This is a genomic window from Bacteroides galacturonicus (genome assembly GCF_003096855.1).
Classification (GTDB): domain Bacteria; phylum Bacillota; class Clostridia; order Lachnospirales; family Lachnospiraceae; genus Lachnospira; species Lachnospira rogosae.
Genome location: NZ_QEOA01000005.1, coordinates 57,672 through 173,014, shown reverse-complemented (window position 1 = coordinate 173,014; position 115,343 = coordinate 57,672). Strand labels below are relative to the sequence as shown.

The 115,343-nt window shown below is 35.6% G+C and carries 99 protein-coding genes and 2 pseudogenes (2 of these 101 cut by a window edge); 94 read left to right on the top strand and 7 right to left on the bottom strand.

Annotation, left to right across the window (positions count from 1 at the left end):
* The 16 genes from C7390_RS07625 to C7390_RS07550 form a co-directional block, all read left to right on the top strand.
* On the top strand, positions 1 to 243 hold the end of the coding sequence (locus tag C7390_RS07625) for a DUF342 domain-containing protein (protein WP_055176243.1). Its footprint begins 1,173 nt before the window's first position; 243 of the gene's 1,416 nt are visible here — the last part of the coding sequence; the start codon falls outside the window, past its left edge; the stop codon is at positions 241 to 243.
* Between the two features lie 27 nt (positions 244 to 270).
* Positions 271 to 1,221, top strand: coding sequence for a M14 family metallopeptidase (locus C7390_RS07620; protein ID WP_055306738.1), 951 nt, complete (start codon positions 271 to 273; stop codon positions 1,219 to 1,221).
* Complete coding sequence (locus C7390_RS07615; protein ID WP_055306737.1) at positions 1,221 to 2,156, top strand: M14 family metallopeptidase; 936 nt, start codon at positions 1,221 to 1,223, stop codon at positions 2,154 to 2,156. Before C7390_RS07620 ends, C7390_RS07615 begins: the two co-directional genes overlap by 1 nt.
* A gap of 135 nt (positions 2,157 to 2,291) precedes the next feature.
* The gene (locus tag C7390_RS07610) at positions 2,292 to 6,044 is read left to right on the top strand and encodes a phosphoribosylformylglycinamidine synthase (RefSeq protein WP_116443893.1); all 3,753 of its coding nucleotides are present in this window, start codon (positions 2,292 to 2,294) and stop codon (positions 6,042 to 6,044) included.
* A 347-nt stretch (positions 6,045 to 6,391) separates the two neighbouring features.
* Positions 6,392 to 6,688, top strand: a complete 297-nt coding sequence (locus C7390_RS07605; RefSeq protein ID WP_055176231.1) for a DUF2325 domain-containing protein — start codon at positions 6,392 to 6,394, stop codon at positions 6,686 to 6,688.
* Positions 6,689 to 6,718: 30 nt separating this feature from the next.
* Entirely contained in the window at positions 6,719 to 7,306 is a 588-nt protein-coding gene (locus C7390_RS07600) for a DUF3793 family protein (protein WP_242858643.1), read from the top strand.
* A 57-nt stretch (positions 7,307 to 7,363) separates the two neighbouring features.
* Entirely contained in the window at positions 7,364 to 7,786 is a 423-nt protein-coding gene (locus C7390_RS07595; RefSeq protein WP_055176228.1) for a flavodoxin, read from the top strand.
* A 328-nt stretch (positions 7,787 to 8,114) separates the two neighbouring features.
* Positions 8,115 to 8,324 carry a FeoA family protein gene (locus C7390_RS07590; RefSeq protein ID WP_022502308.1) on the top strand — a complete coding sequence of 70 codons (210 nt, stop codon included), beginning with the start codon at positions 8,115 to 8,117 and terminating at the stop codon, positions 8,322 to 8,324.
* A 63-nt stretch (positions 8,325 to 8,387) separates the two neighbouring features.
* Positions 8,388 to 8,606 carry a FeoA family protein gene (locus C7390_RS07585; RefSeq protein WP_022502307.1) on the top strand — a complete coding sequence of 73 codons (219 nt, stop codon included), beginning with the start codon at positions 8,388 to 8,390 and terminating at the stop codon, positions 8,604 to 8,606.
* Positions 8,607 to 8,713: 107 nt separating this feature from the next.
* On the top strand, positions 8,714 to 11,200 hold the full coding sequence (gene feoB, locus C7390_RS07580; protein WP_116443892.1) for a ferrous iron transporter B: 2,487 nt from the start codon (positions 8,714 to 8,716) through the stop codon (positions 11,198 to 11,200).
* A 123-nt stretch (positions 11,201 to 11,323) separates the two neighbouring features.
* Positions 11,324 to 11,455, top strand: a complete 132-nt coding sequence (locus C7390_RS07575) for a FeoB-associated Cys-rich membrane protein (RefSeq protein ID WP_022502305.1) — start codon at positions 11,324 to 11,326, stop codon at positions 11,453 to 11,455.
* A gap of 14 nt (positions 11,456 to 11,469) precedes the next feature.
* Positions 11,470 to 11,928, top strand: a complete 459-nt coding sequence (locus C7390_RS07570; RefSeq protein WP_022502304.1) for a Fur family transcriptional regulator — start codon at positions 11,470 to 11,472, stop codon at positions 11,926 to 11,928.
* 145 nt (positions 11,929 to 12,073) lie between these two features.
* On the top strand, positions 12,074 to 12,358 hold the full coding sequence (locus tag C7390_RS07565; RefSeq protein WP_116443891.1) for a DUF6110 family protein: 285 nt from the start codon (positions 12,074 to 12,076) through the stop codon (positions 12,356 to 12,358).
* Between the two features lie 60 nt (positions 12,359 to 12,418).
* Positions 12,419 to 14,509 (top strand): heavy metal translocating P-type ATPase, encoded by a 2,091-nt coding sequence (locus C7390_RS07560; RefSeq protein WP_116443890.1) that lies wholly within the window; start codon positions 12,419 to 12,421, stop codon positions 14,507 to 14,509.
* A gap of 216 nt (positions 14,510 to 14,725) precedes the next feature.
* Entirely contained in the window at positions 14,726 to 15,424 is a 699-nt protein-coding gene (locus tag C7390_RS07555; RefSeq protein ID WP_055176214.1) for an ABC transporter ATP-binding protein, read from the top strand.
* Positions 15,425 to 15,452: 28 nt separating this feature from the next.
* Positions 15,453 to 17,735, top strand: a complete 2,283-nt coding sequence (locus tag C7390_RS07550) for an ABC transporter permease (protein WP_116443889.1) — start codon at positions 15,453 to 15,455, stop codon at positions 17,733 to 17,735.
* A gap of 223 nt (positions 17,736 to 17,958) precedes the next feature.
* Here the strand turns inward: C7390_RS07550 and asnB are convergent, their stop codons facing one another.
* Positions 17,959 to 19,800 carry an asparagine synthase (glutamine-hydrolyzing) gene (asnB, locus tag C7390_RS07545; protein WP_055306732.1) on the bottom strand — a complete coding sequence of 614 codons (1,842 nt, stop codon included), beginning with the start codon at positions 19,798 to 19,800 and terminating at the stop codon, positions 17,959 to 17,961.
* A 320-nt stretch (positions 19,801 to 20,120) separates the two neighbouring features.
* On the opposite strand from asnB, the gene C7390_RS07540 reads away from it, so the two are divergent.
* From C7390_RS07540 to C7390_RS07495, 10 genes are all read left to right on the top strand, one after another.
* Complete coding sequence (locus C7390_RS07540; protein WP_022502298.1) at positions 20,121 to 21,329, top strand: NADP-dependent isocitrate dehydrogenase; 1,209 nt, start codon at positions 20,121 to 20,123, stop codon at positions 21,327 to 21,329.
* 100 nt (positions 21,330 to 21,429) lie between these two features.
* Complete coding sequence (locus C7390_RS07535) at positions 21,430 to 22,026, top strand: CDP-alcohol phosphatidyltransferase family protein (RefSeq protein ID WP_055176206.1); 597 nt, start codon at positions 21,430 to 21,432, stop codon at positions 22,024 to 22,026.
* Positions 21,998 to 22,633: a putative ABC transporter permease gene (locus C7390_RS07530; protein WP_318295604.1), complete on the top strand. Its 636-nt coding sequence runs from the start codon at positions 21,998 to 22,000 to the stop codon at positions 22,631 to 22,633. The genes C7390_RS07535 and C7390_RS07530 overlap by 29 nt, the downstream gene beginning before the upstream one ends.
* A 15-nt stretch (positions 22,634 to 22,648) precedes the next feature.
* Positions 22,649 to 24,457, top strand: a complete 1,809-nt coding sequence (locus C7390_RS07525; RefSeq protein ID WP_116443888.1) for a glycerophosphodiester phosphodiesterase family protein — start codon at positions 22,649 to 22,651, stop codon at positions 24,455 to 24,457.
* Between the two features lie 49 nt (positions 24,458 to 24,506).
* Positions 24,507 to 26,225 carry a phosphoenolpyruvate--protein phosphotransferase gene (gene ptsP, locus C7390_RS07520; protein ID WP_116443887.1) on the top strand — a complete coding sequence of 573 codons (1,719 nt, stop codon included), beginning with the start codon at positions 24,507 to 24,509 and terminating at the stop codon, positions 26,223 to 26,225.
* Between the two features lie 82 nt (positions 26,226 to 26,307).
* Positions 26,308 to 27,549, top strand: coding sequence for a GTPase HflX (gene hflX / locus C7390_RS07515; protein WP_055176197.1), 1,242 nt, complete (start codon positions 26,308 to 26,310; stop codon positions 27,547 to 27,549).
* Entirely contained in the window at positions 27,546 to 28,058 is a 513-nt protein-coding gene (locus tag C7390_RS07510) for a dihydrofolate reductase (RefSeq protein WP_022502292.1), read from the top strand. The genes hflX and C7390_RS07510 overlap by 4 nt, the downstream gene beginning before the upstream one ends.
* Positions 28,021 to 29,007, top strand: coding sequence for a hypothetical protein (locus tag C7390_RS07505; RefSeq protein ID WP_147581246.1), 987 nt, complete (start codon positions 28,021 to 28,023; stop codon positions 29,005 to 29,007). Before C7390_RS07510 ends, C7390_RS07505 begins: the two co-directional genes overlap by 38 nt.
* A gap of 159 nt (positions 29,008 to 29,166) precedes the next feature.
* On the top strand, positions 29,167 to 29,670 hold the full coding sequence (locus C7390_RS07500) for an RNA polymerase sigma factor (protein WP_456362877.1): 504 nt from the start codon (positions 29,167 to 29,169) through the stop codon (positions 29,668 to 29,670).
* On the top strand, positions 29,667 to 30,710 hold the full coding sequence (locus tag C7390_RS07495) for a hypothetical protein (protein ID WP_116443885.1): 1,044 nt from the start codon (positions 29,667 to 29,669) through the stop codon (positions 30,708 to 30,710). Before C7390_RS07500 ends, C7390_RS07495 begins: the two co-directional genes overlap by 4 nt.
* Before the next feature lie 123 nt (positions 30,711 to 30,833).
* On the opposite strand, the gene C7390_RS07490 is transcribed toward C7390_RS07495, so the two are convergent.
* Positions 30,834 to 31,841 (bottom strand): N-acetylmuramoyl-L-alanine amidase, encoded by a 1,008-nt coding sequence (locus C7390_RS07490; protein ID WP_116443884.1) that lies wholly within the window; start codon positions 31,839 to 31,841, stop codon positions 30,834 to 30,836.
* A 102-nt stretch (positions 31,842 to 31,943) separates the two neighbouring features.
* Between C7390_RS07490 and C7390_RS07485 the strand changes: the two genes are divergently transcribed.
* The 23 genes and pseudogenes from C7390_RS07485 to C7390_RS07380 all read left to right on the top strand — a co-directional run.
* Entirely contained in the window at positions 31,944 to 33,209 is a 1,266-nt protein-coding gene (locus C7390_RS07485) for a peptidoglycan-binding protein (protein WP_242858642.1), read from the top strand.
* A 249-nt stretch (positions 33,210 to 33,458) separates the two neighbouring features.
* Positions 33,459 to 33,953: a translation initiation factor IF-3 gene (gene infC / locus C7390_RS07480; RefSeq protein WP_055176183.1), complete on the top strand. Its 495-nt coding sequence runs from the start codon at positions 33,459 to 33,461 to the stop codon at positions 33,951 to 33,953.
* A gap of 43 nt (positions 33,954 to 33,996) precedes the next feature.
* Positions 33,997 to 34,194 carry a 50S ribosomal protein L35 gene (gene rpmI / locus C7390_RS07475; protein ID WP_021867234.1) on the top strand — a complete coding sequence of 66 codons (198 nt, stop codon included), beginning with the start codon at positions 33,997 to 33,999 and terminating at the stop codon, positions 34,192 to 34,194.
* A gap of 42 nt (positions 34,195 to 34,236) precedes the next feature.
* A complete protein-coding gene (gene rplT / locus C7390_RS07470) occupies positions 34,237 to 34,593 on the top strand; it encodes a 50S ribosomal protein L20 (RefSeq protein WP_022502285.1) in 357 nt (118 codons plus the stop codon).
* Between the two features lie 209 nt (positions 34,594 to 34,802).
* A complete protein-coding gene (locus C7390_RS07465) occupies positions 34,803 to 35,864 on the top strand; it encodes an FKBP-type peptidyl-prolyl cis-trans isomerase (RefSeq protein WP_318255812.1) in 1,062 nt (353 codons plus the stop codon).
* 265 nt (positions 35,865 to 36,129) lie between these two features.
* Positions 36,130 to 38,760, top strand: a complete 2,631-nt coding sequence (locus tag C7390_RS07460; RefSeq protein ID WP_318295603.1) for an ATP-dependent helicase — start codon at positions 36,130 to 36,132, stop codon at positions 38,758 to 38,760.
* Between the two features lie 72 nt (positions 38,761 to 38,832).
* Positions 38,833 to 39,096, top strand: coding sequence for a hypothetical protein (locus C7390_RS07455; RefSeq protein WP_022502282.1), 264 nt, complete (start codon positions 38,833 to 38,835; stop codon positions 39,094 to 39,096).
* 136 nt (positions 39,097 to 39,232) lie between these two features.
* The gene (rlmD, locus tag C7390_RS07450) at positions 39,233 to 40,618 is read left to right on the top strand and encodes a 23S rRNA (uracil(1939)-C(5))-methyltransferase RlmD (RefSeq protein ID WP_318295602.1); all 1,386 of its coding nucleotides are present in this window, start codon (positions 39,233 to 39,235) and stop codon (positions 40,616 to 40,618) included.
* A 78-nt stretch (positions 40,619 to 40,696) separates the two neighbouring features.
* Positions 40,697 to 40,882: an RNA methyltransferase gene (locus C7390_RS13665; protein WP_318295601.1), complete on the top strand. Its 186-nt coding sequence runs from the start codon at positions 40,697 to 40,699 to the stop codon at positions 40,880 to 40,882.
* Positions 40,883 to 41,029: 147 nt separating this feature from the next.
* Positions 41,030 to 41,695: a hypothetical protein gene (locus tag C7390_RS07445; RefSeq protein ID WP_116443883.1), complete on the top strand. Its 666-nt coding sequence runs from the start codon at positions 41,030 to 41,032 to the stop codon at positions 41,693 to 41,695.
* Between the two features lie 827 nt (positions 41,696 to 42,522).
* Entirely contained in the window at positions 42,523 to 43,653 is a 1,131-nt protein-coding gene (locus tag C7390_RS07440) for a tyrosine-type recombinase/integrase (RefSeq protein WP_116443882.1), read from the top strand.
* A 233-nt stretch (positions 43,654 to 43,886) separates the two neighbouring features.
* On the top strand, positions 43,887 to 45,038 hold the full coding sequence (locus C7390_RS07435; RefSeq protein ID WP_116443881.1) for a hypothetical protein: 1,152 nt from the start codon (positions 43,887 to 43,889) through the stop codon (positions 45,036 to 45,038).
* The gene (locus C7390_RS07430) at positions 45,039 to 46,109 is read left to right on the top strand and encodes a radical SAM/SPASM domain-containing protein (RefSeq protein ID WP_116443880.1); all 1,071 of its coding nucleotides are present in this window, start codon (positions 45,039 to 45,041) and stop codon (positions 46,107 to 46,109) included.
* 398 nt (positions 46,110 to 46,507) lie between these two features.
* Positions 46,508 to 47,236 (top strand): hypothetical protein, encoded by a 729-nt coding sequence (locus C7390_RS07425; RefSeq protein ID WP_116443879.1) that lies wholly within the window; start codon positions 46,508 to 46,510, stop codon positions 47,234 to 47,236.
* Positions 47,237 to 47,367: 131 nt separating this feature from the next.
* Positions 47,368 to 48,081, top strand: a complete 714-nt coding sequence (locus tag C7390_RS07420; RefSeq protein ID WP_318295600.1) for a hypothetical protein — start codon at positions 47,368 to 47,370, stop codon at positions 48,079 to 48,081.
* Positions 48,082 to 48,092: 11 nt separating this feature from the next.
* Complete coding sequence (locus C7390_RS07415) at positions 48,093 to 49,529, top strand: hypothetical protein (protein ID WP_116443877.1); 1,437 nt, start codon at positions 48,093 to 48,095, stop codon at positions 49,527 to 49,529.
* A 22-nt stretch (positions 49,530 to 49,551) separates the two neighbouring features.
* Positions 49,552 to 50,187 (top strand): FHA domain-containing protein, encoded by a 636-nt coding sequence (locus tag C7390_RS07410; RefSeq protein ID WP_116443876.1) that lies wholly within the window; start codon positions 49,552 to 49,554, stop codon positions 50,185 to 50,187.
* Positions 50,178 to 50,777, top strand: coding sequence for a 4Fe-4S cluster-binding domain-containing protein (locus tag C7390_RS07405; RefSeq protein WP_116443875.1), 600 nt, complete (start codon positions 50,178 to 50,180; stop codon positions 50,775 to 50,777). Before C7390_RS07410 ends, C7390_RS07405 begins: the two co-directional genes overlap by 10 nt.
* Positions 50,746 to 52,641 carry an AAA family ATPase gene (locus tag C7390_RS07400; protein WP_116443874.1) on the top strand — a complete coding sequence of 632 codons (1,896 nt, stop codon included), beginning with the start codon at positions 50,746 to 50,748 and terminating at the stop codon, positions 52,639 to 52,641. The genes C7390_RS07405 and C7390_RS07400 overlap by 32 nt, the downstream gene beginning before the upstream one ends.
* Positions 52,642 to 52,643: 2 nt before the next feature.
* Positions 52,644 to 53,396 carry a PP2C family protein-serine/threonine phosphatase gene (locus tag C7390_RS07395; RefSeq protein ID WP_116443873.1) on the top strand — a complete coding sequence of 251 codons (753 nt, stop codon included), beginning with the start codon at positions 52,644 to 52,646 and terminating at the stop codon, positions 53,394 to 53,396.
* Positions 53,397 to 53,412: 16 nt separating this feature from the next.
* On the top strand, positions 53,413 to 56,919 hold the full coding sequence (locus tag C7390_RS07390; protein WP_318295599.1) for a protein kinase domain-containing protein: 3,507 nt from the start codon (positions 53,413 to 53,415) through the stop codon (positions 56,917 to 56,919).
* 202 nt (positions 56,920 to 57,121) lie between these two features.
* Positions 57,122 to 57,910 (top strand): YhgE/Pip domain-containing protein, encoded by a 789-nt coding sequence (locus C7390_RS07385; RefSeq protein WP_116443871.1) that lies wholly within the window; start codon positions 57,122 to 57,124, stop codon positions 57,908 to 57,910.
* 30 nt (positions 57,911 to 57,940) lie between these two features.
* Positions 57,941 to 58,384 (top strand): annotated as a pseudogene (locus C7390_RS07380) (hypothetical protein); the annotation flags it as partial.
* 278 nt (positions 58,385 to 58,662) lie between these two features.
* On the opposite strand, the gene dut reads toward C7390_RS07380, so the two are convergent.
* Positions 58,663 to 59,106, bottom strand: coding sequence for a dUTP diphosphatase (gene dut, locus C7390_RS07375; protein WP_022502263.1), 444 nt, complete (start codon positions 59,104 to 59,106; stop codon positions 58,663 to 58,665).
* A 79-nt stretch (positions 59,107 to 59,185) separates the two neighbouring features.
* Entirely contained in the window at positions 59,186 to 59,713 is a 528-nt protein-coding gene (gene nrdG, locus C7390_RS07370; protein ID WP_116443869.1) for an anaerobic ribonucleoside-triphosphate reductase activating protein, read from the bottom strand.
* Positions 59,714 to 59,905: 192 nt separating this feature from the next.
* On the opposite strand from nrdG, the gene C7390_RS13660 reads away from it, so the two are divergent.
* The 6 genes from C7390_RS13660 (at position 59,906) to C7390_RS07340 (ending at position 68,880) form a co-directional block, all read left to right on the top strand.
* Complete coding sequence (locus C7390_RS13660; protein WP_318295598.1) at positions 59,906 to 62,314, top strand: RIFT barrel domain-containing protein; 2,409 nt, start codon at positions 59,906 to 59,908, stop codon at positions 62,312 to 62,314.
* Between the two features lie 192 nt (positions 62,315 to 62,506).
* Positions 62,507 to 63,343: a sugar phosphate isomerase/epimerase family protein gene (locus C7390_RS07360; RefSeq protein ID WP_022502260.1), complete on the top strand. Its 837-nt coding sequence runs from the start codon at positions 62,507 to 62,509 to the stop codon at positions 63,341 to 63,343.
* An 11-nt stretch (positions 63,344 to 63,354) separates the two neighbouring features.
* Positions 63,355 to 65,655, top strand: coding sequence for a RelA/SpoT family protein (locus C7390_RS07355; protein WP_055306711.1), 2,301 nt, complete (start codon positions 63,355 to 63,357; stop codon positions 65,653 to 65,655).
* A gap of 87 nt (positions 65,656 to 65,742) precedes the next feature.
* Entirely contained in the window at positions 65,743 to 66,372 is a 630-nt protein-coding gene (locus C7390_RS07350) for an MBL fold metallo-hydrolase (protein WP_055306710.1), read from the top strand.
* 14 nt (positions 66,373 to 66,386) lie between these two features.
* Entirely contained in the window at positions 66,387 to 67,802 is a 1,416-nt protein-coding gene (gene hemZ / locus C7390_RS07345) for a coproporphyrinogen dehydrogenase HemZ (RefSeq protein ID WP_116443868.1), read from the top strand.
* Positions 67,803 to 67,953: 151 nt separating this feature from the next.
* Positions 67,954 to 68,880 carry a NifB/NifX family molybdenum-iron cluster-binding protein gene (locus tag C7390_RS07340; protein WP_116443867.1) on the top strand — a complete coding sequence of 309 codons (927 nt, stop codon included), beginning with the start codon at positions 67,954 to 67,956 and terminating at the stop codon, positions 68,878 to 68,880.
* 288 nt (positions 68,881 to 69,168) lie between these two features.
* Here the strand turns inward: C7390_RS07340 and C7390_RS07335 are convergent, their stop codons facing one another.
* Complete coding sequence (locus C7390_RS07335) at positions 69,169 to 70,542, bottom strand: FAD-dependent protein (RefSeq protein ID WP_055176078.1); 1,374 nt, start codon at positions 70,540 to 70,542, stop codon at positions 69,169 to 69,171.
* 355 nt (positions 70,543 to 70,897) lie between these two features.
* Here C7390_RS07335 and C7390_RS07330 point away from each other — a divergent pair.
* The 18 genes and pseudogenes from C7390_RS07330 to C7390_RS07245 all read left to right on the top strand — a co-directional run.
* Positions 70,898 to 72,244, top strand: a pseudogene (locus C7390_RS07330) (DUF438 domain-containing protein); the annotation flags it as partial.
* A 128-nt stretch (positions 72,245 to 72,372) separates the two neighbouring features.
* Positions 72,373 to 73,005, top strand: coding sequence for an HD-GYP domain-containing protein (locus C7390_RS07325; protein ID WP_055176072.1), 633 nt, complete (start codon positions 72,373 to 72,375; stop codon positions 73,003 to 73,005).
* A gap of 73 nt (positions 73,006 to 73,078) precedes the next feature.
* Positions 73,079 to 74,872 carry an aspartate--tRNA ligase gene (gene aspS / locus C7390_RS07320; protein WP_055176069.1) on the top strand — a complete coding sequence of 598 codons (1,794 nt, stop codon included), beginning with the start codon at positions 73,079 to 73,081 and terminating at the stop codon, positions 74,870 to 74,872.
* A gap of 205 nt (positions 74,873 to 75,077) precedes the next feature.
* Complete coding sequence (locus tag C7390_RS07315; RefSeq protein WP_116443866.1) at positions 75,078 to 76,550, top strand: methyl-accepting chemotaxis protein; 1,473 nt, start codon at positions 75,078 to 75,080, stop codon at positions 76,548 to 76,550.
* 435 nt (positions 76,551 to 76,985) lie between these two features.
* On the top strand, positions 76,986 to 77,975 hold the full coding sequence (locus tag C7390_RS07310; RefSeq protein ID WP_022502250.1) for an alpha/beta hydrolase: 990 nt from the start codon (positions 76,986 to 76,988) through the stop codon (positions 77,973 to 77,975).
* A 152-nt stretch (positions 77,976 to 78,127) separates the two neighbouring features.
* Positions 78,128 to 79,348, top strand: a complete 1,221-nt coding sequence (gene glyA, locus C7390_RS07305) for a serine hydroxymethyltransferase (protein ID WP_456362883.1) — start codon at positions 78,128 to 78,130, stop codon at positions 79,346 to 79,348.
* A gap of 32 nt (positions 79,349 to 79,380) precedes the next feature.
* Positions 79,381 to 80,148: a DNA alkylation repair protein gene (locus tag C7390_RS07300; RefSeq protein WP_172677790.1), complete on the top strand. Its 768-nt coding sequence runs from the start codon at positions 79,381 to 79,383 to the stop codon at positions 80,146 to 80,148.
* A gap of 164 nt (positions 80,149 to 80,312) precedes the next feature.
* Positions 80,313 to 81,305, top strand: coding sequence for a beta-ketoacyl-ACP synthase III (locus C7390_RS07295; protein WP_022204245.1), 993 nt, complete (start codon positions 80,313 to 80,315; stop codon positions 81,303 to 81,305).
* 197 nt (positions 81,306 to 81,502) lie between these two features.
* Entirely contained in the window at positions 81,503 to 81,730 is a 228-nt protein-coding gene (gene acpP / locus C7390_RS07290) for an acyl carrier protein (RefSeq protein WP_022204246.1), read from the top strand.
* 28 nt (positions 81,731 to 81,758) lie between these two features.
* Positions 81,759 to 82,697 carry an enoyl-[acyl-carrier-protein] reductase FabK gene (gene fabK, locus C7390_RS07285; RefSeq protein ID WP_022502249.1) on the top strand — a complete coding sequence of 313 codons (939 nt, stop codon included), beginning with the start codon at positions 81,759 to 81,761 and terminating at the stop codon, positions 82,695 to 82,697.
* Between the two features lie 31 nt (positions 82,698 to 82,728).
* Positions 82,729 to 83,670 (top strand): ACP S-malonyltransferase, encoded by a 942-nt coding sequence (fabD, locus tag C7390_RS07280; RefSeq protein ID WP_022204248.1) that lies wholly within the window; start codon positions 82,729 to 82,731, stop codon positions 83,668 to 83,670.
* Positions 83,671 to 83,745: 75 nt separating this feature from the next.
* Positions 83,746 to 84,504, top strand: coding sequence for a 3-oxoacyl-[acyl-carrier-protein] reductase (fabG, locus tag C7390_RS07275; RefSeq protein WP_055176620.1), 759 nt, complete (start codon positions 83,746 to 83,748; stop codon positions 84,502 to 84,504).
* Entirely contained in the window at positions 84,504 to 85,736 is a 1,233-nt protein-coding gene (fabF, locus tag C7390_RS07270; RefSeq protein WP_022204250.1) for a beta-ketoacyl-ACP synthase II, read from the top strand. Before fabG ends, fabF begins: the two co-directional genes overlap by 1 nt.
* Positions 85,737 to 85,831: 95 nt before the next feature.
* Positions 85,832 to 86,290 (top strand): acetyl-CoA carboxylase biotin carboxyl carrier protein, encoded by a 459-nt coding sequence (gene accB / locus C7390_RS07265; protein WP_022204251.1) that lies wholly within the window; start codon positions 85,832 to 85,834, stop codon positions 86,288 to 86,290.
* Between the two features lie 83 nt (positions 86,291 to 86,373).
* Positions 86,374 to 86,796 carry a 3-hydroxyacyl-ACP dehydratase FabZ gene (gene fabZ / locus C7390_RS07260; protein WP_022204252.1) on the top strand — a complete coding sequence of 141 codons (423 nt, stop codon included), beginning with the start codon at positions 86,374 to 86,376 and terminating at the stop codon, positions 86,794 to 86,796.
* A gap of 60 nt (positions 86,797 to 86,856) precedes the next feature.
* Positions 86,857 to 88,212 carry an acetyl-CoA carboxylase biotin carboxylase subunit gene (locus C7390_RS07255; RefSeq protein WP_055176063.1) on the top strand — a complete coding sequence of 452 codons (1,356 nt, stop codon included), beginning with the start codon at positions 86,857 to 86,859 and terminating at the stop codon, positions 88,210 to 88,212.
* A 44-nt stretch (positions 88,213 to 88,256) separates the two neighbouring features.
* Positions 88,257 to 90,044 (top strand): acetyl-CoA carboxylase carboxyl transferase subunit, encoded by a 1,788-nt coding sequence (locus C7390_RS07250; RefSeq protein WP_022502246.1) that lies wholly within the window; start codon positions 88,257 to 88,259, stop codon positions 90,042 to 90,044.
* Between the two features lie 141 nt (positions 90,045 to 90,185).
* Positions 90,186 to 91,058: a hypothetical protein gene (locus C7390_RS07245; protein ID WP_022502245.1), complete on the top strand. Its 873-nt coding sequence runs from the start codon at positions 90,186 to 90,188 to the stop codon at positions 91,056 to 91,058.
* Positions 91,059 to 91,220: 162 nt separating this feature from the next.
* Here the strand turns inward: C7390_RS07245 and C7390_RS07240 are convergent, their stop codons facing one another.
* Positions 91,221 to 92,447, bottom strand: coding sequence for an argininosuccinate synthase (locus C7390_RS07240; protein WP_022502244.1), 1,227 nt, complete (start codon positions 92,445 to 92,447; stop codon positions 91,221 to 91,223).
* Between the two features lie 298 nt (positions 92,448 to 92,745).
* Between C7390_RS07240 and argC the strand changes: the two genes are divergently transcribed.
* The 7 genes from argC to C7390_RS07205 all read left to right on the top strand — a co-directional run bounded on the left by argC (position 92,746) and on the right by C7390_RS07205 (position 100,906).
* A complete protein-coding gene (gene argC / locus C7390_RS07235; RefSeq protein ID WP_116443864.1) occupies positions 92,746 to 93,792 on the top strand; it encodes an N-acetyl-gamma-glutamyl-phosphate reductase in 1,047 nt (348 codons plus the stop codon).
* An 85-nt stretch (positions 93,793 to 93,877) separates the two neighbouring features.
* Positions 93,878 to 95,104: a bifunctional glutamate N-acetyltransferase/amino-acid acetyltransferase ArgJ gene (argJ, locus tag C7390_RS07230; protein ID WP_116443863.1), complete on the top strand. Its 1,227-nt coding sequence runs from the start codon at positions 93,878 to 93,880 to the stop codon at positions 95,102 to 95,104.
* 50 nt (positions 95,105 to 95,154) lie between these two features.
* A complete protein-coding gene (gene argB / locus C7390_RS07225) occupies positions 95,155 to 96,060 on the top strand; it encodes an acetylglutamate kinase (protein WP_116443862.1) in 906 nt (301 codons plus the stop codon).
* A 14-nt stretch (positions 96,061 to 96,074) separates the two neighbouring features.
* Complete coding sequence (locus C7390_RS07220; protein WP_116443861.1) at positions 96,075 to 97,256, top strand: aspartate aminotransferase family protein; 1,182 nt, start codon at positions 96,075 to 96,077, stop codon at positions 97,254 to 97,256.
* 17 nt (positions 97,257 to 97,273) lie between these two features.
* Positions 97,274 to 98,539, top strand: coding sequence for a sugar ABC transporter substrate-binding protein (locus C7390_RS07215; RefSeq protein ID WP_055306701.1), 1,266 nt, complete (start codon positions 97,274 to 97,276; stop codon positions 98,537 to 98,539).
* 117 nt (positions 98,540 to 98,656) lie between these two features.
* The gene (locus C7390_RS07210; RefSeq protein WP_090140111.1) at positions 98,657 to 99,097 is read left to right on the top strand and encodes a DMT family transporter; all 441 of its coding nucleotides are present in this window, start codon (positions 98,657 to 98,659) and stop codon (positions 99,095 to 99,097) included.
* A 594-nt stretch (positions 99,098 to 99,691) separates the two neighbouring features.
* The gene (locus C7390_RS07205) at positions 99,692 to 100,906 is read left to right on the top strand and encodes a class I SAM-dependent rRNA methyltransferase (protein WP_116443860.1); all 1,215 of its coding nucleotides are present in this window, start codon (positions 99,692 to 99,694) and stop codon (positions 100,904 to 100,906) included.
* On the opposite strand, the gene C7390_RS07200 is transcribed toward C7390_RS07205, so the two are convergent.
* Positions 100,869 to 101,744: a PHP domain-containing protein gene (locus tag C7390_RS07200; protein WP_116443859.1), complete on the bottom strand. Its 876-nt coding sequence runs from the start codon at positions 101,742 to 101,744 to the stop codon at positions 100,869 to 100,871. The two genes, C7390_RS07205 and C7390_RS07200, sit on opposite strands and share 38 nt — an antisense overlap.
* 167 nt (positions 101,745 to 101,911) lie before the next feature.
* Between C7390_RS07200 and C7390_RS07195 the strand changes: the two genes are divergently transcribed.
* The 14 genes from C7390_RS07195 to xylB form a co-directional block, all read left to right on the top strand.
* The gene (locus C7390_RS07195) at positions 101,912 to 102,592 is read left to right on the top strand and encodes a DUF1653 domain-containing protein (protein WP_116443858.1); all 681 of its coding nucleotides are present in this window, start codon (positions 101,912 to 101,914) and stop codon (positions 102,590 to 102,592) included.
* A 222-nt stretch (positions 102,593 to 102,814) separates the two neighbouring features.
* Complete coding sequence (locus tag C7390_RS07190; RefSeq protein ID WP_055306698.1) at positions 102,815 to 103,846, top strand: D-alanine--D-alanine ligase family protein; 1,032 nt, start codon at positions 102,815 to 102,817, stop codon at positions 103,844 to 103,846.
* 22 nt (positions 103,847 to 103,868) lie between these two features.
* Positions 103,869 to 105,275, top strand: coding sequence for a UDP-N-acetylmuramoyl-tripeptide--D-alanyl-D-alanine ligase (locus C7390_RS07185; protein WP_116443857.1), 1,407 nt, complete (start codon positions 103,869 to 103,871; stop codon positions 105,273 to 105,275).
* A 60-nt stretch (positions 105,276 to 105,335) separates the two neighbouring features.
* Positions 105,336 to 105,680: a DUF5640 domain-containing protein gene (locus tag C7390_RS07180; protein WP_022502232.1), complete on the top strand. Its 345-nt coding sequence runs from the start codon at positions 105,336 to 105,338 to the stop codon at positions 105,678 to 105,680.
* Between the two features lie 494 nt (positions 105,681 to 106,174).
* Positions 106,175 to 106,339 carry a hypothetical protein gene (locus tag C7390_RS13655; protein WP_022501159.1) on the top strand — a complete coding sequence of 55 codons (165 nt, stop codon included), beginning with the start codon at positions 106,175 to 106,177 and terminating at the stop codon, positions 106,337 to 106,339.
* Between the two features lie 31 nt (positions 106,340 to 106,370).
* Entirely contained in the window at positions 106,371 to 107,405 is a 1,035-nt protein-coding gene (locus C7390_RS07175) for an ATPase, T2SS/T4P/T4SS family (protein ID WP_172678520.1), read from the top strand.
* Positions 107,389 to 108,858, top strand: a complete 1,470-nt coding sequence (locus C7390_RS07170) for a hypothetical protein (RefSeq protein ID WP_055306695.1) — start codon at positions 107,389 to 107,391, stop codon at positions 108,856 to 108,858. The genes C7390_RS07175 and C7390_RS07170 overlap by 17 nt, the downstream gene beginning before the upstream one ends.
* A gap of 302 nt (positions 108,859 to 109,160) precedes the next feature.
* Entirely contained in the window at positions 109,161 to 109,301 is a 141-nt protein-coding gene (locus C7390_RS13650; protein ID WP_022501155.1) for a hypothetical protein, read from the top strand.
* Between the two features lie 7 nt (positions 109,302 to 109,308).
* Positions 109,309 to 109,674, top strand: coding sequence for a hypothetical protein (locus C7390_RS07165; RefSeq protein ID WP_022501154.1), 366 nt, complete (start codon positions 109,309 to 109,311; stop codon positions 109,672 to 109,674).
* A 134-nt stretch (positions 109,675 to 109,808) separates the two neighbouring features.
* Positions 109,809 to 110,201, top strand: a complete 393-nt coding sequence (locus C7390_RS07160; protein ID WP_022501153.1) for a hypothetical protein — start codon at positions 109,809 to 109,811, stop codon at positions 110,199 to 110,201.
* Between the two features lie 105 nt (positions 110,202 to 110,306).
* Entirely contained in the window at positions 110,307 to 110,885 is a 579-nt protein-coding gene (locus C7390_RS07155) for a phosphatase PAP2 family protein (RefSeq protein ID WP_116443856.1), read from the top strand.
* A gap of 309 nt (positions 110,886 to 111,194) precedes the next feature.
* Entirely contained in the window at positions 111,195 to 113,582 is a 2,388-nt protein-coding gene (locus C7390_RS07150) for a phosphoketolase family protein (protein WP_116443855.1), read from the top strand.
* A gap of 208 nt (positions 113,583 to 113,790) precedes the next feature.
* Positions 113,791 to 115,275 carry an L-fucose/L-arabinose isomerase family protein gene (locus C7390_RS07145; protein ID WP_055176027.1) on the top strand — a complete coding sequence of 495 codons (1,485 nt, stop codon included), beginning with the start codon at positions 113,791 to 113,793 and terminating at the stop codon, positions 115,273 to 115,275.
* A gap of 49 nt (positions 115,276 to 115,324) precedes the next feature.
* Positions 115,325 to 115,343: the beginning of a xylulokinase gene (gene xylB, locus C7390_RS07140; protein WP_055176025.1), read on the top strand. The gene runs 1,454 nt beyond the window's last position; the window shows 19 of its 1,473 coding nt (coding positions 1–19); its start codon is at positions 115,325 to 115,327; the stop codon falls past the right edge of the window.

Below are 115,343 nucleotides of genomic sequence, written 5' to 3'. Positions count from 1 at the left end.
AAGCTGTTGCAGTCAAAGATTGTTAAGACAGCAGAGAAAGCCAAATATGAAGAAAAAAGCCGTAATCTTTATACACTTGTAAGGGAGTCAGACAGGGCAGTTGTAAGGATTGATAAGAATATATATCCAGGAAGCCGTGTATTTATGGGCGATAAGACATATGTTCCTAGTACCGTATTTACGCATATTGCTTTAAAGAAGACTTCACAGGGTGTATTGATAAGAAATTATGATTCTATGTAGTGAGAATATATTTACAGAGGTTAGTTTATGATAGAAGAGGTTGTTTCAATAGAGCTTCCCGTGCATGAGAGAATGGTTATTAAGAAGAACAGGCTCACACCGAAAGATTATGCTGGCGAGCCTGTTCCAAGAATATCTATTGTTACAGGAATACATGGTGATGAGCTTGATGGGCAGTATGTGTGCTACGAAGTCATAAGACGTGTTAATAATAATCTGGAAAGATTAAAAGGAATTATAGATATATATCCAGATGTAAATCCCCTTGGAATAGATACAGGTTCAAGGGGAATTCCTATGTTTGAGCTTGATATGAACAGGGTATTTCCAGGTGATAATAATGGAGCTGTGGCAGAGAGTGTTGCGGCAGGAATTGTCAACGATATAATTGGAAGTGATTTCTGTCTTGATATTCATTCAAGCAATATATTTGTAAGAGAGATGCCGCAGGTAAGACTAAATGAAGAAAATGCGGAAAGACTGCTTCCATTTGCAAAGATGTTAAATGCGGATTTTGTATGGATATTTTCATCAATAACAGTGCTTGATGCGACACTGGCATACAGCCTTAATCATCTTGGTGTACCTACGCTTGTAGCAGAGATGGGCGTTGGTAACAGAATTAACAGGGAATACAGCCAGCAGCTTATTGATGGAATATTTAACCTTATGAGTAATCTTGGAATATGGGAAATACCAGAGGCTGATAATAAAATAGCTGTCAGAGAGCCTATTATCTCAACAGAGGGGGAAGTTAATTTCCTGACAGCGAAGGAAAGCGGAATATTTGTTCCATCTATTAATTCATGTGGCAATATCCATATGGGAGATGCCATAGGCGACATAATAGAGCCAATAGAGGGAAGGATAATCCAGCATATTGAATCTCCGGTAGATGGTATTGTATTCACATTGAGGGAAAATCCAGTTGTATACAAGGGGGCACTTCTTGCGAGAGTACACGGAGGAAGAGTGTAATGAAAAAAGAAGTTTTATATAGTCTTAAGGGAATATACAGAGAGAATTTTGAGATAGAAGGCTATAGATTTGGACATGGCGAGAAATCAGCCTGCATAGTCGGGGCTATGAGGGGTAATGAGATACAGCAGTTATATATATGCTCACAGCTTATAAAGGTGTTAAAAGACCTTGAAATGAGAGGTGCAATATCGCATAACCACGAGATTTTAGTAATTCCGTCAGCTAACAGATTTTCTATGAATGTTGAAAAAAGGTTCTGGCCTGTAGATAATACAGATATTAACAGAATGTTCCCTGGTGATGAAGCGGGAGATACTACCAAGCAGATAGCTGCTGCAATATTTGAAAGCAGTAAGGGCTACAGCTATGGAATACAGTTTGCAAGCTTTTATATGCCTGGAGATTTCATACCTCATGTACGTATGATGGAAACGGGTTATCAGAGTGCGAGCCTTGCCAATCTTTTTGGACTGCAGTATGTTGTTATAAGAAAGCCAAAGCCTATGGATACGGCAACGCTTAATTATAGCTGGCAGATGAATGGAACAAATGCTTTTTCGATATATACGAACAGCACAGATATTGTTGATGAAAAGTCTGCAAGACAGGCAGTATCGTCAGTGTTAAGATTTCTTACGAGAATGGGAATATTAAAATATAATAATCACAGCGGTTACATAGCAAGTGTCATTAACGAGTATGATTTATCAGCCGTTAAGACATATGATGCAGGTTTTTACAAAAGGCTTAAAGAACCGGGGGATCCGGTTGTCCATAATGAGGTAATAGGTCAGGTTATTGATCCGTGTGAGGGATATGTCAAGAGTGAGATATTATCACCGACAGACGGCATAGTATTCTTTGCACATACAGCCCCTCTTGTTATGGGTAATGAAGTTGTATACAAGATTATAAGACGTATGCATGAATAGTGTATACAATATAGAAATATACATAACATTGTTCTTGTGTCTTGTTTCTTTAGTAATGATATGATAAAATATTTTACATTCTTGTTGAAATAGTAGTGACAGGAGTACAGCTGATTAAGAAAGGAAATAATTAAAATGAGTGGCGTTAAAAGAGTTTTTGTTGAGAAAAAGAAACCTTTTGCTGTTAATGCAAAGGAGTTACACGATGAAATCACAGGTTATCTCGGTATTAAGACAATTACAGATGTAAGGGTGCTTATCAGATATGATATTGAGAATCTTTCTGATGAGACATATAAGAAAGCACTTACAACAGTATTTGCAGAACCACCTGTTGATGATGTGTATGAGAATGAATTTAAGGCTTCAGATGATGATTTTGTATTTTCTGTAGAATATCTTCCGGGACAGTTCGACCAGAGAGCTGATTCGGCAGAGCAGTGTGTTAAGTTCCTTAATGAGAATGAAACTCCTGTAATTAAGACTGCAACTACTTATATTATATCAGGCAAGCTTACAGATGATGATAAGGCTAAGATTAAAAACCATTGTATCAATCCAGTAGATTCAAGAGTAGCTGATGAGAAGCTTCCAGATACACTTGTTACTAAGTTTGATACACCAGCAGATGTTGTTGTATTTGATGGCTTCAAGGATATGAGCGGGGACAAGCTTAAGGAATTATATGATTCACTTGGTCTTGCTATGACATTTAAGGATTTCAAGTTCATTCAGGATTACTTCAAGAATGAAGAGAACAGAGATCCATCTATGACAGAAATCAGAGTTCTTGATACATACTGGTCTGACCACTGCCGCCACACAACATTTGCTACAGAATTAAAGAATGTAGAATTTAAGGACGGATATTACAGAGCTCCTATGGAAGAAACTTACAATAAGTATCTTGCTGACAGAGCTGTTATATATAAAGACAGAAAAGATAAGTTCGTATGTCTTATGGATTTAGCCCTTATGGGTATGAAGAAGTTAAAGGCAGAAGGCAAGCTTGAAGATCAGGAAGAGTCTGATGAGATTAATGCCTGCTCTATAGTTGTTCCTGTTGAGATTGACGGAAAGACAGAGGAGTGGCTTGTAAACTTCAAGAACGAAACTCATAACCACCCAACAGAGATAGAGCCATTTGGTGGTGCTGCTACCTGCCTTGGTGGAGCTATAAGAGATCCACTTTCAGGACGTACATATGTATATCAGGCTATGCGTATCACAGGTGCGGCAGACCCTACAGTTCCGGTAGCAGATACACTTCACGGCAAGCTTCCACAGAGAAAGATTGTTACAGAAGCAGCTCACGGCTACAGCTCATATGGTAACCAGATTGGTCTTGCTACAGGTTATGTTAAAGAAATATACCACCCAGATTATGTTGCTAAGCGTATGGAGATTGGTGCGGTTATAGCGGCAGCTCCAAGAAGCGCAGTTAAGAGAGAGAATTCTGATCCAGGAGATATTATTATCCTACTTGGTGGACGTACAGGACGTGATGGCTGTGGTGGTGCTACAGGTTCATCTAAGGTTCACACAGAGGAGTCTATAGAGACTTGTGGAGCAGAGGTTCAGAAAGGTAATGCACCTACAGAGCGTAAGATGCAGAGACTTTTCAGACGTCCGGAAGTAACTAAGCTTATTAAGAAATGTAATGACTTTGGTGCAGGCGGTGTATCAGTTGCAATCGGTGAACTTGCAGCAGGTCTTACAGTAGATTTAGATAAAGTTCCTAAGAAGTATGAAGGTCTTGACGGAACAGAACTTGCTATATCAGAGTCACAGGAAAGAATGGCAGTTGTTGTTGACCCAGCAGATGTTAAAGCATTTTTAGAGTATGCCACAGAGGAGAACCTTGAAGCGGTTGAAGTTGCTGTTGTAACAGAAGAACCAAGACTTGTACTTAACTGGAGAGGCAAGGATATCGTTAATATTTCAAGAGCTTTCCTTGATACTAACGGTGCACATCAGGAGACATCAGTACTTGTAGATATCCCAGATGACAAGGCTAATTACCTTGAAGCTAAGCCAGTAGATGATGTTAAGGGCAGATGGCTTAAGACACTTGCAGACCTTAACGAGTGTTCACAGAAGGGACTTGTTGAAAGATTTGATGGTTCAATCGGTGCTGGTTCAGTACTTATGCCATTTGGTGGAAAGTACCAGCTTACAGAGACACAGGCTATGGTTGCCAAGCTTCCAGTGCTTAAGGGCAAGTGCGATACAGTAACTATGATGGCTTATGGATTTGACCCATATCTTTCTAAGTGGAGTCCATATCACGGAGCTATGTATGCAGTAACAGACTCAGTTGCCAAGATTGTTGCGGCTGGTGGCGATTACAGCAAGATTAGATTTACATATCAGGAATATTTCAGAAGAATGACAGAAGATCCTTCAAGATGGAGCCAGCCATTTGCAGCACTTCTTGGTGCATATGAGGCACAGATTGGCTTAGGACTTCCATCAATCGGTGGTAAGGATTCTATGTCAGGAACATTTGAACATATAGATGTACCACCTACATTATGCTCATTTGCTATTGATGTAGCTAAAGAGCAGGATATTATCACACCTGAATTAAAGAAAGCTGGCAATATACTTGTAAGATTTGACATTGAAAGAGATAAATATGACCTTCCTGTATTCTCACAGATTAAGGAATTATATTCATCTATCCACGAAGCTATTAAGAGCAAGGCAATTGTGTCTGCATATGTTCTTGATGCTAACGGCTTAGTTCCAGCAATAAGCAAGATGGCATTTGGTAATATGCTTGGTGTTGCTGTTGAGCCATCTGTATCAAAGGAAGAATTATTCGCACCAGCATATGGCTGTATAGTAGCAGAAGTAGACAGCTCTAAGCTTTTAGAGATTAAGGCAGCTTATACTAAGGTTGGTACAGTAACAGAAGAAGCTAAGTTTACATATGAAGATGTTTCAATCAATATTGAGGAAGCATTAAGTGTATGGAAAGATACATTAGAGGGTGTATTCCCAACAAAGGTTTCTAAGGAAACTGATAGGGTTGAGTCACCTGTATATTCAAAGGGCAATGTATATGTATGCAAGAATAAGGTTGCGAAGCCAACAGTATTTATACCAGTATTCCCAGGTACTAACTGTGAATATGACAGTGCCAGGGCGTTTGAGAGAGCTGGTGCAGATACTATTGTCAAAGTATTCAAGAACCTTGATGCTGCAAGCATAAGAGAATCTGTTGATGAATTTGAAAAAGCAATTAACCAGTCACAGATTATTATGTTCCCAGGTGGATTTTCAGCAGGTGATGAACCAGATGGTTCTGCTAAGTTCTTTGCAACAGCCTTCCGTAATGCTAAGATGAAGGAAGCAGTTGAGAAGCTCCTTAATGAAAGAGATGGTCTTGCACTTGGTATATGTAATGGTTTCCAGGCTCTTATCAAGCTTGGTTTAGTACCTAATGGCAAGATAACAGGACAGGATTCTAATTCACCTACACTTACATTTAACACAATTAACCGTCACATCTCTAAGATGGTATATACAAAGGTTGTTACTAATAAGAGTCCTTGGCTTGCAGAAGCAAAGCTTGGCGGAGTATACTGCAATCCAGCTTCACATGGTGAAGGAAGATTTGTTGCACCTAAGGAATGGCTTGATAAGCTCTTTGAAAATGGTCAGGTAGCAACACAGTACTGTGACCCGGAAGGTAATGTATCTATGGACGAAGAATGGAATGTCAATGGCTCATATATGGCTATTGAGGGTATCACAAGCCCGGACGGAAGATGCTTAGGTAAGATGGCACATTCTGAAAGACGTGGTGATTCGGTAGCTATTAATATCTATGGAGAACAGGATATTAAGATATTCGAGTCTGGTGTTAAGTACTTTAAGTAAATAGAATAACTATCTGTGCGTAAGAACAGAATATCTAAATTATAAAATCCTGATGTATATTATACAAGTAATCCTGGACTGACAAAGGTTTGTATAGTGTACATCAGGAGTTTTTTATGTAGAATCAGGATAATAAAAAGTAATAAAAAGCTGTTGACAAAATAATTAAGTTAGATTATTATAATGATAGTTAGTAACAGCTAACGCATATGCCTTTATATTTATTTAACGGGTCCTCGACCCGTTTATTTAAAAGTCATAGGTTAGTAATAACTAACACAAGTTAGAATAAAACTAACAGTGAGATGTATACTATATATCTATTTCGCAGGATAAGGAGGACTAATATGAGTGTAGTTATAATTGGTGGTAACGAATGTATGGTATGTCAATATGAGAAGATATGTAAACAGCACGGCTGTAAGGCTAAGGTATTTGTTAAGGAGAAGAGTAGCTTTGGCAAAAAAATTGGCAACCCTGACCTTATGATACTTTTTACTAACACAGTATCACACAAAATGGTACATAGTGCTGTTACAGAAGCAAAGAGCAAGGACATTAGGATTGTGCGTTCACATTCAAGCAGTGCTTCATCACTTAATGCAGTTCTTCAGGAATATGTAGCAGACGGAAAGGCTTGTTAATTGTAACTGACACAGACAGCAGGCAGAGTAATGCGTAATATAAGGAATGGAGATTATATGCTTAGAAAGCTGGAGAATGAGATTGTAAAAGAATGTGCACCTACATTGGCTGGAATTAAGATGGCTAATCTTTTTAATTATAGATTTGTATCAGAAGATGAATTCGATTCTGAGATTAAGACTGCCAATATGAACCTTAATGAGAAGGGCGTATATATAGAAGTCTTAAGAAAGACAGATATGAGTTCATTGATATATGTATACAGACCAAGTATGTTATTTAAGGCAGTCAATAATGATGATGTATGGAATATATTATCCAGCTATGGATACATAGAACGAAGTATACAGGCATGTATTAATACACTTAAGGAACGTCTTATGACACAGCCCTGTTTTCCACACGAGATAGGTTTATTTCTTGGATATCCTGTAGAAGATGTAAAGGAGTTCATTTTTAATAAAGGACAGAACTGCAAATGTTGTGGTGTGTGGAAGGTATATTACAATGAACAGGAAAGTGTCAGAACATTTGCAAGATTTAAGAAATGTTCTGAGGTATATCAGAAGGTCTTTATAGGAGGACGAACATTAAATCAGTTGACCGTGAATATATGATTCACTCAACATATATGTGCACAAGCATTAAATTAAAGCAATAATGGAGGAATGATAATGAGTAAAGTTGCAGTTGTATATTGGAGCGGAACAGGTAATACAGAGGCTATGGCCAATGCTGTTGCTGAGGGAGCAAAGGAAAAAGGAGCAGAAGTAACATTATTCACTGCTTCAGAATTCTCATCAGCAAAGGTTGCAGAATTCGACGGAATAGCTTTCGGATGCCCTGCTATGGGAGCAGAAAATCTTGAAGAGTCAGAATTTGAGCCGATGTTTACAGACTGTGAAGCGGCACTTTCAGGAAAGAAGATAGCACTCTTTGGTTCTTACGGCTGGGGAAGCGGAGAATGGATGGATGACTGGGCAGAAAGAAGCAGGAATGCTGGTGCTGACCTTAGCTGTGACCCGGTAATCTGTAATGAAGCTCCTGATGATGAAGCTGTAAGTAATTGCAAGGATCTTGGTGCTTCTCTTGCATAATCAGAGTGTATGTACAATTAAGAATATGCATAGTTAAAGTATGCGTATAATCAGATATGTGCATAATATAAAGTAATGTAAAGTAATATAATGAATATATTAATAAGTGACATATTTATTCTGGACACTTCCCAATATAATATTAATAAGTGAGTAATGACCGCATACATATTAATTTTACTGTATATGTATGCGGTTATTATGTGAAAATTAATAATATGAAAATTTTCTTAAAATGGTAATTGACATCTAATAAGTGTTAGTATATACTAACACAGTAGCAAATGAAAAACATTATCAACATAGATACAGATAGGAGTGATAAGTTATGCCATTATCAATGATAGGTGAGGGAGAGACAGCAACAATCACAAGGATTGGTGGGAAAGAAGAGACGAGAAGATTTCTTGAGAATCTAGGCTTTGTAGTTGGAGCTATAGTGACGGTCATTTCTAAGACTGGCGGTAATGTTATAGTTAATATTAAAGAATCACGAGTAGCTATAGGAAGCGATATGGCTTCAAAGATTATGGTATAAAGACTTGAGTTTCAAGCCTCTATATAGATATTCACAATATTTTAATGAGAAGGAGAGATTAAGATGACTTTAAAGGAAGTTGCTGTTGGTCAGACTGTTAAAGTTGCTAAGCTTAATGGTGAAGGTCCGGTTAAGAGAAGAATTATGGACATGGGAATCACTAAAGGCGTAGAAGTCTATGTCAGAAAAGTTGCACCATTGGGAGATCCAATAGAAGTAACAGTACGAGGATATGAGTTATCACTTCGTAAGGCAGATGCAGCTATGATAGAGGTAAATTAATATTTATTTTTTTGCCAAAAGGTTAGCATTAACTAATTATAGCAAGCATAATCTAAATGAAGAAAGTTACAACTAATTATTAACTCATTAAGAAAAGAGGTAAAAGAATGTCAATTAAGATTGCATTAGCAGGTAACCCTAACTGCGGTAAAACAACATTGTTTAATGCTCTTACAGGTTCTAACCAGTTCGTAGGTAACTGGCCAGGTGTTACTGTAGAGAAGAAGGAAGGTAGATTAAAGGGACATAAAGATGTTGCCATTATGGATTTACCAGGTATTTACTCACTTTCTCCATATACATTAGAGGAAGTTGTAGCAAGAAATTATCTTATTAATGAAAGACCAGATGCTATCATCAATATTGTTGATGGTACTAACATTGAAAGAAACTTATATCTTTCAACACAGATTATGGAACTTGGTATTCCGGTAATTATGGCTGTTAATATGATCGACCTTTTAGCTAAGAATGGTATTGAACTTAACATTGCAAAGCTTTCAGAGAAGCTTGGCTGTGAAGTAGTTGAAATATCAGCTCTTAAGGGAACTGGTATTAAGGAAGCGGCAGAAAAGGCTGTAAAGCTTGCTGAGTCTAAGAAGGTTAATAAGCTTGCACATAAATTCAGTGATGAAGTTGAATCTGTTATTGAAGCAGTTGAAGATAAGATTGGTCTTGATGTAGTAGAAGAACAGAAGAGATTTTTCGCTATCAAGTTATTAGAGAAAGATGACAAAATCGGACAGCTTATGTCTAGTGTACCTGATGTTACAGCAGAGATTGATAAACTTGAGAAAGATTTTGATGATGATACAGAAAGTATTATCACCAATGAAAGATATACATACATTTCATCAATTATTGGAGAGTGTGTAAAGAAGGCTCATTCTAAGGATAAGCTTACAACATCTGATAAGATTGATAAAATCGTAACTAACAGAATATTAGCACTTCCTATATTCGCAGTAGTTATGTTCTTAGTATATTACATTGCTATGGTAACAGTTGGTACAGCAGCTACAGACTGGGCTAACGATGGTTTATTTGGTGATGGTTTCCACCTTTTCGGTATCGGTACTTCAGCTTATGAAGAAGTAGCTGACGAATATGGCGATTCAGATGAAATCATTGCAGCATATGTAGAAAGCCTTGGTTCTAAGGGCGAAGCAATAGCAGATGCTATTGATACAGAAGCAGAAGACTATGACTCAGAAGATGCTGTTAAGGCTCTTACAACTCTTAAGTCTATGGTTAAGTCATCAGATTCAGTTGATTATACTGTAGAAGATGATGAAACACTTGCAACAGAAGATTTCACAGCAGATGCTGATGATATTAAAGAAGCTATTAACCTCGCTATCGAATATGATGGTACAGCTCCAGATCCGGCAGATTATGGCATATGGGTTCCTGGTATCCCAGTTCTTATTGGTGACGGACTCGATGCAATCGGTTGTGCAGATTGGTTAAATGGTCTTATTCTTGATGGTATTGTAGCCGGTGTTGGTGCTGTACTTGGTTTCGTTCCTCAGATGTTAGTATTATTCTTATTACTTGCTATCTTAGAGGCTTGCGGATATATGGCACGTATCGCATTCATTATGGATAGAATCTTTAGAAGATTCGGTCTTTCAGGTAAGTCATTCATACCTATCCTTATCGGTACAGGTTGTGGTGTTCCTGGTATTATGGCTTCTCGTACAATCGAGAACGAAAGAGACCGTCGTATGACAATTATGACAACAACATTTATACCTTGTGGTGCTAAGACACCATTCATCGCTATGATTGCAGGTGCTATCTTTGGTGGTTCACCTTGGGTTGCAACATCAGCGTACTTCATCGGTATGGCAGCAATTATCGTATCAGGTATTATTTTAAAGAAGACAAAGTTATTCAGCGGAGATCCAGCACCATTCGTTATGGAACTTCCTGCATATCATATTCCAACAGTTGGCAACGTACTTAGAAGTATGTGGGAGCGTGGCTGGTCATTCATCAAGAAGGCTGGTACAATTATCCTTCTTTCTACAATCGTTGTATGGTTCACAACATATTTTGGATTTGCTGATGACGGATTCAGAATGTTAGCAGAAGATGAAATTGATATGAGTATTTTAGCTAAGATTGGTAATGCAATCGGCTGGATATTCACTCCACTTGGATGGGGTAACTGGCAGGCAGCCGTTGCTTCAATCACAGGACTTGTAGCTAAGGAAAATATCGTTGGTACTATGGGTATCCTTTACGGTGGTGGAGATGTATCTCCATATGCAGCACTTGCACTTGCATTTACTAAGTTAGCAGGTTTCTCATTCCTTACATTCAACCTTCTCTGTGCTCCTTGTTTCGCAGCAATCGGTGCTATTAAGAGAGAGATGAACAGTGCTAAATGGACTTGGATAGCAATTGGTTACCAGTGTGGATTTGCATATGTAGTATCACTTTGCATCTACAATATCGGAAGCCTTATCGCTGATGGAGTATTTAGTATCTGGACAGTTGTAGCATTTGTATTAGTAGCTGGTTTCCTTTATCTTTTATTCAGACCAACAAAGGAAGCGGAAGAATACAAGAAAGCAGCAGCTAACTAAGATTACTTCCTAATCATAATTATATAAGTGTTCAATCCGTCACTAAGTGGCGGATTGGATATATATTTTATTCATCAGATATAGCGGCAGATGTCAGAGTTGGTGTAAGAATGGAGGATTAATATGGGTACAGTAATCGTATTGGTGGTATTGGTGGTAATTGTAGCCGCTATTGTGTATACAATGGTTAAAGGCAAGAAGAATGGCAAACATTCATGCGGTGGAGATTGTGGTCATTGTGGAGGCTGCCACTAGGATAGGAGGCATTAATGCAGAAATACTATTCATGTGATAAAAATGCTTCTGAAGTAGTTGGCTATGAAAGAAGCGAAATGCAGAAGGACATAATTCTGCAAAGATTAAGAAACAGGGGATGCAGAATAACGAAACAGAGAATGATGCTTTTAGACATTATTCTTAATGAAGAATGTTCGTGCTGCAAAGAAATATATTATAAGGCATCAAAGCTTGATCCTAATATTGGAACAGCTACAGTATACCGTATGATTAATACACTTGAGGAGATTGGTGCTATTAACAGAAGAAATATGTACCGTGTATCGTGTGGAAGTGAATGTAATATGAACAACACATACACAGTTGAGTTTGACGATAATTCAGTAATCAATCTGTCAGCCAGCAAATGGAACCAGATAGTGCAGAAGGGTTTAACAGCTTGTGGTTACATAGACAGTAAGACAGTTAAGAGTATAACAGGAGGGCCATAATAATAATGTCCCTCCTGTTTTTGATAAAGTTTCTCAATTAATAAAAAATATGTGGTAAAACTAAAAAGTATGGTATAAGATAATACCTAAACAAAAATCAAAGTCAATTACGTCAGGCAGATGTTAATTGGGAATGGAGGATAAGATGAAAAACGTATTTAAGAAAATCGATGGAGTTAAGACAGGAATATTTGCAGCAGGTGTACTTTTTGGTACAGCAGGAATTAAGATATTATCAAGCCAGGATGCTAAGAAGGTATACACGAACTGTACAGCAGCAGTTCTTCGTGCTAAGAAGTGTGTAATGAAGACAGCAACAACAATTCAGGAGAATGCTGGTGATATCTATGCGGAGGCTAAGGCTATCAACGATGAGAGAGAAGCAGCAGAAGAAGTTGTAGATGATACAGTAGAATTAAACGAAGTATAAGAAGAAACAGAAAGCACAGAGCAGTAATAATATGCTGGAATAAGTGCTAAGAGGCAGAATATGAAATTTTATATTAAACACAGTATGACAGGACGTTTAAGAGTTCATATGGATATGAAGCATATGAGTTTTAAACAGGCAGATATATTAGAGTATTATATTAAAAATATAGAAACAGTGACTTCTGTCAAAGTATATGAAAAGACTTGTGATGCTGTTATAGAATTTAAAGGCGATAAAGCACAGATTATTAATGAACTTAAGCATTTTACATATTCGCAGGTGGTAGTTCCTGAAGATGTGCTTAACAGTTCAGGAAGAGAGATGAATTCTTATTATCAGGACAAGCTGGTTAATAAGGTATTCTTAAGAGCAGCAAGTAAGCTGTTCCTCCCTATATCTGTAAGAAATGTTGTAACAACTGTAAAGTCGGTTAAATATATTGGCAGCGGTGTTAAGACATTGCTTAAAGGAAAGATGGAAGTACCTGTGCTTGATGCGACAGCAATCGGTGTTTCTATATTAAGAAATGATTTCAATACCGCAGGTTCTGTTATGTTCCTTCTTGGAATCGGTGAGATTATGGAAGAATGGACACATAAGAAGTCGGTAGGAGATCTTGCAAGGACTATGTCACTTAATGTAAGCAAGGTATGGCTTAAGACAGCCGATACAGAAGTATTAGTCCCTGTTAATGAGATAAAGAACGGTGATGAAATTATAGTTCATGTAAGTAATGTTATTCCATTTGACGGAGTTGTAGTTACTGGTGAAGCTATGGTTAATCAGGCTTCACTTACTGGTGAAGCAGTGCCGGTAAGCAAGAATACAGGAAGTGCTGTATTTGCAGGAACAGTTATTGAGGAGGGCGGACTCACAATAAAGGTTAAGCAGAGTGGCGGTAATAGTAAGTATGACAAGATTGTTAAGATGATTGAGGAGTCAGAAAAGCTCAAGTCTGGTCTTGAAAGCAAGGCTGAACATCTTGCGGATTCATTAGTTCCATATACATTAGGTGGAACAGCACTCACATATCTTCTTACAAGAAATGCAATAAAGGCATTATCAATACTTATGGTTGACTTCTCCTGTGCACTTAAGCTTGCTATGCCAATAACAGTATTGTCAGCAATAAGACAGGCTGGACAGAATGATATTACAGTAAAGGGTGGTAAGTTCTTAGAGGCAGTAGCCGCTGCAGATACTATCGTATTTGATAAGACAGGAACACTTACTAAGGCTGCACCAACAGTAAAATATGTATATTCATTTAGTGGTGATAGTGAAGATGAGCTTTTAAGAATGGCTGCCTGTATGGAAGAACATTTTCCACATTCTATGGCCAAGGCAGTTGTTGATGCAGCAGCTAAGAAGAACTTACGCCACGAAGAAATGCATACAAAGGTTGAGTATATAGTTGCACATGGTATATCAACTACTATAAATAATAAGAAGACTATAATAGGAAGCTATCATTTTGTATTTGAAGATGAAGGCTGTACTGTGCCTGAAGGCAGACAGGAAATGTTTGATAATCTTCCAGAAGAATATTCACATCTTTATCTTGCAATTGAGGATAAGCTTGCGGCGGTTATCTGTATAGAAGACCCTGTAAGACCAGAGGCTAAGGAGGTAATTAGTTCACTTAAAGAGCTTGGAATATCTAAGGTTGTAATGATGACAGGAGATAGTGAACGTACAGCTAAGGCAATCGCAGGCAAGGTTGGCGTAGATGAATATTATTCAGAAGTACTCCCAGAAGATAAGGCTTCATTTGTTGAGAAGGAAAAAGCTGCTGGACGTAAGGTTATAATGATTGGTGATGGTATTAACGATTCACCGGCATTGTCAGCGGCAGATGTTGGTATTGCAATAAGTGATGGCGCTCAGATAGCAAGAGAAATTGCAGATATTACAGTTAGTGCTGACGATTTAGGGCAGATTATATATCTTAAGGATTTAAGCAATAATCTTATTAAGAAGATTAATCGTAATTACAGAACTATAGTATCTTTCAACTCAGGACTTATAGCACTTGGTGTATTAGGTGTAATACAGCCAACAACATCAGCACTTTTACATAATACATCAACACTTTTCATCAGTATGAATAGTATGAAGAATATAACTTTAGCTGAGGAGCATAAGTAATAATCTTAAGCATAGAAATTTATAATGCCGCAAAGTATTACTTGTAAGAAGCAATAATCCCAGAATATAAATTACTAAAAATTATAAAAAGGAACACACTAATTGATATATTTTATCATTTGGTGTGTTCCTTTTTTATGTTATTGATATTATAATACTAATAAAGGTTAGGTTAGACTAACTTGATGATATTAAATATGAAGGAGAGAAAATTATATGTTTCTTACTGTAAAAGATTTAAAAAAATCATATGGCAGTACTTCTAATAAAGTAGAAGTTCTTAAGGGAATTAATTTTGAAGTGGAAAAAGGGGAAATATGCGTACTGCTTGGACCATCTGGTTCGGGAAAATCAACACTTCTTAATATAATAGGTGGAATTGATGATGCTGATTTGGGATATGTAAGCATTGATAGTGAAAAGACTAAAGATATGAAAGAAAAAGAGCTTACAAGATACAGAAGAAAGCACCTTGGTTATGTATTCCAGATGTATAATCTTATACCTAACCTTAATGTTAAGGAGAATATCGAGGTTGGTGCTTATCTTAGCGATTCACCGCTTGATATTAACGAACTGCTTAATACATTAGGGCTGTATGAGCACAGGCATAAGCTTCCTAACCAGTTATCTGGCGGACAACAGCAAAGAACTGCAATAGGCAGGGCTATTGTTAAAAATCCCGACATATTATTATGTGATGAGCCAACAGGAGCACTTGATTACCACACATCTAAGGAAATCTTAAAGCTTATTGAAGATGTCAACAAGAAATACGGCAACACAGTCATAATGGTTACACATAATGATGCTATCCAGAATATGGCTGACAGGGTTATCAAGTTAAGAGATGGACAGATAAGAGATAATATAGTTAATAACAGTAAGGTATCTGCCGCTGACCTTGAATGGTAGATTAAATATTATATAATGGGAGTTAGATATGAAAAATCCTTTAATTAAACGATTGCCAAGAGAATTTACTGGTGAAATTGCAAAATATATAGTCATATTTATATTTATGACAGCTGTTATAGGGCTTATAAGTGGTTTTCTTATAGCTGATGGAAGCGTGCTTGATACATATAATAAGAGTTTTGATAAATATAATGTAGAAGATGGTAATTTTGAATTGTATTCCAAGGCCGATGATAAGCTGATTGACAGGCTGGAAGAAGAAAATGTTACTATATATGAGAACTTCTATAAAGAAGAAACTTTAAAAGTACACAATAATGAGAAGTTAAGAGAAGACGACCAGAGCACAATACGTTTCTATATTAATAGAGATGATATTGATAAAGTTGATGTTATGGAAGGCAGACTCGCAGAGGATATTAACGAGATTGCATTGGATAGAATGTATTCTGTCAATAATAATATTAAAATCGGCGACATAATTAATGTTGGCACAAGGGCACTTAAAGTAACAGGTTATGTTGCATTATCTGATTACAGCTGTCTTTTCTCGAACAACTCAGATACAATGTTTGACTCTTTAAAATTCGGTGTTGGTGTAGTGTCAGAGAGCTGTTTTGATATGTATGATGATACACATATTCATTATGTATATTCGTGGAAATATGATAATAAGCCTGCAGACGGTATAGAAGAAAAAGAGATGGCAGATGATTTTATGAAAGTAATATCTAATAATGCTATACTTACTAATTATATTCCAGGATATCTTAATCAGGCGATACATTTTACCGGTGATGATATGGGAAGCGACAAGGCTATGATGATAGTTCTTTTATATGTTGTTATAGCTATTATGGCATTTGTATTTGCAGTTACAACTAATAATACAGTATTCAAAGAAGCTAATGTTATCGGTACTTTAAGAGCTTCGGGATATACAAGGGGAGAGCTGTTGTTACATTATATTCTTCTACCGATTATTGTTACATTAGCAGGTGCACTTGTCGGTAACATATTAGGATATACATGGTTTAAGGATATATTTGTAGATACATATTATCAGAGTTATTCGCTTACAACTTATACAACACTTTGGAATGGTGAAGCATTTGTATTAACAACAGTTGTTCCATTTATAATAATGGTAGTGATAAATGTATTGCTCATAGGTTACAGGCTTCGTCTTTCACCACTTAAGTTCTTAAGAAAGGACTTGGCTGTAAGACAGAAGAAGAAAGCTGTGCATTTGCCAGGATTCAAGTTCTTTAACAGATTTCGTTTAAGAATAATTATACAGAATATGCCCAATTACATTACATTATTTGTGGGTATATTATTTGCCAATATACTCCTTCTGTTCGGTATTATGATGACCCCGCTTCTTGACCATTACCAGAATGAGATACAGGACAAACTTATAGCTAAACATCAGTATGTATTGAAAGTTCCGGTTGAGGTGGATAATGAGGCCGCAGAGAAATACTGTGTCAGGACACTTTCAACACTTGAGGGACGTTTAAAGAGTGAAGATGTATTGATATACGGAATTGCTGATGACAGCGAATATGTTGACATTAACAGTAGTGAGCTTAAAGATGGTGAAGTGTATGTGTCACACGGCTATGCTGAAAAGTTCAAGATTAATAAGGGTGATAAGATAACGCTCAAAGAGAAATATGAGGACAAGGAATATACATTTACAGTTAAGGATATGTATGATTATCCATCAGCATTTGCAGTATTTATGGGTGACGGGTATTTTAAAAATCTATTCGACAAAGATGATGATTACTATTCAGGCTACTTATCATCAGAGAAGCTTGATATTGATGAGAAATATATTGCAACAGAGATTACAATTGATGATTTAACTAAGGTTTCAAGACAGCTTGACCGTTCTATGGGGGAAGTATTTGGAATTATTAAAGTCTTTGCAGTTGTATTATTTGCAGTATTAATGTTCTTGTTAACTAAGCTTATTGTTGAGAAGAATTCGACATCAATCTCTATGGTTAAGATATTAGGCTATTCCAACAGTGAGATAAGCAGGCTGTATGTCACCTCAACAACAATAGTGGTTGTCATATCAGTTGTTATCAATATTGCATTATCAGTTGTAATTATGAATAGCCTGTTCAGGGTATTTATGGAGAAAATGTCCGGCTGGATTTCCTGCTACTATGCACCATATCTGTTCGTAGTTATGTTCGTGCTGAATATCGGTGTGTATGCTCTGATTTCAGTGTTTATGATGTATAAGATAAAGAAGATACCTATGGATGAGGCATTAAAGAATGTAGAGTAATAAAAAAGCTGTCCTGTTTAATGAATTGGATAAAGTGAGCAGATATAATTAGCTCATATTAATCTAATCATTAAACAGGACAGTTTTTTATTTATAATTAAGATGTTTTCTTTTGATTTTCTTTAAAATACTGAATTTCTTAAAATTTTTTATATTTAATTCTTGAAATTTTTCTCAAATCCTGAATTTCAGAAAAATTACAGCTATAACCGCAGTCTTGTAGTTAAGCCGCATATTCTGAGTCACCAAAGAAGTCATTGTACCATACAAGGAACATATATACTGTCCAGATTTTTCTTGAATTATCTGCCTTGCCTTCTTTATGTTCATCAAGATACTTAACAAGCTCATCTGTGTTGAAGTACTTGTTAGCAGCTTCGCTTGTGAAAGCTTTTTTAATCATATTGTAATATTTCTCGTCCTTTAACCATATTCTGATTGGCACTGGGAAACCAAGCTTCTTCTTCTCAGCAACCATATCAGGAAGATATTGGTTAGCAGCTTTACGCATAGCGTATTTAGTATTAGATTTATTAACTTTGTACTTAGTTGGGAGAGTTCTTGCTACATTGAATACTTCCTTATCAAGGAAAGGAACTCTTACTTCAAGGCTGTGTGCCATACTCATCTTATCAGCCTTAAGAAGAATATCACCGATAAGCCAGAAGTTAATATCTATATACTGCATTTTAGTTACATCATCTTTATCTTTAACCTTGTCATAAAATGGCTTAGTAAGTTCTTTATGGTTATACTTTCCAGTAGGGTTCTTTAATATCTTGGCACGTTCTTTTTCGTTGAACATAAATGCGTTACCGATAAAGCGTTCTTCAATATCCTTGCTTCCTCTTATAAGGAAATTCTTGCCCTTGAACTTAAATGGAACAGCCTGTGCAGCATTGGCAAGACACTTGCGGAGTCCCTTTGGAAGCTTTCTATAGCCTGCTGTATCAAGAGGTTCTTTGTAAATGTTATATCCGCCAAAGAACTCATCAGCACCCTCGCCTGACATTGAAACCTTAACATACTTAGAAGCAGTCTGGCTTACAAAGTAAAGGGCAATAGCAGCAGGGTCAGCTAAAGGCTCGTCCATATGATACTGGATTTTAGGGATAGCTGCCCAGTATTCTTCACTTGATACAAGCTTAGAATAATTGTCTATCTGGATTTTCTCAGATAAGGCTTTAGCGTAATCTATCTCGTTATATTTTTCGTAGTCAAATCCAACTGTAAATGTCTTGTCACCATTAAATGTAGCGGCAACATAGCTTGAGTCAACACCGCTTGAAAGGAATGAACCAACCTCAACATCACTAATCTTGTGGTGTTCAACTGAGTCGTGCATAGCATCGTCAATCTCTTTGACGAATTCATCTAAAGACTTGCTCTCATCAGCTTCAAATGTAGGCTCCCAGTATCTTTTTATGTTGATTTCTCCATTATGGAAAGTAAAGCAGTGACCTGGCATAAGCTTGTATACACCCTTAAAGAATGTTTCAGGAAGCACTGAATACTGGAATGTGAGGTAATTTTCAAGAGCAACATCATTAACTTCCTTCTTATATGCAGGGTGTGCCAATATGCTCTTAATCTCAGAACCATATATAATGTTGCCGTCAACTACAGTGTAGTAGAAAGGCTTAATTCCAAAGAAATCCCTTGCACCAAAGAGAGTTTCCTTCTCACTGTCCCATATAACAAATGCAAACATACCACGAAGCTTATTTAACATATCTTCACCGTATTCTTCATAAGCGTGAATAAGAACTTCTGTATCAGAGTTGTTCGCAAATATATGCCCCTTTTCAATAAGGTCTTTTCTTAAATCCTGATAATTATATATCTCACCATTAAATGTGATAACAATCTTTTTATTTTCGTTGAACATAGGCTGGCTTCCGTTATCAAGGTCGATGATTGAAAGTCTTCTAAAGCCCATATAAGCCTTGTCGTCTATATACTGACCGGCACTGTCAGGTCCTCTGTGGATGATTTTATTCATCATATCAGTAAGTACATCCTTACCATTTTCAAGGTATCCTGTAAATCCAGCAAATCCGCACATATTACAAAACCGTCCTTTCTTAAATGTGATTTATTACTATAATCCTTTAAAATACAGGCACAATAAAACCTGCATATTAATAATGTTTACACGAATATTACAACATATACGGCAGTATTTAGAATAACAGCCACCGTAAATGGCAAACCCTATGTAAATCAATTATGTAATTATAGCAAACTGGGATATTTAATACAAGATAATTGTTATGGCAAAACAGGCATTTACAAAGTAATAAAAATATTTTATAATTGTAGGCAAATTTTAATAATAGCTTGGATATAGTTCCAATATTAAATGCACAATATGGAGGATTAGTAATGGAAAAGATTAAGATGACAACACCACTCGTTGAGATGGATGGAGATGAGATGACAAGAGTATTGTGGAAGCTTATTAAGGAAGAACTGCTTTTACCTTATGTAGACCTTAATACAGAGTATTATGATCTTGGACTCGTCCATCGTAATGAAACTAATGATCAAGTTACTGTTGACTCAGCAGAAGCAACTAAGAAATATGGTGTTGCTGTCAAGTGTGCTACAATCACTCCTAATGCAGCAAGAGTTAAGGAATATGACCTTAAGGAAATGTATAAAAGCCCTAATGGAACAATCAGAGCAATATTAGATGGTACTGTATTCAGAGCACCTATTATTGTTAAGGGTGTTGAGCCATATGTTAAGACTTGGAAAAAGCCTATAACAATAGCAAGACACGCTTATGGTGATGTATACAAGGCATCAGAGATGAAGATTCCAGCAGCTGGCAAGGCAGAGCTTGTATACACAGATGAGCAGGGTAACGAATCAAGAGAGCTTATTCATAACTTTAAGGGGGCAGGAATTATTCAGGGTATGCATAACCTTAACGATTCTATTGAGAATTTTGCAAGAAGCTGCTTTAATTTTGCACTTGAAACTAAGCAGGATCTCTGGTTTGCAACTAAGGATACAATCTCTAAGAAGTACGATCATACATTTAAGGATATATTCCAGGATATATATGATAAGGATTATGCTGATAAGTTCAAGGAAGCAGGAATTGAGTATTTTTATACATTAATAGATGATGCAGTTGCAAGAGTTATCCGTTCAGAAGGTGGATATATCTGGGCATGCAAGAACTATGATGGTGACGTTATGTCAGATATGGTTGCAACAGCATTTGGTTCATTATCAATGATGACATCAGTTCTGGTATCTCCACAGGGATATTATGAATATGAGGCTGCTCATGGAACAGTTCAAAGACATTATTACAAGCACCTTAAGGGAGAAGAAACATCTACTAACCCTATTGCTACTATATTTGCATGGACAGGAGCTTTAAGAAAGAGAGGAGAACTCGACTCACTTCCAGAGCTTTCAAAGTTCGCAGATACACTTGAAAAGGCTTGCATCAAGACAGTAGAAGATGGTAAGATGACTAAGGATTTAGCACTTATTACTACATTAGGTAATCCTGTAACACTTAATACACAAGGTTTTATTAAGGCAGTTAAGGAGACACTTGAAAGTCTTTTATAATTGTGCCAATAAAGGGTATTATTATATAGGATATTATATATAGAAGTGTTGGATTTCACTTGTGATATCTATAGATATTCGTATGAATTGAGGATTTTGAATGAAGTTTAAGTTTGAGGTTAAAGATCTTTTTAAACTCCCCAATATTTTATGTTATATAAGAATTGCACTGGTTCCGCTGTTTGTATATCTTTATTTTACGGCAGAAGAACCAGTGGATTATTATGTTGCGACACTTGTTGTAATGCTTTCGGGGATAACAGATTTTCTTGATGGGCAGATAGCAAGACGTTGTAATATGATAACTGATTTGGGTAAGATTATTGATCCGGCAGCAGATAAGCTTATGCAGCTTGCAATGTTAGTTACTCTGGCTATTAATATTCCATATATGTGCATACTTGCTGTATATCTTATTGTCAAAGAGGTAGTTATGGCACTTATGGGTCTTGTAGTTATGAAAAGGGCGAATAGGAGATTAGATGGTGCTAAATGGTATGGCAAGGTATGTACAGCAGTATTGTATGTGTGTATGCTTGCTTTAGTTGCATTTCCGCATATGCCGGTTAATCTTCAATATGTTATAATGATAGTGTGTGCAGCAGTATTGACATTTGCATTTATTATGTATATAAGAATATATATAATAATGTTAAAAGATAACCATTATGGTAATGATGAAAGAAAGTTGTATTAATATGTATAATATATTTGATATTACATTTAGGGAAATGAATGTTAACCAGTTAGCGGTATGGTTTTTTATATATAGTTTTTTTGGCTGGGCTATGGAATGTATAGTCATAAGAAAACAGCTTGGATATTGGGAGAACAGGGGTTTTGCCAAGCTTCCGTTCTGCGTTATATATGGATTTGGCGTGTTTATAGCATTTCATATATTTGCACCAATTGAGGGTGATTACCCTGCTTTATACATTGCTGGTGCTATATGTGCGACAATATTTGAGTATATGACAGCAAGACTTATGCAGAAGCTTTTTGGTGAAGTATGGTGGAATTACGACCATCTAAGATTTAATTATAAAGGAATAATATGCCTTCAAAGCACTCTTGGCTGGGGGGTATTAGCAGTTCTTATATTCAGTGTATTCAATAAAATGGTAGAACGTGTTGTATTCAGTATGGATATGAGGGTAACTACAGTGTTATCAATTGTGCTTGTTATATCATATGTTGTGGATTTCTCTTACCATTTTACTAAGAGAATTGCTAATAAGAAAATGGAAAGTGTAGTTGCACAGGTTTCAAGTGCTGGCAGCCTTCAGAGGTTTTTTCATAGATAATCAGCGGGGTGGACAATGTTAGAAAGTCTTAAGAATAATGTCAGGCTGCTTCGCAGGAGCAAACGACACGTAATTCTGTTTGAACTGACATATAAGTTACTGGCAGTAGCAGTTATATATCCTATATTAACTGCCGCCATTAATCTTTGTATGAAGGTTGCAGGAATCAGATATTTAACAAATGAATATATTGTAAAGGCACTGACAAACCCTGTTGTTATTATAGCTTTGTTTACAGGCATTATACTGTTTGTCGGTTACTGCATTTACGAGATGGCATATTTGGCTGTGTGCTTTGAAACTAAGAGAAAAGGTAATAACGCATCTATAATTGATAATATATATAATGCGTACCTGCGTCTTAAAAATTTAATCCGAATTCAAAGCATACCGCTTTTTTTATTTTTCTTTATTTCGATTATATTTATAAATGTTACAATTGTCGCTAATCTTATATATTCAGATACATTGAGCAATCTTATCGGAAGTACGATGAGAAGAAACAGGTATATGATATATATGCTTGTGGCAATAGTTATGGTTCTTATATATTATTATGTTATAAGAGGAATTTTCTCATTTAATATATATATGATGGAGGGGAAGAATTTCAGACAGTCATATAAGAAAAGCTCACAGATTGTAAGAAATAACAGATTAAGGGTAATTATGTCTGTTATTGTATATAATCTTGCAATATTTGTAGCTATAGCAGTGTTCTATACAGTTATTTCGCTTATACTTATAGGCGGTGTTAAGCTGTTGGATATGGCTTATCTTGGAAGTGCGGTATATTTATCAGTTCTTAGGGAATTGAGGGCCGGTGTGAAGATTTTTCTTGTGTTTATATCAATACCTTGTTCATTCTCAATGATTTCATATATGTATTATAAATATTCCGATCTGGATGATATTGAATTTGAATTCGTGGATATTGACGAAGGTTCAGCAAGGGTCAACAGGATAATATATGCAGTTGTGCTGGCATTATCCATAGTGCTTGATATTATATATATAATTGGGTCATTTAATAATAATCCGTTTGAGAGAGTGGCTATATTCCACAATACGGATATAACTGCCCACAGAGGTGCTTCAGTAGATGCACCTGAGAATACTCTTGCGTCATTCAGTAAGGCGATTGAAGATATGGCTGATGTTATAGAGTTAGATGTCCAGATGACCAAAGACGGCTATATTGTTGTTATGCATGATACATCAGCATACAGGACTACAGGTGTTCTAAAGAATATTACGGAGCTTACTTTAAGAGAAGTTAAAAGACTTGATGCCGGGTATTGGTATTCAGAGGAGTACAAGGGCGAGAAAGTTCCAACACTTGAAGAAGTATTGCAGCTTGCCAAAGGAAAGATTAAACTTAATATAGAGATTAAAACGGCGGATAACAGTGATGAGGTAGCAAAGAAGGTTGTAAAGCTTATACAGAAATATTCAATGCAGGATTCGTGCGTTATCACCTCATTTGATTATAGTGCATTGCAGGCTGTTAGGTCTTATGATGAGGACATAGAAGTCGGGTATATATTATCGGTGGCTTATGGAAAGTTCTATGAGATAGATGACGTGGATTTCTTTAGCGTCAATGCTTCGTTCCTTACTAAGAGAGTTGTTGATGCTATTCATAATTCAGGAAAGCAGGTATATGCGTGGACTGTTAATAATGACGCTTCTATAAAGAATCTTACTAATAAAGGTGTTGATAATATAATAACTGACAAACCTGTAACGGCAAGAGAGGTTATATATTCAAGAGATACAAGTGAGACATTGATTAATATGATAAAGTATGTATTTAACCAGTGATTAGCTTGGTAACATATATGCGTAAATGTACGCGGAAACGGGGGTCTATATGTTAAGAGGTATAGGTACATCTAAGGGAATTGGTATAGGAAAAGCACTTATTATCCATAAGTGTAAGAATGCTGTCAGCCGTGTTAAGATTAAGGATACAGAAGCTGAGGTTGATAAGTTCAATGAGGCTGTGGAAAAGTTCATACAGGAAACTAATGAACTTGTGGATAAGTTGTCACAGAAGCTTAATGGTGATGATAAGAATGCTCTTGTATTAAAAAATCAGGAATATCTTATAAGAGATCCTGAGTTTACCAGTGGTGTAATAAGTGCTATAACTAATGACAAGCTTAATGCAGAAGCAGCGGTTGAAGATACCTGTGAGATGTTAAAGAACATATTCTTAAGCTTTAACAATGATACTATGACACAGAGAGTAGCCGATATTGAAGATATGAAACAGCGTCTTATAGCAATAATGCAGGGACAGAAGCATATTGATCTTACTAAGCTTTCTGATAATACTGTTATTATTGCCGATGAAATCCATCCATCTATGACAGCTAATATGGATACAGAGCATATTGCCGGTATTATATCAGAGAAGGGTGGAGATACATCACACGCTTCAATTCTTGCAAGAGCATTAGAAATCCCTGCTGTATTAAGTGTTAAGGATATATGCAGTAAAATAGCAGAGGGTGAGGAGGTTATAGTTGATGGAGCTTACGGCGAAGTATTCGTCAATCCTACACCTATAACTCTTAAGATATATAATAAAAAGAAAAAAGCATATGATGAAAGAGTTAAGGAACTTAAGAAATATATAGATAAACAGACTGTTACCAGGGATGGCAGAAAAGTAATGCTTGCTGCTAATATAGGCAATGCTGATGAGGCTGCTAAAGCTGTAAAGGCTGGAGCTGAGGGTGTCGGACTTTTCAGGACGGAATTCTTATTTATGAACAAGCAGGCACTCCCAACAGAGGAGGAGCAGTATAACGAATATAAGAAAGCAGCAGTTGTGCTTGATGGCAGACAGCTTACGATAAGAACGCTTGATATTGGCGGAGATAAAGATATTCCTTATATGGGACTCACAAAGGAGTTAAATCCATTTCTTGGATACAGGGCCATAAGGTTCTGCCTTGACAGGGTAGATATATTTACAACCCAGTTAAGGGCTGTATTAAGGGCAAGTGCATATGGCAATATAAGAATTATGATTCCTATGATAACTTCTGTTACAGAGGTGCAGGCAGTTAAGAAGATTATAAATGGTATATGCAGGGATCTGGACAAGAAAGACATTAAGTATGATAAGGACATAAAGATAGGTATTATGATAGAGACACCAGCCGCAGCAATAATGGCAGATGTACTGGCACATGAGGTTGATTTCTTCTCAATCGGTACGAATGATTTGACACAGTATACACTTGCTGTTGACAGAGGCAATGAGAATGTTGCTTATCTTTACTCTGCACTCAATCCAGCCGTTATACGAAGTATTAAACACATAATTGAGTGTGCACATAATGCAGGTATAGAAGCAGGAATGTGTGGAGAAGCGGCGGCAGATGAAAGAATGATACCACTTCTTCTTAATTTTGGACTTGATGAGTTCTCTGTTACAGTGAGCAGGGTGCTTGAAACTAGAAAAGAGATAGCTTCGTGGAGCAGTAAGGAAGTAAAAGAGATAACAGAAAATGTTATGAATTATTCGGAAGAAAAGGAAGTATCTAACTATCTTAGCGACTGCATAGCAAAAGAATAGATTATTATATAATAAATGCTTTGTGATGATTGATATGTTAAGACATCTGCTTCTGGCATAATAGAATTAATTGGAGGAAAATATGGCATTATATGATACAGATGACGAGCAGGAAAAGGTTGTACTTGTCGGCGTAGAGTTAAATCCTCTTGACGACTGTGAGAAGTCGTTAGAGGAGTTAGCAGAGCTTGCTAAGACTGCCGGAGCGGTCACAGTAGGAAAGATGATACAGCCGCGTGACAGCTTCCACCCTGCAACATATATTGGTAAGGGTAAGCTTGAAGAATTAAGGCTTATGATAGATGAGCTTGGTGCAACAGGAATAATATGTGATGATGAGCTGTCTCCAGCACAGTTAAGAAATCTTGAAGATGTTCTTAATACTAAGATTATGGACAGAACAATGGTTATTCTTGATATATTTGCCGCAAGAGCTTCATCAAGTGAAGGTAAAATACAGGTTGAGATGGCACAGTTAAAATACAGGTCAACAAGACTTGCAGGACTTGGAACAACACTCTCAAGACTTGGTGGTGGAATAGGAACAAGAGGACCGGGTGAGAAGAAGATAGAAACAGACAGGCGAATAATAAGGGACAGGATTGCTCATTTGTCAGGTGAGTTAAAGGAGATTAAGAGCCACAGAGATGTGCAAAGACAGAACAGACAGGACAGTTCTACACCAGTAGCGGCTATAGTAGGTTATACTAATGCGGGTAAGTCAACACTTCTTAACAGGCTGACCGATGCAGGTGTATTATCTGAGGACAAGCTGTTTGCAACACTTGATCCTACAACGAGGGCACTTACACTTCCTAACAAGGAAAAAGTGCTTATGACAGATACTGTTGGATTTATCAGAAAGCTTCCACATAATCTTATAGAGGCATTTAAGAGTACACTTGAGGAAGCGAAATATGCAGATATGATAATTCACGTTGTGGACTGCTCTAATGATGATTACGAAAGACATATGGCAACAGTATATGAGACATTGAAGCAGTTAGATGTAGGTGATAAGCCGATAATTACACTTTTTAATAAATGTGATAAATACGGCGAACTTCCTATACTCAAGGACAGCAAAGCTGATTATGTTGAGAATATTTCAGCCAGGACGGGTGTGGGAATAGATGAATTTCTGGAAGATGTGCAGGATATTATATTAAAGAGCAGAATTAGAATAGAAAGAGTATTTCCTTACAGCGATGCAGGCAAAATCCAACTTATAAGAGAATACGGACAGCTTGAAAGTGAGGAATACACACAGGAGGGCATAAGTGTCAAAGGATATGTGCCAGCCTGGGTAGGAGGCAAACTATGAATTTAATTGCACTTGTTGATAAAAAATGGGGAATAGCTAATAAAGGAAGAGAACTTGTTGATATTCCAGAGGATAAGAAGCTGTTCCGTGAAGAAACTTATGGAAAAGTTGTTATTATGGGAAGAAAGACATTAGAAGCACTTCCTAACCAGTCAGCACTTGTTGGAAGAAAGAATATTGTTCTTACAAGAAATAAAGATTATGAAGCTAAAGACGTATGTTTATGCCATAGTGTTGAAGATGTGCTTGAGAAGGTAAAAAATGTGGATAGTAAGGATGTATATGTCATCGGTGGTGGACAGATATACAAAGAATTCCTTCCATATTGTGATACAGCACATATTACAAAGGTTGATTACTCTTACGAAGCAGATACTTATATAAGTGATTTTGATAAGCTTAAAGACTGGAGAATTACAGGACAGAGTGATGAACATACATATTTTGATATATGTTATGAGTTTGTAAGGTATGAAAGAAAGGGTAAGGCTGATGAAATGCCAGAATAAAAAGAAAAATGTAAAGCGTGCTGTGGCTGGTATAATATTTCTTTCCGTAATAGCAATAATATTATCGGCATATGGCGTTACACAAATGTATGCTTCTCCAGAGAAAAAAGCTTTAAAAACGATGTTGAAATCTGGAGAACTTTTACAAAGCACAGTTGAAAAATATATAAACAACATAGATGTAAGTGCCAATAACTATACTGGAAAAATTAATATATCGGAGTTGATATATGATAATGCTGATTATATGCAGGGTAAGAATAGTGCAGAATATACCATTACAGCTAATATCGATAATAATGGAATAAATGTAGTTATACCTGAATTGACTAATGATACATTTTTAATATCTAAAGCTGATATATCAAGATATATTAATATAGATGCAGATCAGCTTAAGCCTGTTTTAAAAGCTGCATTAGCTGACTTTGTGAAGGGCTATGAAGTTATGGCAATGGATTGCGTGAATACAGTCAGCGAAACAGGAAAACACACTTATAATATTAATATAGATGAAACAGCTTTAGTTAATGGCTTTAATACATTTGTGGATGAATTATATAAAGATTCACAGGTTCTTCCATATATTTCGTTGTTAAATGTATATGGCATAAAAAAGGACAGTATTAAATCTGAATTTGCCACGGAAGTAAAGGACTGCAATGTAGTGCTTGATATAGAGGCTGACAGGGATAATAACCTTGTAAAGGTGAGTGCTGTAGTATATTACAATCAAAACGCTGTCTGTAATATGGTTATTGATTTTGATGGACTGGATAATATGACGCTATATATTATGGCTGAATATTCACAGGCTGAATATGTGAATTCGGTAATACAGATAGATATGCAAAGTGATAATGTAATAGGAGTGTCAGCCGATGCAGATATACATTTTATGAATCACAGTTTAAAGCTTAAGGCATCAGGAAATATTAATATCCAATAAGTCTTTGCAAAATAATTATTTTACATTTCTGTAACCAATCCTGAAAAAAGCGTACTCTATAAGTGAAAGCTTTCAAAAAGAAATAATTAAGGACGATTTAATAAAGTGTGCAGCGAAGAAAAAATAATTGATTTAATAGCAAACAGAGATGAATCTGGAATGCGTGAATTAATGGAGCGGTATCAAAGACCATTAATGAAGCTTGCAATGAATATGCTTGACAGTGAGGAAGATGCAAGAGAATGTGTTAATGATACGTTTTATGAAGTATGGAAATCAGTTCCAGATAACAGACCGCAATATTTGTTTGCATATTCAGCTACTATATGCAGACATATAATCTGCAAGAGAATAGACTATGACAATGCATTAAAAAGAAGCTCTAATGTTATAGAACTTACAGCCGAGATGGAACAGTGTATCGGCAAGCCTGATAAAGCACTTGAGGGTGATGAACATATGGTAGGAGAATTGATTAATACATTTCTTAAAACATTGGATACTGATAAGAGAAATATATTTATCAAAAGATACTGGTATTCACAACCTGTTAAAGTTATATCAAAAGAACTTGGAAAGAGCGAAAGTTCAGTTAAGGTTGCACTGCACAGATTAAGGAAAGATTTAAAGAAGCTTTTGGAAAGTGAGGGCGTTTTGGTATGAATGGTGAGAAATTATTTAAGTCAATGAACAATATTAATCAGGAGTGGATTGAGCAGGCAAAGCCAGCTAATAAGCCTGTCATAATGAGAACCAGATCAAAAATATATAGAAATATAGCAGCAGCGGCAGCCGCAGTGATTGCAATCTCGGGATTAACTTACACTGGTGTATACGCGTACCAGAAGTATCTTGTCCCAAAGAGTAATGTCAATTTTGAATCTCATATGAGCGGGGATAGTTCGGTTAATGTCTATAATACAGGTAATGTTACATCTACAGAAGAATCTAATGTTGACGTGGAATGGGGAAAATATGTTGCTAATGGTGGAAGATTTTATATTGAACTGACTATAAAGTCAAAAGACGGAAGTCCGATTATACCTAATGATGATACCTTAAGTCCAATAATTGGTACATTTGATTTTGCAGATACTGTAATAAAAATAAGTGATGAAACAGACCAGTTCAAATCAACAGGTACATTATACCATCTTAATTATAATGGTATGTCAGATGATGGTTCAGAAATATATGCAGAATTAATATATGTTAATGCTGATTCAAGAGATATTGTTAATCATAACATTTCGATTGATGTTAAGGATCTTAAGTGTACGTACAGAAATGGTGAAGATAATAAAACAAGAGAAACCAGAACTTTAGCAACAGGGGAGTGGTCTTTTGAAACAGTTCTTAAGAGTAGCAGCACAGGTGTGCTTAGTACAACTCCTAATATATCGGTTACATCATCTTATAATGCAGACCAGACTATCAATATAGATACACTTAAATGTGATGGATTCGTACTTGATATACAGGGAACAGGAAATGCAGACTTTAAGTGGTTTGGTATGAGTGGTAAATATGCACCTGTAGTACATCTTAAAGATGGCACAGTTGTTAGTATTGACGACAAAACTTCTGATTTAAGTGTCAAAGCAGGTACTATGCATATATCATTTGCATTAAAACAGGTTATCAGTGTTGATAATATTGCATCTATTGAGTGGCATGGTGTAACAATATATTCAGCAGAATAATAAACGATAATTAATAACTACAGCTCCTAAAATGTAAAATAACCTAAAATAAACCCTTCAAAAGTAAGACACTGTTTCGACTTTTGGAGGGTTTTAAATGTTTATTAATTAAATAGCAATCTGTTATGAATATACAATGTATGTGCTGTAGCGGAATCTTCTTAAACGCTGTTCCATTTTAATAGCATTTAAGAGAATACGGTAAGCACCGACCTGGACTTTATAATAGCCGTCCTCATATATTATAAATGCAGGAAATCCGTCCATTAAAAGTGAATTTAACATTCTGTCGGCATTATCCTTGTTGCGGTATGCACCAACCTGTACACGGTAAAGTGCTTCATTTTCTGTGTCATAATCATTATTGTCACAAGGACATTGTGGCATAATATTTGAACTACTGACAGGGACAGAAAACACCTCGTTATCAGGTGGGATGGAATTAACCATAGCTGTGCTGTCAATTGAGGCAGAAGCAGCTCTGCCAGAGTTATTCATTTGGCCGTTGCTGCTATTATTGTTGTTACTATTGTTGCTGCTATTATTATTGTTGTCAGTGCGATTGCTTTTATTGGAAGTGGTATTTCCGGGCCTGCCTGATGGTATGCTTTCTAATATTCCGTCTGCGATTGCTTGTGCAATGCTGTCGAATTCTTCATCAAATAGATAATTGTCTTTATCGTTGTTAATAAATCCAGCTTCGACAAGAACGGCTGGCATTTTGGTACGTTTAAGGACAACAAGGTTTTTGCGTTCGTCTACACCAAGATTTTTAAAGCCTGCATCTTCAAGCTGGTTATTAATATTTCTTGCCACCTCAGCCTTTAAACCAGTATCGCTGTATACAAGGGTTTCAACGCCCGAATACTGGTTAGGATTTTCTGAGGAATTGCGGTGTATTGATACGAAAAGGTCGGCACCGGAATTATTCGCATCGGTTGCTTTCTTAAATGGAGTTTCGTATTCGTCAGTAGTTCTTGTGTAATATACATCTATGCCATTTTTTTTAAGTATGTCACCGACAGCTAAAGTAAGGTCGAGAGTGTCATCTTTTTCCTGTCTGCCCTTATATACAGCACCGGGGTCGCTTCCACCGTGTCCAGCATCAAGGGCGATTCTATAATCAGCCATAAATCCTCCTAAAGGAAATATCAGTTTATTTTATTCATAAAATTTCATAAAGATACATATAATAATCAAAAATATAATGAATAATATAAGAGGAATTAGATTATGGTGTATGTACATACAATGGAAACTCCTGCCGATGCAATAGATAAAGGGAAAATGCGCATTAACGTATATGATAAACAGCAGGGCACACCATTGGCAGATGCAAGGATTTCACTTGCATATACAGGAAATCCTGAAAGAATTATCAATGAGATAACTACTGACTCAGAAGGAGCAGTTAATCTTGATGATCTTCTCACACCGCCGGTGGAGTATAGTATGGAACCAGGTGAGAACCAGCCATTTTCGGAATACACTATTGATGTTAATGCAGATGGTTACGAGGAGATTAATATATCCGGTATTGATGTATTCTCAGGGGAAACAAGTATTCAGAATGTGTATTTGAATGAGGATAACAGGGAGATTCCTGAGAATAATATTGTAATTCCAGTTAATACGCTGTATGGCAGCTATCCTGCCAAGATACCAGAGACCGAGATTAAGCCGGTACGCCAGTCGGGGGAGATTGTGTTAAGCCGCGTTGTAATACCAGAAACAATAGTTGTGCACGATGGTGTTCCTACAGACTCCACAGCACTTGATTATTATGTGAGGTACAAGGATTATATTAAAAATGTAGCGAGCAGTGAAATATATTCGACATGGCCAAGACAGACGTTGGAAGCTAATATTTTAGCAATTATGTCCTTTACATTAAACAGAGTGTATACAGAGTGGTACAGAAACCAGAATTACAACTTTACGATAACCTCATCAACTGCATTTGACCACAAATGGGTCAACGGACGTAATATATTTGAAAGTATTTCACAGGTTGTGGATGAAATATTTGATAATTATCTGTCAAGACCGAATGTAAAACAGCCGATATTAACACAGTATTGTGATGGAAAGAAATCGAGCTGTCCTGACTGGATGACACAATGGGGAAGTAAATATCTGGGTGATCAGGGATATTCCTCAATAGATATATTAAGATATTATTATGGAGATAATATGTACATTAATACGGCTGAACAGATACAGGGTATTCCGTCATCGTGGCCCGGTGCAGATCTTGATATAGGCTCATCAGGGCAGAAGGTAAGGCAGCTGCAGGAACAGCTTAATCTTATAGGGGATTATTACACAGCAATACCGGCACTGACGGTTGACGGGATATATGGAGAGCGTACAGCGGAGGCAGTAAGGCAGTTTCAGAGAATTAATAATATGCCGCAGACTGGTGTTGTGGATTTCCCAACATGGTACAGAATATCGGACAGATATGTAAGGCTGTCAGGAATTGCAGAGCTTAATTGAAAATTTCTGCAATTATTTTCATAATTATATAAAATATTAGTTGACAGCTATAATTATTAGTGATACACTCTAATAGTTGTTAAACAAAGCAGAGTATCCACTCTCACCTTAGCGCAATCGGGCGACTTGGGTTTATATTTTTAAGAATGTGCATGATAAACAGCAATTAAGATGCATTATGATTAAAAAGTGGATAGTCTGACTATCCACTTTTTTTGATTTTGGAGGTGCACTACTATTAGCGAATTAATGATTAACGAGCAGATCCGTGATAAGGAAGTTCGTGTTATTGGAGAAGAAGGACAGCAGCTTGGAGTTATGTCTCCTAAGGATGCTATGAAACTGGCAAGAGAGGCAGAGGTTGATTTAGTAAAGATTGCCCCATCTGCAAAGCCACCTGTATGTAAGCTTGTGGATTATGGCAAGTATAAGTATGAACTTGTCAGAAAAGAGAAGGAAGCTAAGAAGAAGCAGAGAACAATAGAAGTCAAAGAAGTTCGTTTGTCACCTAACATAGATGTTAATGATTTGAATACTAAGTGTAATTCGGCAAGAAAGTTCATCGAGAAAGGCGATAAAGTAAAGGTATCTTTAAGATTTAGAGGCCGTGAGATGGCACATATCGATTCCAGCAAGCATATATTAGAAGATTTTGCTGAGAAGTTAAGTGATATTGCAGTAGTAGACAAAGCTCCAAAGTTAGAAGGCAGGAGCATGACTATGTTTTTAACTGAAAAACGTTAAAATATTATTTATTCCATATGAGAATTAAATTAGGAGGATTATTATGCCAAAGGTAAAGACAAAAAGAGCAGCTGCAAAGCGTTTTAAAGTAACTGGAACAGGTAAATTAAAGAGAATGAAAGCTTACAAGAGCCATATTCTTACAAAGAAGACTACTAAGAGAAAGAGAAATCTTAGACATGCAGCTATGACAGATGCAACTAATGTAAAGACAATGAAGAAGATTATGCCATATTTATAAGATATGGATGTCTGTGATTGATTATTAGGAGGAAATTAAGAAATGGCAAGAATTAAAGGCGGTATGAACGCAAAGAAGAAGCATAACAGAGTATTAAAGCTCGCTAAGGGTTATAGAGGAGCTAGATCTAAGCAGTACAGAGTTGCTAAGCAGTCTGTAATGAGAGCTCTTACAGAGAGTTACAAGGGTAGAAAGCAGAAGAAGAGACAGTTCAGACAGTTATGGATTGCAAGAATCAATGCTGCAGCAAGAATGAACGGTCTTTCATACAGCAAGTTTATGTATGGTTTAAAGTTAGCTAACATCGACCTTAACAGAAAGGTATTAGCTGAGATGGCTGTAAACGATGCAGAAGGATTTGCTAAGTTAGCAGAAGTAGCTAAGGCTAAGCTTGCTTAATTAAGATTTATATTGGTATTAATACCAGTTATATAAAAGGCAGAAAGCGAATTGATGTGTTCCAGTAATTCGGGAGCATATCAGATTGGGCTTTTTGCCTTTTTTTGTGATAATATTGTGAAACATTTGCATAATACTGGTTTTAAATGTGATATTGTGGTATAGTTTATAAGTCGGTGTTACGGCAATATTTAATGTGGAGACAGGTTATGAGAAAAGTATTAAAGAATAAAGTTGTAAAATATGCTGTTACAGCAGCTATGGTTATGTCAGTTATGATGACAACAGCCTGTAACAGTAAGATAAAGGTAGATTATGGATACAATCCAACTGATTATGTAGAGCTTGGAGATTATAAGGGAATTCAGGCTGAGGTTGATGTAACAGCCATAACTAATCAGGTTATAGATGATAAGATTGCAGAACAGCTTGAAAGTGAGACAACATATACAGATGTTAACAGGGAAGCACAGAAAGGCGATAAGGTTACATTTGGTTATACTGGTACATCAGGCGGACTTTCAATAGATGATTTTACTGGTTCTGATTATAGTATGACACTTGGTAAGGATGCTTTCCCTGTTGCAGGAACTGGCTTAGATGAAGAATTATATGGAATGGTTGCAGGACAGACTAAGGTAATAACAATCACACTTCCAGAGAATTCAAAGTATTCTGATTATGCTGGCAAGAGAGTTGTATTCGAGCTTACAATGAGTTATGTACAGCAGGCTAATGTTCCTATGCTTACAGATGCTTTTGTTAAGAGTGCGTTCAACTGCGAAACAGTTGATTCATATAAGGCACATGTTAAGAATGATGTCAGTGGAACAATAGAAACTAAGATAACAGAAGCTAAGAATGAAGCAATACTTACCCAGCTCCTTGACAAATGCAAGGTTACAGGTTATCCAGAGGAATTCCTTGCACAGCAGTCATCAAAGCTTGAGGAATCAATAAGCTTTTACAGTACACTTCAGGGTAAGACTAATGATGAATATTGCCAGAACCTTTATGGCATGACATTTGATGAATTCGTTAAGGCATCAGCAGGACAGCAGCTTGTATATCAGGCAATTGCAGAAAAGGAATGTCTTGCAATTACAGATTATGAATACAAGGATGACCTTGAGCAGTTCGCTAAGGACAGCGGTTATTCAAAGGTAGATACATTTACAGATAAATATGACAAAGAAACTATTGTTAAGTCTATGCTTGTTAAGAAGGCACAGAATTTAGTAATGGATAATGCAGTCATAACAGAGAAGTAGGATATATAAGAATACATTTGTTGAACATACATTATAAATCAGAAATCATAGCTGGATAAATATATTTAATTATATACTAATTCAGACGATGGTTTCTGATTTTTTGCTTTTAAAATTATCGAACATTTGTTATACTAAATTATGATATTGTGTATGCACAGCATATGAAGGTTAAGTTTAGATGTACTGTTGATTTTAATTAAGTGCATTTGTAAGTTAAAGTGGAGATAGTGTGAGTATAATCACACATTGGATTGGAGAGTATATGAATTTAGATGGTTTAAATGACTGCCAGAAAAGAGCGGTTAAAAGGACAGAGGGTCCGCTTCTTATTATAGCGGGTGCAGGTTCTGGAAAGACAAGAGTTCTTACTAACAGGATAGCCTATCTTATAGATGATTGTGGTGTAGCACCATATAATATACTTGCTATTACATTTACTAATAAAGCGGCAAGGGAGATGAGAGAGAGAGTTGATGCGACAGTAGGACAGCAGGCTGGCGAAGTGTGGGTAAGCACCTTCCACTCTACCTGTGTGCGGATTCTCAGGCGTTATATAGATAGAATTGGTTATTCCAATACATTTACAATATATGATACAGATGACGTCAAGAGTGTTATAAAGGATATATGTAAGAAGTTCAATATAGATACGAAGATGCTCAAGGAAAAAACAATTATGAATGCGATATCGCACGCCAAAGATGAGCTTATGAGTCCGGATCAGATGGAGCTTGAGGCAGGTGGTGACTACAACGGCAAGAGAATTGCCAATGTATACAGGGAGTATCAGAAGACATTAAAGCTTAATAATGCACTTGATTTTGATGATTTAATATACAAGACAGTAGAATTATTGGAAAATGATGCTGAAGTACTTAATTATTATCAGGAACGATTTAAGTATATTATGGTTGATGAGTATCAGGATACTAATACATCGCAGTTTAAGCTTATATCAATGCTTGCCGCCAAATATGGCAATCTCTGCGTGGTTGGGGATGATGATCAGTCAATATACAAGTTCAGGGGTGCCAATATTACCAATATATTGAATTTTGAGAATACATTTGCAGGAACTAAAGTAATAAAGCTTGAGCAGAATTATCGTTCAACACAGACAATTCTTAATGCAGCCAATGCGGTCATAAGCAACAATATAGGAAGAAAAGCAAAGAGTCTGTGGACAGAGAATGGCGAGGGTGAAAAGGTTAATTATACACTTTATGAAAATGGATATGATGAGGCACAGGGTGTTGTTGACAGCATAAGTTCTATGGTAAGGGACGGCTGGAATTACAACGATATTGCCATATTATACAGGACTAATGCACAGTCTAGAGCGTTGGAAGAAAAACTTATGTTAAAGAATATACCATACCGTATATATGGCGGAATAAGCTTTTATCAGCGTAAGGAAATAAAAGATATACTTGCATATTTAAAGACTATAGACAATGGTATGGACGGACAGGCAGTAAAGCGTATTATCAATGTTCCAAAGCGTGGAATTGGTGCGACAACAATTGAACGAGTTCAGGAATATGCAGACCAGAATGACATAACATTCTGGCAGGCTCTGTGCGATGCTGAGCATATCGATACGATAAAACGAGGTGTTGGAAAGTTAGAGCCATTTGTTACACTTATAGGTTCACTTAAGGCAAAGCAGGAATTTATGAGCATAAAAGAACTTGCCGAAACTGTTGTAAGTGATACAAGATATATAGAATGTCTTGCAGAGAGCGAAACAGCAGAAGAAATAGAAGCAAGACAGGAAAATATAGATGAATTGATTAACAAAATAGTAAGCTATGAGGAGAGTTGCCGACAGAAGGAAGAAACTCCTACATTAAGCGGTTTCCTTGAAGAAGTTGCACTCATAGCAGATATTGATAATCTTAATGAGTCAGATAAGCAGGTAATGCTTATGACATTACATAGTGCCAAAGGTCTTGAATTCCCTATTGTGTATATGACAGGAATGGAAGATGGCCTTTTTCCAAGTTATATGACAATAGTGTCAGATGACCCTGCAGAGATAGAGGAAGAAAGACGACTTTGCTATGTAGGAATAACAAGAGCAGAGAAGATACTTAATTTAAGCAGTGCGAAGATGCGTATGGTACGCGGTGAAACACAGATGAATAAAGTATCACGCTTTATTAAAGAAATTCCCGAAGAATATATGCACATAGAAAATAATAGTTCAGGATATAATAAAGGTAAGATTGCATATGGAGGAAAAGATGACTCAGAGGAAACACGTTCGTATAATATCAGAGCCAATGCCAAAGCCGCTCTTAACAGATACGGTTCAGGCAATGTGAATTATAAAGAACCAAAACGTGTATCAATCGGCGGCTCAACCTCAGCAGGTTACAGGTCAGGCGGCTCACCAGCCCAGCGAACAGGAAGCCCATACGCGGGAAGCGGCTCACCATATGGAAGTGGTTCATCGTATGGCGGGGGTTCGTCATATGTGGGCAGCAGTTCTTCTGTGAGAAAGGAAATCGGGGGAAAGGCGAATACTAAGGTTGGTTTTGGTAAAGAATTTCCTATGGATATATTTGATTTGAAGAAGTCATTAAAGGCTGATGGAGCTGGAGGCAGTGGAACTGTCGGTAGATTGACAGCTGGTGGAAAATCTGTATCAGGCGGAAGTTATGCAGGTACTTCATATGGCACAGCGGGTTTGACTGCCTCTGTTGGCAGTGCTGGTGGAACATCTGGACTTGGATATGGTGTTGGCGATACCGTGGTTCATGCCAAGTTTGGAAAAGGAAAAGTAATTTCAATTGATAATGGCACAAGAGATTATATGGTAACTGTAACATTTGATGAGTATGGTTTAAAGAAAATGCTTGCAGGCTTTGCTAAGCTTAAAAAAGCCTAAATATGGTGACAAATAAAATATGTTGTGATACAATATATTTACTTTAAAAGTGTTTTGAAAGGAGCGGTTGTTATGAATAAGGATAAGATTGAAGAGCTTATTGCGGCAAGCAAGCTCAATGAACTTCTTCACAAGAAAGATGTAGAAGAGAGCAAGAAGAAAAGTAATGTAATTATCATAGTATTAGCAGTTATTGGAGCGGTTGCAGCATTAGCAGCTATCGTATATGCAATCTATAGATACTTCACACCAGATTATCTTGATGATTTTGATGATGATTTTGATGATGACGACTTTGATGAAGACTTTGAAGATGATGATGAATTCGAGAACTAATTATTCTGCCAATTAAAGAATGATTAAGACAAAGACCACTGGCTGGCTTACAGCCAGTGGTTTTTTAGATGTTCGGTGATGTGGGAGGACAGGGTTAGTTTCCTGATTGATTATATAGAAGGATTGGAGATAAAAGATGAAAAAAGGCGGCATATATACAGGTTATGTAGAAAGCGTGGATTTTCCTAATAAGGGAAATGTAATAGTTAAGACAGAGGAAGACGGACAGACTATAGAGGAAAAGGCTGTTGTAAAGAATTCAATACCGGGACAGACAGTTAAATTTATGGTAAACAAGAAGAAGCACGGCAAATGTGAAGGAAGGCTTCTTGAAGTTGTCTGTCAGGCAGATACAGAAACTAACGAAAGATGTGAGCATTTTGGTAAATGTGGTGGCTGCGTATATCAGACTGTAAGGTACGAAGAACAGTTAAAGATGAAAGAAAATGCAGTGAAGAAGCTTCTTGCTCCTGTTATTAATACAGAATATGAGTGGGAGGGAATAATTGGAAGCCCTGTATCAAGTGAATACCGTAACAAAATGGAATTCTCATTTGGCGATGAGGTAAAAGATGGTCCGATAGCCCTCGGTTTACATAAGAGAAACAGTATGTATGATATAGTAACAGTAACAGGCTGTAAGATTGTGGATAATGATTACAGAAAAATACTCAAGTGTGTATATGATTATGCACTAGAGAAAAATCTCACTTATTACCATAAAATGAAGCACGAAGGGTATCTTAGACATTTGCTTGTAAGAAAAGCTGTAAAGACAGGACAAATCCTTGTGGATATTGTGACAACTACAATTAATGATATCCCTATGGACGAACTTGCAGACAGATTAAAAGCACTGTCACTTGACGGAGAGATAACCGGCTTCCTGCACACCTACAATGACAGTGTTGCCGATGCGGTAATCAACCAAAAGACAGAGATAGTATTCGGAAGGGATTATATTGAAGAAGAACTTCTTGGACTTAAATTCAAGATTACAACATTTTCATTCTTCCAGACTAACTCACTTGGTGCAGAAGTCCTGTACTCAAAGGCAAGAGATTATGTCGGAACAACCAAAGACAAGGTAATCTTTGACCTGTACAGCGGAACAGGAACAATAGCGCAGATGTTAGCCCCAGTTGCAAAGAAAGTCATCGGCGTTGAGATAATACCAGAAGCCGTAGAAGCTGCCAAGATTAATGCCGGCATAAATGGTCTTGATAACTGCGAATTCATCGCAGATGATGTGCTTAACGCTCTCGATAACATAAAGGACAAGCCAGACTTTATCGTCCTCGACCCACCAAGAGATGGTATCAATCCAAAGGCACTTAAGAAGATAATTGACTATGGCGTGGAGTCAATGGTGTATATTTCCTGCAAGCCTACAAGTCTTGCAAGAGATCTGGTTATGTTGCAGGAGAGCGGGTATGAGGTTAAGAAGGGGTGCTGCGTGGATATGTTTCCGAATACGGGGCATGTTGAGACGGTGGTACTGTTGTCGCGAAATGATATGTAGAAGATTATGATGTAGCTTGAAGAAGAGAGGAATTATACACCACAATAAAAGGCTACTTATTAAAAGATTAAGGAATATGTGAAGGATAAGTATGGTGTGAATGTGCATACTTCTTATATTGCACAGGTGAAGCGGATGTGTGGTCTGGACATAGGCGAGAATTACAATAAGTCTAAGAAAGAGAATCCAGAGGTAAAGCGGTGTCCACAGGAGAAGGTGGAGTATATTAAGGATGCGTTGAGGCATTTCGAGCTGATTTGGTAACTGTATATTAGTATGCCACAGCATTATTATAAAAAGTTCCTCTCGAAGCAGTAATTAAGTCAATCTTAAAGTAGGGACAGGATTTTTATATCAAACTCAAAATCGATTAATATTAAGTAAGTATTACGACAAAGGAGATAGGAGAAAATGGCATTTACAAGTGAGACTAAAAAAGAACTAGAGAATTATATATCAGGACATTTACCTAATAAAGAGTGGTATGAGTCACATTTTTATCCATTTATTGAGAATAAAAGTTTGAGAGATAGACTTATTGTAGAATTTATAAATGCGAGAAAAATTTATAAATTCTTTGAGGGTTTACAAGCTTCGGACGAGCTTTTATTAGCTCAGATAAAGACACAGGTAATAATGTATGTGTCTATTCAAGAGGCTGTTGTTAATTATTTGTTGTTTGAACTATTTGAGGAAACGAATACAGTAAAAAATCTTCTGTTTCAAGAACGCTTGGTCAAAATTGGAATACCAGGACATAAATTGGAAAAAATAGCCAAAGAACTGGAACATGATAAAAAAGATATTATTCCATGCTATAATAAGGTTCAAGCTGTTGATAAAACTAAAATTCGCTATGAACAAAAAGTAGCAGCATTATTAGAGCTGAATCTGATAAGTGAAGGATTGGCAGATGATTTAGTCAAATTATATGAATACAGAAATACTGTTCATATAGAGGCTGAAATGAAAAAGAAACTAGTGTATGACCTAAGTATGGGAGAATTAGCATATAGGAGAGTAGAAGGATTAAGTATAGAAGTGAGCAATGCACTAGAAAAACTAGAATCCACCTAAGAGTTTTAAAAGGATTCAAAAATTACAAGTATTGACACCGCTTCGTCCATGACGATAAATCAAGGGTTGAGGTGGTGTCATTTCTTAATAGTCATAAGTAGTCAGAGAAGGAGGTTGAAAATACCTTCTTTATTTTATACCCATTTTTAAGGAGGTGGTGTCAAAAAGCATACATAAATACTGGGACGTTCCGTAAAAGGATGTCCATACATTTCGGGACTGTTTATCAGTCCTTTTTTTGTAGTTTCAAAAAGTGTACATTTCAATATTGATAAAAAAGTGAATAGTTATATAAAGAGTTATTATTATCACAGAACAAATACAAGCAAGCAGCATTTAGATAAAAGCATAAATAAGATTATAATCTATTGTTAGTAGAATGATTTTATGGAAATTAGTAAATATTTTTACAGATTCGCATATAGAAAAATGTTTGTAGTATGAGATATCAAATATTAAGAGTGTGTGATGAGCTAATTATTACTGAGCAAGAAGTTACTATAATGCAATTAAATACTTTTATAAAAAAAACGAATGAAATCAATATACAAGAATAAGGTCATTCTTAAAAATTTATAATGTGGAAAAACAAGTAAAAGAGATATATTTCACAAGATATATAGACTAAAATATTCGTAGAGTATTACACTTTGCGAATAAATATAAATACATTTTTTGATTTCTTTACCGAAAGTTTAGCATTTGACACTGTTTTTGTCAATATGCCACCTTTTGTAATGTAGTAAATCAAAAAATATTTTATAAAATTAATTGACAAACTAAAGGATTTGCCGTCAGTTTTATAGTCATAGGCAGGAGGTGATACAATGCCACGAAAAGGCGAAAATATTTATAAACGCAAAGACGGCAGATGGGAAGGGCGATTTATAAAGCAACGGACTTCAGACGTTGCAAAATATGGCTATATCTATGGAAAATCATATTTGGAAGTAAAAAAGAAATTAGAGTTTGAAAAGGTGCAGTGTTATCAAGAAGCAAATGTACAAAAGGTTGTAGAACAAGTTGTATTATTTAAGGAAATATGTGAATTATGGCTTGCTGATATTAGACCATCAATAAAAGAATCTTCTTATATCAGGTATAGGAATATAATTTCAACCTATATTATTATGCCTTTGGGAGATATAGCTACTAGTTCTATTGATTATGCACTATTATCATCGTATGTATCTGAATTATTATCAACTGGAGGTAAAAAAGAAACTGGATTATCAAGAAAAACAGTTGCAGACATTTTAGCAGTAATAAAGGCAATTTTAAAGTATGCATCCAGATGTAAATATGTTGTGGATTTATCAGCAATGAATGTAGCTGTAAAGCAGAAAAATACTCCGGTTAAGACACTTGAAACAACGGATTATAAGCGATTGATAGAGTATCTTCAGAATGAACCTAATCTTTTAAATCAAGGGATTTTAATCTGTGCATTTACAGGAATCCGAATAGGTGAACTATGTGCTCTTACTTGGGGAGACTTTTCTTTTGAAAAAAAAATTTTACATATTCATAAAACAATGCAAAGACTCCAAACATTAGATGGGAGCAATAAAACAACCATACAGATTACTGCTCCAAAGAGTCAATGCTCGGTAAGAGATATTCCAATCCCGGATATTCTTATGCCATATTTAAATAAATCAGAAAACAAAAATGCGTACATATTATCTGGTAATTCAGTTCATTATGTTGAGCCACGAACTATGCAGAATTATTTTAAGCGCATTTTAAAGCTGTGTAATATTGAAAATGCAAATTTCCATATATTACGTCATACATTTGCTACCCAGTGCATTGAACTTGGTTTTGATATAAAAAGTCTGAGTGAAATTCTTGGTCATGCAAATGTGAATATAACACTTAATAGATATGTACATCCATCTATGTATCTTAAGCAGCAAAATATGAATAAACTTTCAAATCTATTAGCCGTCAAATAAACCATCTTAAAGCTTGGAAATTGTTGAGAATCAACATTTCCAGGCTTTTCTTTCGCAAAGTGTAATACTCTACGAAAGAAACAGTAGTTTAAAATCTTAGATTTAAGATAATTAGTCTACAGTTCATATTCAATTAGTTAGAAAACAGTTATTGATAGAATAATCGCATATATAAATGGATGTGGGTATGTGATAAGCACATAATACAACACACAAATGTGAAAGGATAAATTATGTTTGAAAAAAAGTCAATTTCTGAAATTAAGGATTGGAGTCATATTGATTATGTTTGTATAAAAGCAAAATCAGGTGATCTTTTCGAAGATATATACTATTTGGATGGACATAAATTTTTTGAATCATCATTAACTGAAGCTGATATAAATTTTATTAATTTTACTCGTGGCATCAATAGTTATGGTATATCTGAAAAAATGGTTGGTGAAAGTAGCACGTTAGATCGATTTTATGTACGAGTAAATATTAGTAATAAACAACAGGAATTAAGATTGATTGATTATTTATGTCAGGGATATAGGTTAACTCTTAAACAAAAGGAGCTATTAGACCATTTGAGAAATATGGATTCTATAATAAAAAGTTTCGATGATTATCATCCATTATATTATTGTGGCTTTTCGAAAATGTGTAAATCTTTAAATTATAATAACATACGTTTCTATTTCAAAACTTTTACAACAGATGAGTCAAAGCGTTATGATACTGACTACATTAATTACTGTGAGCAATGTCCAATAATAAAAAGAGATGCAACATTTCAAATTGTACGTGATTTAATTTTAACTAAGTCTGCTGGGTTAAGATGCATTGGAGTGGATATTTCAGACAATTATTCAGTGAAGATAAAATACTACCTTTGTGAAATCCCCGGAGGTGATGATATGTCGGAATTGCTTTTAAAACTAAAAAAATATTCACAGTACGTTTGTAATGTTGATGCGTTATGTACAATCATACATAACATAAAAAATTTTCAGTGTAATTTATTGCAGGTTTCAAGTGGTTTTTCTAATGGAGATGAAAGTATTAATATGTATATGAAAAGTCAGACAAAATATCAAAAGACATATTTTTCAATGCGAGAAGGACTTGTCCTTCGGGATATTGGTGGAATCTCTTTTTTAATTGATATATATGAAAAACAATATTACGATTTTCAAGAATTATTTTCTGTTAATGAGACAGGTCAAGTTATCATCAAATATTTGATGACAAATGGGGTTTGTACTCTTGATGGTATTGTATCATATTTGCGGTCATTGATAAAAAATTATAATGCAGAATTATATCCGGTTATTTATTCTGATTGCAAAATGTTTGTTGAGAATCTTGAATCCAAAGGGTATCTAATGGAGGTGGTGTAATTGTTTGCGGAGGAATCGCTTGTTAAAAATGATAATTCTATTGAGCAAATCAGAGAAAAAGTTTGGATACCTAAAAGGCATCCTCATGTAGGAGGGATTGAACTAACACCTTATTGTAATTTACGATGCGTTCATTGTTATTTACAGGATCAAGAAAAGCATACATTGCTTACGACAGAAGAAGTTAAGTATATTATTGATAAACTATTTGATGTTGGGGTATTGTTTTTGTATTTCACAGGTGGAGAAATTTTAACTAGGTCAGATTTTTTTGAAATATATATTTACGCAAAGAAAAAAGGCTTTATTATTGAGTTGTTGACAAATGGAACATTGATTGATTCCAAGGCAATTGAAATCTTTAATAAGTATCCACCAGCATCTATAAGCATTAGTATATATGGAAAAGATGAAGAAAGCTATTTTCGAGTAACTGGTCAGAATGGAATGTACAATAAGGTGATAAATACGCTCAAGATGTTATCACAAAATTCGATTCACTTTGAAATAAAATATATTGGTATGCGAGAAAATCAAGATGATTATCCTGCAATTTGTTCGCTTGCTGAAAGGTATGGTGCAGAGTTTTCCTATTCTATGGAGCTGTTTCCTACCTTGAATGGAAATGAGTGCACTAAAAATCATATGATATCACTTGAAAAAATAATTGAAATTGAAAAAGAAATACCTGGAAAAAAAGAAGAATATAGACGACTTTCAGAAATTCCGAATCCTTTTGTTAATCAAAAAGATGTTCCGTTGTATTTATGTGATATGGCTATTTCAAATTTTCTTGTTGATTATCAGGGCTATCTTAATCCGTGTCATAAATGCAGATTTAAGAAGTGGAATCTCTTGTCAGACGATTTTAATATTGCATGGGCTGATTATAAATTATTACTTAAAGAGAAAGCTTCAAAAAATAATAAATGCCTAAAATGTAAGTATTTGATGATGTGCAGTCCTTGCATTGTAGTAAATTATTTATCAACTGGAGACTATAACACACCAGCTGAGACAGTTTGTCAGTTAACACATTTACGAGTTAATATGTGTAACTCAATTGATTGAGCTCCTAAACACTGCTATACAGAGTTTGGAAATAATATCGAAAGGAGAATGAATATGGAATACAAAAAACCTGAGGTCACTGCTGTATCTTTGAATGTTAAAGGTAGTCATAGGGATAATTCTGCAGATGGACCTTCTAAGTGTAGTAATTCCTGCTGTTACTATCGCGATGGTGCAACGTGGTAAGTAAATAAGCAATGGTAGTTATGACCGCCAATTATGCTTTGACATAGTTGGCGGTTTTCCATAGGTATATTAATGCATTTTATAGGATGTATCATTGGAAATAACGGAAAAATGTTGATTTAGAAATATAATTTATAGAAATATTACGATGGTGTTTTATGGACAAATGATAGTTGTTCATATTACTAGACAGGATTAAAAGGAGATTCGTTATGCAAAATAAGAATTTAGAACAGATAAGAACAGTTATAAAAATGTTTTTTAATGAGTATGATATGGAAGATATTTATAATTATATAGATAACAATATATCAATGAATGAAATAAAAATAATAAGTAATAAAAATAGAATCAAATTTTCAATCAGAGAAAGATTAGAATACTCATTTGTTACAGATATTTCATTGGAGCAGCAAATACAGAATTTTAGTGATAAATCAAATGAGTATTTAAATATTGTAAACAAAATTTTGGAAAATCGAAAGAATGCCATAGAAGTTTATAATGATGAAAAATCAACAGAAGAGGAATTATTGTATATATGTTCAAAATTATTTTTAAATGAGCTGAGTGATGAACAAATAACATTATATAAAGAGTCAATAATTGGAATTGCAATCAATTCTGATGTGAATGATGAATATTATAGTGCTTTTTTATTATTATATAATAAATTATACAATAAATATTTTGCAGTTAGAAGCGGAAAAAAGAATGGAAAAGAGGTTTATTGTAAAACTCCCAATATGTTAATAGCAGCAGCATTTTATGAGGCAAATGGATATACATTAGAATCATTTGATGAAGATATTATAACTTATATGAAATTATTAAGAGATATACAACCAGAAACTGATTTCATAAAAGGATTATTTGGATGGCTGGGATTTGAAAAAAAACAAATGCTTATGGATTATATTATTATGAGTGATGATAAATAAAGTATATGTATTGCTTTTTGTATATCGAAATAGTTATAAAAATATAATAAGAAAGCGGACGACATAATATGGTAGGGAATTTTCTAGGATGTTTATTTGTATTGTTTATATTGTTTGGACTGTTGTGTAATTTGACTGGTGATGAAAATAAAGGAATGCAAATAATTAATAATTGTGTTACAGCAATTGTTATATATTCAATGATAATAGTTATTTTCTCAGCAAAAAATTCAGAAATAATCAAGTTAAATATTCCTTTTTGGAATGGTATTGTTAAATATGGAACACTAAAAAGTTATCTTAAGGCTTCAGCAGGTGGTTTTGCATTAGATTTTATACAGTTAGTTACATTAGTATTATTAATCAATTGGGTTTCAAATATTATGAGTTTTGATAAGGCAGGATTTATAGGAATATTGACAAGCAAATTCATTATTGTCTTTATAGGAATTCTTATATATGGATTTATAATGCAATTTATAGAGAAAAACATATTTTTTAAATTAGCAGTTTATGCGATTGAATGCATTATTACTGGAGGAAGTATAGTAGTTACACCATTATTAATTATAAAAACGATTACAGGAACAAAGCAAGAGGCATTTGTGAATGCTTACATATTAGATTCATTAAAACAATCAAATATAGGAAAGGCAATAACAGCTTCTATATCATCGTCTATTGTTATTTTAGTATTTATGTATGCAATGGATTTGCAATATGGTGGGGTTAATAATGTTTTATCCGATGTAATGCAGTCCTTTAGTGGAATAGCAGGCATAATAATTGTGTTAATGGGTATATATTTTATTGTTAAAAGTATAACTACAAAAAGGAAAAAATAAAGAGGTAAGAAATGAGTGGACCAAAGTTAATGCACATAACAAATGATCCTAAAGTTATTCAAAGAATTAATAATCGATTGAATACTATTGGAAAGGAAAATTATTTTTCTAGTCAAATTCAGTCTATAAATATTGATATTCAAAATGAAATGATATGGATTAAAAATTATGTGAATGAGACAATGAATAATACTAGTATTCAACAGGACAAAGTTGAGTATTTACATAATTCACTTATAAAGATACAAAACAATTACTTGATTAAGCTAAACTCTATTTTGTTAAGTAATACAATAATAAGCGAGAAATCTATTACAGAACTTAATAATCTCATTGTTTCCAGAATAAAGGAATTGCCGAGAGTAAAAAGAGAATTAATGAGAGATATATTAGATAAAATTGATTCGATTAAAAAAATTATTCAAAAAGAGGAATATGAAAAGCAATTAAAAATTCAGAAGGAAAAAATTGATGAATATAATAGTCAGGAAAGTGCTGCAGAAAATAGAAGTAGAACAGTAAGAACTAAGGTATTTGCGTCTATATTGGATGATGCTGATGGTGAAAAGAATATTGAAGAAATTGATTTGCCGTCAGAAGATTATGTGTTGCTAAATACCATAAAAGAAGGTGTAACAGAAATAAGGGAAATGGATATTTTAACTTCCGAAGATAAAAAATATGTAAAAATGATTTTAGAGGATGTAGATAATATAAATAAAAAAGGAAAATATTCTGTTTCAGCTAGAAAAAATATACTTGTAAGTATTATTACATATTATCACATTTTAGAGAAAAGTATAGCTTATTCATTATCAGATGAAATATTGAAAGATACTAAAAAGAAACAGATGTTAGGGCAATATCAATTTTTATGTGAGTATCTTGAAACAGAGCCTCAAAATAATATCAAGAATATGGATAATGACAAGCTTGAAAATATAATAAATGATTTAACTAGACAGGCATCTGATAAAGCATACAGAATGTATGTTGAAGACACTATTAGCAATATAATGAAAGAATATGGATATGATAGTGTGGTTTCATATAATATAGGTGAAGATAATAAAAATTCAAGGATAGTATTTTCTAATGATAATATTAATATTTGTTCTTCAGTTAGCAAGGATGCGGTTATGATTCAGGTTGTTGGAATAGGAGAAGAACAGCCAACAAAAGAAGAGGTTCAGAAGCAGGTAGAACAGCAGGGAGCATTATGTTCGTTATATCCACAAATTAAGGAAAAAATGGAAGAGAATAATATTCATATTGTTAATGAAAGTTGTACACCTGTATCAGAAGATACAGTTATGAATATTTCGATATCTAAAACACATAGTAAACGAAAGAAGAAAATTTATAGTACTGGATTTGGAAGAAATGCTGATATTTCAATGGGCTTTTATGAACAGCATGGTCGTAAAGTAATGCATATTGACTCATAAAGTAGGGAGAAGGAAAAATATTATGCAAATTAGAGTATGTGATAAATGTGGTAAGAAAAATCCAGCAAATAGGTTTATATGTGTAACTTGTGGAACGGATATTTCATTACTACCAATTAAAATTGAAGATGAAAAGCTAACGAATACTAATATTAGATATTTTAAAATATGTCCGGTATGTAATCATAAGGTGGATATAAAAAATGAAAAAGAAAAAATTCGTCAATGTCCATATTGTGGAAATGATGCTATTAAAAGGTTAACTGAAGATTCTGTGCAGAAACAAGAAATTAACCAAGAGCAAATAGATAATATCGAAAATAAAGGGATAGAATTAAATGGGAGTGAGGCTGGAATATCAGCTTTACGATTAATAAATCAAAGAGATGGAAAAAAGATATTAATTCCTACTGGTAAACATATGATAGGGGCTTATGGAAATATCGAATCAGAGTATTTTTGGAATTTAAATTATGTAAGTGGAAAACATGCAGTGATAGAAGTAACTAATACAGAAGTGTATGTAACAGATAATAACAGTAGAAATTTTACATATATAAATGGAAACAGGCTTTTTCCTAACAATAAAAATATACTGGTGGATGGAGATGAGCTTACTTTGGCGGATCAGAAATTTGAGGTAAGTATATGCAGATAGATAGATTATTATATCCAGTTCATTCATTAGGTCCAGGTGATAGATTGGCTATATGGATAAGAGGATGTAAAAAAAGATGCTTTAATTGTGCAAATCCTGAGTTGCAGTTATTTAATCCCAATAGTGAAGTTTCTATGACAGTCATAAAAGAGATGATAAGTAAAATTGATAAAAAAATTGATGGAATTACAATTACTGGTGGAGAGCCGTTTTGCCAAGCTAAGGATTTATTTGAAATAATTACATTTATGTTGGAAATAACAGACGATATTTTGATATTTACAGGTTATTCGAAAAAAGAAATATATGATTTGAATAATGATTATGCCATAAAATGTATAGAGAAAGCGACAGTGGTGATATATGGCGAATATGTAGATGAACTTAATGATAATCATACACCACTCATAGCTTCTTCTAATCAAGTAATAGAGTTTCATAATCCTAAAATAAATAATAAATATATAAATTATATGAACAATGGAAGGATAATAGAAAATTTTTACTATAATGACAATTTAATATCGGTGGGAATACATAATAGCAGGAGGAAAAAAGGTGAAAATACCAAAGTGGATAAGAGAAATTGAGTGTTTTTCTAAAATAAAAAGTTGCATTATTTTAGAAGGAAACATATATGATGAATACCCTATTTTTAATGAAAAAAAAACAGAATGTGAAGATTTTTACGATTTAAATTCGTATGTATATGAATATTATAAAAAAATGGGATATAACATTTGTTATTATGATATGATAAATGGCTTTTATAACAAACAAAAGCAGGCAGAATTGATAGATGTATTTGATAGTATGTACAATCAATATTCTGTTGATACATTTGAAGAACAATATAAAGAATATAAAGATAATCAAGATGAAAAGCGAACAGATGGACAGATAGCAAATTCAATTGCTATCAATTATTTTGATGCTAGTGAAGTAATTAAGACGACTTTGATAGAAAGTGATAGACCAACCATATTTTGCGTTAATTACGCATCAAGAATTTTAACGGAACCTAGTCATATGAGTGAACAGGAGAGAGCAGTATTTAGTAATTATCTTTACGCTTCTATGAATGCAAAAAGCAATTATGGGAATGACGGAATTACAAGGCAAAATATATTAATACTTATAGTTGATAAAATTAATGATATTCCAACATGGTTTTATCTGGATAATCCATATGTGAAAAATATAATGATAACATTACCAGATAAACACGTACGAAAATTATATTTGGATTGCTATTATGATTATTTTATAGATGATGAAGAAAACGAAAAAGATATTCAGCAATTTATTGATATGACTGAGGGAATGAAAATATTAGATTTACGAGGAATTCGTGAGTTTAAAAGGTTAGGGGAAATAACATCAGGACAATTAAATGATGTGATTTCTTTATATAAGTATGGGATTAAAGAAAATCCTTGGGATGACATTGAGAGAGAAAAACTCGAAAATAATAAAATTAAAGATAGAATAAAAGGACAAGATGTTGCTGTTGAAAAGAGTATTTCTATTATAAAGAGGGCAAAGACAGGATTTTCAGGATTGCAACATTCTTCTGCATCTAAGCCTAAAGGGATTTTGTTTTTTGCTGGTCCGACAGGTACAGGAAAAACAGAGTTGGCTAAAGCAATAGCTGAATTATTATTTGGAGATGAAGGTGCTTGTCGAAGATTTGATATGAGTGAGTATTCTGAAAGTCATTCGGCTCAGAAGTTATTTGGAGCACCTCCAGGATATGTTGGATATGAATCAGGAGGTCAATTAACCAATACTATAAAGGAACATCCATTTTCTTTATTATTATTTGATGAGGTTGAAAAGGCTTCACCAACTATCTGGGATAAATTTTTACAGATACTTGAAGATGGAAGAATGACTGATGGACAGGGAAATACAGTTTATTTTTCAGAGTGTTTAATTGTATTTACAAGTAACTTAGGCATATATCAAGATGTTGGCGGAGTAAAAAAGCGAGTTGTTGATATGAATATGTCATATAACGAATTAAATAAAGTTGTAACTAAGGGAATACAGGATTATTTCTTTAGTAAAGGAAAACCAGAGGTATTAAATAGAATAGGTAAAAATCTTATAGTATTTAATTTTATACAACCAGAAGCAGCAAAGGAAATATTATTTTCTCAAATTAATAAAATTTGTAAAGCAGTTTATAGTATGAAAAAAATAAGAATTGAATTTAGAAATGATATTGTAAAAGAAAAATTATATCAAAAAGTGCTTACAAATCTTGAGGAAGGCGGTAGAGGTGTAGGAAATATAGTAGAGGAGTATTTTACAACACCGCTCTCAACATATGTTTTTGATAACCGGATTGAAAATGGTCAGACAATAATTATTGAGGACATTACTGGGTTAAACTCAGATGAATCTGAGTTGGAAATGCCTAAAATTATTGCAAGTCTGGAAAGGAATTAACAATGATAGAATATGTGGCGTTAGTAAATAAAGGACTGGTACATACTACCTGTGATGATTCAATATTGGTTGGGCATAATATTATTAGTAACGGAAAATTAATGGGGTGTGAAGATAGAGATGAAGGTGTGTTTGCTGTAGCAGATGGTGTAGGTGGTTTGCCTTTTAGTGAGTTAGCTTCTAGGGAGATTTTAAGGAATATTGCAGAATGTAATGCGAGAAATAAAGAAGAAATAATAAATTGTGTGGAAAAAGGTAATGAGAAAATATTATCTATAAGAAATCAAAGAAAGTTATTTCCAAACATTAGTAGTACTTTGTGTATAGTGGCTTTACTAGAAGATGAGATAACTACATATAATTTAGGAAATAGTAGAGCATATAGATTTCGAGATGGAGTTTTATTACAGTTAACAAAAGATCAGACCAAAGTACAACAATTGTATGATATGGGTTTAATTAGTGAAAGCCAGATGTATACACATCCAGAAAAAAATATAATTAGTGGTTATGTTGGCTGTGATGAATTTGACTCTAAATGGATTGATGTTATTACTCATAGAGAAAAGTTTCGCAAAAAAGATTTATTGATGTTATGTTCAGATGGAGTTTCAGACTATATTAGTATTGATGAGGTAGAAGATGTATTAATTACGGATAATGAATTGAGCATAAAGGCAGATATTATATTAGATAAAATATATTCAAATGGGGCAGGGGATAACATATCATTAATTCTTGTTAATAGATTATAAGAAAGGAGTGTTTAAAGTGGGAGAAAGAACAACAGGTACATTGCCAGAAGATAATAGACAAACGGGAACATTGGCTTCAGATAGACAAACCGGAACGTTACCAATAGATAGACAAACAGGTACGTTGCCTATAGATAATCAAAGTAATCGAATGACATCAACATTGCAAGATGATATAAATTCAAACAAAAACTATTATAATAATGATGAAGATCAATATATATATGATTTGGAGATAGGTGAGGTAATAAAAGGTAATAATAATGATTATACAATTGTTGAATCGTTTAGTTATGGTGGTCAAGCAGAAATATATAAAGTTCAGACTGCTTTGGGAGAAAAATATATTGCTAAAATATACAGAGTTAGAAAACAAAATAGATATTCAGACGATATAGTAAGGTTTTTGTCAAATAATACTAAACCTGGTATTATTAAGCTTATTGATTATGGAATATATAAAAATAGATATTTTTATATATTTCCTATTTATAATAAGGGGAGTCTTGATTTACATAAACCAGATTTTTCTAATAATGAATCACGTCTTAAAAGATATATTAGAGTTTTAAATGAAGCATTAAATTGTATTCATAAAGCAGGATTTATACATTCTGATATTAAACCTGCTAATATGCTAATAGATGATGAAAATGATATTCCTATTATATCAGATTTTGGTTCTGTTACTAAAGGGGATGAAAATGTATCTGATAACAGATCAATTACATTGGCGGATGGAAAGGTAAGTGATGGATATTTAGCACCTGATGCAGCGGTATATGCAGCAGTAAGTGCAAGTATGGATCATAGGAAAAGAATAGCAGTTGCTAATAAAACGGATTATTTTGCATTGGGAGTATCTTTATGTGAAATGTATGTAAATGATACTAAATATAGGTTGTTCAGAAGTAATGAGGAAATTGTACTCAGATTTAAAGATGATAATGTTGTTTATCCAAAGGAAGTAGAGAATAATAAAAGATTTTTAAATTTAATTAAAGCATTATTATCATATGATCCAAATGTTAGAGCAGGTTATAGTGAAGTTAATGATTGGCTTGATGGGAAAGAACTACAAGTTTATAGTACATCATATGGAGTAAATTCATTTAAACATTATTTTATTGATCAAGAATATACAAGTCCATATGAATTAGCAGTTGCTTATGCCCAAAGGGATTGGAATGCAACTATAAGGGATGTATTTAGACAAACTCTATATAATGCTTTTGAAAAGTATGATGAAAAAATATATTCAAAAATATTAGATATAAGAGAGGCAAATCAGAGCATAGATGAAAGACCTGTCTCAGCATTTAAAATTGTATGTAATATTGCACCTGAAATAAATTTGTTTTGGAATGGCAAATTATATCATAATAATGACGAAATTGCCGAAGATTTATATGAAGCTGTTGCTGAAAATAATCATATATTTGAACCTCTTTTTTCTAGTAAGGCAATAAGAGTATTTTATGAGGTGAATGAAAAAAGAAAAGCTAATATTGAGGCGATTGATGATATATTAAAGATATCAGAAGAATCTATGTCAAGAGCACAATTATATTATGCAGAATTACTTTCACCTGGCATTATTGTTCGTAAGTTTACAAATGGAACTTGTAATTGCCTAGATGGGTTTATTGAAATAATAATAAATAATCTTAATGAATCAGGTTTTGACAAGGCTGTAAATTACAGGAAGAATAAACAAAGCATAGAAAATGATATAGTAAAATATGCAATCAAATGTTTCAAAGGAGAGGAGATAAATACTCTTCTTATAAGAAATGGATTTGGTTTAAATTTGGTAGATATTAATGTAAAATATAGTACAGATAAAGCCTTTTTCCCTATAATTAGATTTTTAGAGGCGATTTATGATTTATCACAGGATAAATCTATTATTGATGGGATTAGAAATTCATTTTATTACAAATATTATACATCGTTTGTTAATGAAATTGATAACTATGGTTTTAATGGAGGTGCAGTTTCTGTAAGAGATAAGATAATAGAAATAACTAATAAAATTAATAAATACAATGAAACTACACAGTTTTTTGTAAAATATATTCATTTTTTTGATGATATAGAAGAACAATTAAATTATTTTACTCTAAAAAATACAACTGGAGTTGTTTTTATACAAGAGTCAATTCTGGTAGAGAAAAAAATGTATAATCCATATTCTAGTTACATTATACCCAAATCTAAAAAATATGAATTGGTTGAGGTGGAGAGTGAGGTGTATCTTCCTAAATTTATTGCAAAAAATATGATTACAGAAGGTTATTTGGTAAATTTTAAGCAGCAAAATGACAGAGAAGAAATACTTGATTATGTTTACAAAGAAAATTTGAAAAAACTTGAGAAATTTCATAAAAAATTTGAAAAAAATGCTCATGTTGAGGAGGCAAAGAAGCCTAAAATTAATAGAATAATATTTTTGTTATGTATAGGTATATTAAACTTATGGAGTATTATTATATTAATACCGGCATTATTTGAGTATCTATATTATAAAAATACATATAATTATGAAATTAATGTGTGGATATGGGGACCAATATTAATATTATTATCTATAATAATTGAAATTATAATGTCTGTTAGATTTAAAAATGAATTAAGTAAGTATAGAAGGAAAAAGAAACAACAAAATTTAATTAAACAAGAAGCATTAATTAAATATAGTATAGAAGAACTTGAAAAAGATATAAAAAGTAAAAATTATAAAAATTTATCTAATACAACTTATAAATTTATACATTATTCTCAACATGATATTTCAGTTTATATGGAAGATTTAGTTGGAAAAGGAATACAAACAACATTTTATCAATTAGATGATACGCCGATCAAGCCTGATATATTGTTGATGGCATTAATCTTTATTATTTTAATTGCTGCTAGAAGTTGGAATAAAGTACAAACAGATAAGATAGAGTTATTTAATACGACAACTATAGTATCAGATAATAATTTACCTGATGATATGTATAAAGAAGTAAATTTTATCATTAAAAAAGATTCATTAAGTTTGGCAAAAGAATGGAATAATTCTTTTAAAAAATTGATGTCTATTCAAGAAGAGTGTTTATTACAAGATGATTATGAACGATTAAATAGTTATTTGCCTGTTTACGAACTTTTTAATCAAGGAGGAAATAACTTAGCTTCTTTTGTAGATGATGATTATTATGCAATAATTGAATCTAACGATGATATTAAAACAAAATTAATAGCATATTCTTTATATGATTATCAAAAACAGGAAATAAATGAATCGTATGATAAAAAAATAAAATTTTATGTATATTATGATGCTGAAATATATCATACTAAAATTGATTATGGTAGTAGAAATGAAATAAATGATTATAATATTTCATCGGTTAGTAAAAATAAGAAGATTGATAACAAAATATATAAAGATATGGAAAAATTTACAGAGTATGAGATTACGAAAGATGATTGGACATTTCAAAATGTGTATGATATGTTAAGGCAAGACTAATACAATTATATATGTTTATGCAAAATATTAATGACTATTTATAAATATTCAGTTTAAGCATAGAACAAGATTTTCCACACCAATGTAGCAGCTTCTCCCGAAGCTGCTACATTGTTTATAAACTATTTAGAAAATCCCCCTTAGTTATTTAACTGTATTTAGTATAGTAAATCCGGTTAACGAAAGGAGGTACACAATATAAATGATTAAGCAGGAACTTACACATTTATTCAAAAATAAGCTGCTATTAGTGGTGATGGTAGTAATTATGCTGATTCCAGCTATATATGCAGGATTGTTTTTGAATTCTATGTGGGATCCGTATGGGGAGATTGGAAAACTGCCTGTAGCGGTTGTCAATAATGATGCTGCGATTGAATATAATGGGAAGATACTTGCCGTGGGTGATAATCTTGAGAGCTCATTAAAAACGAACAATGCAATGAATTTTATCATTACAGATGAAGAAAATGCAGATAAAGGTCTTAAGAATGGTGACTATTATATGGTAATAACTATTCCAGAGGATTTTTCAAAGAATGCAGCATCAATGATGAACTCTAATCCAGAGAAAATGCAGCTACAATATGCAACTAATCCGGGATATAATTACATTTCCAGCAAATTAAGTGAAAGTGCCATAAAAGAAATTAAGGCAAATATTATATCTGAGGTTACAACAACATATACAAATGCAGTATTTGCAAGTATTGCAGAGCTTGGAGATGGCTTGGGGCAGGCATCAGATGGTACAGAAAAGCTGCTTGCAGGAATGAGTTCATTAGATGATGGAGCAGGACTTATTACAGATAAGCTTAATGTTGTGGCGGACTCAAGCCAGACATTATATCAGGGAAGCAGGAAGCTTGGTGATGGTGTGGAAAGTTATGTTGAAGGCGTTGGACAGCTTGATAACGGAATAAATTCATTATCAGATGGAATTGATAAAGCCGCCGCAGGCACACATCAGCTTCAGGCAGGAAGTGAATAGCTTGTTGAGAAAGGAACAGAATTAGAACAGGGGATTGTGCAGTTATCGGATGGAACATCTAAGCTTTCAGATGGTACAGCAGCATTAGCAAATGGTTCTAAAGATTTACAGGCTGGAATTACAGCAGTTAGTGACGGAATAACGGTTCTTAATACTTCATTAAATGATGGAGCAGATAAGGTATCAAAAAACGCTGTGACAGACAATAATATAGATATGTTTGTTAATCCACTTTCAATTGAGGAGACACAGGTAACAACAGTGAAAAATAATGGTCACGCTATGGCAGCTTATATGATGTCAGTAGGACTTTGGGTATGGTGTCTTGCATTTTGCCTGATGTATCCATTAGTGGAATATCACGATAAGCTAAAGAATGGATTTTCGTGGTTTATGAGCAAAGCAGTTATATTATATCCTACAGCAGTTATTATGGCAGTTGTATTATATTTTTTTATAAAAAATATAAGATGAACTTAAGAAAACAGAAATATCTTATGACAATCGTGTAAAATCTGATATGGAAAACTATAAGATGAACTTAAGACAGGATATAGATATAAAAGAATATTCAGACATAAAAATACCAGCTTCCAATAATTAGACTTTTGATATCTACTATTTTACTTTACAGGAGTTTGTTAGGTAAAATGGTACATATCATTTTTTCTAATATTTGAAGGCTGGCATAATCAATCTATAAAATGCAGCATTTTTATAATAGTAAATAGTGATTACTATTATTTAAAATATTACTTAGTCCCAGTAGACCCAAATCCTCCATCACCTCGCACTGTATCACTTAATTCCTCAGCCTCAACGAATTCAGCAGTAATATAAGGTGTGAGTACAAGCTGTGCAATTCTGTCGCCAGGTTCAACGGTTACAGGGGATTGTGAATGGTTGTGTAATGCAACCATAAGCTCGCCGCGGTAATCAGAGTCAATAACGCCGACCTTATTGGCTGGGGCAAGACCTTTTTTGCACGCCATACCGCTTCGTGCGTATACAAGACCAACAAGGCCTTCAGGGATTTCCATAGCAATCCCTGTCTTGATGAATTCTGTAGTACCAGCGTTGATTATCACTGGTTCAGTCATTCCGGAATAGAGGTCTGCACCGGCAGAGAATTCTGTACCATAAGTTGGAACTATTGCATTTGGTGTAAGCTTTTTAAATTTAACTGTCTGTTTCATTGATAATTATTCTCCTTAATATTATTGATATTCAGGTGACTGACTAATACCTAAAATTTTTATATAGATTTTCCACTAATTATTGGTATTCCTCAGCAGTAATTACAGTGCCTTCTTTTAAGGACTGCTGTACAAGTATTGTGCGCTGGTTTGATGAACCCTTGAATTTAAGCATCATATCTTTTAATTCTTCAACAAATCTGCCATCTACGCATACGTCAATATATGAAAGCATTTCTCTGGTTTCAGGATATTTGTCATACATTTTATCCATAATATCCTCATCAAAAAGGTAACCGGTAAAGCACCATATATCCTTGGCCGGATAGTTTTCCTTTACAGCCTTTAGAAGCGGAATAAGTCCCCTTTGATTGGCTGGTTCAAATGGTTCGCCGCCAAGCAGTGTAAGACCAGCAATATAATCTGGCTTCATTGAATTAATTATATCAGATATGGTTGCATCAGTAAAAGGTGTACCATAGTTAAAATCCCACGCAATTTCATTAAAGCAGCCTTTGCAGTGGTGTGTACATCCGCTTACAAAAATGCTTGTACGTACTCCAGGACCATTGGCGATGTCGTTATATTTAATTTCAGCGTAGTTCAAAATATTCCTCCTGATTATGTGCCTTATATGTAAATTAATATGTATAATATCATAAATTGGACAAATATAACAGTGGTTAGAAGTGGCAATTAATATTATAATAACAATAGTTAAAGATTTAACGCATAACGTAATAGAAATAGTATAGCAGACACTACATATGTAAAATGCATAACAGAAAAGAGGCTTTATATGGTTGATATATTTTTTGACAAGTTATACAGATATCCAAGAATTAATGAATGTGTTAGCATAGCAGTTCCATTTGCTAAAGGGGAACTATATAATACGGATAATATAAGCATAGTTCAGAATAAGAGAAAATGTATTATCCAGCCAAAGGTTACGGCAGAGTATGATGACGGCAGTATAAAGTATCTTTTTGTCGATTTTATGGCAGATTTACCAGCTAATAAGTTGGCAAAGGCAGTATTGACAACTACTAAACAGGAGTTAGCTAATCTTATAGCAGACGGACAATCAGAGTGTGCTAAGCAAGATGGCACCGTCAGCGTAACACCGGTTAATAATGGCTTTTTAATAAAATGCGGCAGTCTGGAATATGAGGTTGCCAACAACAGCAGTTCAATATTCAGGCAGCTTAATGATTACAGGAAAGTATATACAGATAAGAATTTTGAAGGTCCATATCTTAAGGATAAAGATGGCAATGCTTATAAGCTTAAGATTGGAGAGTGGAAGGTTGTTGAGGCCGGACCAGTTACTGCAAGCGTAGAAGCTGAGTGCAGTAATATCGCAGTAGGGAATATTGAGAACAAAAATATTAAGGCAGTTATTAAAGTCACTGGTTATGCCGGAAAGCCATGGGTTAATATTACATACAGAATTATTAATACATCAGATGATGAGTTAAAGATAAAGTCGCTTGTATTTTATATTAAGAAATCAGAAGATAGTGTAATTACAGAGCAGTTAAAGCCTCTTAAAATTGCAGCAGGTAACGATTCAACAGGCTGTGGTGATATCCGTACAGATAATTCGCATAATGATGGTCCTGTATTTATGACAAGAGGTACAACAGAGCTTGATATGATTGAAAAGAAGGCTGATGTCAATAATATAAGAACTGTTGTTGCAACTTCTAATTATAAGACAAGCTTTATAATTGGTAAGAATGGCGAGGAGGTCAATGAGGTAATTGATGATAAATATCTTGTGAAAGAGGCTAATGAGCATTTTGCAGAGGTATTTTATGGAACATTTATGGCTGATTATACTGATGGTGAAGATGGCTTTAGTGTTACGGTTCATCAGGCACAGCAGAATTATCCTAAGGCAGTGAAGTCGTGCAGTGAAGGTGTGGCTGTTATGCTTGTTCCTGAGAATGTCGGGGAGATTACTATGCAGTCAGGAATGGCAAAAGAACAGCAGTTTATGATACATTTTCATAGTCCTGCTATGAAGCTGTGGGAGATAGACAACAGAAGTCTTATATACCAGATGCCAGACAGACCATATATAGCACCGGAAGTGTTTAAGAGGGCAGGGGTTATGATTGATGTGTTCCCTGTAAAGCATAATGATGATTTTGAGATATCACTTATGGCAAAAGCAGACGGACATTCAAGGTGCTATGGTATGCTTAACTGGGGCGACACGGTAGATCAGGGCTACACTGTTCAGGGACGTGGCGGTGGAAAGCCTGTTTGGAGCAATAATGAATACGATTATCCACATGCGTGTGCACTTATGTATGCAAGAACCGGTGTCAGAAGATTTATGGATTATCTGATTGTGTCAGCAAAGCATTGGATGGATATAGATGTGTGCCATTACAGCAGTAATCCTCTTAGAATTGGCGGACAGTGGGAGCACACGGCAGGACATTGTAAGAATGGTGTTATGGTATGCTCTCACGAGTGGGTAGAGGGTCTGCTTGATTATTACCATTTTACAGGTGATAAGAGAGGCTATGATACAGCCATTGGAATAGGAGAAAATGTATTAAAACTTCTTGAAACGCCTATGTATCAGGTGCCGGGTGAAGCCAATGCAAGGGAAACCGGATGGGCACTAAGAACACTTACAGCCCTTTATGTAGAGACTAATGATAATAAATGGCTTGTAAAATGTGACTGGATAATTGATAATTTTAAGAAGTGGGAAGAAGAATATGGAGACTGGTTATCACCTTACACAGATAATACAGCCATAAGAGTAGGCTTTATGATATCAATAGCGGTAGGAAGCGTTATGAGATATTACAGAATATTCCCAAGAGAAGATATCAGGCAGATGATATTAAGGGCAGTTGATGACCTGACAGAGAACTGTTATATGGATAATGGTTTGTTCTATTATAAGGAGCTTCCAAGTCTTGCAAGAAATGGCAATAATACCCTGCTTCTTGAAGCACTTGCAATAGCCTATGAGCTTACAGGTAATAAACAGTATCTTGAATATGGACTTAATACGTTCAGGGGTGCTGTGAATGAAGTGCCTAAGGGAGCAGTAGGAGTCAAGACTATTATAGATGATGCGGTAATATGTCAGGGCAATTCAGGAAAAGGATTTGCACAGAGTTTCATACCACTTGCAACTTATTATAATGCAATTAGTGAAAATAATATGACATTCTGACAATAATGTGTTAAAATAAATATTATGATGTATGTGTAAGAGGCATAAGATGGCATTTCAGTAATGAAAGATGTCATTTTACTGGGACACACAGCACACCGGAAACAGACAGCCATATCAGAAAGAATATACTGATATGGCTGTTTGGGTTAAATAATCATAACATAGAGTAACAGCCTAAGGAGGTTAATTATGAGAATCGGTATAAGAGCACACGATGTGGCATATGCACCACTTAATGAACTTATTCCTAATATACATAATCAGGGATTTCATTGTATGCACATAGCATTAAGCAAGTCTATTAAGGAGTTCAAGCCTGGAGTAGAGACTATGACACCAGGTCTTGCAATGTATATTAAAGAATTATGTGCAGAGAATAAGGTTGATATAGCAGTACTTGGCTGTTACCTTAACCTTTGCAATCCTAACGGGGAGAAGCACAAGGAGATAGTTGAGAAATATAAGGCACATATAAGATTTGCAAGTATACTTGGCTGTGGCGTAGTTGGTACAGAGACAGGTGCTGTCAATGAGGAGTACAAGTATGAGCCAGCTAACCATTCAGAGGAAGCTTTACAGTGCTTTATAGATAATTTAAGACCAATTGTTAAATATGCAGAACAGTTCGGCGTTATAGTTGCGATTGAACCGGTATGGAAGCATATTGTTAATACAGTTGAGAGAGCAAGAAAGGTTCTTGATGCGATAGACTCACCTAATCTTCAGATTATATTTGATCCAGTCAATCTTTTATATGTGGGTAATATAGATAAGCAGGATGAGATAATTAATCAGGCATTTGATTTATTATTAAAGGATATAGCAGTTGTCCACTGCAAAGATTATGTTGTTGAAGGTGATGAACTTAAATCAATAGCGGCGGGAACAGGCGGACTTAATTATCCGCTTCTTCTTAAGAAGATTAAGGAACATAAGCCATATGTTCATTGTACACTTGAGAATACTGTACCAGAAAATGCAGTAGCAACAAGAGAATTTATGGAAAAACTATATTCAGAAGTGTAGGGAGAAATTATATGCCAGAGAATAATATAGAATTAGCAGGCAATACCAATATCAAGACAAGTCAGGTGGACAAGTCGGTTGATACTCCAGCAGATTTTACAAGTCCTGAAGTGCTTTATAATAAGCTTATAGAAACAATCAGGCAGTATCATCCCTCATCAGATTTATCTGATATAGAGAGAGCATATAAAGTGGCTAAGGAGGCACACGAAGGACAGTTTAGAAAGTCTGGAGAGCCATATATTATTCACCCATTGTGTGTTGCCATTATATTAGCAGAGCTTGAACTTGATAAGGAATCTATTATTGCAGGTCTTTTGCACGATGTTGTGGAAGACACGGTTATGACAAGTGAAGATGTTGCTAGGGAATTTGGTGATGAAGTAGCACTTTTGGTAGATGGTGTAACAAAGCTCACACAGCTTAATTACCAGCACGATAAGATTGAGGTTCAGGCTGAGAACTTAAGAAAAATGTTCCTTGCAATGGCAAAGGATATACGAGTTATTATGATAAAGCTTGCCGACAGGCTTCATAATATGCGTACAATGCAGTATCAGTCACCAGCCAAGCAGGTAGAAAAGTCAAGAGAAACTATGGATATATATGCACCTATTGCACATAGGTTAGGTATATCCAAGATTAAGGTAGAACTTGATGATTTATCAATGAAGTATCTTATGCCGGATACTTATAATGATCTTGTAAAGCAGGTTGATATTAACAGACCTGGCAGGGAGGCATTTATAAAGAGCATTATCAAAGAAGTAGGTATGCACATTAGCAATGCTGGAATTGAAGCTGAGATAGACGGAAGAGTTAAGCATTTCTTCTCAATATATAGAAAGATGGTTAACCAGAATAAGACACTTGACCAGATATATGATATATTTGCCGTTCGCATAAAGGTTGATACAGTCAAGGATTGTTATGCGGCACTTGGTGTTATTCACGAAATGTATAAGCCAATACCGGGACGTTTTAAAGATTATATAGCAATGCCTAAGCCTAATATGTACCAGTCGCTTCATACAACACTTATTGCTTCTAACGGACAGCCATTCGAGGTACAGATAAGAACTTATGAAATGCACAGAATTGCTGAATATGGTATTGCTGCCCACTGGAAGTATAAAGAAGGCAAGACAGGAGAGTCTGATAAGAGTGAGGAAGCTAAGCTTAGCTGGCTAAGACAGATTCTTGAATGGCAGAGAGATATGTCTGATAACAAGGAATTCTTATCATCAATTAAGAATGACCTTAACCTTTTTTCTGATTCAGTGTACTGTTTCACTCCTACAGGTGATGTTAAGACACTTCCAGCAGGTTCTAATCCAATAGATTTTGCATACAGCATACATAGTGCTGTAGGTAACAAGATGGTTGGTGCAAGGGTCAATGGCAAGCTTGTTAATATTGATTATGAGATTAAGAATGGTGACAGAATTGAGATTATAACATCACAGAATTCCAAAGGACCAAGCCGTGACTGGCTTTCAATGGTTAAGTCAACACAGGCCCGTAACAAGATTAACCAGTGGTTTAAGCAGGAGCTTAAAGAAGACAATATTATAAAGGGCAAGGAACTTATATCTAATTACTGTAAGAGTAAGGGAATTGTTCTTTCTGAGATTAATAAGCCTGAGTTTGTTGAGAAAGCACTAAGAAAATATGGTTACAAAGACTGGAATGCTGTTCTTGCGGCAGTAGGACATGGTGCATTAAAAGAAGGTCAGATTGTCAATAAGCTTAATGAGGAATATCAGAAGACCAAGAAGGCTGAGATAACTGATAAGCAGGTACTTGACAGCATTGTGGCAAGTGAGAGCAAGGAGAAAGAGAAGGAGAAGAAGGGCAAAGGCGGTATTGTTGTAAAAGGAATACATGATGTTGCTGTCCGTTTCTCTAAGTGCTGTAATCCAGTGCCGGGTGATGAGATTGTTGGGTTTGTTACAAGAGGAAGAGGAATATCAATTCACAGAACAGATTGTGTTAATATTCTTAATTTCCCAGCTAATGAAAGAGCAAGGCTTATTGAAGCTGAGTGGGAGCAGACAGAGAATAAAGATGAGAAGTACAGTGCAGAGATTAATATATATGCAGGCAATAGAAAAGGACTTATTGTTGATATTTCACGTCTGTTTACGGAAGCCAATATAGATGTAAGATTTATGAACAGCCGTGTTAATAAGAAACAGCTTGCAACAATCAATCTTGGATTTGTTGTATCTGGTAAGGAAGAGCTTAACAGATTAATTGACAATTTAAGAAAGATTGACGGAGTGACAGATATAGAGAGAGCTACAGGCTGATATTTATAACTGCTGTCGTGCGAAGTTAAGATATTTTATATATTGCTTCGTGCGGCAGCATTTTTGACACAGGGATTGGAGATTATAATGTATAAAATAGATGTAAGAGTATTAGGAATGGTAGGAACGAACTGCTACCTGCTTTGTAATACAGACACTAAGGAGTGCGTGCTTATAGACCCTGCGGATAATGCTGGAAAGATAAGCGAGATGATAGAGCAGTCTGGCTGTATGTTAAAGGGAATACTTTTAACACACGGACATTTTGACCATATTATGGCAGCAGATGAAGTGAGGGATAAGTATAATGTTAAGGTGTATGCTTCAGCAGAGGAGAAGAATACATTAAGTACACCTCATATTAATCTTGGTGAGGCTTATGGAATGAACCTGTCTGTGAAGGCTGATGTATGGCACAATGACGGTGATATACTTAAGCTTGCAGGATTTGATATTAAGGCAATTCACACACCGGGACATACAGAGGGCGGAACGTGCTATTATATTGGGTCAATCGGCGTGTTATTCTCAGGTGATACACTTTTCTGTGAGTCAGTTGGAAGAACAGATTTCCCAGGCGGAAGTATGAGCGACATTGTGCATTCAATTAAGGACAAGTTAATGGTACTTCCAGATGATACCAAGGTGTATACAGGACACGGCGAGGGAACAAGCATAGGATATGAGAGGGTTCATAACCCATATATAGGTGCGTAGGAAAGATGAACAGTATGATATATATTAAAATTGATAACGATACATTTTATGATGATGCAATAGTTCTTGTGCGTTCATTTTACCCAAGAATGGAGGTAAAGGCATATAAGCAGGATACAGTTGCCACAGAAGCTGATAAAGTGATTGATATAACAGTACCTGATATGACAGGACTTAACAAGAGCGAAATGCACGATAAATTCAAGTCATATTTATATGACAGGCTCAGCCAGATGACAGGAAAGACACTGCCCTGGGGTTATCTTACAGGAGTGCGCCCAAGCAAGATTGCATATGTTATGCTTGAAGATGGCGAAGATGAGCAGACTATAAAGAAGCATTTTATGGATAAGCATAAGGCAAGTGAGAAGAAAGCCAGCCTTGCAATAAATGTAGCAAAGAAAGAAATGGACATTCTTAATAAGATAGATTATAAGAATGGTTACAGTTTATATATTGGAATACCATTTTGTCCAAGTATATGCTTGTACTGCTCATTTTCATCATATGCACTTGATGCGTATAAGAATTATGTGGATGATTACCTTGATGCACTTATTAAGGAGATGACCTTTGTAGCAAGGGCGATGAAAGGCAGAAGACTTGATACAGTGTATTTTGGCGGTGGAACACCAACAACACTTGGTGCGGCACAGCTTGACAGGCTCATAACGGCTTTAAAGGAGCTTTTTGATATTGACGGCTGTCATGAATTTACAGTTGAAGCAGGACGTCCAGACAGCATAACAAGGGATAAGTTAAAGGTGTTAAAGGCACATAATGTTGGAAGAATATCTATTAATCCGCAGACGATGAACCAGCAGACACTTGACCTTATAGGAAGAAAGCACACTGTAGAGCAGATTAAAAATGTGTATTCTATGGCAAGGGAAGAAGGTTTTAATAATATTAATATGGATATTATTCTTGGACTTGTCGGTGAAGATGTTGATGAGGTGGCTCATACATTATCAGAGATTGAGGCGATGAAGCCTGAGAGCCTTACAGTACATTCTCTTGCAATAAAGAGAGCGGCGGCACTTAATATATGGAGAGATAAATATAAGCAGTTATCTACCAATAATACAGATGAGATAATAAGAATGACAGAGGACACAGCCAAAAGACTGTCAATGGAGCCTTATTATATGTATCGTCAGAAGAATATGGCAGGTAATTTTGAGAATGTCGGTTACTCAGTTGAGGGACTTGAATGTATATATAACATTCTTATTATGGAGGAAAAGCAGACAATAATTGCCTGTGGTGCAGGAGCTTCCAGCAAGGTAGTATTTCATAATGAAGCAGATGATAATCATTCAGTCAGAATTGAGAGAATAGAAAATGTAAAAGACGTTCGTAATTATATTCAAAGAATTGATGAAATGATTGATCGAAAGAAGAAATTCTTTGAGGAAAATAATTTCTAGAAATAGTAGTTATTGAAATAACAATTTGAAAGGAATTATTATTTGGTAATAATTTCCTTAGGATAGATAGAATTAAATTATATTTAAAGGAATATAGTGTCCTGAAATCAGGATATACGCTTATTATAAAAAATATAGAAATGAGGATAATATGAAGATAGCAGTTGCTTACGAGAATGGAAATGTTTTTGAGCATTTCGGACATTCAAGACAATTTAAGATTTATGAAACAGATGGACAGAACATTGTTAAAGAAGAAGTTATAGAGAGTGAAGGCTCTGGACATTCAGCTATGGCAGGACTTCTTGCAGGTCTTGATATTAATGCTGTTATATGTGGTGGTATCGGTGGTGGTGCTGCCAATGCATTAGGCGAAGCAGGCATAGAAGTATATTCAGGTGTATCAGGAAATGCAGATGAAGCGCTAGAGGCATACCTTAATGGAGAATTGATATCAGAGGGTGTTAATTGCAGTCATCATTCACACGAAGAAGAACAGAACTGTGGAACAGCTGATACAGAAAATGAAAGCTGCGGCTGTGGCTGTGGTTGTGGAAGTGACACAGATGAAGGAGGCTGCAGCTGTGGAAGTAATGAAACATCAGGTTGTGGCGGTTGTTCAGGTTGTGGTGGAGGAGCACCTTTATTTGATGGAGCTAATGTGGGCAAGGTGTGCAGAGTACACTATAAAGGAACATTTAACGATGGAACACAGTTCGATTCATCTTATGACAGAGGAGAACCTCTTGAATTCACCTGTGGTGCAGGTATGATGATACTTGGCTTTGATAAGGCTGTAGCTGATATGAATGTAGGAGATATAATAGATGTACATTTAATGCCAGAAGAAGCTTATGGAGAGAAAGACCCAGATGCAATTATCACAGTTCCAATCAGCGAGCTTGCAGGTTCAGAAGAACTTAAGGTTGATGATATGGTATATCTTCAGAATGTATATGGACAGCCATTTCCAGCTAAGGTAACAGCCTTAACAGAGAATGACATAACATTTGATGCTAACCACGAGATGGCAGGAAAAGAACTTAACTTTAAGATTGAGCTTGTAGAAGTTAAATAAGACTTGAGTAGATTATTAACTTAATAAAATAGATACTAATAGATATTATGGTAGATTTTAATCATCGAACTAGATAGATTATTAAGAATAAATCTCCCTGTAACTTATATCCGGAAGCAAAGGCTTAGGAAAGATATAAGTTACAGGGAGATTTTATCAGCTTCAAATATTATTATATATAAATGGTTTATTGTTCTAATCTTTACTTGTGAAATGTTTAGAGCTTATTTATTAAAATATATTGACCTATTCTTAATATTAAATATTGAGAATTATTTTAATATGGAATTATTCTTCCTCATCAATTATTCGTCTTGCAACATATACACCACTTGCAGAAGCGTGTGATAATGAATGTGTAACGCCGCTTCCGTCACCGATTATGTAAAGACCTTTGTACTTGGTTTCAAGGTTGTTATCAATCTCAACTTCCATATTGTAGAATTTGACCTCAACACCATATAAAAGAGTGTCGTCATTGGCAGTACCCGGAGCAATCTTATCAAGAGCGTAAATCATCTCTATTATTCCATCAAGTATACGCTTAGGTAGAACAAGGCTTAAATCGCCGGGAGTAGCAGAAAGAGTAGGTCTTACAAGTCCTTCTTCAATTCTTTTATCTGTGCTTCGTCTGCCTCGTATAAGGTCACCGAATCTTTGGACAATTACACCGCCTCCAAGCATATTAGAAAGACGTGCAATACTTTCACCATATCCGTTGCTGTCCTTGAAAGGTTCAGAAAAGTGCTTTGCAACAAGCAGGGCAAAGTTAGTATTTTCAGTCTGTTTATCACTGCCTTCATAGCTGTGTCCATTAACAGTTACAATGCCGTTCGTATTCTCATTAACAACGATACCGTTAGGATTCATACAGAAGGTGCGGACTAAATCCTCAAACTTTTCAGTCCTGTATACAATCTTACTTTCGTATAATTCATCTGTAAGATGTGCAAATATAACAGCAGGAAGCTCAACTCTTACGCCGATATCAACACGGTTTGATTTGGTTGGAATATCTAAGTCCTGACAGACTTTTTCAATCCATTTGCTTCCGCTTCTTCCAACTGACACAATACATTTGTTGCAGTCCATATAGGTATCTTTGTAATATATGCGGTAATTATTATCGATTATTTCAATATTAGTAACAGGAGTATTAAAGTAGAAATCAATATGCTCCTTCATTTCATTGTACATATTTTCAAGGACAATATAATTAATATCAGTTCCAAGATGTCTTACAGAAGCATCAAGAAGCTTTAATTTGTTCTGCATACATAAAGTCTTGAATTTAGTACCGGCAGTTGAGTACATATGCGTATCCTCACCGCCGTGGGAAGTATTGATGGTATCAACATATTTCATAAGGCCAATAGCTTCTTCCTTGCCGATATATTCGTAAAGAGTACCACCAAAGTCATTAGTAATGTTGTATTTGCCATCAGAAAATGCTCCGGCACCGCCAAAGCCATTCATAATGGCACAGGTTGGGCATTTGATACAGGATTTGATATTCTTTCCGTCAATTGGACATTTTCTCTTCTCTAAAGTATTACCTTCCTCAAATACGGCAACCTTTAAATCAGGAGCTTTCTTCATAAGCTCATAAGCAGAGAATATTCCGCCCGGACCAGCACCTATAATTATTACATCATATTTCATAAAATATTCACCCCACAATCGTTAATCGTCCTAAGTATTATATTATAAAAGCAGGATTATTAACAAGCAAAACAATTAAGATATGAATATTAACCTTGAAAGTGTTGTAAATACAACATATTAATGCGGAATGAAGATGTTACAATCCAGACATACTAATAATCCACATACAGATAAGTGTAATTGTGGTCTTACAAGATATACAGGTAAGAGTGACTGTAAGCTTACAAGATAATAAAGCAGATTATAATATGATGCACATATAAGCATAACAGCCAGCTTATATATAAAGCTGATAAATTACCAGCAGATAGATTGAAAAATATAATAAAAATAATGGAGGAATTATATGAACAGGACAGAACAGATTAAAGGCTATCTTAAAAGACTTGGTGATGGTGAAAGTCTTGAGAATGTTAAGAAAGATTTTGTTAAGGAATTCAATGATGTCAATCCAATAGAGATTATGGAAGCGGAGCAGGCGTTGATAGCAGAGGGAACACCTATATCAGAGGTTTCAAAGCTGTGTGATGTTCACTCAGCATTATTTCACGGTGCGACTAAGGAAGAAAGAATAGCCAAGGCGGAAAATGAAATATCAGAGATGAAAAAGTACTATGATGACACAATGAAAGGTATGACTAAGAGTGCCATTGCAGATATGCGTAAAGACAGAGAAAGCATTTTTAATAAACTGGCTATGATAAGCGGCCACCCATTAAATACTTTTGTGAAAGAAAATAAGGCAATCCAGCAGGTTATTGATGATATTAAAGAAAATATTACAAGCGGACATATTGATATAAAGGCACTGAAAGAGAAGATATATAAGCTCAGGGAGTTATCTATTCATTATGCCAAGAAAGGGGATTTGTTATATCCGGTGCTTAATGTACGATATAAAATCAGCGGACCTTCGGCGGTTATGTGGACAGTTGATGATGAGATAAGAGATGAGCTGTCAGACATAGCAAAGCAGTTAAATTACATGGACGGTAATAACAGTAGCAAAGCAGACAATAATAACAGTGCGGATAACAATAATGGTAAAAGTCTGGACGGTAAATTAATTGAAAGAATAGAAAATGTTATAAAGAGGGCAGAGGAGATGATATATAAGGAAGATAATATATTGTATCCTAACTGTGCCGCTAATTTTACGGAAGCTGAGTGGATTGGAATATATCACGATTCCAAAGATTATGCCGTGTGCCTTGATACAGTATCAGACAGATGGGAGAAAGCAGAAGAAGTAGAAAATGTGTATAAACCTGAAGTGTCAGAACAATCTGATAAGAAAGAAGATGTTCAGAATGAGTTATATATGGCAGGCGGACATATGACACTTTCGCAGCTTGAGGCACTGCTTAATGCAATACCAATGGAGATAACATTTGTTGATGAAGATAATATCAACAGATATTTTAATGAAGGGTCAAAGGTATTTAAAAGACCTGTTATGGCAATTGACAGGGAGGTATTCTCGTGCCACCCACCAAAGATTGAGGCAAAGGTCAGAAGAATTATAGAAGAATTCAGGATAGGAACACTTGATGAAGTATCTGTCTGGATGGATAAACAAGGAAGGACTATGCTTGTTAAATATATTGCGGTAAGGGACAAGCAGGGAAATTATGTTGGAACTCTTGAGGCGGTTCAGGATATGGAATTTGCTAAAGAACATTTTGCAAAGCTTAAATAAACGTGTATACAAGGTTTCTCTTTAAATATAGCCGATAAGGACATTGACATTTCTTTCACATAAAAATATAATATAATATTGTCTGAATGGAATTGATTCAGCATTAAGTATATTGATATGGTAGAATTATGAAGAATAACAATAATGAACTCATTGATTATATGATTAATGATTTTAAAAGTGGAATTAAGCACGGAGTGCTTGTTGCCAATCTGACATATGAGCTTGCACAGATGTGTGGTTTGTCTAAAGATGAGGCATACGAATTAAAGATTGCTGCGATGGTTCACGATGTTGGAAAGTTAAAGCTTTCAGAATATCTGTATGGAAGAACCGATGAGGCACTTCCGGAAGATGAGAAGCAGTATATGAGTATGCACTCAAAGATAAGCCATGATCTATTGAAAAAATACGATTATTCAGATAATATAATGGATGTCGTTCTTTCACATCATGAATGTTTTGATGGAAGCGGATATCCTAATGGGCTTGTTGGTGAGCAGATACCATTAGGAGCAAGAATATTAAAGGTTGCAGATGAATTTGCGGCACTTATATCAGACAGACCATATAGGAAAGCATTTGATATAGACACTGCTGTTACAATTATGATAGATGAGATTAAGAATATGGATATCAGAGTATTCCTTTTATTCCAGAGGCTTATTCACGAAGATTCGACTATAGAATTGATTAATAATAGCAGATTAGATATTGATGATTTGGATATAAGTGATATACTAAAAATCAGTCAGGATTAGGAGTAACCTAATTATGCCTTAGGGCAAATAAAACAGGCTGTTAATACAGCTAAGAAGAATGAGGTAATTAACTATGGCAGAGTCAATGGTTGGCTTAAAGAGAACACACAGATGCACAGAAGTTTCAAGTGCAGATATTGGCAGTACAGTTACAGTTATGGGCTGGGTTGCTAAAAGACGTAATCTTGGTTCACTTATATTTGTGGATTTAAGAGACAGAAGCGGTCTTTTACAGATTCTTTTTGATGAGAATATTATCGGCAAAGAAGGATTTGACAAGGCATATACATTAAGAAATGAATTCGTAATAGCTGTAGTAGGTAAGGTTATTAAGAGAAGTGGAGCAGTTAATGACAATCTTAAGACCGGTGATATTGAGATTGCGGCTGAATCATTAAGAATACTTTCTGAGTCAGAGACACCTCCATTTCCAATTGAGGATAATATTAATACTAAAGAAGATATAAGACTTAAATATAGATGCCTTGATCTTAGACGTCCTGATATTCAGTCTAATATCATTATGAGAAGCAAGGTTGCCACTCTTACAAGAGCATTTCTTGCTAATGAAGGTTTCCTTGAAATAGAGACACCTATGCTTACTAAGTCAACTCCGGAAGGAGCAAGAGATTATCTTGTGCCAAGCAGGGTTCATCCAGGAAAATTCTATGCACTTCCACAGTCACCACAGCTCTTTAAGCAGATGCTTATGTGCTCTGGATATGACAGATATATGCAGATTGCAAGATGTTTCAGAGATGAAGATTTAAGAGCTGACAGACAGCCGGAATTCACTCAGATAGATATGGAATTGTCATTTGTTGACGTTGATGATGTAATTGATGTTAATGAAAGACTTTTAGCATATCTTTTCAAAGAGGTATTAGATATTGATGTACAGCTTCCAATCCAGCGTATGACATGGCAGGAAGCTATGGATAGATTTGGTTCTGATAAGCCAGATTTAAGATTTGGTATGGAACTTAAGAATGTTACAGACATAGTAAAGAACTGTGGTTTCGGCGTATTTACAGGGGCTATCGAGAATGGTGGAACTGTAAGAGGTATTAATGCCAATGGACAGGGAAGTATGCCTCGTAAGAAGATTGATGCACTTGTCGACTTTGCAAAGGGATATGGTGCAAAGGGTCTTGCTTATATAGCTATTCACGAAGATGGTTCACTTAAGTCTTCATTCTCTAAGTTTATGACTGAGGATGAGATGAACGCACTTGTTGAGGCTATGGAAGGTAAGCCGGGTGACCTTCTTTTATTTGCTGCTGACCGCAATAAGATTGTATGGAATGTACTTGGAGCATTAAGAGTTGAACTTGCTGGACAGATGGGACTTCTTGATAAGAATGATTATAAGTTCCTCTGGGTAACAGAATTCCCACAGTTTGAGTGGTCAGATGAAGAAGAGAGATTCGTAGCTATGCATCATCCATTTACTATGCCTATGGATGAGGATCTTGATAAGCTTGAGTCAGACCCAGGTTCAGTACGTGCCAAGGCTTATGATATTGTACTTAACGGTACAGAGATAGGTGGTGGTTCAGTAAGAATCCATCAGGCTGATGTACAGTCAAGAATGTTTAAGGCACTTGGTCTTACAGATGAAGTTGCTAATGAGAAGTTTGGTTTCTTACTTGATGCGTTCAAGTACGGAGTACCACCACACGCTGGTCTTGCATATGGTCTTGACAGACTTGTTATGCTTATGGCTAAGAGAGATTCAATAAGAGATGTTATTGCATTTCCTAAGGTAAAGGATGCTTCCTGCCTTCTTACTAATGCACCAGATGTAGTAGATGCAAAACAGCTTGAAGACTTATCTATCAGAATTACAGAGTCAGAACAGGAATAATATTTTAAGAGCATTTGAAAGTATTTAATGGATATTTTCAAATGCTTTTTTTAACTATATTTTTAGACAATACTTTGTGAAATCTGGATGAAAATAATGGCTTTATCAGCTTTTTTTTAGCAAAAATATTGCATTTGAATAATCATGGGTATATACTTTTTTTATAAATCTTTGCAAAACTATAACAAAAGACTGGAGAAAAATTATGACAGAGAATCAGTATATAAGGGCAAACAGGACTGTTTTATTTACAGTTCTCATAGTATTTGGTTATATTGCGCTGACCCTGATGGCAGCATTAGGAGTGGGTGACGGACATAACAAAGGAAAGATTTTAATACAGTTTGTTGTGGCACTTGCTGTAATTATTGTATCAGTAGCTGCTTATATTTTAAGGAAGAAGACCAGAGTGTGTGAATTAACGATTGCGGTATCAATGGCATTTGGATATGTTGTTCTTATACTGCTTAATTCAACTGATGGTGTATGGACATATGTACTTCCTTTGATTATGGCTTCGATGGTATATCTTAATGAAAAACTAATATTGTGGGCTGATGGCGTTGCGATAGCTGGTAATGTCATAAGACTTATTATGGATTATAATATGTATAATGGAGTGGCTATGGCAAGCAGGGTTCTTGCTATATTAGTATTGGTTATTGTTACATGTATATCTCTTAGTGTAACAAAGCTGCTTAAGCAGTTTTTTGCAGAGAATATGAATAAGATAGAGGCAGCAGCAGTTATACAGAAAGAGAATAACGAGAAGATGGTTGTTGTAGCTGATAATATAACCAGACATTTCGGACAGGCTATGGATATGCTTGATGAGTTAGAAAAGAGCATAGATATAAACCACAATTCAATGAAAGATATAGCAGAAAGCACAGAAAGCACAGCAGAAGCCATACAAAGACAGGCCACTATGTGTGCAGAGATTCAAGAAAACACTGATATTGCTGAAAAAGAGATAAGCGAGATGGTTGAGGCCTCACACAGAACAGATGAGACTGTTAATGATAGTAAGGCTATAGTAGTTGAACTTAAGGAACAGGCACAGAATGTACATGATGCAAGCAATATAATCGTAGATGTGATTAACAGTCTTACAGAAAAGGTTGATGATGTACAGGGATTTATTGGTTCTATCGTAGAGATTTCAAGCCAGACTAACCTTCTTGCATTAAATGCTTCAATAGAAGCAGCAAGAGCAGGAGAAGCCGGAAAGGGTTTCGCAGTAGTAGCCGAAGAGATAAGACAGCTCTCAGAACAGACTAAGAATGCATCTTCAAGCATAACAGATATAATCAATAATCTTTATGAAGATACGAAGAAAGCTAATGAGAGCATAAAAGCGTCAGTTGAGTCAGTTAATAAGCAGAATGAACTTATTGATAATACAAGAGTGACTTTTGAGGACGTAGGAAAAACAGTTGATAATCTTATGAACAATATACATTCTGCAGAGCAGAGCATTAACAAGATACTGGATTCAACTTCTGTTATTTCTGATAATATTTCACATTTATCAGCAACAGGAGAAGAGGTAGCAGCTGCTTCAACTGAAGGCCTAAAAGTATCTGACACAACAGTTGAAAGTATGAAGAACTGTAAGAATATATTACATAACATATATCTTCTTGCAGAGGATTTAAAGAGTTCAGTAGATAACTAAATGGATTGTAAGAGATTAAGCAGATTACAATGTATTGCAAGACTAGCAGTTGATTATTATAAGTTGTAATTAATAATATAATCAGGATGGTTTTGCAGGGTTATTAATATTTATAAGACAACAGTATGTTTATTATAAGGAGTGCAAATGACATTTTATGTCTGCATTATTTATAAAAGACAGCTGTTGTTTTTTTATGTAATAGGGAATTTCGATAGAATTTCCTATACATAAAAGGTGCTATGTGCCGATGATGCACACTTGCACGAAGATGTAGGTTGTCGCAAGCGACAGTGCTTAGTGTGAGAAGGTGCTTCATATATTTTATTTATATAGGAATATTTTATGCTTGACTTGAAGTTAACTCTAAATGCTATTATCAAAATGTAGAGTTAATAATCAGGTTTAATTAATAATTATATGAGGTGATTAATTATGAGAAGAAATAATATTAGAAAAACAGAGGCACTTATAATGGCATTTGCATTATCAGCAAGCCTGTTGTTAACAAGTTGTGGCAACCAAAATACTAATGGTGACAGTGTTAATGAAAATAATAGTACAACAGACGAAGCTGGAATTAATCACGATTATCCGGTAATGTTGTTCTCTTATGATAAGAATGATACTAATTATGAAGAACCAGAAGCGTTTAATTCAGAACATCTTGGCGGCAATTATGGTGAGATTGAGAAGATAGAATATTATTCTCCAACTACTAATGCTACAAGAAATGCCAATGTGTATCTTCCATATGGATATGATAAGAGTAAAAGCTATCCTGTAGTATATCTTCTTCACGGAATGAGTGGAACATATGAAGATTACAGGGTTCTTGGTGCAAGACCAACAGCACAGAATATTGTGTATGAATACAACCGCAACGATATGATATTAGTAAGCTTTACTGTATTTACGGATGTTGACGGAAAGCAGGAATCTGATTATGGATTTTCGGATTTAACTGCAAGATATGATGCCTGTGAAAATGATGTGATTAATGCTCTTATTCCATATATTAATTCGCATTATTCAACTAAGATAGGCAGGGAATACACAGGAATTGCGGGATATTCATTAGGTGGACGGGAAGCTCTTTATTTATGCTTTGCACACCCTGATATATTTGGGTATGTAGGTGCATTTGAGCCTGTTGGAGGAGTTGTTAATACAGGAAGCGGTGAAACATTATATGGCAACAGGGGATATCTTCTTCCTGAGCTTGTTAAGGAAAGCGGGGAAGCACCACTTCTTACACTTATAGTAACAGGTGATGAAGATCCATATTGCAGGGTATCATCAGAGAATTATTCAAGATATATGACAGAACATTCAATTGACCATATATTCTATTACAGACACGGCGGACACGAGGCAGGTGTATGGAATAATGGCTTATATAACTTTCTAAGGCGGATATTCTAATGAAGATTGTATTAAATAACTTAATTATTGTACAAATGTATAATTATACATTGACTTATTGCTAAATAATCTATAAAATTAATAGCTATACAGGTTGTATAACTACAACTATAGAAAATGGAGGTTGTAATATGTATTCATTTGATGAAGTATTGAACTATGATCCAGAATTAGCTAAAGCTATGGATGATGAATTAGCAAGACAGAGAAGCCATATTGAATTAATAGCTTCTGAGAACCTTGTAAGTAAAGCTGTTATGGCAGCTATGGGAAGCCCTCTTACTAACAAGTATGCAGAAGGATATCCTGGAAAGAGATATTATGGTGGCTGCGAATATGTAGATGTTGTTGAAACACTTGCAATTGAGAGAGCTAAGAAGTTATTTGGTTGTGAATATGCCAATGTTCAGCCACATTCAGGTGCACAGGCTAACTTAGCAGCATTCTTTGCTATGGTAGAACCAGGTGACACTGTTATGGGTATGAGCCTTGACTGTGGTGGACACCTTTCACATGGTTCACCAGTTAATATCTCTGGTAAATATTTTAATATAGTTCCTTATGGAGTTACAGCCGAAGGTTTTATAGATTATGATGAAGTATTAAGAATAGCTAAGGAATGTAAGCCTAAGATGATTATTGCTGGTGCATCTGCATATGCAAGAGTCATCGACTTCAAGAAGTTCAGAGAGATAGCTGACGAAGTTGGTGCTTATCTTATGGTAGATATGGCTCATATCGCTGGTCTTGTAGCGGGTGGAGAACATCCAAGCCCAATTCCTTATGCTGATGTAGTTACAACTACAACACATAAGACATTAAGAGGACCAAGAGGTGGTATGATTCTTTCATCAGCAGAAGCTGCTGAGAAGTTCAAGTTTAACAAGTCTGTATTCCCAGGAATTCAGGGTGGTCCACTTATGCACGTTATTGCTGGTAAGGCAGTATGCTTAAAGGAAGCCCTTGACCCAAGCTTTAAGACTTATGCTAAGAATATTGTTGACAATGCACAGGCTCTTTGCTCAGGTCTTATGAACAGAGGATTTGATATCGTATCTGGTGGTACAGATAATCACCTTATGCTTGTTAATCTTTTAAGCAAGAATAAGACTGGTAAGGAAGTAGAAAAGCTTCTTGATGCAGCTAACATTACTTGTAACAAGAATACTATTCCTAACGATCCAGCTTCACCTTTCGTAACAAGTGGTATCAGACTTGGTACAGCCGCAGTTACAACCAGAGGCTTCAATACAGAAGATATGGATGTAGTAGCAGAAGCTATTGCATTACTTGTAGATGACGTTGATGCTAATCAGGCTAAGGCTATGGCTATGGTTAAGGAACTTACAGACAAGTATCCTCTTTATGAATAATGCTGGAATATATAAGAAATGAACTTCTGGGGATGACTGATAAAGGAGAATATGCAGCATTTACATCCTCACTTATTCCTGGCTGCGATAATATAATAGGAATAAGACAACCGGTATTAAAGCAATATGCAAAACAGCTGATAAAGGAGAATAAGGATTTCCGGCAGCTGCTTAGTGAACCGGATATTTATCAGGAAGAAACACTGCTTAGAAGCTACATAATAGGAATGGGAACAGCGAAGGAGAAAGACTTTAAGAAGGCTTTAAAAGACTTCAACACATTCGTTCCTCTTGTGAACAACTGGGCTGTAAACGACAGCTTCTGTGTAGAATTCAGGGTTATGGATATGTTTCGGGACGAGTTTCTGCCATACATAAAGGAATGTATAGAATCGTTTGATGAATACAGGGCAAGAGTAGGGCTTATAATGCTGTTAGACCACTATTTAAAGGTTGATATGCATGGCATGAAAAGACCGAGAATGAAAAAGGTTACTATTAAAGATATAGAAAGCACAGATGAAATAAATTGTGCTAATGGTTTATATCTTGATGATATATTTTCACTTGTAAACAGGGATTTTTCGGCCTATGGATATTATACACAGATGGCAGCAGGCTGGCTTCTTGCGGAATGTTTTGTTACATTTCCAAAAAGAACGTGGGAATATCTTACAGATACCGACTGCTTAAAGTTAGATAAGTTGTCATATCAGAAGGCGGTACGAAAGATATGTGAATCGCTCACGCCGGATAAAGAAGTTAAACTAAAAGTTAAAAAGGATCTGAAGCAGATGTAATAATCTGTTTCAGGTCTTTTTTTATTGCTTTAGTATATTTTAATAATTTGAATATCAAAATAACCTTGACAAACACATAAGTTTTGTAGTATAAAAATAATGTTTGAAAATCAAAGTAAGATAATCAAATTGTTAGTAAGTCAAATAAATAAGGACAAAAAAGTATGATAAGAACAAGAATCATAGGAACAGGAAGCTATGTTCCACCAGATATATTGACTAACGATAATCTGTCAGAAATGGTAGATACGAGTGATGAGTGGATAAGGACAAGAACTGGTATATGTAACAGACATATAGCAAAAGATATGGATAATGCTGATATGGCATATAACGCTGCAAGAAATGCAGTAGAGGATGCACGTATTGAAGCTTCTAAGATTGGTCTGATTATAGTTGCAACGTCAACTCCTGATTATGCTTTTCCTAATCAGGCATCACTTGTACAGGCAAAGCTTAAAGCAGTAAATGCTATGTGTTTTGATGTAAGTGCAGCATGTTCAGGTTTTATTACAGCCCTGGATATTGCAGCTTCAATGTTAAAGGCAGGTTCGTATAAATATGCACTTGTTATTGGTTCAGAAAAAATGTCAGAAATAGTTAACTGGAAAGACAGAAGTGTGTGTGTGCTTTTTGGAGATGGTGCTGGTGCAGTGGTTCTTAAAGCAGTTGATAACAACACAGAAGATGTTACAGGTGCCTTAGTTGGTCATGAAAGAGGAATTATTGACAGCAATATCTACAATGATGGAACAGGTGCATCTGTTTTAACAGGTGGCAGAAGATTTTCTGATTCATGCAGCACAGATATATTTATACATATGGATGGACAGGAAGTGTTTAAATTCGCCGTAAAGAGTGTTCCTACAGCTATAGAAACACTTTTACATAATAATAATATGGATATTAATGAAGTTGATAAGTTCATATTGCATCAGGCTAATGTACGTATTATAGAGAGTGTAGCTAAAAGACTTAAGGCTGATAAAGATAAGTTTCCAGTCAATCTGAATGAATATGGAAATACATCATCAGCAAGCATTCCTATTCTGCTTGATGAGTTAAACAGGAATGGAAGCTTAAAACAGGGAGAGAAGCTTGTACTTGCCGGTTTTGGTGCAGGATTAAGCTGGGGAAGTATTCTGCTTGTATGGTAGCACGGTTAAAGATGCTAAGCTTATTATATAGATATTTGCAGACTGCTTACTAAAAGATATCAGGCAGCCGGATAAGCGGCATTTTAACATATATAAGATGTTTATGGCAAAAGCTTTGCCATAGATATCAAAGTTGTGGGCTTTTGACCCCGACAACATATAATAAAAAATAATAAGAATTAAGGAGATTTAACATTATGTTTGAAAAAGTAAGAGAATTAGTTGCAGCACAGTTAGGTATAGATGAGGCAGTTATTAAGCCTGAGTCTAATTTCAAGGAAGATCTTAAGGCAGATTCACTTGATCTTTTTGAACTTGTTATGTCACTTGAGGATGAGTGTTCAGTAACTATTCCATCTGAGGAGCTTGAAAAGATTCTTACAGTACAGGATGTTGTTGATTATATCGAGGCTAACCAGAAATAGTTATAAATGTCAGGAAGGAAGATAAGTTATGAAAACTCGTGTAACAGAGCTTCTTAATATAGAATATCCTGTTATACAGGGCGGTATGGCATGGGTTGCAGATGCTAATCTGGCAGCCCACGTCAGCAAAGCCGGTGGAATGGGATTTATTGGAGCAGCTAATGCGCCGGCAGAATGGGTTAAAGAACAGATACATATTGCAAGAAAGATAACAGATAAGCCAGTTGGTGTTAATATTATGCTTTTAAGTGATTATGCAGATGAGATAGCACAGCTTGTTATTGATGAGCATATAGAAGCAGTAACAACAGGTGCAGGCAATCCAAGCAAATATATGAAGGCCTGGAAGGAAGCTGGAATAAGGGTTATTCCTGTTGTGGCATCAGTTGCACTTGCAAGAATGATGGAACGTGCCGGAGCAGATGCAGTTGTAGCAGAGGGCATGGAATCAGGTGGACATATCGGCGAGGAAACGACCATGACACTTGTACCACAGGTTGTTGATGCAGTTAATATTCCTGTTATAGCAGCTGGCGGAATAGGTGATGGCAGAGGTGTATGTGCGGCATTTATGCTTGGTGCAGAGGCTGTACAGATGGGAACAAGATTCGTTGTGGCTAAGGAGTCAAATGTCCATCAGAATTATAAGGACAGAGTTATAGCTGCCAAGGATATAGATTCAGTAGTAACTGGCAGAAGTACAGGTCATCCAGTAAGGTCACTTAGAAACAGCATGACAAGAGAGTATCTTGATATGGAAAAAGAAGGCGTTGAGTTTGAAAAGCTTGAAAGACTTACTCTTGGAACACTAAGAAAGGCTGTTGTGGATGGTGATGTCAAGCAGGGAACTGTAATGGCAGGTCAGATAGCAGGTCTTGTCAATAAGGAACAGACATGTGAAGAGATTATTAAGGAGCTTATGAAGGAAGTCTCTGAGGTATATAATTCACATAATAAGCTGGCATAAAACAGTGTATGGAAATGAGGATTTAAAAGGTATGGGAAAAACAGTTGTAATGTTTCCAGGACAGGGAAGCCAGCGTACTGGAATGGGAAGAGAAAGCTATAATAGCTGCACTTCATCAGTAAAGTGCTTTAAGAAGGCTGGTGAACTGACAGGTATCAATATGGAGCATTTAATATTTGAAGAAAATGATCTTCTTGATAAAACCGAGTATACACAGATTGCGTTATATGTAACAGAAATCGCCCAGCTTGCTGATATGGTTGAGCAGGGCCTTACGTATGATGCAGCTATTGGACTTTCATTAGGTGAATATAGTGCACTTACTGCAAGTGGTGCGCTATCTTATGAAGATGGTGTAAGACTTGTAAGAAACCGTGGAATATATATGGAACAGGAGGTTCCGGCTGGTATAGGCGCCATGGCTGCAGTTATCGGGCTTACATCAGATGAGGTTGACAGTGTACTTGCTAAATATAACAAGGATAAAAGTGGGAACACAGAGTCTGATAATGATATGTATCCTGATACAGTTTCCGCAGCTAATTACAACTGCCCTGGCCAGATAGTAATATCAGGTAAAAAGGAATGTGTACAGGAGGCTATGGAAGTGCTTAAGGAAGCAGGAGCAAGAAGAACACTCCTTCTTAATGTAAGTGGACCGTTTCATTCAAAGCTTCTTAAGGGCGCAGGTGATAAGCTTATGAAGGATCTTGAAAAAGTTACTTTTGATAAAGTGAAGTATCCTTATGTGGCAAACTGTACAGCTGAGTATGTGGATGAGAATACATCCAGTGGATATATAAAAGAACTTCTTTCAAAGCAGGTATATAGTTCAGTACGTTTTGAACAGTCAGTCAGAAAAATGATAGCCGATGGTTATGATACATTTGTTGAGGTGGGACCAGGAAAGACTTTATCTGGCTTTGTTAAAAAGATAGCTAAGAGCATGGAAAAGGAAGTAGTTATAAAATAACAGGCAATAAATGCAGACAAGATATTGGTAAGGCTTTAGCAATATTGTATCGATGAAAGGCAGTGTGTTATGTGTATGGATAATTGTATAAAAAGATATGAAAACAAGATAGTGCTTGTAACCGGAGCTAGCAGAGGAATAGGAGCTGCTATAGCTGCCCGTTTTGCCAAAGAGGGGGCTGTGGTTATTGTTAATTACAGTGGTAATGATGAGGCAGCAGATAGAACAGTTGAAAATATTCTGGCTGCCAACGGAAAGGCAGAAAAATACAAGTGTCAGGTTGATTCGTATGAAGAAACTGAAAAAATGATTACATATATAATGGATAAATATAAGAGAATAGACATTCTTATAAATAATGCAGGTATAACAAAAGATGGTCTTATCATGAGAATGAAAGAGGAAGATTTTGACAGAGTTATAGATGTTAATCTTAAGGGAACATTTAACTGCATAAGACACGTAAGCAGATACATGTTAAAGCAAAGAAGCGGAAGAATAATCAATATGTCATCAGTTGTAGGCATAGCTGGTAATGCAGGACAGGTTAATTACAGTGCTTCTAAAGCAGGTGTGATAGGTATTACCAAATCTGCGGCAAAGGAGCTTGCATCGCGAGGAATAACTGTTAATGCAGTTGCACCTGGATATATTGATACAGATATGACAAAGGTTTTATCTGATGAACAGAAGAAGTCAGTACTTGATATGATTCCTCTTTCAAGAATGGGAAGCGTGGATGATATAAGCAATGCTGTAGCATTTCTGGCATCAGATGAAGCAGCATACATAACAGGACAGGTGATATCAGTAGATGGAGGTATGAATATCTGATGAGAAGAGTAGTTGTTACAGGTATGGGTGCAATAACACCTATAGGTTTAAGTGTGGATGAATTCTGGAATTCTGTTAAAGAGAATACAGTTGGAATAGATAATATAACAAGATTTGATACAACAGATTATAAGGTTAAGCTTGCAGCAGAGGTAAAGGATTTTGATGCTAAGAATTATATGGATTTCAAGGCAGCTAAAAGGATGGAAAAGTTCAGCCAGTATGCTGTTGCGGCCGCGCATGAGGCTATGAAGGATTCGGGGCTTGATATGGCTAAAGAGGATGCTTTCCGTGTTGGTGTATCAGTAGGCTCTGGTGTTGGAAGCCTTGAAGCTATGGAAAGCAATCACAAGAAGCTTCTTGAAAAGGGTCCATCTAGGATTAATCCGCTTCTTGTACCTCTTATGATAACTAACATGGCAGCTGGCAATGTATCAATACAGCTAGGTTTAAAGGGTAAGAATATAAATGTTGTTACAGCATGTGCTACTGGAACTAACTCTATAGGTGAAGGCTATAGAAGCATACAGCATGGAGAAGCAGATGTTATGTTTGCAGGTGGAACTGAAAGTTCTATATCTCCTATTGGAATCGGTGGTTTTGCTGCGCTTACAGCACTTTCAACATCTACAGACCCTAAGAGAGCCTCTATCCCATTTGACAAAGAAAGAAATGGCTTTGTCATGGGTGAAGGAGCAGGTGTGGTTGTACTTGAAGAACTGGAGCATGCTTTAAAGAGAGGAGCGCATATATATGCAGAGATCACAGGCTATGGCTGTTCTTCTGATGCATACCATATAACATCACCTATGGAGGATGGAAGTGGAGCTGCATATGCTATGACAAGTGCCATGAAGGAAGCAGAAGTAAAACCAGATGATATCGATTATATAAATGCACATGGAACAAGTACCCATCATAATGATCTTTTTGAGACAAGGGCGATCAAGCTGGCACTTAAGGATGCAGCTTACAATGTGCCTGTAAGTTCAACAAAATCCATGGTTGGACATCTGCTTGGTGCAGCGGGCGCAGTTGAGTTCATAGCCTGTGTCAAGTCAATCCAGGATGGTTATATACATCCAAATGTAGGACTATCAGAAACAGAGGAAGAAATGGATCTTAATTATGTCAAGGATGAAGGAATCGAAAAGGACGTTGATGTAGTCATGACGAATTCTCTTGGTTTTGGTGGACATAATGCAACTCTTATAGTAAGAAAGTATTCATAATATGATGAACGCTTAAAGTACATAAGTAGATTGCTGGTGAGATATATGGAATACCAGAATATGAATAAAAGGTCATGAAGAAATGGAGATAATATATGGAATTAGAAAATGTAATAAAGCTCATTAATGCTGTATCAGAATCTTCACTTACAAGCTTTAGCATGGAAGATGGCGACACTAAGCTTTCGCTTGGCGCTGACAGAAGTGACAGGGCAGCTGTTAAAGAAACTGCCGGTGCTGATGATATAGTTAATAGCGATAACGGCAATGAATCAGGATTGAATAAATCGGACATTAAAACTTCTGATGATAATGTGCTTACTGTTAATTCACCACTTGTAGGTGTATTTTACAGTTCAGCATCTCCGGAAGCTGATGCATATGTAGCAATAGGTGACAGGGTTAAAAAAGGTCAGGTAATCGGTATAGTAGAAGCAATGAAGCTTATGAATGAGATTGAAAGTGATTATGATGGTGTGGTTACTGATATTCTTGTAGATAATGAACAGATGGTTGAATATGGACAGCCTATGTTTGTTATAAAACCAGTCTGACAATACATCGGTATCAAAGGCATGGGTTTTTGATACCGACATTATATATATGAAATTCGATTATTTAATATAAGGAGTTAAGTATGCTTACAACAAAGGAAATAATGGATATTATACCACACAGACATCCTTTTCTGCTTGTGGATACGATAGATGAACTTGAGCCTGGAATAAAGGCAACAGGATATAAGTGTATTACATATGATGAGCCTTATTTTGCAGGACATTTTCCAGCTGAGCCTGTTATGCCGGGGGTCCTTCAGATAGAGGCATGCGCACAGGTAGGCGCTGTTGCGATACTTTCGCTGGAAGAAAACAAAGGTAAAACAGCATATTTTGGTGCAGTTAATAATGCAAGATTTAAAAGAAAAGTAGTTCCTGGTGATAAACTTAAGATGGAATGTGAGATTATAAAGAAAAAAGGACCAGTTGGCGTGGGAAAGGCTGTTGCGACGGTAGATGGCGAGGTTGCACTTACAGCAGAGCTTACATTTATGGTAGGTTAATCCGTCTGATGTTATAAATATAATATGTGGATTATGGAATGATTATAAGGAGATGAAGCTGTGTTTAATAAGATATTGATAGCGAACAGAGGCGAAATAGCTGTTAGAATAATAAGAGCCTGTAGGGAAATGGGTATACAGACAGTTGCAGTATATTCTGAGGCGGATAAGGAAGCACTTCATACGCAGCTGGCTGATGAGAGTGTATGTATAGGAAAGGCAGCAGCTAAGGATAGTTACCTTAATATGGAAAGAATATTGAGTGCAACAGTAGCTACACATGCAGATGCAATACATCCAGGCTTTGGATTTCTTTCTGAAAACAGTAAGTTTGCATCATTATGTGAAAAATGTAACATCACATTTATAGGTCCAGATTCAGATATCATAGAGAAAACAGGTAATAAACAGGAAGCAAGAAATACAATGATATCAGCAGGTATTCCAGTTATTCCAGGAACCAAAGAACCAGTTATGGATGCAGAAAGAGGAAAAGAGCTTGCAGACAATATAGGTTATCCTGTTATGGTTAAAGCTGCACTTGGCGGCGGTGGCAAGGGGATGCGTGTTGTATATACAAAAGAAGATTTTAAAAGGGAATTCGATAACGCACAGAGAGAAGCTGTGAATGGCTTTGCTGATGGCACAATGTATATAGAAAAATATATAGAAAAGCCAAGACATATAGAGTTCCAGATATTAGCTGATAAATATGGAAATACAATTCATCTTGGTGAAAGAGATTGTTCAATACAAAGAAATCACCAGAAGTTAGTTGAGGAATCACCCTCTCCTGCGTTGAATGATGAATTAAGAAAGAGAATGGGAGATACTGCAGTGGCAGTGGCTAAGGCAGTTAACTATGAAAATGCAGGAACAGTTGAGTTTCTTCTTGACAAAAACGACAATTATTACTTTATGGAGGTAAATACCCGTATTCAGGTCGAGCATGGTATAACGGAACTTGTGACAGGTGTTGATCTTATAAAGGAACAGATAAAGATAGCAGCCGGCGAAAGTCTTGGTATTAAGCAGGAGGATGTAAGGATACATGGTGCTGCCATGGAAATAAGAATCAATGCTGAAAACCCTGAAAAGAACTTTGCACCTAATCCGGGAACAATAAAGAATATACATATACCAGGTGGTAATGGTGTAAGAATAGATACTGCAGTTTATAGTGGATATACGATACCTCCTTTTTATGATTCCATGATAATGAAGGTTATGACATATGCAAACGACAGGAAAACAGTGATTGAGAAGATGAGAAGTGTCCTTGGCGAGATTATTATTGAAGGTGTCACAACAAATACAGATTTTATGTATGATATATGCCAGAATGAGAAGTTTATTAAAGGTGATGTCAGTACAGATTTCATACCAGAGGAGTATCCACAGGTATGTAAAAAATAGTTGTTCGTTATGCACAGTAAGAGTGCGTGGAAATGAGGATTTATATGCAGATAAAAGGCTTGTTTAAAAAGAATATCCATAAAAATAAAATCAACAATCTGGATAGCAGTAATATAAATGTTCCAGATGGATTATATACGAAATGTCCGGTTTGTTCAAAAATAATTTTAACAGAGGACATGTATCTGAATAATTGTGTATGTCCGGAATGTGGATATTATATGAAGCTGGATGCCAGAACAAGGATATCCATGGTAGTGGATAAGAATACATTTTCAGAATGGGATACTAACATTGAAGAGAGCAATCCATGTGAATACCCAGGTTATGAGGAGAAAATCCAGAATCTTAAAAGAAAAACAAATCTTGATGAGGCAGTAATAACCGGTGTTGGAAAGATAGATGGCAGCAAAGCTGTTATAGGTGTCTGTGATACAAGATTTCTTATGGGCAGCATGGGCGAAGTTGTAGGTGAAAAGCTTACACGGGCAGTTGAGAAGGCTACAGAGCAGAAGCTGCCGGTTATTATATTTACATGCTCAGGCGGAGCCAGGATGCAGGAGGGAATAGTATCTCTTATGCAGATGGCAAAGATAAGTGCCGCATTAAAAAAACATGATGAGGCAGGACTTTTATATATCACTGTTCTTACTGACCCTACAACTGGAGGTGTAACTGCAAGCTTTGCTATGCTTGGAGATATTATACTTGCAGAGCCAGGTGCCCTTATAGGTTTTGCAGGACCAAGAGTTATCAGACAGACTATAGGACAGGAACTGCCAGAAGGGTTTCAGAGAGCTGAATTTCTGTTAGAGCACGGCTTTGTGGATGCGATAGTTAAAAGGGATGAGCTAAAGAAGACACTTGCGCATCTGCTTGACATACATAAGTACAGTGGAGCTTATACAGAAGTTAAAGAAAATGTGGATACATACCGGAGCAATTCAGATATTATGAAGAAGTATCTTGAGTATCTTGATAATATATATTTCAAAAAGATAGATAGAGAAGAAGAAAAAAAGGCTGAGGCTGATAATAATCTGTATAATGAGTATGATGTATGGGAAAAGGTTGAAATAGCAAGAAGCAGTGAAAGACCTAATGCCGCAGATTACATAGAAAAAATAACTAAAGATTTTTTTGAACTTCATGGTGACAGAAACTTTTGTGATGATAAAGCAATAATAGGTGGAATCGCAACATTTGGCGGCATTCCTGTAACAGTCATAGGACATATGAAGGGTAAGACTACTAAAGAGAATATATCAAGAAACTTTGGAATGCCTAATCCCGAAGGGTATAGAAAGGCACTAAGGCTTATGAAGCAGGCTGAAAAATTTAACAGACCGGTTATATGTTTTATAGACACTCCAGGAGCATATTGCGGTCTTGGTGCAGAAGAGCGAGGCCAGGGAGAAGCTATAGCAAAGAATCTGTATGAAATGAGCAGTCTTACAGTTCCGGTATTGTCAATAGTAACTGGCGAAGGTGGAAGCGGTGGTGCACTTGCACTAGGTGTTGCCAATGAGGTATGGATGATGGAGAATTCCATATATTCAATACTTTCACCAGAAGGCTTTGCATCGATACTGTGGAAGGATTCTAAGAAAGCAAAAGAGGCTGCGGAAATAATGAAGCTGACGGCAGCAGATTTATATGAGCTTGGCATAATAGAGAAGGTCATTCCGGAATATCCGGTTATAAATGAAAATAATATAAAAAGAGTGACATTATATATGAAACGCATGATATGTGATTTTATGTACAGATATATTGATATGGACAAGGAAGAACTTGCAAGACAGCGGTATAACAGATTCAGGAAAATGTAAGAAAGCACTAAATCTATTACATTTTTTTATGGTTGTATTAATATAATTGTGTTAATATGATTATGTTAATGTGATTGTTTTAATGTGATTGCGTAGGAAGATTACGGAATTGTTATATCTAAACAGAAAGAAGGAATATATATGTCATATGGATACAGACAATACAGGGATACTGCTCATAGATGGACACAGATAGGTGTTGGTTTAATATCTGTAATAGCAGGTCTTATACTTATTGTATGTGTAACGGCACCTATGTATGTCTCAAGCATGTTAAAGGATGCAGGACTGTCAGCTGCTATATCGCACCGTTTTATGGATACTGTTTTTGATTCACTTGGGGATAATATGGAGGCGTTATCCAGAATTCAGACAAGTATAGAGGATTCTAAGATAGTAGACAGAATAGCACAGAAATATACAACGGCTATGGTTGACGGGATGCTTAAAGAAAAATCCTTTGATGATATAGAGATTAATATAGATGCAGAGCTGGATGAGCTTATGGATATGACATATAACAAAATAGCATCTAATATCAATATGGGAAATATACAGGAAACAATAGTCAGGGCAGCTCTTAGCTATAGTAAAAATGCTGCAAATGAGGCTATAAATAATTATGCCAGTGGTATATATGGTGATATATCTTATCGTCTGCAGCCGCTTATAAAGGTATATGGAATAATAACGTCTGTTGTGTTTAAGATATTGATGCTTTTAATATATATCACATTATTGATTGTTATCATTGCATTTAATCCTGTCAGGGTTGTAAGGTACACACTCCCATGTATATTTGTCATAACAGGTGGTATATATATTTTTATTGCAAATATAATTGGAAACAGATGTATGGCGGCTGTAAGTAACAGATATCTAGGAAGAACTGTGTTTATAGATACTCAGATTGCTTATAGGGTTATGGGTGTTATGTGTATACTGGCAGCAGCTTCTTATGTTATTACTTTGATATATGGAATGGTTGTGAAAAACAGGAGAAAAAGAATATAGAAATATCTGAGATTAATGTTTGATAAGAGTTTATTAGAGTTTATAAGAGCTTATAAAAACTCATAAAACATTATAAAAGATGAAAAATGGAGCTGCTACATATATATGTGGCAGCTCCTGATTTTGTTTTATAATACTTGTTATATAATATTTTTTAAAGTATTATTTGTTATTCTTCTTTTCGTTCTCAAGCTTCTTCATAGCTCTTACCTTAAGTGAAAGACCAAAGAGGTTGATGAAACCATCAGCATCATGGTGGTCATAAAGGTCTCCAGTTGTGAATGAAGCGATAGATTCGTTATATAATGAATATGGAGATGTTGTACCAGCTTTGATAATGTTGCCCTTGTAAAGCTTGAACTTAACTTCACCAGTTACGTATTCCTGTGTCTTTTCGACAAATGCCTGAAGTGCTTCACGAAGAGGTGTTTCCCACTTTCCTTCGTATACAACCTGAGCGAACTTGTTAGCAACATTAATCTTCTCTGCTGTTGTATCCCTGTCAAGAACTAATTCTTCAAGCTGCTGATGTGCTTCGTAAAGAATAGTTCCACCAGGTGTTTCATATACACCACGTGACTTCATACCAACAACACGGTTCTCAACGATATCAATTATACCAATGCCGTGCTTGCCGCCAAGTCTGTTAAGTTCTCTGATGATATCAGAAACCTTCATCTTCTTGCCGTTAACAGATGTAGGAACACCCTTTTCAAATGTCATTGTTACATATTCGCCTTCATCTGGAGCTTCTTCTGGTGTGCATCCAAGAACAAGAAGGTGCTTATAGTTAGGCTCATTAGCTGGATCTTCAAGCTCAAGACCTTCGTGGCTTATATGCCAGATGTTACGGTCACGGCTGTAGCTTGAGTCAGGGCTGAATGGAAGGTGAATACCGTGCTGTCTGCAATATTCGATTTCATCTTCACGAGACTGTAATGTCCATCTTGAATCTCTCCAAGGAGCGATAATCTGGATATCTGGAGCTAAAGCCTTGATTGTAAGCTCAAATCTGATCTGGTCATTACCCTTACCTGTAGCACCATGGCAGATAGCAACAGCACCTTCTTTACGGGCAATTTCAACAAGTCTTTTGGCAATGATAGGTCTTGCCATTGATGTACCAAGTAAATATTTATTTTCATAAACTGCGTGAGCCTGTACACATGGAACGATGTAGTTATCGCAGAATTCATCTGTGATGTCTTCGATATATAACTTGGCAGCTCCACAAGATAAAGCTCTTTCTTCAAGTCCGTCTAATTCCTCTTCCTGACCGCAATCTGCACATACACAGATAACATCATAGTCGAAAGTTTCCTTTAACCAAGGAATGATTGCTGTAGTATCAAGACCACCTGAATAAGCAAGAACAACTTTCTCTTTCATTATTAATGTACCTCCATATAATTAAGTAATAGGTTTAATTATGTAATAAATATTATGTAGTAAATAATGCTATTACAAAGTGTAAAACTCTGCTGATTATAATAAACTACTTATTATGAAAATGCAATAGGTAAAAATGTATATTATGCAATTTTATGCAATAATATTGCATAAATATAAAAAATAATGAATAAACACTTTACATAGAAAAAAAAGTTGTTATAATGGAACTTGTCATTTTTATTGATGAATAATATATGTACACGAATGAATAAATAAACATTCAGATGGAGGACGTATGGTTAAGGTTGGAATTATCGGAGCTACCGGATATGCAGGTAACGAATTAGTAAGACTTCTTCTTGGACATAAGGATGTAGAGATTGTATGGCTTGGTTCACGAAGCTATATAGATCAGAAATATTCAGATGTATACAGAAATATGTTTAAACTTGTAGATGCCAGATGTATGGATGATAATATGGAACAGCTTGCAGATGAGGTTGATGTAATATTTACGGCAACACCACAGGGCTTATGTGCATCACTTGTTAACGATGAGATTTTATCAAAGGTAAAGATAATAGACCTTAGTGCAGACTTTAGATTAAAGAATGTAGATATATATGAGAAATGGTATAAGCTTGAACATAAGTCACCACAATATATTGATGAAGCAGTCTATGGTTTATGTGAGATTAACAGGGATAAAGTGAATAATAATACAAGAATTATTGCTAACCCAGGATGTTACACTACAACATCAATTCTTACATTATATCCACTTGTAAAAGAAGAAATTATTAATCCAGATACAATAATCATTGATGCTAAGAGCGGAACAAGCGGTGCAGGCAGGGGTGCAAAGGTTGCTAATCTTTTCTGTGAAGTTAATGAGAGTATGAAAGCATATGGTGTTGGTACACACAGGCACACACCAGAGATAGAAGAACAGCTTGGATATGCTTGTGGAAGAGATGATTTAAAGCTTATATTTACACCACATTTAGTTCCAATGAACAGAGGAATACTTGTGACAGCATATGCTAATCTTGCAAAGGATGTAACTTATGAAGATGTTAAGGCGGCATATGATAAATATTATGATAAGGAATATTTTGTAAGAGTTCTTCCTAAGGATGCATGCCCAGAGACAAGATGGGTTGAGGGAAGTAACTTTGTAGATATAGGATTTAAGATAGAGCCAAGAACTAACAGAATTATTGCTATGGGTGCATTAGATAACCTTGTTAAGGGTGCGGCTGGTCAGGCAGTACAGAATATGAATCTTTTATTCGGTTTTGAGGAGAATGAAGGACTTAAGATTGCACCTATGTTCCCATAGAATTATATAATACAGGCGGCACTATAAATATTTTATTCATATAAGATTAATAAGACGTGATTATTAATCTGGACAGGAGGAAGTTATGCAGATTATAGAAGGTGGAGTTACAGCGGCTAAAGGATTTAAGGCAGCTGGTATGGCGGCAGGAATTAAGTATAAGAATGGTAAGAAAGATATGGCAATGGTTGTTTCAGACAAGCCTTGCGTGACAGCAGGGACATTTACTCTTAACAGAGTATTTGCTGCTCCTGTTAAATGGGATAAGAATATTGTATATAATGAAGCTTTTGCACAGGCAATTGTAGTCAACAGTGGTGTTGCTAATGCCTGTACTGGTGTTGAGGGTGATGAAGCCTGTGCACTTGAAGCTAAGACAGCTGGAGAGGCACTTGGAATTCCAGCTGATGCAGTGCTTCTTGGTTCAACAGGTGTTATTGGAATGCAGCTTCCTATGGATAGAATGTGTGCAGGAATTAAGGCACTTCCGGAACTTCTTGATTATACTAAAGAGGCTGGAACACTTGCCGCAGAGGCAATTATGACAACTGATACTGTAAGCAAGCAGGTTGCCTGCACAGTAAATATTGCTGGCAAAGAAGTAACGGTAGGCGGTATGTGCAAGGGTGCCGGTATGATTCATCCTCATATGGCTACAATGCTCTGTTTTATTACAACTGATGCAGTTATAGAGAAGAAAGCACTTCAGAAGATGACAAGTGATATTGTTGAAGATTCATTTAATATGATATCTGTTGACGGAGATACATCAACTAATGATACAGTGCTTGTTCTTGCTAATGGCGAAGCAGGCAATGATACTATTAAGGAAGGCAGCAGTGATTATGATACATTTTATGAGGCATTATCTTATGTACTTACAGAGCTTTCTAAGAAAATAGCAGGAGATGGTGAAGGCTGTACATGTCTTTTTGAAGTTCAGGTTAAGGGAGCTTCAACTAAGGAACAGGCAAGAATTCTTGCCAAATCAATAGTGACTTCTAATCTTACAAAGGCGGCAATATTTGGACACGATGCTAACTGGGGAAGAATTCTTTGTGCTATGGGTTATTCAGGCGTTGATTTCGAGCCGGAGAAGGTTGATATATTCTTTGAAAGCAACGCAGGAAAGCTTCAGATAGTTAAAGATGGTACTGCAACAGATTACAGCGAAGAAAAGGCAACTGAAATTCTTTCACAAAATCCTGTAACCGCAATAGCAGATATTAAGCAGGGTAACAGTGAAGCTACAGCGTGGGGCTGTGACCTTACATTTGATTACATAAAGATTAATGCTGATTACAGATCATAATAGTTAAGAATAAAATGGCATTGTAATATTGTCAGGAATGAGGATAATAAATGAGTACAATTAATATGGAAGAAGAGTTAAAGAAGGCACAGGTGCTTGTTGAAGCACTCCCATATATACAGAAGTTCAACAGAAAGATTATAGTTGTAAAATATGGTGGAAGTGCAATGGTTGATGAAGAACTTAAAAGAAAAGTTATTCAGGACGTAGTATTATTAAAGGTTGTTGGATTTAAGCCAATTATTGTACACGGCGGCGGCAAGGAAATCAGCAAATGGGTTGAAAAGTCTGGAATGACACCGGAATTTAAGAATGGTTTAAGAGTTACAGACGAGCCAACTATGGAAATTGCTGAGATGGTTCTTAACAAGGTTAATAAAAGCCTTGTATCGCTTATAGAGGAACTTGGCGTAAAGGCGTGTGGTATAAGTGGTAAAGATGGCGGTATGCTAAAGGTGGAAAAGAAGTATTCAAAGGGTGAAGATATCGGATATGTAGGTGAAGTCAAGGAAGTTGATACAACACTTATACATTCTCTTCTTAAGGACGATTTTCTTCCAGTAATATGCCCTATAGGATATGATGACAATTTCCACGCTTACAATATTAATGCTGATGATGCAGCTTGTGCCATTGCAAGGGCAGTTAATGCAGAGAAGCTTGCATTCTTAACAGATATTGAAGGTGTATACAAGGATTATAATGATAAATCAAGCCTTATCTCAGAACTTTCAACAACTGAGGCAAGGCAATTATTAGCAGGTGGTACAATAGGTGGTGGTATGTTACCTAAGCTTAATAACTGTATTGATGCGATTGAACACGGTGTTTCAAGAGTGCATATACTTGACGGTCGTATTCCACACTGCCTCCTTCTTGAAATATTTACTAACAAGGGTGTTGGTACAGCTATATTATCAGAAGGTGCTGAGAAATTCTTCGATACTAATATATAATAACAGGAGTAGTTATGCAGACAGAACAGATTATTAAAACAGCAGAAGAAAAGTTAATACATACATATAACAGATACCAGATTGTACTTGATAAAGGTGATGGTGTAAGATTATATGATACAGACGGAAAAGAATATCTTGATTTTGGTGCAGGTATTGCGGTATTTGCATTAGGTTATAATAACAAGGAATATAATGATGCGTTAAAGGCACAGATTGACAAGCTTATACATACATCTAATTATTTCTATAATGAGCCAGCGGTAAATGCTGCTAAAGCACTTACAAAGGCTTCTGGAATGGACAGGGTATTCTTTACTAACAGTGGTACAGAATCAATAGAGGGTGCTATAAAGCTTGCAAAGAAATACGCTTATTTAAAGACAGAAAGAACAGATTCAGAGATTATAGCAATGCATCATTCCTTCCATGGCAGAAGTATGGGAGCATTAGCTGTAACAGGCAATAAGCATTATCAGGAAGCGTTCGGACCTATGATTCCGGGAATTAAATTTGCTAATTATAATGACCTTGAAAGTGTTAAACAGTTGGTAAATGATAAAACTTGTGCTATTATATTTGAAACAGTACAGGGTGAGGGAGGAATATATCCTGCAACTAACGAATTCATCAAGGGTGTAAGACAGCTTTGCGATGAAAAGGGTATTCTTCTTATACTTGATGAAATACAGTGTGGAATGGGAAGAACAGGTACAATGTTTGCATTCCAGCAGTATGGAGTTGAGCCTGATATTCTTACTGTTGCCAAGGCACTTGGCTGTGGTGTTCCAGTAGGTGCATTTCTTGCCAAGGAAGAAGTTGCCAAGGCACTTGTACCAGGAGATCACGGTACAACTTATGGCGGTAATCCACTTGCGTGTGCAGCAGCAACAAAAGTATTTGAATTATTTGAGAAACAGCATATATTGGATAATGTCAAGGAAGTATCAGCATATCTTGAAGAAAAGCTTGATGAACTTGTAGCAGAATATGATTTTATAATTGAGAGGAGAGGACTTGGACTTATGCAGGGACTTGAACTTTCAATCAATCCTAAAGATGTTATTGCTAATGCATTAGACAATGGACTTATACTGTTCTCAGCCGGAACTAATGTTATCAGAATGGTGCCACCTCTTGTTATAACTAAGGCGGACGTAGATGAAATGATAACAAAGTTAAAGAAATCATTTTAATAAAGGTTGGATGAATAATGAAAGTAATTAAGAAGCTTGTGTCAGTTCTTATGGCAGGTGTTCTTACTTTATCTGTGATGGCATGTTCAGGTACAGATAAGAATAAGACAGCAAGGGAACTTGATATAGAGACTCCTGTAACAGTTAATGTCTGGTATGATAATAAGGACTATGACAGCTATCTTGAAAATGTAGCGAAAGAATTTAAAGAGGCTAACAATCTGGTTACTGTCAATCCGGTATATGTTGAGTCATCAGATTTTGTTGATACAATTTACAATGAAACTGTAAGAAATGATAATGTGCCAGATGTGTATCTTATGTCATCAGAGAATTGCAATAAGGCATATCTTTTAGGTCTTATGCTTGAAAATGATTCTTACAAGGATGTATACAATGATAAAGTATATGGACAGGCTGCCCTTATAGCAAGCTCATATAATGAAAAGTTATATGGCTATCCGGTTACATTTAATATGCCGGTTATGGTGTATAACAGTAAGCTTGCAGGTGCAGTTGATACATTTGATGAGATAAAAGAATATAATGATAACTACGAAGTTACAGAAGATAATAAAAGTGTTCAGAGGATATTTAACTTTGATGCATCATCAATGTTTCTTAATTATACATTTACAGGAAGATACGTTAATATAGGCGGCAATAATGCTGAGGATTCAGGAGCATTTGCAATAGATGAGGTGCATTTTAAAAAGGCTTTAACTGAATATGTGAAGTTAAAGGACACTTATGCGATTGATAGATATAATTCATCATTGCAGTCGTGTGTATCACAGTTTGCAGAGGGAAAGCTTATATATACAATAGTTGATGCCGACAGCCTTTCAACAATTGATGCTTCAGGTGTTGAATATGGAATAATTCCAGTTCCAAAGCTTGCAGATGATTTAGAGTCAAAGGCAATGTCAGTTACTACGATGGCGATAGTAAATCCATACACATCAAATATTGCGGTATCCAAGGCAGTAGCAAGGGCAATATCATATGACTATGCAGAGGATTTGGAAAGTCTTAGTGGGCATATGAGTGCAAGGGCAGACATAAGCTATAAATCAAAGACCCAGCAGAGCAATTACAATACACTGCACACAATATATGCTAACAGCATCGTAAAAGCCAAATATGTAGGAGTAGGCAACATATATACAAAATATGAGATTATGCTTCACCAGTTATGGGACGGAGTGGATTTTAACAGTGCATATAATGAGTTTTACAAAGAAATCTCCAATTATATGACACTATCAAGGCTTAATAATTAAATATGGAATAATACATTAGTGTGGATAAAAATGTAATTTACTCCAATATTAGTGAATAAAATCCTGCTATCAGTAAATACTTTATTAACAATAGAGATTGTTAAAGGAGGTTGTCTGATGGCAGGATTTATTGTTGCAATAATCTCAGGTGCGTTAATGAGCCTGCAAGGTGTACTTAATACGAATGTTACAAAAGCGAGCAGTATATGGGTGGCGGCAGGCTTCGTGCAGTTTACAGCACTTGCAACCTGCATTATAATGTGGCTGTTTAACGGAAGACCTGAGATTAGTGGAATATTTCAGGTAGAGAATAAAATATCATTATTAGGCGGTGTGATAGGAGCATTCATAACCTTCACCGTAGTAAAAAGTGTATCCGACCTAGGTGTAGCCAAAGCCGAAGTCACAATAGTAGTAGCACAGGTAATAGTAGCCTATATAATAGAACTTATGGGCTTATTTGGAAGCAAAAAAGCCGACTTCTCGTGGCTCAAACTCTTAGCCCTGATAATAGCAATGGGCGGAGTATTTATGTTCTACAATACAGGGAAGAATTAGATGGAGAAGGAGATTAAGGTTGTATTGAAGTGAAAAGGTAGCTGTAGTAAGTGATGTTGGGAAAGAATTAAAGTTGTAAAACTGACGGTGAGGGGATATAATGTGCGTAAGCTACAAGCCGTGCCAGACAGAAATTTTCAAAGCTGCTGTGCTTGCACAAAGCTGCTTTTAAAATTTCTGTCTGATAGGGCGATAGCCCGACAGTCCAAGAAAGCCAGAGCTTTCTTGGACCTGCACGGCGAAAACAGTGGAAAATAATTCAAAGCTGCTGTGCTTGCACAAAGCTGCTTTTAAAATTTCTGTCTGATAGGGCGACAGCCCGACAGTCCAAGAAAGCCAGAGCTTTCTTGGACCTGCACGGCGAAACCAGTGGGAAATCAACTAAAGGCGATGTGCAAAGCACGAGCCAGCAAAAACAAATCATAAGCAGGCTAAGGAAAGCGAAGTGCCAAAGCACGAGCCAAAAGTAAAGGCAATCTGCGGCAGTACATAATAAGCCAAGGCAAAGTAGAAGCGAAGTGCGAAGCACAAGCGCAATCTATGCCACCACTGCATTTCCCACCCCACCCCAAATAAAAGAGAGGACCTCAACCAATGACCAATTTATTCAAAATAACAGGCACAGTAACCCTGAAAAAAGGCGCCGGCCGTCAATTAAAATCCGGCGGTATGTGGGTATACGACAACGAAATAGACACATTTTCCGAAAACGTAGAAGACGGAGGCCTTATCGAACTCCACGATTTCGATGATTACTTTATGGGAATAGGCTTCGTAAACCGCCGTTCCAAAATAACAGTAAGAATGTTATCAAGACGCGAGGGAGAGATTAACGAAGAATTTATCAAACAGCGTGTAAAAGATGCTGTTTCCTACAGAATGGATACTGTCGATACATCTTCCTGCCGGCTTATATTCGGAGAGGCAGATTTTCTTCCGGGTATAGTAATAGACAAGTTCTCAGATGTTCTTGTAGTAGAGTCACTTGCACTTGGAATTGACAGATTTAAACAGCTTATTGTCGATGACCTGAAAGAAATACTTAAAGAATATGGCATGCCAATAAGAGGCGTATATGAAAGAAGCGATGCCAAAGTAAGACAGCTTGAAGGAATGGAAAGAGTTAAAGGCTTTATCGGTGAAGAATTCGATACCAAAGTTATGATAACTGAAAATGGTGTTAAATATTATGTAGATGTTAAGGACGGTCAGAAGACAGGCTTTTTCCTTGACCAGAAATATAACAGGAGAGCTATCGGCGGCTTATGCAAGGGTGCGAAGGTTCTTGACTGCTTTACACATACAGGTTCATTTGCACTTAATGCAGGAATATCTGGAGCTGCAAGCGTTCTTGGAGTAGATGCATCTGAACTTGCTGTTAATCAGGCGACAGAAAATGCCAAGCTTAACGGACTTGAGGATATTGTCCGATTCAAATGTGCAGATGTGTTTGACCTGCTTCCACAGCTTGAAAAGAGTGGCGAGAAGTTTGATGTTGTGATTCTTGATCCACCAGCATTTACCAAGTCAAGAAATTCCATTAAAAATGCAGTTAAGGGATACAGAGAGATTAATCTTAGGGGGATGAAGCTTGTCAAAGACGGCGGATACCTTGCAACCTGCTCTTGTTCACATTTTATGGATCCGGAATTGTTCACTAAGACAATTGGCGAAGCGGCAAGAAATGTACATAAAAGACTAAGACAGATAGAATACAGGACCCAGTCACCTGACCACCCAATTCTGTGGTCAGCCGATGAGTCCTTATACCTTAAATTCTATATTTTTCAGGTTGTTGACGAAAAGTAAGGCTTCTTTCGTAAAGGGCATCTTTTATTTCGTAAGGAACAAAAAGATGTCCAAGACCTGTTCCTAACTGTATGTTAGGTTTGTTAGCACCGTGGTAATCAGAGCCGCCGGATAAGAGAAGATTACGCTCTTTGGCAATTTTGCGGATTTCCCTTTCATCGGCGGGTTTATAAGTTGAATAAATAGCTTCGATTCCATCAATTGAGGCACTGCATACATGGTTAATAAGCTCATTCATCTGCGTTTTGCCAAGATGATAAAGAATTGGGTGTGCAAGCACAGCAACGCCGCCAGCCTGATGAATAATGTTTACAGCCTCAGAAGGGTCAACCTTATGCCTGTTCACAAAGCAGGGCTTTCCGGGACTTAGGTATCTGTCAAAGGCTTCGTTACGGTCGCCGGTGTAATTGTTCTTAACGAGATAGTCAGCAAAATGTGCTCTTGTTATAACAGCATCAGGGTATAATTTTAACATTTGTTCATATGTAATATTAATACCGATTGAACAGAAGCGTTCACATATTGCAATATTACGGTTGATGCGTGACTCGCGCTGTGTTTTAAGATAATCATTGATGGCATTGTTAGTGTAATCAATAAAAAGTCCTACGATATGGACTTCGGTATTATTAAAATTAGTGCTTAATTCAACACCGGGTATTAATTCCACCTCTGAATTACCAGCGGCTTTAAGGGCATCTGGTATTCCGTCAAGAGTATCGTGGTCGGTAAGGGCAATGGCACTAAGATTTTTAGAAGAAGCAATTGCTATAAGCTCTGAAGGAGTATTAGTTCCGTCAGAATATGTTGAGTGTACGTGCAAATCTACCTGTTTCATATTATAACCTCATTTCTGCGCACGATTTCTAAGCAGATAATAGAATTGTATTAAGTACGCAAGTAGATTATAACACTTTAAAAAAGTACGCAAAATCCTTAATCTTAATAAAATAATAAATTAACGAAAAAGTTTAATTTTATATAAAAGCAACAGGAGGAGTGATTATGCAAAGAGAATTAGTTATTGGTGGTTTTTACAGACATTTTAAGAATAAGCTGTATCAGGTAAGAGGCGTTGCGATACACTCAGAGACTAAGGAGAAAATGGTTGTGTATCAGGGGCTATACGGCTCATATGAGTTATATGTAAGACCATATGATATGTTTTTGAGCGAAGTTGACCATAATAAATATCCTGATGTAGAGCAGAAATACAGATTTGAACTTATAGATATTAATACAGGAAAAGCACTTGAGAAATCCGATGATACATCTGCTTATAATAAATCGATAGACAATGTTAATATGGTTTCAGCGGATAATACATATACAGTAGATAAGTCTGCCTGCGACATAGCAGGAAATAGATATACAGAGAATAAATCTGTTGATTATAAGACAGAAAATGTCTCATCTGATAATGGGAATATTGCTGACACCTACAATTCAGATGAGAATACTGTACAGGACAGCAAGCTGATAAGATTTCTTGATGCATATGATTATAAAGAGAAGCTTGATATATTAACTTCTATGAGAAGTGAATTAAATGACGGGCTTATTGATATTATGGCGGAGTCCATTGAAGTTGCTGTGCCAGAGGGCGACATTACTGATAGATATAATTCACTTAGAAAATGTCTTCTTGCACATACCAAATATGAAGGATTAAGACTGCGTCAGTAGTGATAATTGTCAGAAAATTAACATAATATATGCGATAAAATGGATAATATTACAGAATTTTGTGAATTCACATAAAATGTGTATAAGTATGTTGATATTGTGGAAAAGTATGTGACTAATTACGATATTGATTGCATATGTTGTTAATAAATGTTATATTCTATAAGGTATGCACAGGAGAACTATACAATAAGAGATTGTGTGTGGAAAAGAGGATTAATAATGAATATAGTTGTATTAGCAGGTGGTACAAGCACTGAAAGAGATATATCAATTCTTACAAGTACCAAAGTGTGTGAGTCTTTAAGAAGAAATGGATACAATGCTAACATTGTGGATGTTTTTTTCGGTATAGATAGTGAAAATGTTGATAACTTTTTTAATAATGACAATGATTTGGAAAAGCTTTGCAAATATTTAAAGAACCAGACTCCTGATGTTGAGAAGGAACTTGAAGCAAGAAAAGCTTTGGGAAAAGGTTTCTTTGGAGATAATGTTCTTGAACTCTGCCAGAAAGCAGACATAGTATTTATGGGGCTTCACGGAAGCAATGGTGAGGACGGAAAGATACAGGCAGCATTTGAACTTATGGGAATTAAGTACACAGGAACTGATTATATAAGCAGTGCCATATCAATGAGCAAGGAGCTTACTAAAAAGGTTCTTGTTCCAGAGGGTATTCCAATGCCTAAGGGCATAGCACTCCACAAGGGACATAAGGTAGAATATGTTCCATTTCCTTGTGTGGTTAAGCCTTGTTGTGGTGGTTCAAGTGTAGGAGTATCTATTGTTAATAGCGAAGAAGAATTCAAGAGAGCCTTAACAGATGCATTCTCATATGAAGATAATATACTTGTAGAAGAATTCATTAAGGGAAGAGAATTCTCTGTAGGTGTACTTAATGGAAAGGCACTTCCAGTTATAGAGATAGAACCGCTTGACGGATTTTATGATTATAAGAATAAATATAAGGCAGGAGCAACTAAGGAGACTTGTCCAGCTAATCTTCCTAAGGAAATATCAGAGAAAATGCAAAGATGGGCAGAGAAAGCCTGTGAGACAGCTGGAGTTACTACATATGCAAGAGTAGATGAACTTCTTAATGAAGACGGAGATATATACTGCCTTGAAATTAATACACTTCCGGGAATGACAGGAACAAGCTTACTTCCACAGGAAGCTGCGGCTGTAGGAATGTCATATGATGAACTTACTAAGAAGATTATAGAAATATCTTTAGAAAAGTATAATTAATATTGAATGGAGATTATTATTTATGCGTGGAATGACATTAAGAGCTATAGCAGAAGCCTGCAATGGCGTATATTATGGCAGTGAAGATAACCTTGATAAAGAAGTGACAGACATAACAACTGACAGCCGTAAAGTGCAGAATGGCGGATTGTTTGTTGCCATATGTGGCGAGAGAACTGACGGACACCAATACATAGACAACTGCTTTAATGATGGAGCGTTGTGTGTTATATCAGAAAAAGAACTTGAAGGACAGACTAATTCTTATATAAAGGTTAAATCAAGTCTTCAGGCGTTAAAGGATATGGCACTTTTATACCGTAATAATCTTGATATCAAGGTTGTAGGTATAACAGGAAGTGTAGGTAAAACAAGCACTAAAGAAACAATCAGTTATGTGCTTAACAAGAAGTATAAAGTGTTAAAGACAGAAGGTAATTTCAATAATGAAATAGGACTTCCTCTTACAGTATTCCGCTTAAGAGATGATGATGAAGTTGCTGTTCTTGAAATGGGAATAAGTGATTTCGGAGAAATGGACAGATTATCAAAAATTGCTCAGCCAGATATAAGCGTAATAACTAATATAGGTCTGTGTCATCTTGAAAATCTTAAGACAAGAGATGGAATATTAAAGGCGAAGACAGAGATTTTCAATAATATGAAGCCTGACGGAATAGCGATACTTAACGGCGATGATGATAAGCTTATCACTGTAGATGAGGTTAATGGAAAGAAGCCTGAAAGATTTGGAATTAACTATAAAGACGGTGTGTATGCCAAGGATATAGAAAATCTTGGGCTTAGTGGAACTAAATTTGTAATATCAGGTCTTAATTGTGTAGATGGCTGTAAGGATTTTGAGGTTACTGTGCCGGTTCCTGGACATCATATGATATACAATGCACTTGCAGCAGCCTGTGTTGGTGCGGCATTAGAGCTTACTTCTGCACAGATAGCAGACGGAATAGCTGATTTAAAGACTATTTCAGGCAGAAATAACATTATCAAAACAAGTAAATATACATTAATAGATGACTGTTATAATGCTAATCCTGTATCTATGAAGGCTTCTGTTGATGTGCTTGATATGGCTATTGGCAGAAAAGTATGTATACTTGGCAATATGTATGAGCTTGGAGAAAATGAGAAAAATCTCCACTATGATGTTGGACAGTATATAGGTACTAAGAATATAGATGTTCTTATTACTATTGGTGATCTGGCAAGACATATCGCTATGGGAACAGACGATTATATGGAAACACATTTTGGTTCATATGATTGTGAGATACACAGCTTTGATGATATGGAAGAATTCAATATGGCATATTCGTCAATCCTTAAGGATAATGATAATATATTGATAAAGGCATCGCACGCAATGAAATTTGCTGATATTGTGGAGCTTTTAAGCAAGGATAATTAGATTAAGATTAAGCGTTTTGCAAATGCTTAAATATATACAGAAAGAAGAAAGGAGGCGTCTATGAAAAAGACTAAGAGTTTAATAATAAGTGCTATGATTATGGTATTCGCTTTGGCATTTACAGCTTGCGGAAGTAAGTCATCAAGTGTAGAGGGAAGCTGGAGTGGTAATGATAACGGATATGATGTTGTATTTAATTTCGAGGCAGATGGTCAGGGAACTATGCAGTTAAGCGGAATTCAACTTAATATTACATATTCCGTTGATGGAGACAAAATAACTATCAACAAGTCAGTTCTTGGTGGAACACAGACAGACGAGTATACATTTAAGATTTCTAACAAGTCAAAGACACTTACATTATCTAATGATTCAGGTGAAATTGAACTTAAAAAAGGTGAATAACCAGATGCTAATAATCTAAAGAATGATTTATTATCCCTTCGGGCAGATATTGCCTGAAGGGATTTTTAGTGTAATATGAAAATCTGATAAAGATCCCTGTTACAAAAAAGTATTATGTAATGATAACGTGTAATCGCTCTAATATGTAGTTTACGATATGTAGTTTACGATATGTAGTTTTCTGCAAGTGAATGTGCTATATATAAATAAAATGAAAGTTATATAAAATAAAAATATTTTTAAAATAATACTTTACAAATATATAATATAGTGATATAGTATCAATATGAAAAACGCGTTTTTAATATAATCTTAACTTACATCAGGAAGTACATAAGATTTCTAGATAACACATATAAGTGTTATTCATTACCTGTCATATACAGGAGTTTCCCGTTAATTTAAAGTTTAATTGATTATAGAATATCAGGATTTAGGATTATTATAATCTGATATATTATAATCAATAGATATATTTATAGGAGGATATATATTTGCACGATATAATAGAACATTATGGAAAAGTTGTTGTTGCACTTGCTGGTGTGCTTGCAGCCTTACTTTTAACAGCGGCGGTTGTGACAATAGTAAGTGGAAAGACAACAGGAGCGATAGAAGATATTGAGTATGAGTCACAGATATATGAAGCTATGAAATAATTAAGAAGGTGTGCAGTAAATGGGGTGGAATATGGATAAAGAAGATTTAAAAGACATTATTGAAAAGAATAAAGATGAATTATTCAGTGAGATAGCACAGGAAATAAATAATGATAATGTGACGGATATAGAATGGGATGGTTATAATCTTTGGATAACTGAGCTTGGCATTGGAAGTTATATTTCAGGCAAGGAATTAAGTGACAGATATGTGGAAAATGTATCAATAAAGCTTGCCAATATAATGGGTGTTTCATTTAACAGAAGCAGACCTATTCTTGAGGCCAATACAGAGAAGCTTAGAATTTCTATATGGCACGAATCAAGGTGTCACAAGAAAAGTATGTCTATAAGAAAGATACCAGAATATCTGAGATTTTCGCATAAGGATTTAGTTGAGTCAGATTATGCCCCTGAAAGCATTATTAATCTTTTGGAGAATAGTGTTACTGCACACCTTAGCATAGTTGTGGGAGGACAGCCACACGCAGGAAAGACAGAGCTTGTAAAGTATCTGTCAACGAAAATTCCGCATAATGAGAAGGCAGGAGTATATGAGGATAATCAGGAGATACATTATAGAAAGATTAATCCTAATAAAAAATGTGTTGAATTTTTTGTGGATGACAAGGTTACATACCAGGATATCATAAAGGCTGGGTTAAGACATAATATAGATTGGATTTTGCTGTCAGAGTCAAGAGGACCAGAAGTTGCACATCTGCTTAACAGTTTGTCTACAGGTTCATATTGTATGACAACTATGCATCTGGATGAGGTAAGGGATATGCCTGACAGAATGTACAATATGCTTGGCAACAGCAGTGTCAATGAAAGATTTATCAATAGTGTATACAAATATATAGACCTTGTTGTGCTTGTGGAATGTGACAAGCACGAGAAAAGGAGGATTAAGCAGATAGGTTTTCTTTCAAGGTGCAATTCTGTTAATCACTGCTGTGTAATATACGAAGACGGCACATTTACAGACGAAACTGTCCCGGAAGATATTCTTGATAAATTTAATAGGAGAGGCATAAAGAACATATATGAAAAGATTAATTAGATATTTTTCGGGGCGTTCAGTAATTAAAGATATATCAGCATATGGATATGATTTCTCAATGAAGAAATATATTTTAGCAATAACAACAGGACTTCTTGTGATATTCGGAATAAGTATGATATATGGCCTTAAGCCTGTATGTGTAATAATTACTGGTCTTGTGTCCATAAGCGTTATTCCGGGTATTATAAGAAAAAGGTACTACAATAATAACAGGCTTAAAAAGTTTATGGACGTTGATATATATCTCCATCAGATGGCGTATTCATTTATGAGAAATCCTAAGATATACACAGCTTTAGAAGATACAGGCAAGATAGCAGGCGGCACTCTTGGCAGGGTGATAGAGCAGGCTATGGACGAGCTTGAATATGGTATGGGAGAAGATGTATATGCTAATGCACTTTATATCATAGAGAAAGAGTATAATTGCAGCCGTATAAGGACACTTCATAAGTTTATTATTGGAATTGAAAAGAGAGGTGGAAGGTATAAGAATGCACTTAGAGTGCTTCTTGATGACTCTGACAGGTGGATTAAAGGAATATACAGGCAGGAGCTTGAAATCAAGAATGTAAAAAGGGATACAACCATAGGAGTTATTATAAGCATAGTGCTTTCAGGTCTTACAATATTTATGAGTGCCATGCTTAACCGATATAAAAGCGGACAGGGAAACATAGTTGATGACTGGCTGTATCAGGGGACAGCAGTGATATTCCTTGTGTTATGTATATTATTCTATGCTTTCACGAATAAACATTACGGATATGAAATTCTTAATGATAAAGATATTGATACTAACAGCAGGAAATATTATAAGCTTGTGTTTAAAACCAATGTATGGAATATAATTGAGAAGATAATTCCAGTTATAACAGTGCTTGGAATATTGGCAGGCCTGGCGTTTATTAATGGTTTTTATTTTATATTTGTATATCTTGTTATGGCAATGGCTGTAATGGTTATTTATCCGTTGATTAATAAAAAGTCTGCAATGAAAAAGCTTACTAACAATTTAAGACAGGCATTTTCTGACTGGTTAAGAAATGTTGCACTTAATCTTGAGAATATGCCATTGATTGCGGCAATTGAAGATACTTACGATGAAAGTCCGTATATAATTAAGAATTCACTTGATACTTTTATAAGGGACATAGAGGCAGACCCATCAGATATTAAGCCATATTATGAATTTCTGTCGGAGTATGGACAGACAGATATAATGTCGACAGTAAGAACATTATATTCAGTATCGGAATTGCCAGACAATCAGGTAGATGAAACTATTAATTCTTTAATACAGAGAAATAACGAGCTTATAAACAAGCAGTCAGAGATTGCTTATAAGGACAGGATAAGTTTATTTAAATTTATGGAATACATACCTGTATTTCTTATGGCATTGAAAATGTCTGTTGATATGATGCTTGTTATAACACTGTATTTGTAATGTGTAATATTAATATTGTTAAAGATTGTGTCTGTCTATACGTTAATAAGGTGGAAGAGAATATCATTAGTGACGAGTAGGTAAAGATTTGCTGCTGGTAATATTAAAGGTGGAGAAAGGCTTGGCATGGACTTTATATTAGAAAAATTAGGTGAGACGTGCATTGCTATAGTATTTATATTATCAATGATAAATATGTACGCAATGCTTGCTGATAAAATGCTTGGTGGTTGATATAGATATTTAATATAAATCAATAGTTTAATTGAAATACAATCTAAGAAATGAAAGGGGATAGTATAATGGAATATTTATTGGAAGAATATGGTGATGTGATTATATGTATTACAGGACTTGCAATAGCATTTACATTCTTAGGGATATGTATGAACAAATGCACTGTATTAGAGGGTACACAGCTTGCAAAGCTGTTCTACAGGTAGGTGCATAATGAAGATAATAGTAGAAGCTTCGGCATATCTTGTAATACTTTCTTTTATATGTCTGATATCGCTCGATTTTATTGCTGTTAATAAAAGTGTAAGCAAAGGCAGTGAGTTACAGCAGTATATAAAAGATGTAATCCAGATAAATGGCATAAGTTATGAACACAGGGATATTGATTATGATACTAATAAAAAGGTATGCGAGATAGCTGCACAATATGGGGCAGATGTAAGTTATGAATATTTCGATGCAGCCGCAGATTATGATTATTACCGCCTGAATATTAAATATCCTGTAAAGTCGAGATTGTTCGGACTTAATAAGCTGTGTGATTATAAGGCACTTGTAAGGGTTGAGATGGCGGTGTAGTACGTCCCAGCACAATAAGGATAAATCTGGATTTGCTCTACGAAATAAAGATGATGGGGATTGAATAAATACAAATATGGATTTGCCACGTTAAATTGAGATGTCGGCGCAATGTAATATAGATAAGGAGTGATATGAGATTAATAATAAGTAGTTCTGGAATGATGGTTATTATTATTCTGATTGTGATTATACATAATTCGATTATCAGTGATAATTACTGTAATATGGAGATGAACAGCAGTATTAATGGGGCATTTGATTATGCTTTGGATAAAGTGTCAGATGGTTACATAACGGGTGAATATGATGATATTCCAGATGATGTATTTACAACACAGCTTATGAGAAGTTTCTGTAAGTCATTTAATGAGACTGTCAGTTCAGATGCAGAGTATACAGTTACGCTGTTATATGCGGACAGGACGGCAATGCTGTATGACATAGCAATTGAAGCAGAATACAGTTATGGATATAAGGGAAGAAAGAATAAATGTATATGCCAGAGGGCTGTAAAGTTAAATTGACAATATATATATATTCATTTATAATTCCACAATATGATTTCAATTGATTAATATATTAGGTCAATTGTGGAAAGGAGAGACCACATTAAAAGTGGCTGTTATATAATGGAAATTCAGATATTACATTGGTTTGAAACATTACATAACCCAATAACTAATCCAATATTTTATGTGATTACTACATTGGGGAATGCAGGCTGGTTCTGGATAGTATTAGCTGTGCTTATGCTTACAGTTCTTCCTAAGAAATATAAAAAAGCAGGGCTTACAATGGCAATAGCACTTATATTGTCGCTTATATTCTGTAATGGAATAATGAAGCATCTATGGGCAAGACCAAGAGCATTCTGGGTAGTTGGACAGAATTTTGTTGTTGGCAATGAATTCGAGAATTTATATGGAATATTTAATTCTATTCACGATTATTCGTTCCCATCAGGACATTCGTCAGCTTCGTTTGCTGCGGCAGTGTCAATATTTATGTGGAGAAAGAAGGAAGGAAGTGCGGCACTGGTACTTGCGGCACTTATAGCATTTTCTAGACTGTACTTTACAGTACATTATCCAACAGATGTGCTTGTCGGTACAATCACAGGTGCATTATATGGTGTAGCGGCTTATTTTATTGTTAAGGCACTTATCAATAAAGTCCCAAAGCTTAATGCTATATTTAATAAGCAGTAATAATGAAATAGTAATGATAATATAAATTGTAATTATGTTAAAAATAAAGGCTGTCCGATTATGATATGGCTAATCTTTACAGAACATTTTGTGTCAGGTAAAGAGGCATATCAATATTGGACAGCCTTTTGTGATAGTGCTTGTATTTTTTATGTATTTTTGTGAAAGCTATATTGACATTTGATTAAGATGTGCTAATATAAAATCACTTTTGTAAAATATATTTATAAAAGATATTTACAGAAGTGATTTTAAAATAGATAACAATTATTAAGTGGCAATATTATTGTCATAGAAATGAGGTTAAGGATGAACGAAGGAATGTGTGTTGAAAAGATGCCAATTACAGATGAATATCTTGAAAAGATGGACGCATATTGGAGAGCTGCCAATTACTTAGCAGCTGCCCAGCTTTATCTTTTAGATAATCCTCTCTTAAGAGAGCCTTTAAAGAAGGAACATATTAAGAAGAAAATCGTAGGTCACTGGGGTACAGTTCCGGGTCAGAATTTCGTTTACTGTCATATGAACAGAGCTATTAAGAAGTATGATCTTGATATGGTGCTTATATCTGGTCCTGGTCACGGCGGCAATTTCTTTGTAGCTAACTCATACCTTGAGGGAACATACAGCGAAGTATATCCGAATGTAAGTCAGGATATGAACGGATTAAAGAAGCTTTGCAAACAGTTCTCGTTCCCAGGAGGAATATCAAGCCACGTTGCGCCTGAGACACCAGGTTCAATTAATGAGGGTGGTGAGCTTGGTTATTCGATAGCACATGCATTTGGTTCGGTATTTGACAATCCGGATCTTATAACAACTTGTATTGTTGGTGATGGTGAAGCTGAGACAGGACCACTTGCTACAGCATGGCATTCTAATAAGTTCCTCAATCCTGTGACAGACGGAGCAGTGCTTCCAATATTACACCTTAATGGATATAAGATAAGCAACCCTACAATATTCTCACGTATATCACACGATGAGATAGAAAGTTTCTTCCACGGATGTGGCTGGAAACCATATTTTGTTGAGGGCAATGATCCAATGACAATGCATAGAAAGATGGCAGAGACATTAGATACTGTTATTGAGGAGATTAAGGAAATACAGAGAGAAGCAAGAGAAGAAGGTAAGACAGAAAGACCATTCTGGCCTATGATTGTACTTAGAACACCAAAGGGCTGGACAGGACCAAAGGTTGTTGATGGCAAGGAAATTGAGGGAACTTTCAGGGCACATCAGGTTCCAATTATGATGGATAGACCAGAACATTTACAGCAGCTTAATGATTGGCTTGAAAGCTATAAGCCAGAAGAATTGTTTGATGAAAATGGCAGATTAATTCCAGAGTTAAGAGCACTTGCACCAAAAGGAGATCACAGAATAAGTGCCAATCCTCACGCTAATGGTGGTAAGCTTTTAAGAGATTTAAGACTTCCAGATTTCAGGGATTACGGCGTTGACGTACCTTTCCCAGGAGCAAAAGATGGTCAGGATATGATTGAACTTGGAGGTTTTGTAAGAGATATATTTAAGTTAAATGAAGAAACTAAGAACTTCCGTATCTTTGGACCAGATGAAACAATGTCTAACAGATTAGGCAAAGTATTTGAGGAGACTAACAGGGATTGGAATAATGTTCTTAAGGATAATGATGAATTCCTTGCCAAGGACGGACGTGTAATGGATTCAATGCTTTCGGAGCATATGTGTGAAGGCTGGTTAGAAGGATATCTTCTTACAGGACGTCATGGTTTCTTTGCAAGCTATGAAGCATTTATCAGAATAGTAGACTCTATGGCGGCACAGCACGCTAAATGGTTAAAGGTATGTTCACAGCTTCCTTGGAGACAGTCAATTGCTTCACTTAACCTTATTCTTTCATCAAATGTATGGCAGCAGGATCATAACGGATTTACACATCAGGATCCAGGCTTCCTTGACCATATAGCTAATAAGAAGGCGGATGTGGTAAGAATGTATCTTCCACCAGATACTAACTGTTTACTTTCTTGCTTTGACCATTGTATAAGAAGCCGTGATTATGTCAATGTGCTTGTTACATCTAAGCATCCAAGACCACAGTGGCTTACTATGGAACAGGCTGTTAAGCACTGTACACAGGGTGTTGGCATATGGGAATGGGCAAGTAATGACCAGGGTGAAGAACCGGATGTGGTAATTGCCGGCTGTGGTGAGACACCTACACTTGAAGCACTTGCGGCTGTTACAATATTAAGAGATAATATGCCTGATTTAAAGATTAGATTTATAAATGTAGTCGATTTATTCAAGTTACAGTCTAATACACAGCACCCTCACGGTCTGTCAGATACAGATTATGACGCTTTATTTACAAAGGATAAGCCGATTATATTTGCATTCCACGGCTATCCAACACTTATACACGAGCTTACATATTACAGACATAACAGAAATCTTCAGGTATTCGGTTATCAGGAGGAGGGTACGATTACAACTCCATTTGATATGAGAGTGCAGAACGAGATTGACCGTTATCATCTTGTACAGGCTGTTATCAATGCACTTCCACAGCTTGGCAACAAGGGTTCATATCTTCTCCAGAAGATGAGAGATACTTTAGTTGCGCATAAGCAGTATATAAGTGAGTATGGTATGGACCTTCCAGAGGTACAGGAATGGAAGTGGCATACACCAGATAATAAATAATTGTTATAAAACTAGTTAGTGAATAATTGAGTGATTTATATAAAATATTTTATAAAAGCTGCTTAATGTATTGCAAAATATACAAAAAAATAATATTATATAAGTAACTTTTTGAAATGTATTTATTAAAAGTAAGGGGATACGTCATATAGCAGGATGTGTCCCCATACTTGTAGTAACGGGTGTTACAGAAATGGAGGATTTTACAATGAATAACAAACCATCTATTAAAATCGGAATTGTGGCAGTGAGCAGGGACTGTTTCCCAGAGAGCCTGTCAGTGAACAGAAGAAAAGCTTTAGTTGAGGCTTACAAGAACAAATATAATGCAGATGAAATATATGAATGTCCAATATGTATAGTCGAAAGCGAGATACATATGCAGCAGGCATTAGAAGATGTCAAGAAAGCTGGCTGTAATGCTTTATGTGTATATCTTGGTAATTTTGGACCAGAAATTGCAGAAACTATGCTTGCTAAATATTTTGACGGACCTAAGATGTTCGTTGCGGCAGCAGAAGAAACATCAGCTAATGGAGGCCTTGTAGGTAACAGAGGAGATGCTTATTGTGGTATGCTTAATGCAAGCTACAACCTGAAATTAAGAGGAGTTAAGGCATATATTCCGGAATATCCAGTAGGAACAGCAAGTGAATGTGCAGATATGATTCACGAATTCATACCGGTTGCAAAGGCTGTATATGCGTTAAATAATCTTAAGATTATAAGCTTTGGACCAAGACCTAATAATTTCCTCGCCTGCAATGCACCAATTAACCAGTTATACAATCTTGGCGTTGAGATAGAAGAGAATTCAGAGCTTGACCTTTTTGAAAGCTATAATAATCACGCAGGAGATAAGAGAATTCCAGCGGTTGTAAAGAGTATGGAGAAGGAATTAGGAGAAGGTAATAAGAAACCTGAGATACTTTCTAAGCTTGCACAGTATGAGCTTACACTTCTTGACTGGGTAGAAGCACATAAGGGTTCAAGAAAATATGTTGCAATCGCAGGAAAATGCTGGCCAGCATTTCAGACACAATTTGGCTTTGTTCCTTGCTATGTTAATTCACGTCTTACAGCTATGGGAATACCTGTATCCTGTGAGGTTGATATATACGGAGCTTTAAGTGAATTCATAGGAACAGTTGTAAGCGATGATGTTGTTACACTTCTTGATATTAATAATACGGTTCCATCAGATATATACGAAGAAGATATTAAAGGCAGATTCAATTATACAATTAAGGATACATTTATGGGCTTCCATTGTGGCAATACAGCAGCGTGCAAGCTTTCATTCTGTGAGATGAAGAACCAGATGATTATGGCACGTTCACTTCCAGAAGAAGTTACTAACGGAACACTTGAGGGAGATATTGTACCTGGTGATATTACATTTTTCAGGTTACAGAGTACTTCAGACAGCCAGTTAAGGGCGTATGTTGCACAGGGTGAAGTTCTTCCTGTAAGAACACGTTCATTTGGTGCTATAGGAATATTTGCAATTAATGAAATGGGAAGATTTTACAGACACGTGCTTGTTGAGAAGAATTATCCTCATCATGGGGCAGTAGCATTTGGACATTATGGAAAGGCTTTGTTTGATGTGTTTAAGTATCTTGGCGTTGAGGACATATCATATAACCAGCCGGCAGGCGTGCTTTATAAGTCAGAAAATCCTTTTGCATAGTTAAGATTATAACGTAAATATATAATAGTTTATAGAAATGGGGTGCGGTATGTATTATATAGGTGTTG

Bases quoted from the DNA above. Each gene is read 5' to 3' on its own strand.
- C7390_RS07620 (WP_055306738.1), top strand. From the start codon at position 271: ATGATAGAAGAGGTTGTTTCAATAGAGCTTCCCGTGCATGAGAGAATG.
- C7390_RS07615 (WP_055306737.1), top strand. From the start codon at position 1,221: ATGAAAAAAGAAGTTTTATATAGTCTTAAGGGAATATACAGAGAGAAT.
- C7390_RS07610 (WP_116443893.1), top strand. From the start codon at position 2,292: ATGAGTGGCGTTAAAAGAGTTTTTGTTGAGAAAAAGAAACCTTTTGCT.
- C7390_RS07605 (WP_055176231.1), top strand. From the start codon at position 6,392: ATGAGTGTAGTTATAATTGGTGGTAACGAATGTATGGTATGTCAATAT.
- C7390_RS07600 (WP_242858643.1), top strand. From the start codon at position 6,719: ATGCGTAATATAAGGAATGGAGATTATATGCTTAGAAAGCTGGAGAAT.
- C7390_RS07595 (WP_055176228.1), top strand. From the start codon at position 7,364: ATGAGTAAAGTTGCAGTTGTATATTGGAGCGGAACAGGTAATACAGAG.
- C7390_RS07590 (WP_022502308.1), top strand. From the start codon at position 8,115: ATGCCATTATCAATGATAGGTGAGGGAGAGACAGCAACAATCACAAGG.
- C7390_RS07585 (WP_022502307.1), top strand. From the start codon at position 8,388: ATGACTTTAAAGGAAGTTGCTGTTGGTCAGACTGTTAAAGTTGCTAAG.
- feoB (WP_116443892.1), top strand. From the start codon at position 8,714: ATGTCAATTAAGATTGCATTAGCAGGTAACCCTAACTGCGGTAAAACA.
- C7390_RS07575 (WP_022502305.1), top strand. From the start codon at position 11,324: ATGGGTACAGTAATCGTATTGGTGGTATTGGTGGTAATTGTAGCCGCT.
- C7390_RS07570 (WP_022502304.1), top strand. From the start codon at position 11,470: ATGCAGAAATACTATTCATGTGATAAAAATGCTTCTGAAGTAGTTGGC.
- C7390_RS07565 (WP_116443891.1), top strand. From the start codon at position 12,074: ATGAAAAACGTATTTAAGAAAATCGATGGAGTTAAGACAGGAATATTT.
- C7390_RS07560 (WP_116443890.1), top strand. From the start codon at position 12,419: ATGAAATTTTATATTAAACACAGTATGACAGGACGTTTAAGAGTTCAT.
- C7390_RS07555 (WP_055176214.1), top strand. From the start codon at position 14,726: ATGTTTCTTACTGTAAAAGATTTAAAAAAATCATATGGCAGTACTTCT.
- C7390_RS07550 (WP_116443889.1), top strand. From the start codon at position 15,453: ATGAAAAATCCTTTAATTAAACGATTGCCAAGAGAATTTACTGGTGAA.
- asnB (WP_055306732.1), bottom strand. From the start codon at position 19,800: ATGTGCGGATTTGCTGGATTTACAGGATACCTTGAAAATGGTAAGGAT.
- C7390_RS07540 (WP_022502298.1), top strand. From the start codon at position 20,121: ATGGAAAAGATTAAGATGACAACACCACTCGTTGAGATGGATGGAGAT.
- C7390_RS07535 (WP_055176206.1), top strand. From the start codon at position 21,430: ATGAAGTTTAAGTTTGAGGTTAAAGATCTTTTTAAACTCCCCAATATT.
- C7390_RS07530 (WP_318295604.1), top strand. From the start codon at position 21,998: ATGGTAATGATGAAAGAAAGTTGTATTAATATGTATAATATATTTGAT.
- C7390_RS07525 (WP_116443888.1), top strand. From the start codon at position 22,649: ATGTTAGAAAGTCTTAAGAATAATGTCAGGCTGCTTCGCAGGAGCAAA.
- ptsP (WP_116443887.1), top strand. From the start codon at position 24,507: ATGTTAAGAGGTATAGGTACATCTAAGGGAATTGGTATAGGAAAAGCA.
- hflX (WP_055176197.1), top strand. From the start codon at position 26,308: ATGGCATTATATGATACAGATGACGAGCAGGAAAAGGTTGTACTTGTC.
- C7390_RS07510 (WP_022502292.1), top strand. From the start codon at position 27,546: ATGAATTTAATTGCACTTGTTGATAAAAAATGGGGAATAGCTAATAAA.
- C7390_RS07505 (WP_147581246.1), top strand. From the start codon at position 28,021: ATGAAAGAAAGGGTAAGGCTGATGAAATGCCAGAATAAAAAGAAAAAT.
- C7390_RS07500 (WP_456362877.1), top strand. From the start codon at position 29,167: ATGCGTGAATTAATGGAGCGGTATCAAAGACCATTAATGAAGCTTGCA.
- C7390_RS07495 (WP_116443885.1), top strand. From the start codon at position 29,667: ATGAATGGTGAGAAATTATTTAAGTCAATGAACAATATTAATCAGGAG.
- C7390_RS07490 (WP_116443884.1), bottom strand. From the start codon at position 31,841: ATGGCTGATTATAGAATCGCCCTTGATGCTGGACACGGTGGAAGCGAC.
- C7390_RS07485 (WP_242858642.1), top strand. From the start codon at position 31,944: ATGGTGTATGTACATACAATGGAAACTCCTGCCGATGCAATAGATAAA.
- infC (WP_055176183.1), top strand. From the start codon at position 33,459: ATGATTAACGAGCAGATCCGTGATAAGGAAGTTCGTGTTATTGGAGAA.
- rpmI (WP_021867234.1), top strand. From the start codon at position 33,997: ATGCCAAAGGTAAAGACAAAAAGAGCAGCTGCAAAGCGTTTTAAAGTA.
- rplT (WP_022502285.1), top strand. From the start codon at position 34,237: ATGGCAAGAATTAAAGGCGGTATGAACGCAAAGAAGAAGCATAACAGA.
- C7390_RS07465 (WP_318255812.1), top strand. From the start codon at position 34,803: ATGAGAAAAGTATTAAAGAATAAAGTTGTAAAATATGCTGTTACAGCA.
- C7390_RS07460 (WP_318295603.1), top strand. From the start codon at position 36,130: ATGAATTTAGATGGTTTAAATGACTGCCAGAAAAGAGCGGTTAAAAGG.
- C7390_RS07455 (WP_022502282.1), top strand. From the start codon at position 38,833: ATGAATAAGGATAAGATTGAAGAGCTTATTGCGGCAAGCAAGCTCAAT.
- rlmD (WP_318295602.1), top strand. From the start codon at position 39,233: ATGAAAAAAGGCGGCATATATACAGGTTATGTAGAAAGCGTGGATTTT.
- C7390_RS07445 (WP_116443883.1), top strand. From the start codon at position 41,030: ATGGCATTTACAAGTGAGACTAAAAAAGAACTAGAGAATTATATATCA.
- C7390_RS07440 (WP_116443882.1), top strand. From the start codon at position 42,523: ATGCCACGAAAAGGCGAAAATATTTATAAACGCAAAGACGGCAGATGG.
- C7390_RS07435 (WP_116443881.1), top strand. From the start codon at position 43,887: ATGTTTGAAAAAAAGTCAATTTCTGAAATTAAGGATTGGAGTCATATT.
- C7390_RS07425 (WP_116443879.1), top strand. From the start codon at position 46,508: ATGCAAAATAAGAATTTAGAACAGATAAGAACAGTTATAAAAATGTTT.
- C7390_RS07415 (WP_116443877.1), top strand. From the start codon at position 48,093: ATGAGTGGACCAAAGTTAATGCACATAACAAATGATCCTAAAGTTATT.
- C7390_RS07410 (WP_116443876.1), top strand. From the start codon at position 49,552: ATGCAAATTAGAGTATGTGATAAATGTGGTAAGAAAAATCCAGCAAAT.
- C7390_RS07405 (WP_116443875.1), top strand. From the start codon at position 50,178: ATGCAGATAGATAGATTATTATATCCAGTTCATTCATTAGGTCCAGGT.
- C7390_RS07395 (WP_116443873.1), top strand. From the start codon at position 52,644: ATGATAGAATATGTGGCGTTAGTAAATAAAGGACTGGTACATACTACC.
- C7390_RS07385 (WP_116443871.1), top strand. From the start codon at position 57,122: ATGATTAAGCAGGAACTTACACATTTATTCAAAAATAAGCTGCTATTA.
- dut (WP_022502263.1), bottom strand. From the start codon at position 59,106: ATGAAACAGACAGTTAAATTTAAAAAGCTTACACCAAATGCAATAGTT.
- C7390_RS13660 (WP_318295598.1), top strand. From the start codon at position 59,906: ATGGTTGATATATTTTTTGACAAGTTATACAGATATCCAAGAATTAAT.
- C7390_RS07360 (WP_022502260.1), top strand. From the start codon at position 62,507: ATGAGAATCGGTATAAGAGCACACGATGTGGCATATGCACCACTTAAT.
- C7390_RS07355 (WP_055306711.1), top strand. From the start codon at position 63,355: ATGCCAGAGAATAATATAGAATTAGCAGGCAATACCAATATCAAGACA.
- C7390_RS07350 (WP_055306710.1), top strand. From the start codon at position 65,743: ATGTATAAAATAGATGTAAGAGTATTAGGAATGGTAGGAACGAACTGC.
- hemZ (WP_116443868.1), top strand. From the start codon at position 66,387: ATGATATATATTAAAATTGATAACGATACATTTTATGATGATGCAATA.
- C7390_RS07340 (WP_116443867.1), top strand. From the start codon at position 67,954: ATGAAGATAGCAGTTGCTTACGAGAATGGAAATGTTTTTGAGCATTTC.
- C7390_RS07335 (WP_055176078.1), bottom strand. From the start codon at position 70,542: ATGAAATATGATGTAATAATTATAGGTGCTGGTCCGGGCGGAATATTC.
- C7390_RS07325 (WP_055176072.1), top strand. From the start codon at position 72,373: ATGAAGAATAACAATAATGAACTCATTGATTATATGATTAATGATTTT.
- aspS (WP_055176069.1), top strand. From the start codon at position 73,079: ATGGCAGAGTCAATGGTTGGCTTAAAGAGAACACACAGATGCACAGAA.
- C7390_RS07315 (WP_116443866.1), top strand. From the start codon at position 75,078: ATGACAGAGAATCAGTATATAAGGGCAAACAGGACTGTTTTATTTACA.
- C7390_RS07310 (WP_022502250.1), top strand. From the start codon at position 76,986: ATGAGAAGAAATAATATTAGAAAAACAGAGGCACTTATAATGGCATTT.
- C7390_RS07300 (WP_172677790.1), top strand. From the start codon at position 79,381: ATGACTGATAAAGGAGAATATGCAGCATTTACATCCTCACTTATTCCT.
- C7390_RS07295 (WP_022204245.1), top strand. From the start codon at position 80,313: ATGATAAGAACAAGAATCATAGGAACAGGAAGCTATGTTCCACCAGAT.
- acpP (WP_022204246.1), top strand. From the start codon at position 81,503: ATGTTTGAAAAAGTAAGAGAATTAGTTGCAGCACAGTTAGGTATAGAT.
- fabK (WP_022502249.1), top strand. From the start codon at position 81,759: ATGAAAACTCGTGTAACAGAGCTTCTTAATATAGAATATCCTGTTATA.
- fabD (WP_022204248.1), top strand. From the start codon at position 82,729: ATGGGAAAAACAGTTGTAATGTTTCCAGGACAGGGAAGCCAGCGTACT.
- fabG (WP_055176620.1), top strand. From the start codon at position 83,746: ATGGATAATTGTATAAAAAGATATGAAAACAAGATAGTGCTTGTAACC.
- fabF (WP_022204250.1), top strand. From the start codon at position 84,504: ATGAGAAGAGTAGTTGTTACAGGTATGGGTGCAATAACACCTATAGGT.
- accB (WP_022204251.1), top strand. From the start codon at position 85,832: ATGGAATTAGAAAATGTAATAAAGCTCATTAATGCTGTATCAGAATCT.
- fabZ (WP_022204252.1), top strand. From the start codon at position 86,374: ATGCTTACAACAAAGGAAATAATGGATATTATACCACACAGACATCCT.
- C7390_RS07250 (WP_022502246.1), top strand. From the start codon at position 88,257: ATGCAGATAAAAGGCTTGTTTAAAAAGAATATCCATAAAAATAAAATC.
- C7390_RS07245 (WP_022502245.1), top strand. From the start codon at position 90,186: ATGTCATATGGATACAGACAATACAGGGATACTGCTCATAGATGGACA.
- C7390_RS07240 (WP_022502244.1), bottom strand. From the start codon at position 92,447: ATGAAAGAGAAAGTTGTTCTTGCTTATTCAGGTGGTCTTGATACTACA.
- argC (WP_116443864.1), top strand. From the start codon at position 92,746: ATGGTTAAGGTTGGAATTATCGGAGCTACCGGATATGCAGGTAACGAA.
- argJ (WP_116443863.1), top strand. From the start codon at position 93,878: ATGCAGATTATAGAAGGTGGAGTTACAGCGGCTAAAGGATTTAAGGCA.
- argB (WP_116443862.1), top strand. From the start codon at position 95,155: ATGAGTACAATTAATATGGAAGAAGAGTTAAAGAAGGCACAGGTGCTT.
- C7390_RS07220 (WP_116443861.1), top strand. From the start codon at position 96,075: ATGCAGACAGAACAGATTATTAAAACAGCAGAAGAAAAGTTAATACAT.
- C7390_RS07215 (WP_055306701.1), top strand. From the start codon at position 97,274: ATGAAAGTAATTAAGAAGCTTGTGTCAGTTCTTATGGCAGGTGTTCTT.
- C7390_RS07210 (WP_090140111.1), top strand. From the start codon at position 98,657: ATGGCAGGATTTATTGTTGCAATAATCTCAGGTGCGTTAATGAGCCTG.
- C7390_RS07205 (WP_116443860.1), top strand. From the start codon at position 99,692: ATGACCAATTTATTCAAAATAACAGGCACAGTAACCCTGAAAAAAGGC.
- C7390_RS07200 (WP_116443859.1), bottom strand. From the start codon at position 101,744: ATGAAACAGGTAGATTTGCACGTACACTCAACATATTCTGACGGAACT.
- C7390_RS07195 (WP_116443858.1), top strand. From the start codon at position 101,912: ATGCAAAGAGAATTAGTTATTGGTGGTTTTTACAGACATTTTAAGAAT.
- C7390_RS07190 (WP_055306698.1), top strand. From the start codon at position 102,815: ATGAATATAGTTGTATTAGCAGGTGGTACAAGCACTGAAAGAGATATA.
- C7390_RS07185 (WP_116443857.1), top strand. From the start codon at position 103,869: ATGCGTGGAATGACATTAAGAGCTATAGCAGAAGCCTGCAATGGCGTA.
- C7390_RS07180 (WP_022502232.1), top strand. From the start codon at position 105,336: ATGAAAAAGACTAAGAGTTTAATAATAAGTGCTATGATTATGGTATTC.
- C7390_RS07175 (WP_172678520.1), top strand. From the start codon at position 106,371: ATGGATAAAGAAGATTTAAAAGACATTATTGAAAAGAATAAAGATGAA.
- C7390_RS07170 (WP_055306695.1), top strand. From the start codon at position 107,389: ATGAAAAGATTAATTAGATATTTTTCGGGGCGTTCAGTAATTAAAGAT.
- C7390_RS13650 (WP_022501155.1), top strand. From the start codon at position 109,161: ATGGAATATTTATTGGAAGAATATGGTGATGTGATTATATGTATTACA.
- C7390_RS07165 (WP_022501154.1), top strand. From the start codon at position 109,309: ATGAAGATAATAGTAGAAGCTTCGGCATATCTTGTAATACTTTCTTTT.
- C7390_RS07160 (WP_022501153.1), top strand. From the start codon at position 109,809: ATGAGATTAATAATAAGTAGTTCTGGAATGATGGTTATTATTATTCTG.
- C7390_RS07155 (WP_116443856.1), top strand. From the start codon at position 110,307: ATGGAAATTCAGATATTACATTGGTTTGAAACATTACATAACCCAATA.
- C7390_RS07150 (WP_116443855.1), top strand. From the start codon at position 111,195: ATGAACGAAGGAATGTGTGTTGAAAAGATGCCAATTACAGATGAATAT.
- C7390_RS07145 (WP_055176027.1), top strand. From the start codon at position 113,791: ATGAATAACAAACCATCTATTAAAATCGGAATTGTGGCAGTGAGCAGG.